General features: G+C 44.6%; 93 protein-coding genes, 1 other RNA gene, 2 pseudogenes and 3 riboswitches. Of the genes and pseudogenes, 45 read left to right on the top strand and 51 right to left on the bottom strand.

Annotation, left to right across the window (positions count from 1 at the left end; translation table 11 throughout):
- The first annotated feature begins 28 nt into the window (after positions 1–28).
- The gene (locus ACVBIK_RS02625) at positions 29–910 is read left to right on the top strand and encodes a hypothetical protein (protein ID WP_447159492.1); all 882 of its coding nucleotides are present in this window, start codon (positions 29–31) and stop codon (positions 908–910) included.
- Between the two features lie 84 nt (positions 911–994).
- On the opposite strand, the gene ACVBIK_RS02620 is transcribed toward ACVBIK_RS02625, so the two are convergent.
- From ACVBIK_RS02620 to ACVBIK_RS02590, 7 genes are all read right to left on the bottom strand, one after another.
- Positions 995–2,038, bottom strand: a complete 1,044-nt coding sequence (locus ACVBIK_RS02620; protein WP_447169034.1) for a hypothetical protein — start codon at positions 2,036–2,038, stop codon at positions 995–997.
- A 5-nt stretch (positions 2,039–2,043) separates the two neighbouring features.
- The gene (locus ACVBIK_RS02615; protein WP_447169033.1) at positions 2,044–4,230 is read right to left on the bottom strand and encodes an alpha/beta fold hydrolase; all 2,187 of its coding nucleotides are present in this window, start codon (positions 4,228–4,230) and stop codon (positions 2,044–2,046) included.
- A gap of 406 nt (positions 4,231–4,636) precedes the next feature.
- The gene (locus ACVBIK_RS02610; protein ID WP_447159496.1) at positions 4,637–4,978 is read right to left on the bottom strand and encodes an NINE protein; all 342 of its coding nucleotides are present in this window, start codon (positions 4,976–4,978) and stop codon (positions 4,637–4,639) included.
- Positions 4,979–5,304: 326 nt separating this feature from the next.
- Positions 5,305–8,712, bottom strand: coding sequence for a M66 family metalloprotease (locus tag ACVBIK_RS02605; RefSeq protein WP_447169032.1), 3,408 nt, complete (start codon positions 8,710–8,712; stop codon positions 5,305–5,307).
- Between the two features lie 104 nt (positions 8,713–8,816).
- Positions 8,817–8,904: riboswitch (cyclic di-GMP riboswitch) on the bottom strand.
- Between the two features lie 358 nt (positions 8,905–9,262).
- The gene (add, locus tag ACVBIK_RS02600) at positions 9,263–10,264 is read right to left on the bottom strand and encodes an adenosine deaminase (RefSeq protein ID WP_447169031.1); all 1,002 of its coding nucleotides are present in this window, start codon (positions 10,262–10,264) and stop codon (positions 9,263–9,265) included.
- Between the two features lie 96 nt (positions 10,265–10,360).
- Positions 10,361–10,460, bottom strand: a riboswitch (purine riboswitch).
- A 264-nt stretch (positions 10,461–10,724) separates the two neighbouring features.
- Positions 10,725–10,970 carry a YdcH family protein gene (locus tag ACVBIK_RS02595; protein WP_447159499.1) on the bottom strand — a complete coding sequence of 82 codons (246 nt, stop codon included), beginning with the start codon at positions 10,968–10,970 and terminating at the stop codon, positions 10,725–10,727.
- A 170-nt stretch (positions 10,971–11,140) separates the two neighbouring features.
- On the bottom strand, positions 11,141–14,425 hold the full coding sequence (locus tag ACVBIK_RS02590) for a mechanosensitive ion channel domain-containing protein (RefSeq protein ID WP_447169030.1): 3,285 nt from the start codon (positions 14,423–14,425) through the stop codon (positions 11,141–11,143).
- 517 nt (positions 14,426–14,942) lie between these two features.
- Here ACVBIK_RS02590 and ACVBIK_RS02585 point away from each other — a divergent pair.
- Positions 14,943–15,683, top strand: a complete 741-nt coding sequence (locus ACVBIK_RS02585; protein WP_447169029.1) for a hypothetical protein — start codon at positions 14,943–14,945, stop codon at positions 15,681–15,683.
- 452 nt (positions 15,684–16,135) lie between these two features.
- Positions 16,136–17,179, top strand: coding sequence for a flavin-containing monooxygenase (locus ACVBIK_RS02580; RefSeq protein ID WP_447159502.1), 1,044 nt, complete (start codon positions 16,136–16,138; stop codon positions 17,177–17,179).
- Positions 17,180–17,356: 177 nt separating this feature from the next.
- On the opposite strand, the gene metH is transcribed toward ACVBIK_RS02580, so the two are convergent.
- Positions 17,357–21,139 (bottom strand): methionine synthase, encoded by a 3,783-nt coding sequence (gene metH / locus ACVBIK_RS02575; RefSeq protein WP_447169028.1) that lies wholly within the window; start codon positions 21,137–21,139, stop codon positions 17,357–17,359.
- Positions 21,140–21,426: 287 nt separating this feature from the next.
- Here metH and ACVBIK_RS02570 point away from each other — a divergent pair, with 287 nt between their 5' ends.
- From ACVBIK_RS02570 to cobO, 8 genes are all read left to right on the top strand, one after another.
- The gene (locus tag ACVBIK_RS02570; protein ID WP_447169027.1) at positions 21,427–22,059 is read left to right on the top strand and encodes a histidine phosphatase family protein; all 633 of its coding nucleotides are present in this window, start codon (positions 21,427–21,429) and stop codon (positions 22,057–22,059) included.
- Between the two features lie 346 nt (positions 22,060–22,405).
- Positions 22,406–22,560, top strand: a riboswitch (cobalamin riboswitch).
- 210 nt (positions 22,561–22,770) lie between these two features.
- On the top strand, positions 22,771–23,688 hold the full coding sequence (locus ACVBIK_RS02565) for an ABC transporter ATP-binding protein (protein WP_447169026.1): 918 nt from the start codon (positions 22,771–22,773) through the stop codon (positions 23,686–23,688).
- A gap of 1 nt (position 23,689) precedes the next feature.
- Entirely contained in the window at positions 23,690–24,745 is a 1,056-nt protein-coding gene (locus ACVBIK_RS02560) for a FecCD family ABC transporter permease (protein ID WP_447169025.1), read from the top strand.
- 60 nt (positions 24,746–24,805) lie between these two features.
- Positions 24,806–25,834 carry a nicotinate-nucleotide--dimethylbenzimidazole phosphoribosyltransferase gene (cobT, locus tag ACVBIK_RS02555; RefSeq protein ID WP_447169024.1) on the top strand — a complete coding sequence of 343 codons (1,029 nt, stop codon included), beginning with the start codon at positions 24,806–24,808 and terminating at the stop codon, positions 25,832–25,834.
- Between the two features lie 106 nt (positions 25,835–25,940).
- On the top strand, positions 25,941–26,720 hold the full coding sequence (locus tag ACVBIK_RS02550; protein WP_447169023.1) for an adenosylcobinamide-GDP ribazoletransferase: 780 nt from the start codon (positions 25,941–25,943) through the stop codon (positions 26,718–26,720).
- On the top strand, positions 26,717–27,262 hold the full coding sequence (cobU, locus tag ACVBIK_RS02545) for a bifunctional adenosylcobinamide kinase/adenosylcobinamide-phosphate guanylyltransferase (RefSeq protein ID WP_447169022.1): 546 nt from the start codon (positions 26,717–26,719) through the stop codon (positions 27,260–27,262). The genes ACVBIK_RS02550 and cobU overlap by 4 nt, the downstream gene beginning before the upstream one ends.
- 72 nt (positions 27,263–27,334) lie before the next feature.
- Positions 27,335–28,864, top strand: a complete 1,530-nt coding sequence (locus ACVBIK_RS02540) for a cobyric acid synthase (protein WP_447169069.1) — start codon at positions 27,335–27,337, stop codon at positions 28,862–28,864.
- Between the two features lie 388 nt (positions 28,865–29,252).
- Complete coding sequence (gene cobO / locus ACVBIK_RS02535) at positions 29,253–29,870, top strand: cob(I)yrinic acid a,c-diamide adenosyltransferase (RefSeq protein WP_447169021.1); 618 nt, start codon at positions 29,253–29,255, stop codon at positions 29,868–29,870.
- A gap of 142 nt (positions 29,871–30,012) precedes the next feature.
- Here the strand turns inward: cobO and ACVBIK_RS02530 are convergent, their stop codons facing one another.
- The 5 genes from ACVBIK_RS02530 to ACVBIK_RS02510 all read right to left on the bottom strand — a co-directional run bounded on the left by ACVBIK_RS02530 (position 30,013) and on the right by ACVBIK_RS02510 (position 35,329).
- Entirely contained in the window at positions 30,013–31,209 is a 1,197-nt protein-coding gene (locus ACVBIK_RS02530; protein ID WP_447169020.1) for an OmpP1/FadL family transporter, read from the bottom strand.
- Between the two features lie 75 nt (positions 31,210–31,284).
- A complete protein-coding gene (locus tag ACVBIK_RS02525; protein WP_447169019.1) occupies positions 31,285–32,274 on the bottom strand; it encodes an efflux RND transporter periplasmic adaptor subunit in 990 nt (329 codons plus the stop codon).
- Positions 32,275–32,278: 4 nt separating this feature from the next.
- The gene (locus tag ACVBIK_RS02520; protein ID WP_447169018.1) at positions 32,279–32,785 is read right to left on the bottom strand and encodes a magnesium transporter; all 507 of its coding nucleotides are present in this window, start codon (positions 32,783–32,785) and stop codon (positions 32,279–32,281) included.
- A 27-nt stretch (positions 32,786–32,812) separates the two neighbouring features.
- Positions 32,813–33,310: a hypothetical protein gene (locus tag ACVBIK_RS02515; RefSeq protein WP_447169017.1), complete on the bottom strand. Its 498-nt coding sequence runs from the start codon at positions 33,308–33,310 to the stop codon at positions 32,813–32,815.
- A gap of 48 nt (positions 33,311–33,358) precedes the next feature.
- Positions 33,359–35,329: an alkyl sulfatase dimerization domain-containing protein gene (locus ACVBIK_RS02510; protein ID WP_447169016.1), complete on the bottom strand. Its 1,971-nt coding sequence runs from the start codon at positions 35,327–35,329 to the stop codon at positions 33,359–33,361.
- Between the two features lie 152 nt (positions 35,330–35,481).
- On the opposite strand from ACVBIK_RS02510, the gene ACVBIK_RS02505 reads away from it, so the two are divergent.
- The 11 genes from ACVBIK_RS02505 (at position 35,482) to ACVBIK_RS02455 (ending at position 47,736) form a co-directional block, all read left to right on the top strand.
- Entirely contained in the window at positions 35,482–36,414 is a 933-nt protein-coding gene (locus tag ACVBIK_RS02505) for a LysR family transcriptional regulator (protein ID WP_447169015.1), read from the top strand.
- A 223-nt stretch (positions 36,415–36,637) separates the two neighbouring features.
- Positions 36,638–37,462 (top strand): cobalamin-binding protein, encoded by an 825-nt coding sequence (locus ACVBIK_RS02500; RefSeq protein WP_447169014.1) that lies wholly within the window; start codon positions 36,638–36,640, stop codon positions 37,460–37,462.
- Between the two features lie 460 nt (positions 37,463–37,922).
- Positions 37,923–38,480, top strand: a complete 558-nt coding sequence (locus ACVBIK_RS02495; protein ID WP_447166580.1) for an HdeD family acid-resistance protein — start codon at positions 37,923–37,925, stop codon at positions 38,478–38,480.
- 329 nt (positions 38,481–38,809) lie between these two features.
- A complete protein-coding gene (locus ACVBIK_RS02490; RefSeq protein ID WP_447159512.1) occupies positions 38,810–39,193 on the top strand; it encodes an MAPEG family protein in 384 nt (127 codons plus the stop codon).
- A gap of 617 nt (positions 39,194–39,810) precedes the next feature.
- Entirely contained in the window at positions 39,811–41,073 is a 1,263-nt protein-coding gene (locus ACVBIK_RS02485) for an efflux RND transporter periplasmic adaptor subunit (protein WP_447159513.1), read from the top strand.
- Positions 41,074–41,092: 19 nt separating this feature from the next.
- The gene (locus ACVBIK_RS02480; protein ID WP_447169013.1) at positions 41,093–41,383 is read left to right on the top strand and encodes a hypothetical protein; all 291 of its coding nucleotides are present in this window, start codon (positions 41,093–41,095) and stop codon (positions 41,381–41,383) included.
- A 52-nt stretch (positions 41,384–41,435) separates the two neighbouring features.
- Positions 41,436–42,167 carry an ABC transporter ATP-binding protein gene (locus ACVBIK_RS02475; protein WP_447169012.1) on the top strand — a complete coding sequence of 244 codons (732 nt, stop codon included), beginning with the start codon at positions 41,436–41,438 and terminating at the stop codon, positions 42,165–42,167.
- 21 nt (positions 42,168–42,188) lie between these two features.
- Positions 42,189–43,490 carry an ABC transporter permease gene (locus tag ACVBIK_RS02470; protein ID WP_447169011.1) on the top strand — a complete coding sequence of 434 codons (1,302 nt, stop codon included), beginning with the start codon at positions 42,189–42,191 and terminating at the stop codon, positions 43,488–43,490.
- Between the two features lie 26 nt (positions 43,491–43,516).
- Positions 43,517–44,728, top strand: coding sequence for an ABC transporter permease (locus ACVBIK_RS02465; RefSeq protein ID WP_447169010.1), 1,212 nt, complete (start codon positions 43,517–43,519; stop codon positions 44,726–44,728).
- Positions 44,729–44,854: 126 nt separating this feature from the next.
- Positions 44,855–46,330: a sigma-54-dependent transcriptional regulator gene (locus ACVBIK_RS02460; RefSeq protein WP_447169009.1), complete on the top strand. Its 1,476-nt coding sequence runs from the start codon at positions 44,855–44,857 to the stop codon at positions 46,328–46,330.
- A gap of 56 nt (positions 46,331–46,386) precedes the next feature.
- Positions 46,387–47,736 (top strand): sensor histidine kinase, encoded by a 1,350-nt coding sequence (locus tag ACVBIK_RS02455; RefSeq protein ID WP_447169008.1) that lies wholly within the window; start codon positions 46,387–46,389, stop codon positions 47,734–47,736.
- 58 nt (positions 47,737–47,794) lie between these two features.
- Here ACVBIK_RS02455 and ACVBIK_RS02450 read toward each other — a convergent pair whose 3' ends face one another.
- Both ACVBIK_RS02450 and ACVBIK_RS02445 read right to left on the bottom strand, forming a co-directional pair.
- Entirely contained in the window at positions 47,795–48,367 is a 573-nt protein-coding gene (locus ACVBIK_RS02450; RefSeq protein ID WP_447162929.1) for a TetR family transcriptional regulator, read from the bottom strand.
- A 97-nt stretch (positions 48,368–48,464) separates the two neighbouring features.
- Positions 48,465–49,892 (bottom strand): coniferyl aldehyde dehydrogenase, encoded by a 1,428-nt coding sequence (locus ACVBIK_RS02445; RefSeq protein WP_447169007.1) that lies wholly within the window; start codon positions 49,890–49,892, stop codon positions 48,465–48,467.
- A 181-nt stretch (positions 49,893–50,073) separates the two neighbouring features.
- On the opposite strand from ACVBIK_RS02445, the gene ACVBIK_RS02440 reads away from it, so the two are divergent.
- The 3 genes from ACVBIK_RS02440 (at position 50,074) to ACVBIK_RS02430 (ending at position 51,644) form a co-directional block, all read left to right on the top strand.
- On the top strand, positions 50,074–50,454 hold the full coding sequence (locus tag ACVBIK_RS02440) for an STAS/SEC14 domain-containing protein (protein WP_447159522.1): 381 nt from the start codon (positions 50,074–50,076) through the stop codon (positions 50,452–50,454).
- 127 nt (positions 50,455–50,581) lie between these two features.
- Positions 50,582–51,013 (top strand): universal stress protein, encoded by a 432-nt coding sequence (locus ACVBIK_RS02435; protein ID WP_447169006.1) that lies wholly within the window; start codon positions 50,582–50,584, stop codon positions 51,011–51,013.
- 187 nt (positions 51,014–51,200) lie between these two features.
- Positions 51,201–51,644 (top strand): universal stress protein, encoded by a 444-nt coding sequence (locus tag ACVBIK_RS02430; protein ID WP_447159524.1) that lies wholly within the window; start codon positions 51,201–51,203, stop codon positions 51,642–51,644.
- A 201-nt stretch (positions 51,645–51,845) separates the two neighbouring features.
- Here ACVBIK_RS02430 and ACVBIK_RS02425 read toward each other — a convergent pair whose 3' ends face one another.
- The 3 genes from ACVBIK_RS02425 to ACVBIK_RS02415 are packed head-to-tail and all read right to left on the bottom strand — an operon-like array spanning position 51,846 to position 54,806.
- The gene (locus ACVBIK_RS02425) at positions 51,846–52,424 is read right to left on the bottom strand and encodes a DUF924 family protein (RefSeq protein ID WP_447159525.1); all 579 of its coding nucleotides are present in this window, start codon (positions 52,422–52,424) and stop codon (positions 51,846–51,848) included.
- A gap of 2 nt (positions 52,425–52,426) precedes the next feature.
- A complete protein-coding gene (locus ACVBIK_RS02420; protein WP_447169005.1) occupies positions 52,427–53,947 on the bottom strand; it encodes a PH domain-containing protein in 1,521 nt (506 codons plus the stop codon).
- Entirely contained in the window at positions 53,937–54,806 is an 870-nt protein-coding gene (locus tag ACVBIK_RS02415) for a PH domain-containing protein (protein WP_447159527.1), read from the bottom strand. Before ACVBIK_RS02415 ends, ACVBIK_RS02420 begins: the two co-directional genes overlap by 11 nt.
- Positions 54,807–54,991: 185 nt before the next feature.
- Here ACVBIK_RS02415 and ACVBIK_RS02410 point away from each other — a divergent pair, with 185 nt between their 5' ends.
- The 4 genes from ACVBIK_RS02410 (at position 54,992) to torR (ending at position 58,145) form a co-directional block, all read left to right on the top strand.
- Complete coding sequence (locus ACVBIK_RS02410) at positions 54,992–55,288, top strand: winged helix-turn-helix domain-containing protein (protein ID WP_447159528.1); 297 nt, start codon at positions 54,992–54,994, stop codon at positions 55,286–55,288.
- A gap of 173 nt (positions 55,289–55,461) precedes the next feature.
- On the top strand, positions 55,462–56,286 hold the full coding sequence (locus ACVBIK_RS02405; RefSeq protein WP_447159529.1) for an ion transporter: 825 nt from the start codon (positions 55,462–55,464) through the stop codon (positions 56,284–56,286).
- 198 nt (positions 56,287–56,484) lie between these two features.
- The gene (locus ACVBIK_RS02400; protein ID WP_447159530.1) at positions 56,485–57,222 is read left to right on the top strand and encodes a TorF family putative porin; all 738 of its coding nucleotides are present in this window, start codon (positions 56,485–56,487) and stop codon (positions 57,220–57,222) included.
- A gap of 212 nt (positions 57,223–57,434) precedes the next feature.
- Positions 57,435–58,145, top strand: coding sequence for a two-component system response regulator TorR (gene torR / locus ACVBIK_RS02395; RefSeq protein ID WP_447159531.1), 711 nt, complete (start codon positions 57,435–57,437; stop codon positions 58,143–58,145).
- A 175-nt stretch (positions 58,146–58,320) separates the two neighbouring features.
- On the opposite strand, the gene ACVBIK_RS02390 is transcribed toward torR, so the two are convergent.
- Together ACVBIK_RS02390 and torT are read right to left on the bottom strand one after the other, a co-directional pair.
- A complete protein-coding gene (locus ACVBIK_RS02390; RefSeq protein WP_447162926.1) occupies positions 58,321–58,854 on the bottom strand; it encodes a dihydrofolate reductase family protein in 534 nt (177 codons plus the stop codon).
- A gap of 165 nt (positions 58,855–59,019) precedes the next feature.
- Entirely contained in the window at positions 59,020–60,084 is a 1,065-nt protein-coding gene (gene torT / locus ACVBIK_RS02385; RefSeq protein ID WP_447162925.1) for a TMAO reductase system periplasmic protein TorT, read from the bottom strand.
- A gap of 138 nt (positions 60,085–60,222) precedes the next feature.
- Between torT and torS the strand changes: the two genes are divergently transcribed.
- The gene (torS, locus tag ACVBIK_RS02380; protein WP_447169004.1) at positions 60,223–63,354 is read left to right on the top strand and encodes a TMAO reductase system sensor histidine kinase/response regulator TorS; all 3,132 of its coding nucleotides are present in this window, start codon (positions 60,223–60,225) and stop codon (positions 63,352–63,354) included.
- Positions 63,355–63,485: 131 nt separating this feature from the next.
- On the opposite strand, the gene torD is transcribed toward torS, so the two are convergent.
- The 7 genes from torD to ACVBIK_RS02345 all read right to left on the bottom strand — a co-directional run bounded on the left by torD (position 63,486) and on the right by ACVBIK_RS02345 (position 71,000).
- Entirely contained in the window at positions 63,486–64,151 is a 666-nt protein-coding gene (gene torD / locus ACVBIK_RS02375) for a molecular chaperone TorD (RefSeq protein WP_447169003.1), read from the bottom strand.
- Complete coding sequence (gene torA, locus ACVBIK_RS02370) at positions 64,148–66,646, bottom strand: trimethylamine-N-oxide reductase TorA (RefSeq protein WP_447159536.1); 2,499 nt, start codon at positions 66,644–66,646, stop codon at positions 64,148–64,150. Before torA ends, torD begins: the two co-directional genes overlap by 4 nt.
- Positions 66,647–66,660: 14 nt before the next feature.
- Positions 66,661–67,839: a pentaheme c-type cytochrome TorC gene (gene torC / locus ACVBIK_RS02365; RefSeq protein WP_447159537.1), complete on the bottom strand. Its 1,179-nt coding sequence runs from the start codon at positions 67,837–67,839 to the stop codon at positions 66,661–66,663.
- A gap of 41 nt (positions 67,840–67,880) precedes the next feature.
- Positions 67,881–68,051, bottom strand: coding sequence for a periplasmic nitrate reductase, NapE protein (locus ACVBIK_RS02360; protein ID WP_447159538.1), 171 nt, complete (start codon positions 68,049–68,051; stop codon positions 67,881–67,883).
- Positions 68,052–68,304: 253 nt separating this feature from the next.
- Positions 68,305–68,679 carry a DUF2956 domain-containing protein gene (locus tag ACVBIK_RS02355; RefSeq protein WP_447159539.1) on the bottom strand — a complete coding sequence of 125 codons (375 nt, stop codon included), beginning with the start codon at positions 68,677–68,679 and terminating at the stop codon, positions 68,305–68,307.
- A 111-nt stretch (positions 68,680–68,790) separates the two neighbouring features.
- Positions 68,791–70,242 (bottom strand): heme anaerobic degradation radical SAM methyltransferase ChuW/HutW, encoded by a 1,452-nt coding sequence (hutW, locus tag ACVBIK_RS02350; protein WP_447169002.1) that lies wholly within the window; start codon positions 70,240–70,242, stop codon positions 68,791–68,793.
- 329 nt (positions 70,243–70,571) lie between these two features.
- Entirely contained in the window at positions 70,572–71,000 is a 429-nt protein-coding gene (locus ACVBIK_RS02345; protein ID WP_447169001.1) for a PACE efflux transporter, read from the bottom strand.
- A gap of 210 nt (positions 71,001–71,210) precedes the next feature.
- Between ACVBIK_RS02345 and ACVBIK_RS02340 the strand changes: the two genes are divergently transcribed.
- Complete coding sequence (locus ACVBIK_RS02340; protein WP_447169000.1) at positions 71,211–72,104, top strand: LysR family transcriptional regulator; 894 nt, start codon at positions 71,211–71,213, stop codon at positions 72,102–72,104.
- A gap of 89 nt (positions 72,105–72,193) precedes the next feature.
- Here ACVBIK_RS02340 and ACVBIK_RS02335 read toward each other — a convergent pair.
- The 8 genes and pseudogenes from ACVBIK_RS02335 to ACVBIK_RS02300 all read right to left on the bottom strand — a co-directional run.
- Positions 72,194–72,454, bottom strand: a pseudogene (locus ACVBIK_RS02335) (ElyC/SanA/YdcF family protein); the annotation flags it as partial.
- Between the two features lie 266 nt (positions 72,455–72,720).
- Positions 72,721–73,253 (bottom strand): annotated as a pseudogene (locus tag ACVBIK_RS02330) (dihydrofolate reductase family protein).
- Between the two features lie 119 nt (positions 73,254–73,372).
- On the bottom strand, positions 73,373–74,170 hold the full coding sequence (locus tag ACVBIK_RS02325; protein WP_447159543.1) for a heme ABC transporter ATP-binding protein: 798 nt from the start codon (positions 74,168–74,170) through the stop codon (positions 73,373–73,375).
- Between the two features lie 11 nt (positions 74,171–74,181).
- Positions 74,182–75,198, bottom strand: coding sequence for a FecCD family ABC transporter permease (locus ACVBIK_RS02320; RefSeq protein ID WP_447168999.1), 1,017 nt, complete (start codon positions 75,196–75,198; stop codon positions 74,182–74,184).
- Positions 75,199–75,243: 45 nt separating this feature from the next.
- Positions 75,244–76,176 carry a heme/hemin ABC transporter substrate-binding protein gene (locus ACVBIK_RS02315; RefSeq protein ID WP_447159545.1) on the bottom strand — a complete coding sequence of 311 codons (933 nt, stop codon included), beginning with the start codon at positions 76,174–76,176 and terminating at the stop codon, positions 75,244–75,246.
- Between the two features lie 96 nt (positions 76,177–76,272).
- Complete coding sequence (locus tag ACVBIK_RS02310; RefSeq protein WP_447159546.1) at positions 76,273–76,686, bottom strand: ExbD/TolR family protein; 414 nt, start codon at positions 76,684–76,686, stop codon at positions 76,273–76,275.
- Positions 76,683–77,462, bottom strand: coding sequence for a MotA/TolQ/ExbB proton channel family protein (locus ACVBIK_RS02305; protein ID WP_447159547.1), 780 nt, complete (start codon positions 77,460–77,462; stop codon positions 76,683–76,685). The genes ACVBIK_RS02310 and ACVBIK_RS02305 overlap by 4 nt, the downstream gene beginning before the upstream one ends.
- A gap of 141 nt (positions 77,463–77,603) precedes the next feature.
- Positions 77,604–78,347, bottom strand: coding sequence for a TonB family protein (locus ACVBIK_RS02300; protein WP_447159548.1), 744 nt, complete (start codon positions 78,345–78,347; stop codon positions 77,604–77,606).
- 334 nt (positions 78,348–78,681) lie between these two features.
- Between ACVBIK_RS02300 and ACVBIK_RS02295 the strand changes: the two genes are divergently transcribed.
- The 5 genes from ACVBIK_RS02295 (at position 78,682) to ACVBIK_RS02275 (ending at position 84,689) form a co-directional block, all read left to right on the top strand.
- On the top strand, positions 78,682–80,745 hold the full coding sequence (locus ACVBIK_RS02295) for a TonB-dependent hemoglobin/transferrin/lactoferrin family receptor (protein WP_447168998.1): 2,064 nt from the start codon (positions 78,682–78,684) through the stop codon (positions 80,743–80,745).
- A 76-nt stretch (positions 80,746–80,821) separates the two neighbouring features.
- Positions 80,822–81,334 (top strand): heme utilization cystosolic carrier protein HutX, encoded by a 513-nt coding sequence (gene hutX, locus ACVBIK_RS02290; protein WP_447168997.1) that lies wholly within the window; start codon positions 80,822–80,824, stop codon positions 81,332–81,334.
- Between the two features lie 83 nt (positions 81,335–81,417).
- Complete coding sequence (gene hutZ / locus ACVBIK_RS02285) at positions 81,418–81,987, top strand: heme utilization protein HutZ (protein ID WP_447159551.1); 570 nt, start codon at positions 81,418–81,420, stop codon at positions 81,985–81,987.
- 129 nt (positions 81,988–82,116) lie between these two features.
- The gene (locus ACVBIK_RS02280; RefSeq protein ID WP_447168996.1) at positions 82,117–83,976 is read left to right on the top strand and encodes an ABC transporter transmembrane domain-containing protein; all 1,860 of its coding nucleotides are present in this window, start codon (positions 82,117–82,119) and stop codon (positions 83,974–83,976) included.
- A gap of 173 nt (positions 83,977–84,149) precedes the next feature.
- Complete coding sequence (locus ACVBIK_RS02275; RefSeq protein WP_447168995.1) at positions 84,150–84,689, top strand: lipocalin family protein; 540 nt, start codon at positions 84,150–84,152, stop codon at positions 84,687–84,689.
- 117 nt (positions 84,690–84,806) lie between these two features.
- Here ACVBIK_RS02275 and ACVBIK_RS02270 read toward each other — a convergent pair whose 3' ends face one another.
- The 4 genes from ACVBIK_RS02270 to ACVBIK_RS02255 form a co-directional block, all read right to left on the bottom strand.
- Positions 84,807–86,405, bottom strand: coding sequence for an AMP-binding protein (locus ACVBIK_RS02270; protein WP_447168994.1), 1,599 nt, complete (start codon positions 86,403–86,405; stop codon positions 84,807–84,809).
- Positions 86,406–86,951: 546 nt separating this feature from the next.
- Positions 86,952–88,421, bottom strand: coding sequence for a cytochrome c oxidase accessory protein CcoG (ccoG, locus tag ACVBIK_RS02265; protein ID WP_447168993.1), 1,470 nt, complete (start codon positions 88,419–88,421; stop codon positions 86,952–86,954).
- 240 nt (positions 88,422–88,661) lie between these two features.
- Complete coding sequence (locus tag ACVBIK_RS02260) at positions 88,662–90,122, bottom strand: sigma-54 interaction domain-containing protein (protein WP_447168992.1); 1,461 nt, start codon at positions 90,120–90,122, stop codon at positions 88,662–88,664.
- Between the two features lie 121 nt (positions 90,123–90,243).
- Positions 90,244–90,786 carry a thioredoxin family protein gene (locus tag ACVBIK_RS02255; protein WP_447168991.1) on the bottom strand — a complete coding sequence of 181 codons (543 nt, stop codon included), beginning with the start codon at positions 90,784–90,786 and terminating at the stop codon, positions 90,244–90,246.
- A gap of 365 nt (positions 90,787–91,151) precedes the next feature.
- Here ACVBIK_RS02255 and ACVBIK_RS02250 point away from each other — a divergent pair, with 365 nt between their 5' ends.
- Complete coding sequence (locus tag ACVBIK_RS02250; RefSeq protein WP_447159558.1) at positions 91,152–91,766, top strand: LysE family translocator; 615 nt, start codon at positions 91,152–91,154, stop codon at positions 91,764–91,766.
- 92 nt (positions 91,767–91,858) lie between these two features.
- Here ACVBIK_RS02250 and ACVBIK_RS02245 read toward each other — a convergent pair whose 3' ends face one another.
- From ACVBIK_RS02245 to ACVBIK_RS02235, 3 genes are all read right to left on the bottom strand, one after another.
- Complete coding sequence (locus ACVBIK_RS02245; protein ID WP_447168990.1) at positions 91,859–92,185, bottom strand: DUF3144 domain-containing protein; 327 nt, start codon at positions 92,183–92,185, stop codon at positions 91,859–91,861.
- Positions 92,186–92,259: 74 nt separating this feature from the next.
- Positions 92,260–92,793, bottom strand: coding sequence for a type II secretion system protein (locus tag ACVBIK_RS02240; RefSeq protein ID WP_447168989.1), 534 nt, complete (start codon positions 92,791–92,793; stop codon positions 92,260–92,262).
- A gap of 54 nt (positions 92,794–92,847) precedes the next feature.
- Positions 92,848–93,399 (bottom strand): type II secretion system protein, encoded by a 552-nt coding sequence (locus ACVBIK_RS02235; RefSeq protein ID WP_447159560.1) that lies wholly within the window; start codon positions 93,397–93,399, stop codon positions 92,848–92,850.
- Positions 93,400–93,665: 266 nt separating this feature from the next.
- Here ACVBIK_RS02235 and ung point away from each other — a divergent pair, with 266 nt between their 5' ends.
- Positions 93,666–94,334 (top strand): uracil-DNA glycosylase, encoded by a 669-nt coding sequence (ung, locus tag ACVBIK_RS02230; protein WP_447159561.1) that lies wholly within the window; start codon positions 93,666–93,668, stop codon positions 94,332–94,334.
- Positions 94,335–94,423: 89 nt separating this feature from the next.
- Here ung and ACVBIK_RS02225 read toward each other — a convergent pair whose 3' ends face one another.
- From ACVBIK_RS02225 to ACVBIK_RS02190, 8 genes are all read right to left on the bottom strand, one after another.
- Positions 94,424–95,161, bottom strand: coding sequence for a DUF2182 domain-containing protein (locus ACVBIK_RS02225; RefSeq protein WP_447168988.1), 738 nt, complete (start codon positions 95,159–95,161; stop codon positions 94,424–94,426).
- A 47-nt stretch (positions 95,162–95,208) separates the two neighbouring features.
- Complete coding sequence (locus tag ACVBIK_RS02220) at positions 95,209–95,652, bottom strand: DUF1326 domain-containing protein (protein WP_447168987.1); 444 nt, start codon at positions 95,650–95,652, stop codon at positions 95,209–95,211.
- Positions 95,653–96,060: 408 nt separating this feature from the next.
- Positions 96,061–96,669, bottom strand: coding sequence for a 5-formyltetrahydrofolate cyclo-ligase (locus ACVBIK_RS02215; protein WP_447162913.1), 609 nt, complete (start codon positions 96,667–96,669; stop codon positions 96,061–96,063).
- A 133-nt stretch (positions 96,670–96,802) separates the two neighbouring features.
- Positions 96,803–98,695 (bottom strand): hypothetical protein, encoded by a 1,893-nt coding sequence (locus ACVBIK_RS02210; protein WP_447159565.1) that lies wholly within the window; start codon positions 98,693–98,695, stop codon positions 96,803–96,805.
- Between the two features lie 25 nt (positions 98,696–98,720).
- The gene (locus tag ACVBIK_RS02205) at positions 98,721–101,189 is read right to left on the bottom strand and encodes a hypothetical protein (RefSeq protein ID WP_447168986.1); all 2,469 of its coding nucleotides are present in this window, start codon (positions 101,187–101,189) and stop codon (positions 98,721–98,723) included.
- Positions 101,182–102,642, bottom strand: coding sequence for a glycerophosphodiester phosphodiesterase (locus tag ACVBIK_RS02200; RefSeq protein ID WP_447168985.1), 1,461 nt, complete (start codon positions 102,640–102,642; stop codon positions 101,182–101,184). Before ACVBIK_RS02200 ends, ACVBIK_RS02205 begins: the two co-directional genes overlap by 8 nt.
- Positions 102,643–103,370: 728 nt before the next feature.
- Positions 103,371–103,552, bottom strand: a non-coding RNA gene (gene ssrS / locus ACVBIK_RS02195) — 6S RNA.
- A gap of 82 nt (positions 103,553–103,634) precedes the next feature.
- Positions 103,635–103,955 carry a cell division protein ZapA gene (locus ACVBIK_RS02190; RefSeq protein WP_012156522.1) on the bottom strand — a complete coding sequence of 107 codons (321 nt, stop codon included), beginning with the start codon at positions 103,953–103,955 and terminating at the stop codon, positions 103,635–103,637.
- Between the two features lie 362 nt (positions 103,956–104,317).
- Here ACVBIK_RS02190 and ACVBIK_RS02185 point away from each other — a divergent pair, with 362 nt between their 5' ends.
- The 7 genes from ACVBIK_RS02185 (at position 104,318) to ACVBIK_RS02155 (ending at position 113,712) form a co-directional block, all read left to right on the top strand.
- The gene (locus ACVBIK_RS02185; RefSeq protein ID WP_447159568.1) at positions 104,318–104,893 is read left to right on the top strand and encodes a UPF0149 family protein; all 576 of its coding nucleotides are present in this window, start codon (positions 104,318–104,320) and stop codon (positions 104,891–104,893) included.
- Positions 104,894–104,992: 99 nt separating this feature from the next.
- Positions 104,993–106,255, top strand: a complete 1,263-nt coding sequence (gene ubiH, locus ACVBIK_RS02180; protein ID WP_447168984.1) for a 2-octaprenyl-6-methoxyphenyl hydroxylase — start codon at positions 104,993–104,995, stop codon at positions 106,253–106,255.
- A 93-nt stretch (positions 106,256–106,348) separates the two neighbouring features.
- The gene (locus tag ACVBIK_RS02175) at positions 106,349–107,569 is read left to right on the top strand and encodes an FAD-dependent monooxygenase (protein WP_447168983.1); all 1,221 of its coding nucleotides are present in this window, start codon (positions 106,349–106,351) and stop codon (positions 107,567–107,569) included.
- 305 nt (positions 107,570–107,874) lie between these two features.
- Entirely contained in the window at positions 107,875–108,969 is a 1,095-nt protein-coding gene (gene gcvT, locus ACVBIK_RS02170; protein WP_447168982.1) for a glycine cleavage system aminomethyltransferase GcvT, read from the top strand.
- Positions 108,970–109,406: 437 nt separating this feature from the next.
- A complete protein-coding gene (gcvH, locus tag ACVBIK_RS02165) occupies positions 109,407–109,796 on the top strand; it encodes a glycine cleavage system protein GcvH (protein ID WP_447159572.1) in 390 nt (129 codons plus the stop codon).
- Between the two features lie 247 nt (positions 109,797–110,043).
- A complete protein-coding gene (gene gcvP / locus ACVBIK_RS02160) occupies positions 110,044–112,944 on the top strand; it encodes an aminomethyl-transferring glycine dehydrogenase (RefSeq protein WP_447162907.1) in 2,901 nt (966 codons plus the stop codon).
- Between the two features lie 279 nt (positions 112,945–113,223).
- On the top strand, positions 113,224–113,712 hold the full coding sequence (locus ACVBIK_RS02155; RefSeq protein WP_447168981.1) for a hypothetical protein: 489 nt from the start codon (positions 113,224–113,226) through the stop codon (positions 113,710–113,712).
- Positions 113,713–113,736: 24 nt separating this feature from the next.
- On the opposite strand, the gene ACVBIK_RS02150 is transcribed toward ACVBIK_RS02155, so the two are convergent.
- The gene (locus ACVBIK_RS02150; protein WP_447168980.1) at positions 113,737–114,789 is read right to left on the bottom strand and encodes a transposase; all 1,053 of its coding nucleotides are present in this window, start codon (positions 114,787–114,789) and stop codon (positions 113,737–113,739) included.
- Positions 114,790–115,343 lie beyond the last annotated feature (554 nt).

The raw sequence follows: 115,343 nt of genomic DNA, 5'->3' as shown, positions 1-115,343 counted from the left end.
ACTGATTTCCCGTTTAAGGTTATTACTTATGAAAAAGCTCTTACTTTCAACATTGTGTTTTATTTCTCCTTTTGTCTATTCAGCTAACGAGTCGGTCTATCTGCATTATGATGAGGCATTGGATGGTGTTACTGACTTCCAGAAACAGATCAAATTAAATATCGATCTATCAGGGAACACTATTATTGGTACGACTGATACGGGGTCGGTTATTTCTGGAGAAGTAGAAAACACTAATAGCCAGTATATAGGTTCTGGTGATAAGCCAAGATTTCAGTTTGAGATCCATCAAGGTGAAACCCGTAATTGGTATTTTGGTAACATCAACGGCAAGTATTGGGAGGGCGTGTGGTTTGGTGCGGATGGTGAAAAAGGTGACTTTTCACTCTATAGTGATTTATTGACTAAAGACGTGCCTCAGTTTGAAAATATTATTGCCTATTATGCTGATGATGTATTTCAGTCAGGTGGTAATAACACTCATAACAGCTTGAACTCAACCTTCTTAGTTGACTCTGATAATCTTGAACCTCATTTTACCAATGATGAGTATTTCGACACCAGCAAGGGCATGTTGCTGCAGGCTGATGTACGTGATGCTAACTTGCCAATCTCTTTTTATATCGATTTTGAAAAGCCTATGCCGATGAAAACGTTCCGCTTAGGTTCGTTTAACAATGGTGAAGGCACAAGACTGCGTACCTTTAACTTTGATATTTGGAAAAATGGTGAGTGGCAAACAGTAGGAAACTTTGAGTTTGCGCCGATTTATGCACCAACTTATCAAAGACAGGAGTTTAATTTACCGCGTACAGTCTATGCCGAGCGCATTCGTATTTCAGCGACAGCAACCGATGATTATACTGATGGTAGCAAGCTGCTAATGTGGGGACTATCTTTTAAACGATAAAAGTGTAAACGTTAGTCGTTTGTAGGTAAGAGAAGCTGCCTATACAAAATAAGCCAGCTGTTAAGCTGGCTTATATATGGGAAACTATTTTTTAGAGTAAACCTCTTCAATTTTTTGCTTAACTTCAGAGCTCGTGAACTGCTGAATATTTAGTTGCTTCTCTATAGCTCTATATGTGGATGGACTTCTCTGACTCGCAGTAGAAAAGAGCTCTTCTACGAAGGCTTTTGAGCTCGCTGGTTGTTGAGCGCTCCACTGTATTAATGCTACAGCAGCTTCATATTGGCCCATGTTTGCAAGAGTATTTAAAGAAGTAATAGAGAGTTCACTTTCAGCCTCTCTGGTATTGATAAGATACTGTAATTGTGGTACGAGACGTTCATTATTAATATGGCTCATACTTGCCAATACTATCGGAGTTTTTTCATTATCGGCATCTACTTGCACAACCAAAAAGTTAAAGCTTTGCTCTGTTGCATTTCCAGCGATTCCGTTGGCAACATCAGCTAAGAATAGGTTGTCACTGAACATGGTATTAAAGCTGTTCTCTAACAAATCGATATGTGCTGCAGATTGAGCAATTTTTTTCAGTGACTTCTTTGCTACGTAGATCGCATTAGAATCAGTGACATTCTCCTCTTCAAGAGTCGCAAGCAGTAAACTAACAGACTCTTTGGTGTTTATGGCGGCAAGCAAACTCAATAAATACTCCTGGTTTCTAGAGTCGAGGTTACTATCGGGCACTTGTAGCAACAGCTTCAATTCTGCATAAACTTGCGGGTTAGCAGTCTTTTTCAAAGAGTCAATTAACAGCTTTTCAAGTTCTATATTGATTTCACCTTTGGTTAGAAGTGTTTTTACTTCCGTCCAGTTAGCATAAGTTTCTGCTGGTGTGAGCTGTTCATCTTTGAGCTGTTGGCGAGTAGAAGTGCCAATAGGCTTTGACTCAACATTAATGCTGTTTACTAGCGTTGATGAACGACCGCCTTGGCTGACAACTTCATTCACTCGTGGCATATTTACGTTAGTTTGGCTGTTGCTTTGGAATTGACTGCCTGTACTCGTTGCAAAGTAAATAGCGATGAGTACTGTGCAGCCAATCAAAGCAATGGTTAGTTGCTTGTTCATTTAAATTATTCACTCCAGCCAATCGCGCTGCGAATCGATTCAAACATTGTATGTAGATCCGTTACTTGTAGTGGCAGTTCGGTATGGATCACGTTGTAGTCGTTATTGGTGAAAGACAGGTCTACATTGCGTCCAAAAGGAATGAGTAAGTTGCTTAGCTGTTGACTATATGATGGCACTATTCCGTCACCGATAAGACTCTCTCGCGTTTGACCTTGCTCGATATAACGAAGAGTACTTGGGTGAGGGTGGTCACCAACAAACCAGCTACCATAATCATAAAGATCGTAGTCTGAGCCCGTAACAGGTAATTGTTTAGCCAAAATACCAAACTTGGTGCCACGATAGCTAAGCTGAGCGGTAATGATATTTTCAAGAGCTAGGATATTGCTGCTTAAGTCATTGATTTCTGTAGATTCAGGTGATAGAAAGTCAATACTAGGGGCTCTTAAATCCATAAGGTTGTCTTCGAAATACCATCTTTCTCCAGCTATCATTTTTACCACCTCCCAGTTATCTTCGCACATGCCTCCATCGTTCTCATAACTACGTTGTGGCAAACAATTGAGCTCCATAAAACGGTAAAAACGCCCAAATGGTGAACCTTGGTGAGGCGTGCCTGTAGTGACGAGTGCTTTTACATGGTCTGCGTATTTTGAATCAGCGTTCTGCAGGTAAGCTCTTGCTGCAAGTCCGCCTCGGCTATGTCCTAATAGAACTATTTCGGTATCGATCCCGAGTTTATTTACGATCTGTCCAATAGCTATTTCAACTTCAGCCCCTAACAGGTCAAAGCGTGAGTAGTCACCACTACAACCCAATGTTGAAATACAGGTTTTACCTTCAAGCCCTTTAGAGCCTAAGTTTGTATCACGATCGTAGCCGCCAAAGTCAAGCCTAAAGCAGGATTCACCTTTGCTGTTAATTTGAGGTAGGGCTTCTATCTCGTCACTGATATTGAGTACAGCGCATGAACCGGAATAAAAACTATCGTCGGCGACTAGGCTATTCCATGTCTCAGAGTCTGATGCAAGCCCATGTAATAACAGGCTCACTTTACTGATAACAATTTCATCTAAAATTGCCTGTAACCGATAGCTAGAGTCTTGTTGTGCTGCAACGGCAATATAGTGAGTTTTACCTTGTTTCAGCCTTTGTAGACAGCGTTCTGCACTTTGATAGCTGTTGTTTGAACGGCAGTCGTAATCAAACTTTGTTGGAATAGCATCTTGTTTTACATACAGGTCTAAATCACCTGAAAGTTGTGACAAGCTAACATCTAGCAGAATGTCTTCAGGTGTTTCTAATTTATAGAAATGCCACTGCTCGGATAGAAGTGTTTCATTTTGAGCTTGAGATAAGAATAACTCACTTGGAGATAGCGCCGTGTGACGGTCATAGTCATAGGGATGGGTATCTTGCTCGTTGGGAATATTATCCCCATCAATATCGCTATCAGCACTATCAGCAATTCCGTCAAAATCAGTATCTAGCTCTATGGTTTGAGATGAGTTTCGAGCGACGCCTTTAAAATCATTCACATCACTTTGAATACTGGCATATTTAGCTATATCAGCATTAATGACGCTTTGATTTAGCGCTACATCAGCCAACTGTTGCGGTGAGATAGGGAAGGCGTTGAGGCGTATTAAGTCGGCTGCAATCAATGTCATTCGATTATTTTTAGCAGCGATAAAATCAGTTAATAGTCCGTTAGTGGGTAACTGTAATTGCGCCGCGACTTCCGTTTTAGCGGCGCTTAATGTCAGACCCGACTTCATTTTTAGATAAACGAGAGTTGAAAATGGCGTAACTATTCGCTCCCCTGCCGGTGCGGCTAGGGTAAAGCTATTAGTTATTAACCTGCCCAAACCTTCATCAAATGTGACAGATTGCTTTGCTTCTACAAAAACGGAGTAATCTTTAGCGGTTATGGTATTGGGAATGCTGAGTATCGCTTTACCTTTGTTGTCCGTAACTGCGGTCGGATTTGAAGCAAGATATTGACCATTGTTCTTTACATCGAGCCATGCAGTGGCGTTTTCCAGGTATCCATCAATTGCTGTAATGGTATAGCTTGAATAAATAATTGCAGGAGCTGTATCCGAAGTGTTTTCTGATGAATCCCCACCTCCACCGCAAGCGGTCAGCACAAAAAAAGAACATAAACCCATCAATCTTAATATTGTCATCCGTTGACTCCAAAAAATATAAACAATTTAGTGCCTGTATAGTTAGGTAAAACCCCTTATTATTTCGGCACTTCCATTTTTTTCGGCGGAGATGGTAGCATGCAATAAATAAATTGTTAAATGATTGTTGTTGAAGTTTTCGGGGGCTAAAGCTGCAGAAGGGGCGCATAACTGCTTGGTTGGCATATTATGAATGTACAAAGTGATATTTGCAGAGATATAAGCGAAAATAAAGCCTACTATTGGAATAATCTAATATTGTGTGCAGCTATAAAAATCTAATATTTTTAATGTTGAGAGGTGAATAAGTTAATCGTGCGAGCTTAACCAATAATAGAAAAAGACAGTCTAAGCTGTCTTTCTTGAGGGGGAGTGGCGGTAGAGTTTTATATTTACAAACTCTTGCTTAAAATCCCTGAGAAACTCTTTTGCAGTAACGCTGCTCAAAATTAAATGGCGTCATCTTTAAGGTGCGTACGGCATCAACCCAGCCTACAACCATAGGCACAAGTGTCCAGCTAAATGCTAAATACAAGCTGCCTTTTAGGTGTTGACCTAAATAGAACTTGTGTAGTCCTAATCCACCAAATAGGAAGCTAAACCAGATCGCCAATTTTTGATTTTTAATATGCATTTCTGGATCGACGCCAGAAAGGGCTTCTAGTCCCTGGGCGGCATGACATTGGGGGCAGGAAACTACATTTACGTCGATCTTATGGCTGCACTGTGGGCAATCTATGTTTTGCATTGCTAACTCCAACGGTCAAATTACTGATACCTCATTATGTGTACAAGTGTTCGCCGAAACATAGGTGCATAGTTCACAGAATGAAAATAAAACGCACATATTGCGCTGAAAGCCACACTGCTAAAAGTTAGAGCGACTGTTTAACCTTGATTAAAAAACATATATGTTCACGCCATCTACCTTTAGAGGCTTTATTAATGTGAGCTTTTAGCAATGTGTAGAACCGGCTATTGACAGCTTAGGCCAAACGTAAAAAGCCAGTTGCGCGGGCAACTGGCTTTGGTTTCTAAGCGCGTTTGTAGCTGTCGCAAGGCTAGGCTAGCAGTTTATTTGTAGCTGTATTGGCCGTAACCATTGGAGAATAACCAATCATTACCGTTTGACCACTTAATTCCAGATGCTTGTGTACATTGGCCGCCAGCATTGATAAAGCCCGCACCGTAGAAGCCTGAGCGAGTCACACTACACAAGTTCTGCTTACTATCAACTTTCGCTTTGATACGCTCACCAGTATGCAGTGGATTCCATAAAGACAACCACTGGAACTGATTAAGCTGTGACTCAAGTCGTTGCTCATTGTCACCTTGGATCACAGTGATGTCATCACCGCCGCTACAGCGGTAGTCGTTAGTCACGATTTGCTCAACAAATCCATGTACAGTTTGTACTGTGCCATTGATAGCTAGCTCAAAGCGGCAAACGGGGAGATTTTGACCATTTACTTTCATAGTGGCCAAGTTATTCAGTTCGCGTGAGCTTAATGAGTTGTAATCCATTTTAGCGCTATGATCGAACCAGCCATTACCTAGTGTGCTATTGAGCGCGTCGTAACCATGCTCTTGACCTAAGATCACGGCTTCAGGCAGTTCATCGATACCGGTTTCTAATGACGGCGTTAATTGTGCAAGGACATGCACACCTTCATTATCTTCACAGCGTAAGGTGATGTCTGCTAGCTGTTGTTGTGGCAAGTTTAAATGGAACTTATTGCTTTCGACGCTGTTGAAACGTTGGCCTGCTAGATCGTAAGACTTTGTCTGTCCTTGTTTATCAAGCACGTCAAGACGACAGACATTGTGGTGACGATATTGACTCTGCTCGATTTCATTACGCCAAATAGTGTAGGACCAATCATTATTATTGCTGTGCTTAACGCCAGGAATTTGCACGCACTTATCGCCTTGTACAAAGCCTGCACCATTGTGACCTGGGTTATTGAGATCGGTTAACATACAGATATTAACTTCACCGATACCCATGGTAGGCGTATACATAATTTTTCCGCGACCGATTGGGTATAGCAGGGCATAATCGCCACTATCCGATACCATGTGTTGGTTTTGTCCATCAATTTTCCAACGCATATCGTCACTGGTACGACAGCTATTTGTGTCATCAACGTGACCGACTAAGTTGACGTTATCACCTGCAGTCGTGACAAACTCAAATTGGCATAAACGCTTAGTTTTGCCATTGTCCGCAATCGTTTTCCAAGTGCTTAATGCCTGTTGAACCGTGGTTAAACTTTGGTAATGGTGCCAGCCGCTGTTGAGTGTTTCACCAGAGTTAACCGGTGTGTATTCAGTCGCTTCTGGTAATTGAAAGGTGTTACCGTAGTTTCCGTAAAGTACTGGGTAAATCTGGCTTGGATTAAGTCGCATAGGGTCGTAGATTCCCACTAAAGTGGTGACATTGATACCTGTATGCTCTGCTGTGCTAGCGTCTATTTCTGAATCAACATAGCGTTGCTGCTCTTGGCTCCACTTAACGTAGTAATCTGCGCTATCTGGCATTTGATTGAAGCCACTGTTAAGCCAAGTCTGAGTTGCTCTTGCTTGAGTGGGATGCTCAAAAGTGTAGTTGCTGACGACGCCAACTTTCTTGTATTCACCGCCAGCTTGGGCATCGCGTAAAAAGCGGAAGGTATCTAAATACGGTGATGAGACTTCGCCGCCTATATCTAGCTCTTCAGCTGAACCACGCCAATCGATATTACCGATAAAACGCTTGAATACCGCGTCCCAGCCCCAGCCACTTTCCATATCGTGTACTGATGCCATGCTTGGCCAGTGGCCTCGGCCGTAGTTATGGCCTAGTTCATGTGACCACTCATTACCGGTTGTGTCTTCAAGGGTTAAAATGCCACCGCCGCCACTGCCGCCATGAACCACGGTTTCGGTTTGCTGAGTTTTTGTATCAATATATACGCCAACGTTGGTATGGGCGGTAATATGGTTAAAGTAACGGTTATAGGTTTGCGAGTTACCTGCGCTGGTAGTAATGCCGACGTTAGCATTATTAATACCAGTCGAAATCATCGCCTTGCCAATGGCTTCACGCATGTCACCAGAGTGCCAGCCACCGTCTGAGTCACTGCGCTCAGTATAAACCTTACCATTTGGCATGGTCACTACTGGAAAGTAAGCTGATGCGTATTGACCTACTACAAGTTTAGACACGGGGATCTTTTGGAAGTAATCAGCAGCATGTTCAGCCGTATTGTTAGCCATAGTATTACGGCCACGCGGCTCTGTTAGCATACCCATATCGATGTTTTGGATAATGAGCTCTGGCGCACCACCAAATTCAATGTTTTGCTGTAATAACTCGGCATAGCGACCATGATTATCAACAAATTGTAGGGATAAACCTGGTTTTACCCATTGCCACTCTAGTGGGAAACTCCACACATTGTGGCCGAAAATAACCGTTGGACGACCTTCTACTGCATACTGATCGGTTTTTGGTTGGTTGGCTGGTGACAGCATCATTTGGCGACTGACTTGCTCGCCATTTTGATAAACCTCAACCCAGATTTGGTTGATATCATCTTGCTGTGGGCTTAGTAATAGCATGGCTTCGCGGCCAATCACGATGTCTGGCGCGTTGAGCTCGGCATTACCGTATGGCGCAGTAAGACTGTGACTTTGCATAAATGATACATGCGCAGCTATCTCACCATCGAGGTGATTTAAGTTGCGAATACCGTCATGAAAACCCACTTTTTTGGCTTCGGTCGTGAATAGCAATGGCGTAACATCAACACAAGCAGTGGTGTTACAAGCTTGGATCTGCGCTTGATATTCGGTGCTTGGGGCTAGTTGGTTGAAGAAAAATTCAGGTGAGTCGGTTGTAAATAGTTGTGGTGCTATCTTGCTGTTGGTTTGGCTTAAACTGATTTTATATTGATTACCTGCAATATGCCCTTTCCAGGTTAGGTTTGCGCCAGTATCGAATACGCCTGATAACTCAACATCACTCAAACTAGGAGCGCTGTTACATTCTGTTTTTTCAAATCGCATAGCTTGTTCAGCTGAAAAGCTTTGGTTTGGATAATACTCAATAAAACAGCCAAGAGTATCACTACTCATGCTGCCGAATTCATCATGAATAAAATAAAAACCGTAGTCATTATTCATCACGATATCCCATTTTTCATCAAGAAAGGAGAACGTGTCGTAATAAGGTTTTAGGGCTTCATCACCGCCGTAAGGAAACGGAAATTTAGGGTAGTTATTGGGGTGTAGCTCGAAGCGATGGTTGTTGTGAACAATATAACGTTTGTTATCTTCTTCAATTACACCGTCACCAGTTATCCCACGCTGCTGCATACTGGTGATAATGCTGAAGGTTTGTTCAGCAGCTTGTTGCATATTAACTTGTGCTTGCGCCGATAATGGCACAATTGCACTAGCAATCAGCAATGTTAAAGGTCGAACTCTATTTTGTAGCATTAAATAATTCCTTATTGAGATAAATCAATCAATAAGGCAAAACGCGTAAACATGACCCGTCACTCATCGATAACTACAATGAGTTATTTGAGTGGCAAGATACCAATGGCATCCCCGCTATCGTAGGTACAAATGACCCTTAGACCGGTGGTTTTGCGTCCCAGCCTTTCAACTGGTTTGCCTTTTTCTTTGTTGCAGCGATTGATTGCTGCAGGCGGAATGTATGTTTAACCGTGAAATAAAACAAGTATTACCGTAAATTGCTGGCTGTTTGCTGTGTTTGTGAGCGGATTGTTGCTATTTTGGGTTTAGTGGGCATCTTCTTGATGCTCTAACTTGGCTAGACTGCCTGAAAAGTCAGCAGAGGTTTTCAATCAAGTTGAAATATTATGTTTGTGAGTTGAATACTGACGGAGCAGTATGACGGAGCAGTATGACGGAGCAGTATGACGGAGCAGTATGACGGAGTTGGCTGGGAGAGATAGAAAAGCCTAGCAGCGATAAAGGCGGATAGGCTTTTGGGAGCTAAATTAGCTAGCTTTGCTACGTCTTAAATAGGCTTAATAAAGCTCAATAAATGCTGTTTAACTTGATCTGATGCAAATGAGTTTTCAGCGCTCATCTTGTAGATTTTGAAATAATCAGCTTCGGTTAAGTTAAATTTTTCAACAGATTTTTGCAGCTCTTTAGTCATGGTCGTATCAGATACGGTACGGTTATCTGTATTAATCGTGACCAGTAAGCCATCTCTATAAAAGTCACCAAATGGATGGCTGTCTAAGCTTTCAACGGCTTTGGTTTGTACATTGCTACTAGGGCAAGCTTCAAGCGCAACCGCTTCGCTTTTGACTAAGTCGTAAGCGTCTTTATGGCTATTGATATGGATACCGTGGCCGATACGTTCTGCACCGAGTAGTGAAATGGCATCGTACACGTTTTGCCCTACGCCTTGTTCACCGGCGTGAATCGTGATGCGGTAGCCGCTTTCAAGCGCATATTTTGCGTAGGGGATGTACTCATGACTAAAACCTGGCTCTTCACTTGCAGCTAAGTCAAACGCGACCACCCCATTATTGAGGAACTTAGCGCCTGCATCGATAACATCATTGATATCATCTTTTGGCAAAACTTTAATGATAGAAAGGATGTAATTACCTTTAATATCATATAGTGCTTCAGCTTTACGCATACCCTTGATGACACTTGCAATAACTTGCTCGAAGTTAAGGCCTTGCTTGCGATGAAGCTGTGGTCCAAAGCGTACCTCTAAGTACTTCACATTCTCTTTAGCCGCATCTTCAAATAGCTCAAATGAAATGCGCTCAAGCGCTGCTTCTGTTTGCATAACCGATAACGGAAGTGCAAAGCGAGTGAGATATTCATCGAGGTTTGGGCAAGATTCTGGCGCCACCATTAACGCTTTAATGTCATCAACATTATAGCTTGGTATTTCAACACCCTGAATTTGGGCAAGGTCGATAACTGTTTGCGGGCGAACGCTACCGTCTAGGTGGCAATGAAGATCGATTTTGGGTAGCTGTAGATAATTCATGAAGCTCTCCTTTATTGAGTGGTTATACCGATCTGGATAAGTAAAGGTTCAAACATTGCATAGCAAGCATAAACAAAAACTTAATTAGATTGGTATTACATAAAGTAAAGTCTTCATAATCAAGAGTTTAGGGCTCTTGGTAGAAACTCTCAAACCATATCATTGAGATTATACGAAGGGTTAATGCTAAATATTAGCATTCAATTACCCAGTTGCGAAAGATCTCAATAACAAATAACTGCAAAGTGATCTTCATTTAATGCTAAAAGTGGGCTACGGCGTAGCCTATTTTGCGAAAGTAAACCCAGCCAAAAGGTAAGAGTATTTCTCCTTTCGACTGGCTCTAATTGCATGCACTAAGCGGCATATCATGATTTGCTACGGATAACTTTGCTACGGATAGCTAGGTTACTATATAGCTGCGGCTATCTTAGTTACTAATAGCGACTCCATGACAGCTTTAGCCGTGGTGTGCTTTGAGTTTTTGAAATAAGCTGTCTTTTAAGTTAGCGCGGGTCAATTTAAGTTGATGCATATGTTCGTCATCGGTAGGACTACCGGCAATTTCAAGCTGACGAATGTCATAGTCTAAGAGGTGATATTGTTTTGATAATTTTTCAAACTCTTGGTCGGTATAGTTCAAGTAAACAATGTCTTGTTTAAACTCTGGAAAGTCGAAAATAAGCGCATGATTTTCATTTAACATAGATGCTCCTTGAAAGACTGAACTGGTTTATTTTAGAACTGCAATCACTATAGCACCATGATACTGAGTAAAGAGGTAGTTTTTCGACATTTTAGCGATCCAGTTAACAAAAATGTTGCTGTTCTGCATAGAGTGAGGCATGGCATAAAATGTCGAATTGAAATAGAAGGTTACGTGTCTTGGGGTTTAGGTGGGAAATCGCGAACATGCACATCCATTTGCGGGAAGGCAATTTCAATCTCGTGCTCTCGGAACAAGCGGTCGATGTTTTTATTGATGATATGAACCGTTGATAGGCGTAATTCAATCGCAGTGATATGCACTCTCAATTCAAAATCAAGACTACTTGCCCCAAATGTTCTGAACACCACGGAAGGTTGTGGTTCGGGTAACACTAATGGGTGCTCATCTGCAATTTGGTACAGCAAGGTCTCCACTTGATCGATATCAGAGCCGTAAGCGACTCCAATAGGAATGACGATTCTGGTGATGGGGCTCGTCAATGACCAGTTAATTAGCTTTTCTGTAATAAAGGTCTTATTTGGCACCACGATTTCTTTGTTATCCCAATCAATAATGGTGGTTGCACGGGTCTGAATTTTACTGACTGTTCCCGATAAATCATTAATAGTGACAATATCGCCAATACGTATTGGCCGTTCAAACAAGAGAATCAAACCGGAAATGAAGTTAGCGAAAATTTCTTGTAATCCAAAGCCTAAGCCAACGCCGAATGCGGCGACCAGCCATTGCAACTTAGACCATTGAAAGCCCAAGATGGAAAATGCGGCCATTAAGCCTCCCATCAAGATCACATAGCGCAGCAGGGTTGTTACGGCATAGCCTGCACCTGGAGCCAAATCAAGACGGCGTAGGACCAAGAGCTCTAAAATTCCCGGTAAGTTTCGTACTCCAACAAAGGTTACGATTAATGTCACCATTGCATAAAGCAATGATTGCAGAGTCACATCCACTAGCTTCACACCGGTTTCCGTGATCTCGTTTACCTGCCATACCACGATGCTATCTAACCAGCTGGTCATCTCCAATGCACTTGACCACAGGGTTAACACCGCAACAATTAAGCCTATCAAGGAAAAACCACGTAATAAGGTTAATGATTGCTCACTTATCTGCTCACTCGCTAAACTGCGTTCTTCCACATCAGGAATCGTTTCTCTTAGCTCGGCAATTTCGGGAATTTCATCTGTTTGCTCTTGTTCTTGTTGCTGGGCAATCAGCTCTTCGCGTCGGGCTAGCAATCGTTGGTAGTTAAGTTGCCTATGCTCTAGCTTTAACCAGCGCTCTCCCATTTGATAGGTGAATAGCACTGCTAACACCACGTAAATAGTGAGTTGCTGATAGATAAGTAAAATCCATGACGCAATATAGAGCCCCATGACCGCCATAACGATAATGGTGATAAACGAGCCGATAATCACAAAACGAAATAGATAGAGAGAAAATCCTCGATTGAGAGGCGCGGGTAACGTGGAGGGCAAATGGTTTTCCTTCAACAGTGAAATAAACACCGTCATCATGACGCCCATCAGTAATAGGAACAGTACTCGTGATATTTCTGCTTCATGGATACCAGATATAAGCTCTGCAGCAAAAATACACAGCAATAAAATGATAAATGGCCAGCGAATGCGTTGCGTTCCTCGGTGCAGGTAGTCACAAATATTTTCAGGCCAATTTAGGTGTAAAGCTAATACGCCCTGCTTATAACTTAGGGCGTTAATGAGTTCGACGACAAACAGGCCTGATGCACTGGCGAAAATGAGTGTACTGAGCTCATTCGAAGTTGGTACAGGCCAAAGCCAATAGACTAACCAAGTCGTTATCACATACCAAATAGGTAAAATAAGCGCACGCAGGATTGCTAATGCAAACAACGAAAAAGTAAAGTAAAAACGGTCTTTTAATGGGTGACCAAAGACCTTATGGAGCTCATCTTTACGTCGTGCTGCGTATCGATTGAGTCGTGCAGTCATATAGATAAGAAGGCTGGTGTATAAAGCAAACACTGTAGCCAATATTATCGACTGCCTTTGTGTCACTTTATCGAACATGTCTTTAAATGATTTATTGGTTCCAAACCAAATCTCTTCTTTAAAATCGGTAAGGTGCTGCCAGATTGGTACGTTGCTGCGCGTCCATAACTGCTGTTCTTTTAAAAAGCTGCGAGCCTTTTCAACAGTTTGCGCATATTGGTCTTTGACTAATTTTAATTGGCTCAATGCAGAAATAAGTTTTTCATAGTCCTTTGTCAATTGAGCTAATAATTGATCTAATAACGCGGCTAACTTATCAGGGGCTTTATCGCTCGCTTTATCTGCGGCAGTAGTACTTTCTAGTGCATTATCTCTTATCTGACCTATTTCGTATTTGCGAATGTGGGCTTTGGCAATACCGTCTGGGATATATCGAGTGTCCACTTTGGAAGGCAGGCGTTGCAACTGTGCTCGAATGGAAGCGCCAAAAGCGGTGCTGTCACGCAACCAGGCTAGGTTCGTTTTTATCAAGCGCTGTTCATCGGTTAAACTGCTCTGTTCCGACTCTATTTTTTGATAAGCGATCCGAGCTTTATCTATTTCTGCTAATACCTGTTCTAATTCCAAAGTATATTTTTTGAGTTGCTCTATCTGTTGTTGATCTTGTGCATCGCCTTGGGCTGACTCCTCACTAACCTGTCTTGCTTTTTCAATCAGTGTTTTAACTGAAGCTTGTTCAACTCGCGTCAATTTATCTTGTAATTTAATCAGTATTGGCGAGGCTGTTTGAATTTTTTGGTCCAACAATTGTTGTTCTAAACGCAGCAATTCAGTGCGTTCGTCTAAACTTTGTAACTGAGCGGAAGTTACTTGTCGTTGAAGTTTGAGCATGGCCAAATGGGTTGACTCAAGCCACTGATCTAACTGACTGCCTGTATCGCTTTTAATAATAGAGGCTTGTTCGATTTCTCGATCTGTTTGCGCAAGAGATTGGGGCAGAGCCGTTCTTGCATTAACCAGCTGTTTACTTTGATCACTATTGGATTGATAGCTTGAGCGCCACTCAGTCACAGCAGCCTCTAGTGTTGCGATAGATTGAGAAAGATCGCTGTACTTATTTTGTTGTCGAAAATTAAAGATCTCTAGCTGCTCTACGTCGGTTATTTTTTTTAGTAACCGCTCTCGCTGCACCGGAAACTGGCTGACAATATTTCGATATTTGTCGCGTTCGGCTTTCTGTTTTTTGTAGCCATTAACCCGGGAGAGTAAGGTCTCATATTGGTTAATTAAGGCTTCACTTTTTGGGGATTCACTATTAAGGCGAGTGATTTCATTTTTTAAAAAAGTGGCGTCAGGTAGGGTTTGGGCGCTTGAAGGCATAGATAACAGCATTACCGACAAAAATAGGTAAAGCCAGCATAGTCGTCCTTTGCGCTTGAACTTGGTTACTCGACTCACGTACTTTCCCCATTTTCACTTTATTATCCATAGATATAAGTGTATACGGCTTGGCAAAAGCTGCAGGAAGTATCCCAAGATTTAAGGCGATTAATTTTGTTGTGTCACTAGGCTAGATTGTCACGTTGCGAATATAAAAATTGCAGGCTTAGGTAAAATAGCTTGCTTACCACAGAGGCTTAGCGGCTCAGTGAATAGGGTATGGCTTCATAAACAGATACACTCTCTCAATATCCACTCCTTCACCTCGAAAAATCCTCAACCTGAATAACTGGATTCGATTGAAACGGTTTTATTTCATAACAGGGAACATGGTGTCAGGGGCACTGCTTGTCTTTATTTACAATGGCTTGATGTTATTTCACAGCGGAGCCCGCAGCTAACCTGCTTTAAGGGGGTTTTACAGGGAAATAATTTGTACCTATAGTTAATTCAAAATGTGGTCTGTATTGATGTCGATACTATTTTATGGGTACGGATAACATACCGGAAATGAGTTTATTGAACGGAGCTGTATATGGCACTTCATAAAAGTAAGGCGGAGCTATTTCCCTTACTTCACCTGCTTGATGATTTTAGCCGTTTTCAACTACACAATGGCTTTATTCAAACATTAGCTGAAAAAGATTTACGCCTTCAGGCTCCACCTTCTGTGGAGCTAGATGAGTCATCTGTTATACCTTGTGTCAGTGTTTATGACGATTCACTTCATGAAAACACCTCTGCTTTGCAGCAATATTTTTGCAGTAAAAGTGCAGACGATAATGCCGCTATCCAGCAGATTTTTCAAACGCTAAGCCCGGTAAGCCACCTATCGGAAAGTCGACATAAAAGACACTATCGGTTGGTCGCTTTCGCTGAAGAGGAAAAGCGCACGCCAGTGGCTTTTGTGACCTTTAATGTTGGCTTACTCGACTCTTGGTATTCAGACGATAATACCTGTCATGACCGGCAAATTGGTGGCTGTTGTTACTTATTATATGCCTATGTGGTACCTGAGTGGCGTCACCTAGGTGTGGGGAGTTGCCTGTTTCATCTGATCTCAAACTTTTTTTGGTCCCAGTTACAGTTTATCGATGCGCAGGCTATGTCCCATGATTTAACTATGGTGCCTTTGGTTTATGAGAGCGAAGCGGCAAAAGGAGCAGAAGGGTTATTGAGTCAAGTGGCCATGAATATTAATCAGTATAAGGCGTTATCATTAACTCATGATAAATCCTCGACAAGGGTAAAGCCTTGTATGAGTAATATTTCCTAGCTCTTTATTTTAGATCTGCACTTGGTTTCCTCTATGCCCATGCCTTTACGCACTGGGTAATATTCTACTTCATTTCGTTGCTATTGCCCCTTCTATATCACGCCGAAATTGCGTGATAATAGTACGCTAAGCGCTAAGCGCTAAACGCTAAACGCTAAACGCTAAACGCTACACTCTAGACTTTAAGATCTAAGCTCCAGCCGCCGGCAATATGGTTTCTTTTGATTACTGTATCCAAGTCACTCTCGGCTTGCCCTACGGGAGCGCAGAATCGAGCATCTTGTGGTCATTTGGGTAAAGGTATCGATGCACTTACTCGTGGTTTCTATCTGGTTATAAGGAAATGTTTACAGTTAGCGCTTTGGGTGTTTTCTGTATGAGTCAGGCTCTAGGCTTATGTTCTGTTAGAATACTGCGCATAATAATACCTATAAGCACGTTTTTTGGAGCTCATGAAAGAATTTATCATTATTGGCGCGGGTCAGTCTGGACTGTCTATGGCCTATAACTTGTCTAAGCATAATCAAGATTACTTGATTTTAGATGCCAACGAACATATTGGTGCGCCTTGGTTAAAGCGCTGGGATTCTCTAAAGTTGTTTACTCCGACTGAATATAACCACCTACCAGGGATGCCATTCCCGTTCCCTAAAGGGTATTACCCCAATAAATATGAAGTGGCAGATTACTTAAAGAGTTATGCCGAGAGGTTTTCGATACCTATTGAATTCAATCAAAGAATTACTTCGGTAAAGAAAGTCGATGGTATTTTTGAGATCACCAGTGACACCGCCAGCTATCAAGCCAAACAACTCATTATCGCCACCGGCCCTTTTCATACTCCCTATACGCCGCCTTGCCATGTCAATATCGCAGAAGATATTACTCAATTACACAGTGAAAACTACAAAAGCCCAGCACAGCTACAAGAGGGTGACTGTTTAGTGGTTGGAGCGGGTGATTCTGGCGTGCAAATTTTATCAGAAATTGCCGATACCGGGCGCAAAGTTCACTTCTCTGGTACAGATAAAATCACCGCTATTCCGCAGTCATTTTTAGGTAAAACGCTATGGTGGTGGTTTACTCATATTGGCTTTTTATCGGTTAACCGTTTTAGCAAAATAGGCAAATGGTTGAGTAAGGGCGGGCAGCCTGTTATCGGTACTGATGTGAAATCTCTTCTGGCAAAAGAAAATGTGATTCATATGGGCAGAACATTGTCAGCTGATGCAAGTAGTATCAAGTTTCAAAAAGGCAGTATCAGCAGTATCAAAAACATTATTTGGGCTACCGGTTTTAAACCCAATTTCTTTTGGATTGAAGATATCTCTTTTGATGAGATGAACTACCCGAGTAATTATCGCGGCGTGAGTAAAGACGTTGATGGATTGTATTTTATTGGTCTGCCTTGGTTGTATACCCGCGGCTCTGCAACACTCGGCGGTGTTTGGAAAGATGCTAAATACCTGATGACTCATATTCAGGAAAGTAAGTAAACGTAATCGCAAAGTCCCACTGATAGGGTTATCAGTAGGACAATACTTGAATTCCATCTTACTCTTTCTTCGCCCCTGCACGCTTGGTACAAGCGTGTTGAGGACTCTTATGGCTGTTAGTTTTAGGCCTATGGCCACCGAACAAACAAGTTTGTTCTCCCGCTCAAGGCTGGCTCTTTACTCTGGATCATAGTCAAGCACAGGGGCTAACCATCTTTCCGTTTCTTCAATGCTCATACCTTTACGTGCTGCGTAATCTTCTACCTGATCGCGGCCAATATTGGTGACGCCAAAGTAGCGGGATTTAGGATGGGCAAAGTACCAACCCGAAACAGCAGCCGTTGGGAACATGGCATAACTTTCAGTGATGTTAAGGCCAATGGTTTCATCTGGCTTTAATAAATCCCAAAGCAGACCTTTTTCTGTGTGGTCAGGGCAAGCAGGGTATCCTGGTGCAGGGCGAATACCTTTGTACTTTTCACGAATAAGCGCTTCATTATCGAGTACTTCATCGCTGGCATAACCCCAAAACTCTTTACGTACACGCTCATGCATACGCTCGGCAAAGGCCTCGGCTAAACGGTCTGCTAAGCATTTAAGCATAATGGCGCTGTAGTCATCATGGTCGGCTTCAAAGCGCGCCACATGCTTGTCGATGCCATGGCCTGCTGTTACCGCAAAGCCCCCCATATAATCGGCAACCCCTGAGTCTTTTGGCGCAACAAAATCAGCTAAGCAGAAGTTGTCGTTACCGACGCGCTCAATCTGCATCCGCAGGTGGTGCAGGGTGATGAGTGGTTGCTCGCGAGATTCATCCGTCCCATCGGCAGAGTAAAGCTCAATATCGTCATGGTTAACGGTATTGGCAGGGAACAAGCCGATAACTGCTTTGGCGGTAAGCCACTTTTCACTGATTATTTTATCCAGCATGGCTTTACCATCAGCGAATAATTTACGCGCTTCAACACCCACCACTTCATCATCTAAAATACGTGGGAAGTGACCGTGTAGCTCCCAACTGCGGAAAAATGGCGTCCAGTCGATACGTTCAACCAAATCCTCTAGCGGATAATCATCAAATACCTGGCGACCCAGCACGTTAGGCACAAATGGAGTGTAGTTTGCCCAGTCGTGCTGGCAGCGGTTTTCACGCGCAGCTTCTATAGATGTGATGATTTTACGTTTGGTTTGCGATAGACGCTTTTCGCGCATCATATCGTATTCTTCATAAGCTGCGTTGATAGTTGCTTGGCGAGTGTCGTTGTTAATCAGCTTTGACACCATAGGTACGGCGCGCGAGGCATCAGCAATGTAGATGGCCCCCGTTGGTGCGTGCGGCGCAATCTTCACAGCGGTATGAATTTTTGAGCAAGTCGCACCGCCAATGATTGACGGAATCGTTAAGCCTGCCTTATGGAAACTCTTAACGTTATGCACCATCTCATCAAGGCTTGGCGTGATAAGCCCTGACATGCCGATAATATCGACATTTTCAGCCTTGGCGACTTCGATAATTTTCTCCACCGGCACCATCACGCCTAAATCAATCACTTCATAGCCGTTACAAGCCAGTACCACACCAACGATGTTCTTACCTATATCGTGCACATCCCCCTTAACGGTAACCATTAAAATTTTACCGTTAGACTGGCCTGGGACTTTTTCAAGCTCAATATAAGGGTTTAAATAGGCAACGGCTTTTTTCATTACGCGCGCAGATTTAACCACTTGTGGCAGGAACATTTTACCGGAACCAAATAGGTCGCCAACAATGTTCATCCCATCCATTAGCGGCCCTTCAATCACATCGAGTGGGCGGGTTGCCTGTTGGCGTGCTTCTTCGGTATCTGCATCGATAAAGTCGGTGATGCCTTTTACCAGAGCATGGGCTAAACGCTCATTTACCGGCTTAGTGCGCCACTCTAAATCTTCTTTCTTAACGGTTTGGCTGCCATCGCCGCGAAATTTTTCCGCAACCTCTAACAAGAGTTCAGTGTTGTTAGTCGGCTCCCCATTTTTATCGACAGCGCTGCAAGGTAAGTTCTGTACGATTGCCTCAACTCGCTCTTTTAATTCGGTGTCGATATCATCATAAATCGCCAGTTGTCCGGCGTTGACGATACCCATGTCCATGCCTGCTTGAATTGCATGATACAAAAATACGGCATGAATCGCTTCACGCACCGGGTTGTTACCACGAAACGAGAACGACACGTTCGACACGCCGCCAGAGATCATCGCATGAGGTAGGGTGCGTTTTATTTCACGGGTAGCTTCGATAAAATCAACGGCATAGTTATCGTGCTCTTCAATACCTGTGGCAATGGCAAAGATGTTGGGGTCAAAGATAATGTCTTCTGGCGGAAAACCGACTTTATCTACCAGCACGTTATAGGCGCGAGTACAAATCTCGATTTTACGCGCTTTGGTGTCGGCTTGGCCTTGTTCATCGAACGCCATGATAATTGCCGCAGCGCCGTAGCGTTTAACTAAGGTTGCTTGCTCGATGAATTTTTCTTCACCCTCTTTCAGCGAGATAGAGTTAACGATGCCTTTACCTTGAATGCATTTAAGGCCCGCTTCAATCACTTCCCACTTAGAGGAGTCGATCATAATCGGTACGCGCGAGATATCAGGCTCAGAGGCGATAAGGTTGAGGAATTTATGCATGGTTTCGGCACCATCAAGCATGCCTTCATCCATGTTGATATCGATTATCTGTGCGCCGCTTTCAACTTGCTCACGGGCAACCGACAGCGCTTCTTCATATTCGCCAGTTTTGATCAGGCGTAAAAACTTAGCCGATCCGGTTACGTTAGTGCGTTCACCTACGTTCAAAAATAGCGAGTTGGCATCAATGGTCAGTGGCTCAAGCCCTGATAGACGACATGCAACTGGGATGTCGGGCAGTACGCGGGCCGGGTGCTTGATAACGGCTTGTCGAATAACGCGGATATGATCAGGCGTGGTACCACAGCAGCCACCAATGATATTTAAAAAGCCCTCTTCGGCCCACTCTTCAATGATTTCCGCCATCTGCTCTGGAGTTTCATCGTAGCCACCAAATTCATTTGGTAGACCAGCATTTGGGTGCGCCGACACAAAGCATTCAGATATTTTTGACAGCTCTTCTACATATGGTCGAAGCTCTTTTGGTCCAAGGGCGCAGTTAAGGCCGATAGACAGAGGCTTAACGTGGCGCAGTGAGTTATAAAAAGCCTCGGTAGTTTGTCCGGTAAGGGTACGCCCTGAGGCGTCGGTAATCGTCCCCGAGATCATAATCGGTAGACGGAATCCTTGTTCATCAAACACCGTTTCAATCGCAAATAATGCGGCTTTGGCATTTAGCGTATCAAAAATGGTTTCGACCATGATGATGTCGCAGCCGCCTGCAATTAGCGCGTTGATTGACTCGATGTAGGCTTCAACCAGCTCATCAAAGCTAACGTTACGAAAGCCGGGATCATTAACATCTGGACTAATGGAGCAAGTGCGGTTCGTTGGGCCAAGTACCCCTGCAACGTAACATTGGCGACCCGTCTCTGCTTCAACTTCATTGGCGGCTTCGCGTGCAATGCGTGCACCCGCTAAGTTGATCGCAGCTGAATGCTCCTGCATGTCGTAATCGGCCATGGCGATGCGGGTGGCATTAAAGGTGTTGGTCTCTATGATGTCAGAGCCGGCTAACAGGTAGTCTTTATGGATCTGCTTGATAGCATCGGCTTGGGTGAGCACCAACATGTCGTTGTTGCCCTTTACATCACAATGCCAGTCTTTGAACTGTTCACCACGGAACTCATCTTCTTCAAATTTGCGATCTTGGATCATGGTGCCCATCGCGCCGTCGAGGATAAGGATCCCATCTTGAAGCTTTTGGGTAAGTACTGCTAAAACCTTGTCGGCAGAGTCTTGAGTATGTGCTACTGCGCTCAAGGCATGTGTTGGGGTACAGGTTGCCATAGATAATTCCTACCAGTTCGCAAATCGTTATTCTTGTAATACCAAGCAAAATAAGTCTCTGAATACTTAACTTACCTAGATCTGGTGTAAATCATGTCCGTTATTTTCAGTTAAGGTCGTTTATTATTAGTGACCTTTTATTTTGTTTGGACATTTATACGTATAGACGTCCATAATACGTGAGAGGCGATAAAAAGTGCAAGTGCTAAAGCATGATACTTTTTCAGCATTAAAAGCCAATGAATTTTAACTAAGTTGCTGATAAATAATGAAGGTCAACAGGTATAATGCAAACCACTAAGGTGATTTTACTTCGGCACGGCGAATGCGATGGTGGCAATATTTTACGCGGCCAAGTTGATGTTGCGTTAACTGAGCTTGGTCAGTTGCAGATGAAAAAGGCATTTTCCGCCTTATGCTTAACCGATTTGTCAGTCGATTTTACCGTTGGTTTTACTGTTAATAGTGTGATTAGTTCACCGCTTCAGCGCTGCGCCAACATCGCAGAGCAATTGGCTCGTGAGCATGATTTAGACTTTTCTATTGAAGCAGGTTTTAAAGAGCTGAACTTCGGCGATTGGGACGGACAAACCTTCGACGCGCTTTATCAAACTTGTGGCTCCGCGCTTGATAACTACTGGAAAAACCCTTGGTTGTTATCGCCGCCTCATGGCGAGTCTATGCAAGATTTTGAGGCGCGTATCGATAAAGCCTGGCAGGCGATGCTTGAGCTGCATCAAGGAAAGACGGTATTAGTGGTGACTCACGGTGGCGTAATACGTCATTTAATGAGTAAAGCTCTGGACGTCAGTCTGTGTGCGGGTTTTTACACCTCGCTTAAATTGCCTTACGCGGCCACGGTAGTGATTGATGTGCTGCACAATGATAATAAGCAGTTCATGACCCTAAATTGGCGGTAGAAGTTTAAAGAAGGACCTAGGACCTAGGACCTAGGACCTAGGACCTAGAGCTTAGAACCTAGAATCTAGAACCTAGAACCTAGAACCTAGAACCTAGAACCTAGAACCTAGAACCTAGAGCTTAGAACCTAGAACCTAGAACCTAGAGCTTAGAACCTAGAACCTAGAACCTAGAGCTTAGAACCTAGAACCTTTTTATCGTAGGTCGGGCTTTAGCCCGTCAATCTTGGTTTTATTTATAAAACAAAGGTGATATCAGCCTTGCTGGTATGATGCTAAACTGCGGCGTTATCTTATGTAGCGCTGCTTGCGTTAAAGGCTGCGTTTGCTCTTAGCATAAAAGATAGCTAAAAAATGAAAGTTAGGTGCTTAACAGCATAAAGGGAACCGGAGGCTGGCAGTTATTCGCCGCTTAGTCCGGACTGTACCCGCAACTGTAGGGAAGGTTAGCCATAGGGCTGCGCTTCCAAGTCAGATACCTGCCTAACTTATGTTGTTCATTACGTATCATTCAGTACGTGTTGATAATTAAAAAGTGTATCCATATACACATAAACTCGTGCGGGCGACTCGAGGGAGAGAATAAAATGAAGTTCCATGCTTGGTTGTTAGACCTAGATCTAGACCTAGATCGAGGCTTGCTAAAGGCCTGTTTATATGATGCTTGCTTATTCGATGCCCGTTTTTTCAAACAATGGGTAAATGGCTGCAATGGCTAATTCGCAATTAAAGCAGCAGATTCACGCTGAAGCTAAAACCCAAACAGTGCTGTCTGTTAACGACTTAGGCTGGCAACTGGATGGTAAAGCCATTTTGTCGGCAATCGACTTTAGCTTAGCTGAAGGTAAGATGCTGGGCATTATAGGGCCTAACGGCGCAGGGAAATCCAGTCTACTGCGCTGCTTATATCGCTTCATTAAGCCAACAACGGGTTGTATTAACTTGTTTGGGCAAGATATTAGCGCGCTATCGGCTAAAGCTTTTGCCCAGCAAATCGCCGTGGTACTGCAAGACACCCCCCATCATTTCGAGATGACCACTGCGCAACTTATCGGCCTAGGTTTAACGCCTCATAAAAGTGCCTTTGATTTTACTAGCCGCAGCGATCGCGTTGTGATCGCACAAGCACTTGAAAAAGTAGGTCTTGAAGATAAAGCCAATCAAGCCTATGAGAGCTTATCGGGCGGTGAAAAGCAGCGTGCCTTGATTGCTCGCGCCATTGTGCAGCGCCCTAAACTACTTATTCTCGATGAGCCGACAAATCACTTAGATATTCGTTATCAGATCCAAACCTTAGAGCTACTGCGCAGTCTCAATATCACCGTTATCACCTCTATTCATGATCTTAACCTTGCCAGTGCACTGTGTGATGAACTCCTCCTGCTTGATAAGGGCCGTGCTATAGCCAATGGTTCACCTAAGATGGTACTCACTGAGCAGCGCATCGCTGAAGTGTTTGATGTGTGCTGTGAAATCAAGCCTCATCCTCAGCATGGTAATCCGCTTATCTGTTATTTCTATGGTTACGAGGGCGTGTCGGCAAGTGGTGAGAAAACCGCCGCGGATATAAAGGCGTCAGTTCAAGCTGAAGCTTTCGTTCAAATAAAAGCGAGAAGTACAGATGTTTAAGGTGAGTAAGGCCTCAATCGCGAGTCTGCCGTTAGCCATTAATTGTCGTCGCCGAACTGAGCATCTCGTTCTGCTTATACTCACTTTGGTGGCGCTAATCACCCCATTTGCTGCCACCAGTTTTGGTGCTGCCAGTATTAGTACCTTAGATGTGCTAAATGTGTTTAGCCACAAGCTGTTTAGTATCGGCGATCCTGTTGGCGTAAAAGAGCGCATTATTTGGGAGCTACGTTTACCGCGAGTCTTATTAGCATTTATTGCTGGGGCTGGACTGTCGATAGCGGGCAGTGTGCTGCAAACTGTGACGCGAAATCCGCTGGCAGATCCTTATCTATTTGGGATCTCATCGGGCGCCTCTTTTGGCGCTGTAGTGGCGTTAACCCTCTTTAGCCAAAGCATGCTTTGGCTCAGTCTGCCGGTTGGCGCATTTATCGGTGCCAGCTTATCGGTATTGCTGGTATTGAGCTTATGTGGCCGTAACCTAAGCACCCAGGTTGAGCGCATGTTGCTTTCTGGCGTGGCAACCTCGTTTATGTTTGGCGCACTCGCCAGTTTGATGTTGTACTTTTCCAGTCCACAAGCTGCTGCATCGGTACTGTTTTGGACCTTAGGCAGCTTTGCTAAAGCCAGCTGGCAAGGCTTGTGGCTGCCAGCTTTAGTCGTGCTGATTTCATTGCTGGTTATCTTGTTGAATAAGCGTCAAATTGTCGCTATGCGGGCGGGTGATGAAACGGCTCATACTTTAGGGATCAATGTGGGTCGCTTACGTTTATCTATGCTGCTTATCTGTTCGCTAATCACTGCTATTTTAGTGGCTAATTGCGGTGGCATTGGCTTTATTGGCCTCATGGTACCGCATACCGTGCGTTTACTGTTTCCGGGGCGATTCCCATTGCTGTTAACAGCGTTAGTCGGTGGATTATTTATGGTTTGGGTGGATGTATTAGCGCGAACCTTATTGAGTTATCAAGAGCTGCCAGTGGGGATCATAACCTCGGTGATGGGCAGTGTCTTTTTTCTATTTATTTTGGGCGGCCGCAGCGCTAAACGCTTTTAGTTTACGTCAGTTTGCGACGCAAGATAATTATCCTTATTAAGTGGTTAAGGGGAACCTGAGATGTTTAATATCGCACCAGTAAATGTTGAGTTTGATGCTGAGATCCAACACAAAATAGACACCAAAACTAAGCCACTCGGTGCGCTTGGTGACTTAGAAGCCTTAGCGCTGCAGATTGCTCGCGTGTTAGGTAAAGATAAGCCGCAGATTAAGCACCCTAAGATGATGGTGTTTGCTGCAGACCATGGTATTGCTGAATCGGGCGTGTCAATTGCGCCCAGTGAAGTCACCACGCAAATGGTGATTAACTTTATGCAAGGCGGCGCGGCAATTAACGTGTTTACTCGCCAGGTGGGTTTTGACTTAGAGGTAATTGATTGCGGGATCTTAAAGCCGATTGAAAACCTAGAGGGTGTGATTAACCAACGTTTAGGCTCAGGTACTGGCCCTATTCATAAGCGCGCGGCGATGACGCTCGGTGCGGTTAAGCAAGGCTTTAAGATGGCGACAGAGCGAGTCGAGTTCCACCATCAAAATGGTTGTAATTTGATAGCGCTTGGTGAGATGGGCATAGGTAATACCTCGTCTGCTGCTGCGATTATGGCGGCACTAACAGGCATGAAGGCTGAAGATTGTGTCGGCCGAGGTACAGGGATCGACGCGGCGACCTTTAAGCGTAAGAAGATGTTAGTCGAGCAAGCACTGCTTGTGCACCACAGTGAGCTTAACGATCCCATGCAATTGCTTGCCTGTATTGGCGGTTTTGAAATTGTGCAGATGACTGGCGCCATGCTAGCTGCTGCAGAGCGTAACATGCTTGTCGTTGTTGATGGCTTTATTGCAAGTGCTGCGGCGCTCGTTGCGGTAAAGATTAATCCCAACGTGCGCGATTATATGATTTTTGCCCATCAGTCAGATGAGAAGGGTCACTTTTTAATGCTGGAGTTTCTGCAAGCTAAGCCTCTATTGAAGCTCGGCATGAAGCTCGGTGAAGGAACGGGCGCGGCATTAGCGTTACCGCTTATTCAAGCGGCGACCAACTTCTATAACGAAATGGCTAGCTTTGAAGATGCCGGCATAGAGATTTAGTTTTTAGAAAAGAAGGGGCTAGGTTCTAGGAAAAGAAAAAGCTAGGTACTAGGGCGTTACAGTTAGCCTCTTTTGTAGAACCTAGAACCTGAAATCGGAGATTTACATGCAATTTTGGCAAAAACAGCTGAATCTATTTTTTATCGCGATGGGCTTTTTTACGCGTATTCCAATGCCGAAATGGATTGAGGTTGACGCAGACAAGCTAAATAAAGCCAGTCGATACTTCGGCTTGGTAGGTCTGCTGGTGGGCGTAATTAGTGCGCTGGTTTATAGCTTAATGCTGCACTGGGTATCGCCATCTGTTGCGATTGTGTTTGCCATGATAACTAGCGTGATAGTGACAGGGGGCTTTCATGAAGATGGCCTTGCAGATACCGCAGACGGATTAGGTGGTGGCTGGACGGTAGAAGCCAAACTTAACATCATGAAAGACTCGCGGCTGGGGAGTTATGGCGCGTTGGCTTTGGTGTTAGCATTATTGCTTAAATGGCAACTGCTGACAGAACTCGCGCTATTTGACCCCCGCAGTGTCAGTTTGGCATTGATAGTCGGGCATTGTCTAAGCCGTATTGTGGCCGCGAGTTTTATCTTTTCTGAGCAATATGTCAGTGACTCTGACACCAGTAAGAGCAAGCCGCTAGCCCAGCAGCAAGGCATTAATGAGTTATCGATATTGTTAGCAACTGGCGTATTGGCACTGTTGTTAGTCGGTGTTTTTCCTGCGCTCATTTTAATCGTGGGGCTTTTTCTGGTGCGATTTGGCTTTGTAAGACTGTTTAGAAAGCAGATCGGCGGCTATACCGGTGATACGCTTGGCGCAGCCCAGCAAGGTAGTGAACTGACTTGTTATCTATTGTTACTCATCTTAGGAGTTAGCTGGTGATCCATCTGGTATTAGGCGGCGCCCGTAGTGGTAAAAGTGGCTTTGCTGAGTCGCAAGTAAAACAATTTTTAGCCGAGCAGAGTAAGAAACAGCAGGCAATAGATTGCTTGTACTTTGCAACGGCGCAGGCGTTAGACACTGAAATGGATGAGCGTATTTCTCATCATCAAACTCAGCGTGAGGCTGATACCATTCCATGGCGCACTATCGAATGTCCCCTCAAGTTAAGTGCTGGCTTAAAGCAACATGCCAGCGCAAATAGCATCATCTTAGTGGACTGTTTAACCCTATGGTTAACTAACCATCTGCTGCAAGAAGAAGCCTGCTGGCAGCTGGTTAAGGCCGAGTTTTTGCAAAGCTTAAGTGAGCTCGCCGGGACGGTAGTGTTGGTGAGTAACGAGGTTGGCTGTGGCATTGTGCCAATGGGCGAGATAAGCCGCCGCTTTGTTGATGAAGCCGGTTGGTTACACCAAAATATTGCGGCGATCGCAGATAGAGTCACCTTAGTAACAGCAGGCTTACCCCTGAATTTAAAAGGTTAGGAGAGTGCCAAAGTGACAGTAAAAGTGGCAGTAATAGATCACAATAAAACCAAATTAGACTGCAAAGTACTTATGGTGCAGGGCACCACTTCCGATGCAGGTAAAAGCACGTTAGTAGCAGGTCTATGCCGACTGTTCGTTAGGCAAGGCGTAAAGGTTGCGCCGTTTAAGCCGCAAAACATGGCGCTTAACAGTGCGGTAACCATTGATGGCGGTGAAATAGGCCGTGCTCAGGCGCTGCAAGCAATCGCTTGTCATTTAGAGCCGAAAATCGATTTTAATCCGATTTTGTTAAAACCTAGCTCAGACACTGGCTCGCAAGTCATCGTGCATGGAAAAGCGTTAATGCAGATGGAAGCTGAGGACTACTTTGGTAAAAATGCCGAGGGTTACCGCGTTAAGGCTATGGCGGCAGTGCTTGAGTCTTATCAGCGCTTAACCGCCGGTTACGAGATGCTGCTGGTAGAGGGCGCGGGCAGCCCTGCCGAGATTAATCTGCGTGAAGGCGATATTGCCAATATGGGCTTTGCCGAAGAGGTGAACTGCCCAGTCATTATCATCGCCGATATCGATAAAGGCGGCGTATTTGCCCACTTGGTTGGCACTTTGGCGCTACTGAGTGAATCAGAGCAAGCGCGGGTTAAGGGCTTTGTGATCAACCGTTTTCGTGGTGATGTAAGCCTATTGCAAGGCGGCCTAGATTGGTTAGAAAACTACACCAACAAGCCTGTGCTTGGCGTATTACCTTACTTGCACGACCTGCACCTCGACGCCGAAGATGCATTGATTGCCGCGCCTGAAAAAAGCCGTGAAACCAAGCTTAAGGTGTTAGTTTTGGTATTGCCGCGCATTAGTAATCACACCGATTTTGATCCGTTAAGGCTTAATCCGCAGATCGACTTTAATTACGTGTCGATGCAGACACAGGCTGAAGCGAGCAGACTGAACAGCTTGCAATCACTCCCTGCTGCGGATTTGATTATTATTCCGGGCAGTAAGAATGTGCGCGGCGATCTCGAGTTTATTCGAGATCAAGGCTGGGACAGTGCGATAGATAAGCACTTGCGCTATGGCGGCAAGTTATTGGGTATTTGCGGTGGTTATCAAATGCTAGGTCAATTGATCGACGATCCAAGTGGCATTGAAGATAGCCCTGGGTCCAGTGAAGGCTTAGGTCTACTGCCAATAGTGACTGAATTAACCAATAACAAAGTATTGCAGCAGGTTGAAGGTTATTTGAGCTTGTTAGGCGAAACTGCACCGCTAGAGGGTTATGAGATCCACTGCGGCCGCTCTAGAACGCTTTTGCCATTAACTCAACCAATAAGTTTAACGGTTAAAGCATCTAGCGAGCAGCAAGCAACAGCAGCGACCGAAGCTGATGGCATGTTATCGAGCGATGGCAATATTTTAGGCAGCTACGTACACGGCCTATTTGATTCTCCGCAGGCATGCCAGCTGATTTTAAAATGGGCGGGGATGCAAGACGCCGAAATGGTCGATGTTAATCAGGTGCGTGAGCAACAACTCGATAGATTGGCTGATATGCTCGAGCAGCATTTAGATCTTGATCGCCTCGTTCAGATCTGGGATCCCAACTGATGTTAGCCCTAATGTTAGGGCTAACATTAGGGCTAACATCAGAACTAACGCTTATATCAGTGCTGGGTATTTTTGCTAAAAAGCGCTAAATGTATTTATAGGCTGTTAAAGCACGAAAATCACTGAGTGCTATAAAAGTCGTCTTTTTGACTGAAACTTAAACGTTAATTGCGTGCAAACTAAACATACAAAATATGATGTGCGGTCACTATAAATTAACTTACTCAAAGCCTCGCCAATGCTGGGTTTGCTTAGGTTTCTTGGTAACTCATGAGTATGGGGTGATTGGTTGCAAAAGCTGACGATTTCACAGTGGTGCTTAATTGAACTATGTAAAATAATCCAGCAAAAATAGATCGGTATTTAAGGGATAAAATAGGAACATAATATGGAAAATAATAAGTCAGCGGATACGATAAAAGCAGAGCGTCATAAAGCGCGTCAGCAGCGAATTAAAGAGGGCGTAGATGCCAAGATCGCTCGCGCCCAAGAAGAGAAAGGCATCTTGTTGGTATTAACCGGTAATGGCAAAGGTAAATCGACTTCTGGTTTTGGCACCGTAGCCCGCTCAGTCGGTCATGGTAAAAAAGCGGCGGTCGTGCAGTTTATTAAAGGTAACTGGGATTGTGGCGAGCGAACTTTACTTGAAGGCGCTGGCGTAGAGTTTCACGTGATGGGCACAGGCTTTACCTGGGAGACCCAAGATCGAGAAAAAGACACCGCAGCCGCTGTTAAAGCTTGGGAAGCCACCGAGAAGTTACTGCAAGATGAAAGCATTGATTTAGTCATGCTAGATGAACTGACCTACATGGTGAGCTATCACTACCTAGAGGTAGAACGAGTTATTGAAGCGCTAAAGAATCGTCCGCCAATGCAGCACGTGATAGTGACGGGTAGAGCCTGTCATCGAGCCATTATCGAGCTTGCTGATACTGTGAGCGAGGTGGTACCGGTCAAGCACGCATTCGAAGCCGGGATTAAAGCCCAGCCCGGCTTCGACTACTAAATTTCGTCCTGTTTGAAATGATGACTGCATTGTCTTCGTTTTCCTACCCCATCACATGAGCCTTCAGCGGTTTTTGGGTGAAAAGTGCGTATGCTCATGTGCTGAGAAAGTTTGACGGATTAGCCATAAGTTAGGTCTGAGCTTAGAAGCGATGGTTTGTCATCACACCAAAGAAATGGATCGCTGCAGAGTAGTCTCCTCTAAGTGTTGAATTCGCTAATTGAAATTCAATACTCGGCGTTCCAACATCAAGATACTCATAGTAAATATTCATACGCCAGCTCTGGTTGATGTCGTATGTTGCACCTATGGCATACTTCCAAAGCTCTCCAGTTGGTACATCTGGATACTGCATTGTGGGATCATCTTGTGGTGATGACTCGTAAGATACGCCACCTTCTAGTCGCCATTTATCATTGAGTCGGTAATAACCGCCTATGCTTGCCGTTACCGTGTCATCCCACTGTCTTTGGATCTCGATAACCCGAGAATCCAGTGCAATATTGGTGGTCTCGACAGTGCTAAATTGTGTCCAACCTAAGCTCCATAGCAAAGCTGCTTTGTCGGTGACATTGTGATAACCACTTAAAGATGCATTGGCTGGCATAATAATGCCAACAGAGGAGTCGATCCCTTGATGGGCTATGGTTAAGTTGCCATCCATAGCGTGTTCTATTTCAGAGCGATATGAAAAACCGAGTCGGTGATTATCGTTAAACTCATAGAAGGCACTGAGCGTATAACCAAAGTCGAGATCACTGCCGGTCGCTTCAGTTTGCAACTTGTCTGTTCCGGCAAAGTTTTGCTCTAGTTTGCCGTATTCAGCGACAAGACCAACACCCAGTGATAATTGCTCATTAACCTTGTAAGCGACACTCGGGTTTAGCTGTGCGGTGATGAGTTTGGCATCTTGTAATAACAGTGCGCCAGAAAAGTCAGCGCCGTAATCAATCACTGAGCCGCCAGTAGACACTAATGCGATACCTGCGCTCCACTGCTCATTAATTGGGGCAACATAATACATGGCTCCAGCTGGCATTGCGGTTCCTGCTTGAGTTGTTGTATCTCCGCCAGAAAATATGCCATCGGATCCCGTGTCGGTGTACTGAATATCTGACGCCATACCTTGTATGTTAAATGCCAAGGTAGGCTCGGTGAGTTTTGTCATTGCCGCAGAGTTTGCAAAAGCGGTTTCGGCGCCTTCTGCTAGTGCCTGAGCGCCCGCGCCCGCAGTACTGACATTAACGCCACCCAGCTCGGGGAACATGTAAGCACCCGCCATTGCATTGTGGGCTACCAGCAGTGAAACAACTAACGGTACGGTGATTTTGGTATTCATGGATAACCTTAATAAATAGTCAGCAAAATTTTAGCTAAAAGTGACTCGCCTCCGGTTAGAGGCGAGCCAGCAAATTTACATTGCGTTTAAGTAAGACTTGTAAGAGTGAAGACGGACCGTTGCAGCGCCAATGACATCAATGAAGCTGAAAAATGGATGTGGTTTATTTGCTGCAATCCAGGCTGAACCCGTTGCACCAATTGGAATGACTTTGCCTTCTGGCTCAAAAATTTCGAGGATCACAGTACGGCCATGACTACTGGTATTCGCGCCAACATGTTGTCTAACACTTTGCGGGCCTTGGATCGGTGAAATCGACGACTCGCCTGTGCCTGCGGTAAAGCTGTGGACGCGAGCGCGAAATATTTCACCTGGATAAGCATCGACATAAAACTCTGCAAATTGGCCCTTTTCTACGTAGCGAAAAGTTTGATCGGGTATGCGCATTTCAAGAAACTTTTTTCCTGTGTCGTAAATATGCATATTACCGACACGGCTACCGTCAGCGACATTCACTACCGCAACTTGGCCATCAAATTGCGCTCGAACAGTTTTGCGGTTCTGCTCAAAGTGGGTAGCCTCTAAGTCGGCATTAAGTGAGTTGAGAGTCGCCTCGGCAATGCGCAGTTGCGAATGGTAATACTCAACATCTCGTTTTTTGAAAATCTCTGGCGATGTTTTTGTGCGCTTTAAATCCCTAATAAACTGAGCAATAGCTTCTTCTTGAGTAACTATTGAGGATTTTATTTTCTCAACCTCAGCGTTAGATTTAGTGTCGACAAGGGAGTAGATGACATCGCCTTGTTTGACGATTTGGTTATGCACAACATGAACATCATCGATTTCTTCTCCGAACAAAGGCGATAGCACTGAATGTGGCGCTTTTATAGTTGAGGAATACGTTAAATCAACGGGTGCCCAAAGGCGGGAAAGTACCCCCAATATAACCAGAATAAATACGCCGCCCGACACAATCCAAAAGCCGTTGCGTAAGCTCCACTTGACGACACCTGTCGAAACGAGGATCCACATGATTAAAATGTAAGGGATCATGACTTCTTTCATAGTGTTACTCCTCTACCTTGTGCAGTTCATTGGCGTTGGCTTTTAACTCATTGCTTTTATTACGGCTATTTCTTATTACGCTGCTTAACGCTTCTCCAATTTGGGACCAGTTAGCAAAAGCGATGATGATGGCTAATACCCACCAAGCTTTATGAATAAATAGGCCACACAATGACAGTGCAAACACCAACTGAACGTGGGAACTGTGCTTTTTTTCTGCACGGTGAACCGCGACTTCATGCAGTGACCAAAGTAGGTATAAGATAAAGACCACAAGGGCTATGGTTACCGAGAATAGATAGCCACTGAAATACTCAGAGTTAAAGATCACCATCATGGTGTCGTTTGGAGTATTAGTAAAAAGGCTCATATCGATATCTTTAGAGTTGATGACTCCCATCGGCGCGAGTAAATAAGCACCGCAGAGCATCAATGCCATAAAAGACAAGAATTTGGTAAGTACCAATAAGATGGTAGCGATTTTGGATAAAATGGTTTTAATAACGTTCATAATATTCCTTAGCAAATGCAATATGCATTAATTAACGCGAGTCGATGAAAATAGCTTTGCTAACCATCGTTCGAGCATTGCTATATCTTGGGCTTGTCCATTGATGCGTACTAAACCGAGTGTCTTTGCATCAGTCCAACTCAGCTGTTTAATGGCTAACGCCTCAAGCACGTCTAGTTCTGCAATCAATAAAAGTTCTGTAGACGAAGGTCGTGTTTCTCGGTCTTGTACTTTGGCTTGTTCAGTAAGCAATACGTCGCTGTAATGGCCTTTTACGGGTTGAAATAGACTAAAAGGTATTTGCTGAGCGCTGTTTGTTAGTGCATTGATGAAATGCTCAGCCTTGACGTTTTCAGGACTGGTTAAGTGACTGAGCGTGCCGTTTTGTCTTTCGTAAACGGTGCGTTCAAATACTGGCAGCGATCCGGGCTCTGTAACTAGGAATAACCCCGTATTTTGATGTACTCCACATGCATTGGCGAAAAACGGCATCAAGCATATAAGCATTAGTAATAGACGAGACATAGTGACCACCTAAAACGGAGGGGCTGAGTCGCCCCTCGGGTTAACGTATTATCGAACGATTAGTTTTAACTCATCGGGCGTCATCGGTTTGTCGAAGTAGCTCATAAACAACCCAAAGGCTTGTATGTCACCGTTAGCAAAGTTGAATTTGCCGGAGGTTAAGTTTTTACCAATAACCTGCTGTGACTTAGGGCCTGCAATCAGGATTTGGTTTAACACTTCGCGAGTGGTTTCAATCTGCACATCTGCACCGGTATAAGGCGTTGTATGTAGTTGGGCTATGCCGTTACGGATCTCGATAGTCATTGACTCATTGGTGTCGGCAAAGTTGTAGGTCATCGCCATTTCAACATCGAGAGTTTTCTCTGCTATCAATGTTGCGGTCATCATGTCGAAAATCTGCTCGCTAGGCAGCGCGGTTAATACATCGACCGAAGCGAAGCTGATTATGTTAGAAAAGTCACGTGTGCCCTCTAACTCTGCCGCGGCATTAAGTGCCCAGTTACGCCAGTTGATGTTTACTTGATTTGCAGCCCATGTTTTATAGGCTTTAGCTTTCAATTCGCGTGCTTCAGTATCTTGCTTATTGATGGTGATGGGATACGACAAGATTTCTGCTGCAAAGGTGTAGTTTTCGGCATCGATTGCAGTTTTTGCGGTTGTGATGATGTTGTCTCTGCCACCCATGATCTCAACAAAAGCCTTGGCGCGTTGCTGGTATGCCATAGGCTCTAGCTGCCACGGGTCTGCTTCAAAGAAACCCACATAGCCAACGTAAATCTGGCGTACTGCGTGAGCAACGGTGCCATAGTGCTCGCCTAACCAAGGGTGCTCAGCTAAATGCTTAGGCAGCTTTACAACTTCAACTAACTCATCAGGTGTCATGCCTTTATTCATGTAACGAATAGATTGGTCATGGGTAAACTGAATGGCGTCACGGTATGCGGTTAATACGTTTTCGACCGCAGCCTTACCTTCTACTGGTCGGCCGTGAGAGTTGATCATCACTTCGGTATCAAACTGACGCATAACATCTATGCCTTTGAACCACATTGCAGGGTCGCGGAACTTAGTACCACGAATAGTGTGTAAGTTTGGAAAGTTCTCACCTTGTAATACTTCAGCAGCGTGAAGAATTTTTTGCTTAGGTAGGTAAACAACCACCTCATCTTTTGTCTCTGAAGGCACATTGACGATTTGTAGTTCCACGCCTGCAATGGTGATGTCTAACCGATCTTTAAGGGTGATGTTTGGCTCGATGAAAGAGATATCTCCTTGCATGAAACGAGGCCCTAAACCATCGTTCACGGTACCATGCTCACCTTCTTTCACATGTTTTGCGCCGGTGTAAGATGTGCGGTGGCCAAATAGCGTACCTAGGTTAGATGACCAGTTAGCCACGGCTGCAGTCAATCCTTCCTGGGCAATGATTTTTACCTCACCAGATGCCACTTCTTCGTCGGTGACCCATGCACGAACGCCAGAAATATGGTCAATGTGATTATGAGAGTAGATAATGGCTTTGACAGGTTTGTCGGTGATTTTTCTAAACTGCGCTTTAACAGATGCTGCCATTTGTACTGACTCACCGGGATCGACGATGATAATACCATCATCACCCTCAATCATAACTGGCGTATCAAGGCCAAAACCGTAACCTAGGTATACGTTATCATCTACTTGGATAATAGCTTGGTCCATCTTACGGCCATGCTTTGTCAGTGCGTCATGAACAAGTGGAGAGTCTTGCACGTAAGCCAGTGTGTCGCCTGTTTTTGAAAGCACTTTGATGCGCTCGCCTTTACCCCAGAATAGGTTTGATTCATGTTCAAACAACACGCCATTGTTATAGCGTTTTTCGAAATCAATGTTCTGATAATGTGCCGCTGAGCTTGTTTGCAGTGATTGGCCTTTAGTTGATGCTGCTTCAATCGTTGGTGTTGCAAATGATGCCGATGCAGGAACTAAAGCTGCACTTATCGCGACAGAAAGTAAAAGTTTTTTCAGTGAAGAAGTCATGTAATACCTCAGTGTTTTGAATTGATGTGAATCTCTTTTACTTAATGTTAATTGGGTAGTAGTCTTCGATATATAGGCTATTACGATTTCGTAATATCGATATTACGATGTATTGGGCAACACCTTATTAAACTCGAGATCTTGGACTGCATATGAAAAACGATATTCCTAACTTCAATTTGCTAGCGGTATTTTCTCAGGTCATGGAAGATGGCAGTTTGAGTAAAGCGGCAGAAAACCTAAACACCAACCAATCGACGGTGAGCACCATGTTAGGCAGGCTGAAGGAAGAGATTGGCCAAGATCTTTTTATCAGGAAAGGGCGTGGAGTGGTGCCGACGAGCTACTCAATCAGCTTATATCAACAAATTCAACAGCCAATAAATCAACTTAGTGGTGTTTTCACTTCTTTTAGAAAATTCGATCCATCCAGTTCTCACCGCCGATTTGTCATCACTGCCCCAGAACATTTACAAGGGGTATTGTTAAAGCAGTTTTCGTTAATTGAAAATAAAGGAATATCGCTAGAAGTCTTTGATCAAATGGATAATGACGAAGGGTTTTACGAAGTGTTGTTACAGCAAAAATTCGACTTGATGATTGATATTTTGCCGTTTGATCACCCCAATATTGAGAGCTTAAAACTGTTTGATAGTGAGTTCGTGGTGATATGCAGTGAGGACCACCCTAGAATTCAAGGGAGTATTACTGTGGAGCAGTACATGCAGGAGTCCCATGCTATTTTGGAAAGAACCCGTAACCACCTCTATAGTTTGAGCCACTATACAAACCTTGATTTGTCTAAGCGCAAGGTCGCTTATCATGGACGGTCACTATTCAGTAATTTATTAGTTGTTAGTCAGTCTGAATACATCAGCGCAGTTCCGCTTTCTTTAGCGCTGCAGTTTAAAGAACAGTTAAAGCTGCAGATATTTCGCCCACCTTTCGAATATAAAAAAGTCACTAACTATCTTATATGGTTGAAAAAACTCAATCAGGATCCTGCCCACACTTGGTTGCGTGAAGAGCTGGTGACGCTATCTAATAAGATTACAAATTATCTCCATGAAAACTTCTCTAGTTAAGTTGTTGATTGTGTTTTTTTTATTTGGCGGAGTGAAGGCTCTTTTAAGTAAATAGGTTCACTTTGCTAATCTAGTTGTGGGAGCATGCTCGGTACTTTGCCATTCCGTCAACAGTTGTGAGTCTATGAGTTATAGATTCCGGCGTTTGATGGATATGACTTAGCTATAAGTTTAAATGCTGTGAAATACGGCTGTAAGCGGTACTTAATCTAAAAAGGATTTTATGAACATCTTATGTAAATTGTTATTGGCGACTAGCCTATTTATCTCGGCCTCAGTGCTTGCGGGCGAACCTGCTAAACGTATTGTCGCACTGTCGCCGCATTCGGTTGAGATGCTGTATGCGATAGGGGCTGGGGAGTCCATTGTGGCGACTACAGACCATGCCGATTTTCCAGAGGCCGCGCTGCAAATCCCGCGCATTGGTGGCTATTATGGTGTTCAAATTGAGCGGCTGTTGGAGCTAGAGCCTGACTTGGTGGTGGTATGGGGCAGTGGCAATAAAGCTGAAGATATAACGCGTATCAAAGAGCTGGGTTTTCGGGTGTTTGATAGTAACCCGAGTACACTCGAAGCGGTGGCCGACGAGCTTGTCTCTCTTGGTGAGCTAACGGGGCATCAAGCAAAAGCTGCAACAGTTGCCAATGACTATCGTCAGCAGTTAACCCAGCTGCGCAGTAATAACTCTGCCAAGCCTGAAGTGAAAGTGTTTTATCAACTCTGGTCGACACCATTAATGACAGTGGCTAAGAATAGCTGGATCCAACAGATCATCGGTGTATGCCACGGTGATAACGTATTTGTTGATGCCGCCAACGACTACCCACAAGTTAGTCTAGAAACCGTAGTGCTAAAACAGCCTGAAGTGATCTTACAAAGCCAAGATGAAGGCAACATTGTCGGTGTCGATTGGAGTCAATGGGCCGAGATCCCCGCGGTTAAAAATCAACATATTTACCAGCTCAATGCAGACTTACTGCACCGCGCCGCACCAAGAGCGCTACTTGGTGTAGAAGCCCTATGCAATGCGTTAGATAAGGCGCGATAAAAGTCAGTGATTCAAAACTCGCAAGCCAGCCGAATCAGGCTTGCGTAGGCTATTAAGTCATCCGCTAACGGCATTCAAGCTTATATTGATATGAAAAATATAAGCTTGGTGAGCATAGCTAACGTCATGTTTTTGGGTTGTTTGTGATATGGGTCACATTTGTTTTTTGTGTCGAACTTTACCATATCAGCTTATCTGGGTGTATATCGCTAATAGTGGATGTATATCCCGAGTTAAAAACCTATAAAATCTCACTAAGTGCTAGATTACACCAATAAATAATCACCTTACCGCTAGTCATATTTTTATTGATGACCGATACTTGAGGTTGTATCGCCAATTCACATTTTTGTAATTGGTTATTGAGTAAGCTATCCCAACAGAAGATAAACTCTTAACTCAACCCTTAATGCTCAATATTCAACTGCAAATTAATTACTTGATTATTAAAGGAAATAATATGGAAAACCCAGTAAATACCATGCTCACTAAAGGCTGGAAATGGTTTATCATGGTTGGCGTCGTTGTTACCCTTGCCGGCTTTTTTGCCATAAGCCTACCAGTAGCTGCAGGAATGACGATTACCACCATTATTGGCGTAATCTTTTTAGTTATTGGTTTAGTGCAGCTATACCACACCTTAAGTATTCCAAAATGGAAAGCCAAGTTTTGGTATGTCGTTAGTGCTCTTTTTTATCTTATTGGTGGCATACTCATCCTGGCTGAACCCTTTGTAGGTCTGTTTACTATTACGGTCATGATGATTGTTATCATGCTGTTTAACGGGGTGACTAGGATGTTTTTTGGCTTCAATAGTCGTGGCAACTTAGAGGGATGGCGTTGGATTGTTTTCAGTGGATTGTTATCCACGGCTATTGCCGTTTACTTTTTTACTCTAATGAATAACCCTGAATTTTCACTATCTCTATTAGGGATCTTTATGGGGGTTTCATTCATCTTTGAAGGGATTAGTTTTATCTTCATCGGTATGCAGATGAAAAATGTGGTCGCTAAATAATCCTCTAAATCAACATAGTGTTGGCACTGCTAGATATCTGCTAGCTGTGCCTGCATTATGCCTATAGTAAAAGAGACACAAGCTAAGCTTGTAGTACTTCTTTCTTTGGCTTGTGCCATCTTAAATGTAACTCACTCTTCGGTAAAAATGACGGCATAAATGCCGACCTACAAAAGCATCTTCGCTGTCCCGTAGCTGTTGCTTTTCCCGCTTTTCTAGAACCTTCTTTTATTATGCGGTAGTGTTATACCAATCGTACTAACGATATGATTAGTATTAACTAATAAAAACATGACAGATAAATAAAACAATAAGAAAGGACTTCAATTATGACGACGCTACTCATCTGCCTATTTATCGCTATGTTGCTACCTTATGCAGCAAAAGGTCCTGTTGCGGTGGCAATGGCTAAACTGGGGGGGTACGACAATAGTCACCCGCGCGAACAACAATCTAAACTCACAGGTTTTGGCGCTAGAGCGGTTGCAGGGCATCAAAATGCCTTTGAATCTCTACTGATTTTTGGATTAGCCGTACTGGCGGTGATCGCCACGGATAAAGTGAATACTATCGCTGAAACCGCGGCTATCGTGCATGTCATCGCACGTATAACTTATCAAGTTTTGTACCTTATGGATAAAGGTACACTGCGATCGTTATCTTGGTTTGTCGCTGTTTTTGCCTCGTTCACCGTGTTTTGGCAGGCGGTTTAAAAGAAGGTTCTAGGCCCTAGGAAAAGCAGGTCGTAGGAAGAGCTAAGACGGTAAGAGCCGAACGGCCTACGGCTTAGTGAACGTGCCTGCGTCACTACAGAACGCTCCGCTTACGAATAGGCAAAGAAAGGTACCAGGTCCTAGGAAGAGCAAGAAAAGCAGTGTTTGTTGTAGGTCGGGCTTGAGCTTTTCCTAGTAGGGCGAAGCCCGTCCTCGTAGCGAAGCGTCCTAGGAGCTAGGTCCTTATTTTTAAGCTGAGACGGTATGGCTGTAGCTTGTTCGTCAGGTCAGAGCTATTACATCTATGACCGCTCGTCTTTGCTCTATTTGGCTGTTAACCGACTCAGCACTTTCCTACTCTTTAGCGTCTTAGCTTGCTTCATCTTTACTTATACCGTCTCAGCTTTACCCATTTCGGACACTTTCCTCGTATCGGACACCTCATTCTGCAAAGCGGACACTTTTAATCTGTGTCCGCGGACACTTGTGCGGCTATTTGCATCTGAAAATAGATTAAGATTATGTTTATTAGTGCTTTATTGTTTATGGCACGCAGATTGTATTAATAGACCTATCGAAAGCGATGAATGCTAGAACGGACACTTTAGGGAAAGCAGATGATTCAGGATACCAGCGGACAAGACACGATTAAGCAGCCAAGCAAGGCCAGTAAATTTAAGCGTCCGTTGATGTTTGGTATTGCGGCATTACTTGTTTCAGGTCTGGTTTGGTCGAGCATGGGTAGCGACTCAGTTGCTACATCGATTAAACGCTCTGAACTGCGTTTTGCTACATTGGAACGTGGCACTCTGGTTCGTGATATTCCCACCACGGGCAAGATTGTTGCTGCTAATGCTCCTGTTCTGTATAGCCCTGAGCAAGGTTCAGTGACGTTAATCGCCAAGCCCGGTGACAAGGTTGTTCAAGGTGAGGTAGTCGCAACTATTGAGAGCCATAGACTCACTAACAGTTTAAAGCAGCAGCAAGCTGTACTTGAGGGAATGCAAAGCTCACTAGAGCGCGCTCGTCTAGAGGCTCGTCGTCAACAACTAAAAGCGCAGCAAACTTTAGATATGGCCAAAGTCGATTTAGCGGCTGCTGATCGCGAAAGCCGCCGTGGCGACCAGCTAATTGAGTCAAAGTTGATCAGTAGAATCGATTTTGAAAAGAGTAAAGATGATCTGCATAAGGCCAAGCTGCTGTTTGCTCATGCGGGTCAAGAAGCTCAATTAATGAAAGACACGTTAACTTTCGAGCTTAAGAACACGTCACTAGAGGTGGACCGTCAAGCTTTGGTGGTTAAGGAGCTTGAACGTCAAGTTGTAGCGCTTGATATCACAGCGCCCGTTGGCGGCATTATTGGTAACTGGCTGACAGAGCAAAAAGCGCGTATTGGTCAGAGCCAACCCATTCTTACTGTCGTTGATTTAAGTGCTTTTGAAGCTGAGCTTGCGGTGCCAGAGTCTTATGCTGACGAACTGGGTATAGGTATGGCAGTCGAGCTGAGCTTTGGCTCTGTGACGGTAATGGGCGAGCTGTCTTCTATCTCTCCTGAAGTGCGTAACCGTGAGGTGACGGCAAGAGTACGATTTGAGCAAAACGATAATTTACAATTGCGTCAAAACCAACGTTTATCAGCAAGAGTGCTACTTGAGCATCGTCCTGATGTATTGATGGTCAAGCGCGGAGCGTTTGTTAATAGCGGTGGCGGGCAGCAAGTGTATGTGATGCATGATGATATAGCCGAGCAAACCCCGATCCAATTGGGTGCACGTAGCATGAGTCATATTGAAGTGATTCAAGGCGGGCAGGTTGGCGATATTTGGGTGACCTCAAGCGTTGAGCCGTTTAATCAAGCCGCGCAAGTATTGGTCCGCTAGTCGAATAAGGAAGCAGGCAATGAATCAGGTAATAAACACAATAGTGAACAGAGTTAAGCAAATGAATCTGCAGCAAGCCATTACCGCAGCGGTATTAATGTTACTGGTCGTCGCGGTACAAGTCTCTACGGATAGAGCGGGTGACTGGATGTTTATTGGTTTGAATTTGATTGAAATGGGCTGTGATAACCCATTGAATTTAAGCGATGTATCAGATGTCACAGTAGATGTAACCGTCGGTGATACGGAGTTTGTGCAGCAGATAGTGACGAGGGTGCTCGAAAGTATCATTACAGGGCTGACTCAGTAGGTTTGAACAGATTTCAGATAGATTTGATAAACAGAATTAAAGGAATATAACCATGTTATCGATGAACAATATTAGCAAAGTATTTAAAACGGATTTAGTTGAAACTCACGCACTACGAGACTTTAACTTAGAGGTTAATGAGGGCGAATTTGTTGCGGTCACGGGACCGTCGGGTTCAGGAAAAACCACTTTTTTGAACATTGCCGGCTTACTCGAAGGCTTTACCCATGGTGACTATTTTCTCGATGGGGTGAATATCTCAAATTTAAGTGATAACAAGAGTGCGGCTATCCGTAATGAGAAAATCGGCTTTATCTTTCAGGGATTTAATCTTATCTCTGATCTAAACCTCGCCGAGAATGTTGAGGTGCCACTGCGTTACCGTGGTTTTAACGCCAAAGAACGTAAAATTCGTGTGGAACGTGCGCTTGAACAAGTCGGGCTAGCAGCGCGAATGAAGCACCTACCAACACAACTTTCAGGTGGTCAGCAGCAGCGAGTGGCAATAGCCAGAGCCTTGGCAGGCGAGCCGCGCTTTCTGTTAGCGGATGAGCCAACGGGTAACTTAGACAGCCTAATGGCCCGCCAAGTGATGGAGCTGCTAGAAGATATTAATAAGGCGGGTACCACTATTATCATGGTGACTCACGATGCTGAGCTTGCGCGTCGAGCGCAACGTAATATTCAGATTGTCGACGGACAAGTGTGCGATTTCACTATGTATCAAGCTGGTTCGTCTGATCAAAAAGTACAGTCTATCGCCGATGCGGCATCGGTTGCTTAATCAACGGCTAAGGAGAGCATGATGTTTTTTTATTACCTTGATTTAGCTTGGCGCAGTATCAAGAAGACGCCATTTTTATCTTTGCTGATGGTCCTCGCCATCTCTATTGGTATTGGTATCACTATCACTACGTTGAATATCTATAAAATGGCCTCAGTTAATCCGGCTGGCGAGCGTTCATCACAGCTGTTTTCGGTGCGCTTGATGAGTCAAAATATTGATACCTGGGAAGAGATCAACGAGCAAATTACCTATCAAGATGGCTTCAACTTAAGAGAGAGTGGAGTACCCGTTCGCCAAGCCGCGATGTTTCGCACCGGTCTTGCTGTGCAGACTGATGATGAGAATTTCTCGCCGATGCTTGAAGGGGTTCGTGTAACCGACGGTGATTTCTTTGAACTGTTTGATGTGCCATTTATTTATGGCGGTGTGTGGGATAAGCAGGTCGATAGTGAAGGTGGCTACAAGGTGGTGATTAACCAAGAGGTTAATCAAAAAGCCTTCGGTGGGGGAAACAGTGTTGGTAAAACTTTACTACTCAATCGTAAGCCATATCAAGTGGTGGGGGTGATTGAAAACTGGAACCCAAATCCAAAGTATTATGACATTAATAATGGCGCCTTTAATGATTCTGAGCAGATCTATGTGCCGTTTTCTTTAGCGCCTATTGAAGAGTTTGAAAGCTGGGGGAATAACAACAGCTGGCGTCATGAAAATATCCAGAGTTATAGCGATAGGCTTAATTCAGAAATGCACTGGCTGCAGTACTGGGTAGAGCTTGATACTCCCGCATTGCAGCAAGAGTATCTGCAGTGGCTGTCTGCCTATGTTGAGCAACAAAAGCAGCTCGGCCGTTTTGAGCGCCCCGATGCCAGAGGTGAGATCTCTGATGTTGAAACTTGGCTGAACGTCAACAAGGTGGTTCCAGAAGATAATAAGATTTTGGTGGGGTTAAGTGCACTGTTTTTGATTGTCTGTTTGGTCAATATGCTTGGGCTGTTACTGGCTAAGTTTTTAAAGCGTGCCCCTGAAGTTGGGGTGAGACGTGCCATTGGTGCCAGTCGTATGCAGATCTTCTCTCAACACATAGTCGAAGTGGGCTTAATTGGTTTTTGTGGTGGCGCCTTAGGGCTACTTTGGGCTTGGACTGCACTGCATTTCTTATCATCTAAGTTTGAGCTTGAGGCATCGCTGGCTCAGCTGGATCAAAGCATGTGGTTTATTGCGCCGATTATTGCTGTGAGCGCAACCATTGTAGCCGGGATTTATCCCGCGTGGCGCATCTGCAGCACCAACCCAAGTGTCTACTTAAAGAGTCAATGATTTACAGAGTGAGAAAGGAGCTTACGATGTTGCAAATTAAACCCATATTAAGCATGTTGATACGTAATAAAAGCGGGCCTTTATTACTGCTTATTCAGATTGTGTTATCGGTTGCGATAGTGGCCAATGCCAGTTTTATTATTAGTGAGCGTATTGGCTTGATGAGCCGTGAGTCAGGGATTGCCGAGTCTGAAGTATTCGATTTCAGTATTTATAATTTCGATTCGAGTATCGAGCCGCTTAAACAAAACCCTCGCGATATCGAGATTATTCGTCAATTAGATGGCGTAAAATCAGCGACGTCTACCAGCATGACGCCACTTAGTGGCGGCGGCTGGTCATCGAGTTTTTCGCTAGGCAGCAGCGAAGAGAACCGTAAAGACACGCCCAGTGCGGCTATCTATTATGGTGATGAGCATATGCTCGAAACCCTTGGCATTAAGCTTATCGAAGGGCGTAACTTTTACCCTGATGAGGTAAGAAGTGGTGGCCCTGAGCTAGGCAATTTGGCGATAGTGTCGGCTGAGTTTGCGAAAAAATCTTGGGGAGATGAGTCAGCACTTGGGCAGGTGATGTACCGCGGGAATGTAGGGGAAAGCCCGATGACGGTGATTGGTGTTGTTGAGCGTCTGCAAGGAGCCTGGGTAAACCACTCAAACTTTAATAACAGTGTGATTGTTAATGTGGAGCTCGCTTCATCGTTTACTAAGTTTCTGGTTAGAGCCGAAGAGGGCACGTTAGTCAGACTCAAAGAAACGATCCCGGCCGCATTACATAAAGAGCATCCTAATCGAGTGGTGCGAGGGTTTACGTTAATTAGTGAGCACCGAGAGAAGGTGTATCGCAACCATGAATTGATGGCCACGGTACTGTCAATGATGGTGGTATTACTGCTGCTTATCACCTCTTTAGGACTCGCTGGCATGGTGATGTTTAATATTGAGCGCCGTACTAAGCAGATTGGTACAAGACGAGCATTAGGGGCTAAAAAGCGAGATATTATCAGCTTCTTCTTAGTAGAGAACTATCTATTGTGTCTCGCGGGGGGACTGATTGGCGGCTTAATTGCGGTGCAGCTCGGTCAGCAGTTAATGAGCCTTTATAGTTTACCTAAGCTAGAGCTTATTTATCCGATAGTGACAGTGGCGGGTCTGCTTGTGTTGACCACCATTGCAGTGATCTTACCGGCTCAAAAAGCCGCAAAGATTTCCCCTGCGATTGCGACGCGAAGCGTGTAATCCACTACTGCTAACACCAAGAAAGGCTAACTAATTGTTAGCCAAATGTGAGCTTTGCTTTAACTCTGTTTGGCTTTCAGTTAGTTTTATAGCTAGCCCTCTAAAAGAATAAATAATAAAGAGTTTATGGATACCATCCTAATTGTCGACGATAACCAAGCCGTGTGTAATGCGCTGTCTTTAATGTTAGAGCTTAACGGTTATCGAACGCTGACCTGCTTATCACCTGAAGTCGCACTTGAATTAGTGCAGTTGCACGATGTCGTGCTAGTTGTGCAAGACATGAACTTCACTCAAGACACGACCTCTGGTGAGGAGGGCAAGAGTCTATTTTATGCTTTTAGGCAACTGCAGCCTGAGCTTCCCATTATATTACTGACCGCTTGGACCCAACTTGAACTCGCTGTCGAGCTAGTCAAAGAAGGCTCGGCTGATTACATGGGTAAACCTTGGGATGATGCGAAGCTATTAACCAGTATTAATAACCTTATTTCATTGCATCGATTGTCTAAAGAAAATGCGCAGCTAAGCCGTGTTGAAAATCAACGTATGGTCGCGATTAAAGATGCCGATTTATGCGGCATTATTTTTAATAGTGGTGCGATGCAGCGTTGTGTTGATTTGGCACTACAGATAGCTAAATCCGATGTATCAGTATTAATCACCGGCCCTAATGGCGCAGGTAAAGACAAGCTTGCCGATATTATTCATGCTAATTCTCCTTTAAAGCATAAGCCGTTTATTAAGGTCAATATTGGTGCGCTGCCAATGGATCTACTTGAAGCCGAACTGTTTGGCGCTGAGGCGGGGGCGTTTACTGGGGCAATAAAAGCAAGGATTGGTCGCTTTGAAGCGGCAGATGGTGGCACCTTATTTTTAGATGAAATAGGTAACTTGCCACTTTCTGGCCAAGTTAAATTACTGCGGGTGCTGCAAACCGGTGAGTTTGAGCGCCTAGGCAGCCATCAGACTCGTAAAGTGAATGTGCGGGTGATAAGTGCGACTAATGCTGATTTGGTTGAGGATATTCAAGCGGGGCGCTTTCGAGAAGATCTGTTCTATCGCCTCAATGTGATTGAGTTAGCGCTGCCTGCACTTAATGACCGAAAAGATGATGTGCTGCCATTGGTTAAACATTTTGTTGGTGCCGATTTCAGCTTGTCGCGACAAACACAGCAAGTGTTGCAGGCTCATCATTGGCCGGGAAATGTACGTGAACTTGAAAATGCCTGTAAGCGAGCCGTAATCTTAGCTAAATGTGCTCAATTGTCTGTAGCAGATTTTGGTGTAGAGAGTGCATTAGGACAGACTAAACCAATTGATTGTGACGCACAATCGCTAAGCCACAGCCACAGCCACAGTAAGGCTAACATGAGCACTAGCAGTCAAAGCGATAGCCAAAGCCAGATCCATCATTACAGCCAGATAACCGAACAAGCTAATACCAGCGCATCTGCAACAACACAAGTTATAGATGAGAAAGCTGGTATCGAGGCTGCACTTGAGCAACACAATGGCGTTATTGCAAGGGTGGCTAAGTCTTTAGGGTTAAGCCGTCAAGCCTTGTACCGACGTATGCAAAAATACCAGATTGATAAATAGCGCCGGCAAATAACCAGCGAACATCATGAACAACAATTAGGAGTTAATTTATCACAGTGTCATTAAGGGGGAAGCTGATAGGCAGTGCCGTATTAGCGTGCGCTGCGGGGCTGTTGTTGGCATTTACTGGCTTACTATGGTTTGCATCAACTGAGGTACAGCAGGCGATTGCGGCAGACTCTTGGCTGTATATGTTGTTATTTACTTTAGCGATATTGTTGACGGTGGCGATAAGTTATATCGGTACTCGTAGTCTGGCAACAAGCTTAATGGCACTTGAAGTTGGCTTACTTAACTTTAAAGATAACGACTTCAGCGTGAGCATTCCGGTGAGTGGTGATCGTCAATTAAAGGCATTATCAAGCCTGTTTAATGAGTCTGCTCAGACATTGCGTAAAGAGCGGCAGTATATCTATCAACGTGAACTGCTACTCGATAAGGTCATACAAAGCTCGCCTAATGTGATGTTACTGCTCGATGACCAACAGCGGATTATTTACGCAAATGATGCGGCAAGGCACTTGTTTCATAATGGTTTACATATCGAAGGGATGAGCTTAGAGAGTTTGTTACAAGGGGCCTCTCAGGAACTCGTTAGCGCGCTAAACAATCCGAAAGATGGGTTGTTTTCACTGAGTAGTGACACTGAAAATAGTGATGTTGAGACATGGCACCTATCTCGTGGACAGTTTTTGCTTAACGGTCAGTTTCATCACTTAATACTATTAAAGCAGATGACCCGAGAGCTTAATCGCCAAGAAGTGGCGGTATGGAAAAAAGTGATCCGTATTATCAGTCATGAGTTGAATAATTCGGTTGCTCCCATTGCTTCTATGGTCAACTCTGGCCGTATGATCACCAAAGATCTCAACGACCCTAAGTTAAAGCAGATCTTCGATACCATTGAAGATAGAACCAGCCACCTGAGCCAGTTTATATTTAACTACGCTCGATTTGCTAAATTATCATTACCGAACAAAACATGCGTCGATTGGCACACTTTAACTGAGCAACTTAAGCAGCATTACCAGTTTGAGTTACACGGTGAATTTCCTAAAAGACCCGTTAATGTTGACCTGATCCAGATGGAGCAGGTACTACTAAACCTGCTTAAAAATGCCCATGAGTCGGGTTCTGATATTGATAAGATTACCCTAGAGATCAAAGAGTCGAGCGCATCCGATCCCAATCAAGAGTTATGCATCGAAGTTAAGGATGCTGGCTCGGGGATGTCGGCTGATGTATTAAGGCAAGCATTGCTGCCTTTTTACTCAACCAAGCAGTCTGGCACGGGGTTAGGGCTGCCATTATGTAGAGAAATTATTGAAGCCCATGATGGACGAATAAGCCTACATAATCGTGACGATAAAGGCTTATGTGTGAGCTTGTGGCTACCTAACGCTTAAGCCTTGCACTAAAACGATTAAATTCGAACAAGAATTAAGCTTGCAAGAATAACAGCCCTTAGGCTTTCATCGCATTCCAAAACATTGCAAAGCTTGCCTGCTTATGTGGCCCGTCTTGCCATGCTTGTGGATTATCTAGAAAGTAGCGCGTGGCAGCAATATATTGGCCATGGCAACTCTCTAACATCAAGGGTAGTGGATAATGTGCTAGCACACCTATTTTTTGCCCCTGCTCAATGAGCTCACCCATAAAGCCCAAAATACTGTGCATGGCCTGCAGTCTAACCTCTGATGAAATCGACGGAGACATAGAGTATTGCTGGAAAAACTCTTGTTTTAATGGGTTGTTCATCGCCCAATTTATGGCAACTTGCCACAGGTGCTGAGTATCGGATTTCAAATCACCCGTTTGACTTATTTGTGACTGAATAGCATCGGCAAACTCCTGCTTGATAGACAGGAACAGGTGATTCATTAGCTCCTCTTTTGAAGCAAAATGATGAAATAGGGTGCCAGTGGCAACGCCGGCTTGCTTGGCTATGGAAGCGGTCGACGTTGCATAAACCCCTTGGCTGACAAACAGCGTCAGCGCTGTGTTCAATATGGCTTGTTTCTTGTCGATACGACTCATTAAATGGGTTACCTACTGCAACAGTGAAGAGCAAAGCTTACAAGGTTAAAGCTTGTAAGCTTTATGCTTAATAAACGTAAGTCTATAAAATAAAAGCTTAACGTAAGAAAAATTTCATCAGGATGCGTTGAATAATGCCACCGTAAGGCGGATGCACCAGTTTACCTGTATTGAGGTATTTTCCGCGGCTAAGTACTGTTTTTGCATGGCTTAGGGTTAAGAAGCCTTCTTTACCGTGATAATGCCCCATACCCGATGGGCCGATACCACCAAAAGGTGCATCATCAGCTGCTACGTGAAAAACGGTTTCGTTAATACAGACGCCACCAGAGTGAGTGTTTGCCAGAACCCGTTGCTGGGTGTCTTTATTAAAGCTCATCAGGTACAAGGCCAGTGGGCGAGGGCGCTGATTGATATAAGCGATAGCCTCTTCTAGGTTGTCGTATGGGATCACGGGTAATAGTGGGCCAAAAATCTCTTCTTGTAGCAACAACATATCATCTGAACTGTTTTGGATAAGTTGAGTTGGCACCTTACGCTTATCAGTATTAATGGCTTCATCGTTCGCGCTAATAATCGTAGCGCCTTTGGCTTTAGCATCTTCGAGTACATGCATAATACGCTCGAATTGGCGTTGATTGATCACACTGCCATAATCTTTATTGTCGCTGACTTTGCCGTACATGCGAGTGAACTTATTCTTATAAGCTTGGATAAAACTATCCACCTTGTTACGTGGTACTAGAACATAATCTGGAGCGACACAAATTTGCCCAGCATTCAAACATTTGCCATAGATCATACGTTCAACGGCGATATCCATGTCGATATCATCAGCAACAATAACCGGAGACTTACCACCCAGTTCAAGGGTCACCGGGGTGAGGTTGTCAGCTGCGGCGCGCATCACATGGCGACCAACAGTGGTTGAGCCGGTAAACAGTATGTGGTCGAAGGGTAGTGCTGAAAATTCTGCCGCGACCTCGGCTTCCCCTTCAACACACACCACGTGAGTGTCATCAAAGATACTGCTGAGCATAGTCTTAATGACTTGGTTGGTTTCAGGGGTAAACTCAGACAATTTAATCATCGCGCGGTTACCCGCTGCCAGCGCAGTTATCAGCGGCCCTACAGAGAGCATGATGGGGAAGTTCCATGGCACGATAATACCAACGACCCCTAATGGCTGGTAATGAACTTTGATTTTAGCTGGCGCTAATAATAAACCCGCGTGACGAGAGCTAGGCTTCATCCACTTCTTAAGATGTTTTAGGCTGTAATTAATGTTGTTAATACAAGGCATGATGTCAGAGATCATGCTGTCATCTATTGAGCGGTTGCCGTAGTCGCGGTTTAGGGCTTCTACGAGTTGGTCTTGATAGTTAAGTATGGCGGCTTTAAGGCTTTTGAGATGTTCAACTCTGGCGTCATAGCTTGGTGCGGGTTGATTTACATAGCAGCTACGCTGTTTGATTAGCATCTGTGAGAGTGGTTGAGCAGTCTTATTATCGATATGCAAATTCATTAGCTGAGCTCCAGAGGTGGCTTTAAAGTAACCGACTGATTAGTCGGTCTAATGATAATGAAGTTTTGTTTAAAGAGCAAATATCAGTTTAAATCGTGACCGAGATCAAATTTAATCATCGTGAGAGTTCTAGAATTGAGGTAAGTAAAAGCAAACATTATTCATAAAAAAGGATCATCAAATGAGTCAAGATAGACATGGTGTATCAGTTGGAATTGAGCGCAGTGGTAACACGTTTTACATGACGTTTGTTGCTGTTGGTAAGCTAACCCATGAAGATTATGAATACATGGTTCCTATGCTTGAATCTGCGATTGCAGGTGTTGAAGCCCCAGAAATCAATCTGCTTGCAGATATCTCTGAACTGGATGGTTGGGAGTTACGCGCCGCATGGGATGATCTAAAGGTCGGCATTGCTCATGGCAAAGCGTTTAAGAAGATAGCGATTGTCGGTGAGGGGCGCGTCCAGCATTGGATGGCAAAAATTGCGGATTGGTTTACTCCTGGCGATGCTAAGTTCTTTGAGCGTAAAAAAGAGGCGCGTGAGTGGCTTAATGACTAACCTTAATGTGAGGAAATAGCGTTACGTTACGTTTTCGTGATTACATAAAATAATAGTATTAAGTCTTTGCCATAACGCAGTATTTATCATGGCGATAGCAAGCGAATAATGTTTGGAGGAAATAATTATGCGTAGTCGTCAAATCTTATGTCCAACGGATTTTTCAGACACTGCTTCTCATGCACTAAAGTATGCGATAGAAATGGCGAATCTATATCATGTGGGTCTACGTATCGTGCATGTCATTGAGCAGCCAATGGGGGTTGATAATTATCAAATTCTTACCGTCACGCCTGAAGAGCTCACACAGAGTATGGAAGACAACGCTGCTGAGAATATGAAACAGTTATTAACCGAGCTCAATAGTGAGCTTTCAGTTGAGTCGGTTATTCGTCACGGCAGCGCCGCTGAGCAGATCCTTAAAGAGGCCGAGGGCTCGGAATCTGGAATGATAGTCATTGCCAGTCATGGCCGCACCGGACTGTCGCATTTTTTACATTCTAACGTTTCAGAAGCTGTGGCTAACCGTGCTCTGTGCCCGGTATTGGTAGTGAAATAGCATGCGATAAGATATCGCGCTAACCGTTAGAAGCATAAGTTGTTAGAAACATAGGTTGTTAGCGCATGCTAGTTGTTTGAAGCTAACAGAAAGTCGCTTTCTGTAAATTGTTTACTGTTGCTCTAATGCAGTGAGCCTTTGATGATTAAAGCAATCAAGCTCGTTAAGGTTTGATTGAGGAGAGGTTATGCGTACCCGACAAATTTTATGTCCGACGGATTTTTCCCTAACGGCATCTCATGCACAACGTTATGCGATTGAGATGGCAAACCTATATGGTGTGAGTTTACGACTGGTACATGTAATGAGTGAGCCTTTTAGTGAACATTATTACGGCATTGCAGTTGAATCAGCAGAGAAGTTAGAAAAGCAGATAGAGGTTGCAGCACGTGAAAATCTTGAGAAGTTACAGCTGCAGATCCAAGCGGAATTAAACCATGGTCTAACCGTGAAAACCGTAATGCGTAAAGGTGATACCTTAGAAGAGCTGCTTGAGGAGGCTGAAGTGGGCGAGGTGGGTATGATCGTTATCGCCAGCCATGGCCGTAAGGGAATTTCGCACTTATTAAGCCCTAATATCGCAGAAGGGTTAGCCAATAAAGCTAAGTGCCCAGTGCTGGTGGTGAAGTAAGCTTAACTTAACAAGCTTCATTTAGCCTCACACTGACTATTTGGGCTCAGATCTGACGATCGAAGCCTATTGGCAAATAAAGCCGCCTCGGGTAATGACCAGAGGCGGCTTTATTGTGCAGCTAAGCTTAAGGCTATGACTAAGCCTATAACTAAGCCTAAGTTTACGCTGGCGTCTAGCGGGCTGCATAAACATGCAGAGCTAAAAGCTTGAACCTGGCTGCTGTAAAAAGGCGATTTCCTCAGCGGTGGATTCACGCTTTAAAATTGCGTTTCTGTGCGGGTAGCGACCAAATTGGTCGATAATTGCTTTATGTTTAATTTCGAAATCTAAATTGCCCTGAGCGGCTTCTCGGCCAAATAACCTTAAGGCAACCTCATGTATGACTGATGATTCGCTGTGCATATAGGGCATAAACAAAAAAGGCACCTGTTTGCCCTTAAGTTCGGAGTCGATTTTAAGTGCTACCGCTTCTTGAGCAAGCACCAGCGCAATAGGATCGGCTGCAAAAGACTGTGGGGTGCCGCGGTAGATGTTGCGAGAGAACTGATCTAAGACGATGATTTCAGCCAATCGTCCCTCAGGTGTGGTGCGCCAATGATATAGCTCTCCTTGCATGGCAGCGGCTAATAAGTCTGCATATCGCTGCTCAATTAAGGCATCAAACTCTAGGTCTTTTATCCACCACTGCTTAGGTTCAATCTCTTCAAACCAGAAATGAATAATCATGTCAGGTGTCATGGAATGAGCTGGTATCTTTGCTGGTACAGGTGTGTTCATGGCTATATCCAATTTCGATGATCGTTATTAATCAGCGCAAGTGATCGCTCTGCAATGTCTCGCGCCACTGTGATTGAAATATAAGGCAGTTTTACTGTACCACTCGCAAGGCCAATTTCAAGGTTTGCTAAACCACTGCGTTTTTGATTTGGCGATTGAGAAATTGCAACATGCTGCACTTTGCTAAGTGCAATGAGTTGCCAACTATGGCCGAGTAAACCTGAGTGAAACCAAAGGTTATTATCTTTAAGTAGATAACCATACTGACGGTACTTAAGATAAATACCAAGGCTGAATAATCCAGCTGCAAGCCATAAAATATCGGTAAAGAGGTTTAAGCCTAAAAAGTAAGTGTTAATAGCGGGGACTAATAATGGTAATAAACCTCGACGCCAAAACCAACCTAAGTGGATCCCTTGATAGCGATTAGGTAGCTGCAGCGAGGTGGCTTCGATGCCGTTAAGCTGTGGTAATAAATTAGCAATATTTTTAACTGACATACTAGGGACAAGCATATTGCTGCTGCCTTGCTTTTCAATTTCATGTCCCTGGACTTGTTTAAAATACACTGTCCATAACTTAAGGAGCCTGCCGACTAGCGGTTGGTAGAATTTAATGACCTGGATGCGCTTAATTGCCAGAGCATCATTTTGTTTAGCAATAATACCGCCAGTACGGTGCAAAGTATTGCCGCTACGGCTGAGTTTGTAAGGAAAGTATTTCAGCACAGCTGAAGTAATCGATAGGATCGAAAATAGCAGGTAAAACAGAACTAAAGCGAGACAAGCAAACAAGATTTGTAGCAAAGTATGGCTGGCAATATTGCTGTCATACCAAGCTAAAAACAGCTGAACTTGCTGTAGGTTTTCCATTGACTCCCAGTCAAGTTGGCCAAAAATAGGGCCTAAAATGACCGCTAACCAAATAGCATTATTTTGATAAAATCCAAATAGCAGTAGCTGTTTTAAGCTTTTACAGCTAAGCGTATTAACCTGGTTAGATTTGTGTTGGCTTTGTGATGGGTCGTTAACCTGAGCGATTTCGCTTTGAGGTCCATGGGCATCATGCTCAGCCATTAACTGTTTTTTAAGGGCGAGGGCATCTTTATAATCAAGGGCTGACAGCTCCGCTTCATTATTTTTAGAGCCTGCGGTTTCAACAATAATGCGGTAGAGCCCTACAGGGCGAAAATATAACGGCTGCTCTAAGCGTACATTTTGGATTTTAGCAAATGGTAGCTCGTCCGCTTTTTTAAAGACAATGCCATGCCTGATGATGAGCTTGTCGACAGTCACTTTAAAGCGAAACTTGAGCCATTGCAGCACACTAAAAATAAAGATGGCACTAATAATCCCTGCAATGGCAATGATAACCCAATGGCTGCTAAAGCCTTTTTGCCACCCGGTATAAACGACAGGGATGATGGCATAACCACTGCTGAGTAATTGCTTTATGGCGAGCAAGGTAAAGCTGATGATTGACCAGGCTGAAAGCGACGACCATTGAGAGAATTTATGTGTCATCGCTATGGCCTTGCTGAGCTGCCATGTTCTTCTCGTATGACTCTTCTTTAGCCGCACTTGTTGTATCAGCGGCCAATAGTGAACTTTTCGTTTGGCTTGCTTGTGCTTGGTCTGGCTCAGGTTGCTGTAATTTAGTCTCTGCTGCGGCCTTTTGGTTCGCTTTAGCGGCCTGGGCTAACAAATGTTGGCGCAGACGTTCAGCGGTTTGCTGCTCTATGCCTGGCAGTTCTATTTCTGCTGAGCCGCTACCAGCACTGAAACATTTAATTGTGGCGAGGTTAAAGTGGCGCTCAAGCGGCCCGTGAGACACGCTAACGTGCTGCAATCTAGAATAGGGTAGCGAGGTGCGTTTAACCCACCAAAAGCCTTGCTGCATAATCAGTTCGTGGTCACAAACAGCATAAGCAAGGGACTTGGCATGTTGATAGCGTAGATAGCTCCCTAGGCTAATGATTAATAATGCTGTGGTGCTAACTCCAAGGATTTTTGTGAGGTAGAAATCACCGGGAATAATAATTATCAATGATGCGGCAACCAGTAATAAGCAGCTAAATATCAGGCTTTCGATATTCACTTGGGTGTAGTGCTTGGCATCGACGGGGTCGAGTGGTACTTGATCGAAGCTTAGCCAGTCACTTTCTGGTATCGGGGTATGGCTATTACGATTGATTGTAATGATAGGCTCTGACGTGGGCGCTTTTGCAGCTATAGGCACTGAGCTAGGATTATCAATATCTTCCAGCGCAATACTCGTCTGCTTCATGTCTGCAAGGTTTGAGGGGTGAGATTGATGTTTTATTGCTGCTTTTTGTTCAGGAGTCACTTCATGCCCTAGTTTACTGTCCGTGTCACTATTCATGTGTCACCGTTAACGTTATCGCTTTTTACCTTTCATCGACTATATCAGCATGGCAGAGGTTGTTGCTACAGCGAGACATATTTAGCAACATATTGTGATTTACTTGCCAGTGCGAGCTGTTTGCGACTTGTTATTTATTGTCAATGACGTACTTTATCGGCAATGCCCTTAATAATAAGAACCTTATGAGTCTCAACTTTACCGCATCTAAGCAGCAAAAGGCTTTGCTACGAAAGCTATATATTGCCTATCTGATCGACAGTGAAAGACATAACTTACTGTCTTTGCATAAGCTCACCGAAATGCCGCGTCGCACATTGCAAGACGCTATTGTTGCTTTGGCTGATCTCGCGATTGAGTGTGAGTTTGTGCAAGAGGGGGAGCGCAATAATGCCGGTTTTTACCAAATTAACCATTGGGGCGCCATTAACCGTGAATGGGTGGTGGAGCATTTATCCGAAATCGAAGCTCAACTTAACTAATCCAGCCAGAGGGAGCTTTCTCGCTCCCTAATCTCGTTTTTCTGCCTTTGATTTAACACAAAATTAAGCCTTGCTCATTACACTGCGCGATCCTTTGGCTAGCGTAGCGTTTGCTTGCGTGGTCTAGAGCAGTTTTATTGCCTTTTTAATCCCATTTTAAATAGGAGCACAGCGTGCTTGCGAATGTTTCTGGCTTACAGTCAAAACTCAAAAAAATTGATAACAGTAAGTTTTTTCAAGGCTTCATTATCTTCGTTATTGTGGTTTCTGCTCTGTCGATTGGCGCACATACCTACCACTTACCGAGTTGGATGGAGAGTAGCCTCGTGGTGCTCGATATCGGTATCACGGTGTTTTTTGCTATAGAGCTTATTATTCGCTTTCTTGCCAGTGACGGGCCGAAGCGATTTTTTAGCAATGGCTGGAACCTCTTCGACACCATTATTGTTATCGGAAGCCTTATTCCAGCTGGTGGTTCGGCGATATTGTTAGCGCGCCTATTACGTATTTTCAGGGTGTTGCGTTTAGTCTCGATGATCCCCGAGCTACGAATGCTGGTGAACGCCTTGCTTAAAGCCATCCCCCGAATGGGCTATATCGCTTTGCTCATGTTTGTGATTTTCTATATATACGGCGCTATAGGCAGCATGTTCTTCGCTCACATTAATGATTTCTTGTGGGGAGATGTGTCCGTTGCCATGTTGACGCTATTTAGGATCTCTACCTTCGAATCATGGACATCGATAATGTATGAGACGATGGCGGTGTATCCATTGAGCTGGGTGTACTATTTAAGTTTTATCTTTTTAACGGCGTTTGTATTTTTAAATATGATGGTGGGTGCTGTACTGGATGTCATGACCCAAGAAACCGCGGCGATGCGCGGTGAGCAAGAGCCTCAAGATCCAATGGATAAGCCAGCGAGTGTTGCCGATGTAGCAGAGCTTAAGGGGCAGATTGAGGAGCTAAAGGGGTTATTGTTGAAGAAGGCCAGCTAAACTGAACAGGGTTTAGATAAATTGCACTATTCATATTTTTTCACAATGTTGGTTTTTTAGTTCATATCTACTCTCAAGGTCATTAATAACTTGAGAGTAAGATTTTTACCTAAGCTCAGATTATAAAATCGTAAATTAAAAGCTGTGATTAATAGCTTTAAATTAAAACTTAGATCGAAAACAGTTGGGATGATGATTATGAAATTTACACATGCGATTATGCTTGGTGGCCTAGCGATGGCGAGTATGGGCTCAGCAGTAGCCGCCGATGACAACGAACTTTTCGGTGGTCAAATTAGCGGTAATGTTAAGTTTGCAACTGACTATGTATTCCGTGGTGAATCCGAAACGATGGATGGCGACGTACCTGTAGTACAGGGGACTTTGGGCTGGGGCAATGATGATGGCTGGTACGCAGGTGCATTTGCGTCAAACATTAAGTTTGCCGATCCAAACCTTGAGATCGTAACTGCGCCATATATCGGTAAAGCGGGTGCCTTCGGAGATAGCGGCTTTACTTATGACGTAATGGTATTTTCATATCTTTATCCTGGTGCTTCCTATTCAAACTATACCGAATTATGGCTGCGTGTTGCTAAGCAATTTGGTCAGGCAAATGTTCAGCTTGAAGTCACACCGACATTAGACGATTGGTTTGGTGTTGATGGTTGGCAGGGTGTTAACTATGCTGTTCACCCAAGCTATGCTTTCAATAATGGCGTTAAGTTATCAGGTTCACTCGGTTACCAAGACCTTGATGGTGAAGGCGCCGAGGGCTGGACTCACTGGAACTTGGGTGTCGAAGCTAACTATGTAGGCTTAACTTTCGACCTTAGATACCATGGTAGTTCAGTTGGTGACTCTCACTTAGTTTATGGTACTCAAACTGAAATCTTCGATGACCGTGTCGTGTTTGGGGTCAGTAAAAGCTTCTAATGACATTGCTATTTTGATGAATTAATCACTACTCGCTAAAAGCCAACTTAAATTAAGTTGGCTTTTTTGTGTCTTATTTGTCGCTATAACTTGTGGCTATCTGTGACTTCCCACCTCAACGGCTCGCTTTACGTGTTAACTTGTGTATATTATGTGCCGCGTTTAAGCAGACACTTTTTATAGATAAAAGCGGTTTAGGGTTGAGGTGATATATGGGTTACCGAGTACTAGTTGTCGATGATGAAGCTGTCATTAGAGCTAGATTAAAAGGTTATTTTGAGAAAGAGGGCTATGAAGTGCTCGAAGCTCAAGATGGAGACCAGATGTGGCGTGAGTTTGAACGCCAACATATCGACTTGGTTATGCTTGATATTAATTTGCCCGGTGTTGATGGATTGAGCCTTGCGCGTGAGTTGCGTAGCAAGAGTCATGTGGGGATCATTCTGGTTACTGGGCGTGATGAAACCATAGACAAAATTGTTGGCCTAGAGATGGGCGCAGATGACTACGTCACCAAACCTTTCGAGCTAAGAGAACTGTTAGTTAGGGTAAAGAACTTACTCTGGCGCATGTCACTGGTGGCAAAGGCGGTTGCAGATAGTGCAGAGCAAGATGACCCCAATGACAATATCATTGCCTTCAATGATTATGTGTTAGAGCTTAATAGCCGGCAATTGACCCATAACGGTGAGCAAATTAAGTTAACTAAAGCCGAGTTTGAACTGTTAACCGCCTTTTCATTGCACCCGCAGCAAGTGTTATCCCGTGAGCGTTTAATGCTACAAACTAGCCACAGAGATCAAGACGTTAACGACAGAACCATAGATGTGATCATTCGTCGACTGCGTAATAAGCTATCAGCTGAGCTCTTTGTCACCATCCACGGTGAAGGCTACTTATTTGCCGCGAAAGTGAAGGATTAATACCTAATTAGGCATTTTGTTATTTGAAGGTTTTGTCCTGGAACCGCCATTAATGGTGAACTTTCGGCTTACACTGGTTTTAGGGCAGAAGCGGAGCTAAAGGTCAACGCTAGACGGTATTTCAGCGCTAATATCGTGACGTTTAGCCCTACCTTTTTATAGAACTACGCGGCAGCTATCTCAGCCTTATATAGCTGTTTTGTACTAGACAGTCGACTAAGCGCTCTGCTTTTACATGCTTAAATTTAAGCGGTGATGCGAGTTTGCCAAAAAGCGGAATACCTTCGCCGAGTAATATCGGGATCGTGGTGATGATGAGCTCATCAATCAAGTCCTCCTGTAAGAAGCTTTGAATGGTCTTGCCGCCGTCGATATACAGGTTGTTATAGCCTTGAGCCTTAACTTGCTTTAGCACCTCGTTAAGAGGGCCATTCACTAAGAATACCTTCCCCTCTAATGCATCGGGTAATGCTGTTAATGTATGACTTAATACAAAAACGGGCTTAGTATAGGGCCAGTCTATGCCAAAGCTGAGCACGATCTCTAATGTATTTCGTCCCATTATCAGTGCATCAACTCCGGTCATAAAGTCGCTGAAACCCAAGTCTGAACCATCGGGATTGGGGATATCATGTAACCAGTCAATTTTGTTATTTCTGTCAGCAATAAAGCCATCAAGACTGGTTGCGATATAAACGATATTAGTCATATAAACTTCTCAATTAAGCATCTCATTTAAAATTCGCCGTAGTCCGTAGTCCGTAGTCCGTAGTCCATAGTCTATAGTCTATAGTCTATAGTCTATAGTCTTGCAGGTATCAACTCCATACGCCCATGATAATCTCAAGCTTATAAAGTCGTTGTTCTATTAGGCTCAATATTCAATGTTTACTCGGTAAATCGGGTAATAGTCCGCTGGAGGTAAACTGGTCTCGAGCACATTTTTGCTAATATGGCCTGGGTAAAGAGTGTGGATTTTGGGGCCGATATCACCGAAGGGTTTAGCCCCTTCAAGTTCTCGTACTGTAATGTCGATAGCCAACTTTCCTTGCAGAACCACCTGATCGTCGTTACTAAACTCCACTTTATCACGATAAATTCCGCGCAATATCGCTGGGGATAAATAGCTGCTGATAAGCTTTACTTTATCGGTTAGCTGATACTGACGCAGCATGCTAACCCCCGCCTCTATGGCTACAGCACTACCTAAAATATAATCTGGAGTTTGCTTACTGAGTAGGGACTCTAATTCATCACGGTACAGGTTGCGATTATTGTCGGCGTGGTGAATAGCGCTAATGCTAACTAAGCTGCCTTTTAACGCTGCAGATAGGCCTTGCTCAACAAGGTCGCTGCCACCTAATTTATCTGGGCCAGTTAACAAGGCAAGGTTGGCAGGCTTGTGGGCCTGTTGTTTAATATAGTGACCAGCAATATAGCCCATCTGATACCAGTTAACACCGATGCGAGTATTGATTTTTTCGTGAGCCAGCCGATTAACCAGCGCGATAACGGGTTTATTAATTGGGGCCTGGTAAAGGTCTAAAATATCGGGGCGAACACCACCGAGCAAAATCGCGTCAAAGTTGTGTTTCATACAGTTATCGAGCTGGCTTAACTGCTTGTCTACGCCGTAATAACCACCGGCTTCGAATAGCGCCAGTTCGAGATTTAATTGCTTTGCTTGTTGCACTAATCCGTAGTTAATTCCGGTCCAGTAGGTGTCTTTTAGGTGAGGTACGAGCGCACAAATTCGCCATATTTTTTTAGATGAGGTGAGCGGTATGAGTTCGATTGCAGTCCTTTGCTGCTGTATGCTCTCAAAGGGCGTTCTTTGCTCTAATAACCAAGGTGAGGCTGTTTCTGCGGCGGTTAAAAGCGGGCTTAACAAACATAAGCCAACAAAGGGTAACAAACGCTGCAGCAGAATTTTTACCATGGTTAACATCCCTATGAATCGACTGAATAAGCGATTAATATTGTACCAGCTTAACAGATAACAGTGAGTGTATTGTTTTTGCCAAAATCACCTTTGCCTAAATTATCCCTATCAACAAAAAGCCTAACAGGTCGCCTTATGCTGGCTTTTGGTTTGCTAGCCTTATTATTGCTGCTGCTGGTTAGCCTAGGGAGTATTAGTCTGCGTTGGGTTCAAGAGGCAGATAAATATTTATATAACCGCGCGTTACCTGCATCAGAAGCGGCCAGTGAGTTGGCTCTTTCGAGTAATGCCTTAGCTGAAAATGCAAAACAATTAGGCCAGACACAAGATGAGTCTCAGCGTCAGTTTGTGGGGCGTAAGTTGTCAATTGAAAGCGCGACCATGGTTGGTGCAATTCAGATCCTCAAGGCGCTAGAGGTGAATTTCGACTTAAGTCTTGAGCAAAGCGCATCGGATATTATTGTCGACATTTCAAAGCTGGGTGAGCAGGTTGGCCAACGTATTGAGGTAGCTTACAATTTAAAAATGCAGGGCAAAGAGTTAGTCAATGCGGCCAATAAAAGTACCGAGTTACTCTTGGCGGAGCTCGCTATTGTTGATTCGGGTATTTTGTCTAAGCTGAGCCTAGCTTACCCCGAGGCGGTAGGCGCTGAAAAAACTGCGCAGTTACTCGATACATTGATTGAGCAAGATTTAGATACTCAAGAACGCCTCAATCGCGCGTTAAAAATAGTGCATAACATTGCGCTTATGGGGCAGATGTTCCAGTCTCCAGAACTGGAGTCCGGTATTTATAGTCTGCTGGGTAACATGAGCAGTCGTACCACTCCTGTGGTGCGCGACCTCTCTTTTCAAAATCGTGTACCTTTGCAGCTCCCGGCTAAACCTCTTGCCAGCAGAGGGAAAGCAGTGGCTGGCACATTTGGTGATGTTGAGAAAAGATACCTTTCTTCTCTGACAAGTCTAACGGCCATTATTCGTGACCCTAATCGCGCCAAAGCCTTATCTAAGCAATTTTCTCTACTGCAAAAGTTACCGCAAAGTATGATATTGCAACAGGAATACACCCAATACAATCGAGCGCAAGAGCTGCAACTACAACAGATAACCGACAAACTGGATGTACTCAATAAGGTGGTGGCGAATGCCATGCAGCAGCAACGTTTAGAAGCTGAGAATGCCAGAAATGCCTATCTCAAGCAGCTAAGTTGGTCAAAATTGGGCCTGTGGGTGACAGGGCTATTGATGTTTTTGGTGATCTTTTTTGTGGTCTACAGAGTTATTTATAAAGGCATTGCACTTAAGCTTGATGCGGCGACTAAGGCGTTGGCCCAGCTGAGCCTTGGCAATACAGCAGTAACCATTGATACCCAAGGTGATGATGAACTCGCCGCGATGGCGAGTGCTATTAAAGCGTTTAAACAGAAAACTGACCATAACCAAAAATTACAGGCTGAATTACGTGATATCGCTGCCGAATTGTTTGAACATAAACAAGCGTTGGAAGCTAAGGTTGAGGCGAGAACACTTGAGCTTGCGGAAGCGAATATTCAGCTAGATAAAGAATCCAAAGGTCATGTGTTAGCCCGTGATATGGCTGAGCAAGCTAATCAGGCTAAGTCGCTGTTTTTGGCGACGATGAGTCATGAGATCCGTACGCCGCTTAATGGTCTACTGGGTACCTTAACCTTGCTTGGGCATTCTAACTTGCCAGCTGCTCAGCAACAGATGTTAGCACTCTCTCAATATAGCGGTACCTTGCTGCAAACCGTGTTGAACGACATTTTAGACTTCTCTCGCTTAGAGCAGAGAAAACTCGCTAATGAACCGCGCGCGGTCGATATTAACGAGTTACTCGAGCAAGTGGTGGCAATTATGCTTGCCGGTGCCGGACTTGCTGGATTAACGCTGCGCTCCAATCATGCAGGCTTACCTCAATGGGTTTATATCGATGGGCCCAAACTCAGGCAGGTATTGCTTAATTTATTAGGCAACGCGATTAAGTTTACTCCTCGAGGCATGGTTGAGCTCACGGTTGAAGCTAAAGACAGTCAACTGCTGTTTACCGTGCAAGATACTGGTGTTGGTATTGATGCTAAAGCGATGAAAAAGCTTTTTAAAGCATACAGTAATGAGTCGAGTAAAGGCCGGGACCGTGGTACAGGTTTAGGCTTAGCTATTTGTAAGCAGCTTGTGGAATTAATGAATACCGGTGCAGAGACTGAAAATCATGGCGTCTGGGTAAAGAGTAAGCTGGGTAAAGGCAGTACCTTTGGTTTTTCACTCCCATTAATGCGTTGTGATAGACCCGATATTGAACTGCAAGCTACGGCTGTGCATGTTGAATCCAAACATATCTTAGTGATTGAAGATAATAAAATTAACGCCATGGTAGCTCAAGGCTTCTTAGCCCATTTGGGGCATACATCAGTATTAGCCCAAAGCTGCGAAGCGGCGCGGAAAATTTACCATCAACAAAGCGCAGAGCAGTTTGACGCCATCATGCTCGACATTCAACTTGGCGACGGTTCTGGGGTCGCATTATTGGCAGAGCTGCAGCAGGTGAATAAGCAGGCTCAGCATCAGATAGAAATTGCCGCATTTACCGCGCAGGTGCAAGCTGATGATATAGATAACTACCATGAAAAAGGCTTTAACCTAGTCTTGATGAAACCCTTAGACATGCAAGCCTTATCAAACTGGTTGGGGGAGGCAGAGCCATCAGCAGGTAAAGAGCCATCAGCAGGTAAAGAGCCTTCAGCAAGTATAGATCCGTCAGCAAGTATAGAGCCATCAGCGGGTAAAAAGCCTTCAGCGAATATAGAGCCATCAGCGGGTAAAAAGCCTTCAGCAAGTATAGAGCCCTCTGGGGGCAAATACCCTTCACCTTTTCAATTGCTCGATGAAGTCCAGTTAACTCAAGACTTAACTTACCTCGGCCTAGAAACTGTAATAGAGCTAGCAACGCTTTATCAAGACACCAGTCAGGTGCATTTTGACAATTTATTCAAGGATGATTCACTCAATAACAGGTTACTCAAAGACGGTGTCGATATTGGTCATATATTACATGCCCTAAAAGGGAGTAGTGCCAATATGGGCTTAGGTGAGTTATCAAAGCAGTGCAAGGCACTTGAAAAGTCCGGCTTAACTCTAAGCGAGTATCAAGCCAGCGAGCTTGAAATGCTCAAAGTATTATGGCAAGCATCAATCGCCCAATTACAGGCTTGGATAGAGCAGCAAAAATCTGAGCGTAACGGTTTGTAAAAGTGCAATCAATTAAGGTTCGCTGCTCGATTAGCAGATGATTAACAGACATAAAAAAGCGTGAGAGAACTTAAGTTCACTCACGCTTTTTATGGACGGTTTTTAATAGACGCTTGGTAATAGCTTTGGGGTTAGCTTAATTCAGATGCTAACCATTCGGCATCAGACTTAACCCAAGAATAGGTGAGTCTTGCCAAAGCTTGATAGAAGTTACCATGATCAACTTCGGTGACTTTAGCCACAAAGTTATTTAGCCAATTAGCTAAGTTGTCTTGAATAAAGCTGAGCTGAGCAGCGTCATCACTATGGGTACAAAGGTGAGCGACATAAGCCAAGATCACCGCAAGGTGATCGGCAGGCTCTGGAAACTCGCTTTGTACTTGTAGCTGACTCTGCTTCAAAAACTCACTCATCTGCTGATGCTGCTCACCAAAGAGCAGTGGCTCATCGCCTTTTCTTGCTGGCTTGTTGTCTAAATACAAGCTTGCGTAGGGCGATGCACTGAATTTAGTGCCAACTAAGAACAAGCCACAATAATCAGCAGCAAGTTCTAGTAGTGCCTTATCGGTGTTAAGCGTAGCAAGCTCTGCAACCAAGGTATTTACATCGGCTTTAAAGGCGCTTTCACTGCTCAGTTGTGCCCAGAAAATCTGCGCTTGCTCACTGGTTAAATTATGCAGTGTTTTATGATCAATTTCTTTCGCAAACAATGACGAAAGTAATTGATAAATAGTGCTTCGAACCTGATTAACTGGGTTAACCTCTATTGACTCTGCGTTTACAGCATCTGTACTCATAGTGCTATCTCAACCGGACCACTGAATGAACTGACTGCAGGTACTTTACCTTGATACTTTTCGTAGTCAACAAGGCAAGTATAAGCAGAACAAGCCTGTGCAAGCTTAGAGGTACCGATATCTAGTGTTAGGGTATTTGGATCGCCATAACTGTCTAGCGCGCCAATTTCTGCACCACCTTCTTTGCTACCATCTTTGCCAACCGGCCCATACCAAGCACCCTCTTGAATACGGATAACGCCTTCAGGGAACTTATCCGATACTACGGCACCGGCAATAAGCTGACCACGGTCGTTAAATACACGTACAATATCGCCAGATTTAATGCCGCGTTTCTTGGCATCTTCTGGGTTTAAGTATACTGGCTCACGCCCTTTAACTGTGTAGGTTTCACGGAACTCGGTTGATTCACACATTTGTGAATGCAAGCGTTTGTCCGGATGACAAGACTGCAACCAAATTGGGTGCTTCTTAGAACCTGGACCGCCATGACTACGTTCAACCTTTTCCATCCAAGTTGGGTGGCCTGGGCAGTCATCATATTTGTAATTAGCTATTTTACGGCTGTAGATCTCAATCAGGCCAGAAGGGGTACCTAATGGATTGATCTCTGGGTCGTCTCTAAATGCCTGATGGCGAACCCAAGGTTTACCTTCACCAAAGTTTACATAGCCAGCTTGCCAGAACTCTTCAAATGATGGCATTTCAAACTTGCCTTTATTCGCCGCTTTACAATCGTTGTATAGCATCTCTAGCCACTGATGCTCAGTCATGCCGCGAGTGTACTCTTGTGCTTTACCTTCGCCTAACAGTGCTGCAAATCGAGTGAATATTTCAAAATCTGACAGACTCTCGTATAGCGGCTCGACCATTTTCTGCATGGCAAGCAAGCCGCGGTTAGCATAAGATCCGTAGACGTCGAGATCGTTACGTTCGAACGTGGTACAGGCTGGCAGCACGATATCAGAGAAACGACAAGCTGCAGTCCAGTTCATATCGATAGACACAATACACTCAAGCTTGAAGAAGGCTTCCTTCATGCGGTTACGGTCTTGGTGGTGGTTCCATGGGTTGTTACCAGAGAACACCATCATCTTAATGTCTGGGTAGGTGACCTTAGAGCCGTTTGCATCGATGGTTTTACCTGGTTCAAGAATTGAGTCAATCCAACGGGCAACAGGAATAACACTACTTGCACCTTTAAAGTCTGTGCTATCAAAAAGTTGCTTTTGGCCATCGTCAAGGTTACGTGGAAACGCACCTGGCGCCGCGGCACCTGAAGATGGAATACCAATACCTGAGTAATGGTGGCCATAGCTAATACCGCCGCCAGGCAAACCAATTTGGCCTATCATGGTCGCAAGTACCGCAGACATCCAGTATGGCTGCTCACCATGCTGTTGACGCTGTACACACCAACCCATCAAAATTTGAGTGCGGGCCTTGGTCATGACTTTTGCAAGATCACGGATAATCTCTGGTGAAACACCACAAATTTTTGATGCCCATTCAGGTGTTTTTTCAACACCATCAGTTTGGCCCTTTAGATAAGGTAAAAACTTGTCAAAGCCTAAGCTATAGCCTTCGATAAACTCATTATCGTGTAGGTTTTTTTCTACCATTTCATGGGCAATAGCCAGCATGAATGGCACGTCGGTTTGTGGGTTTATGTATAAATGCTCACAACCTAGGTATTTCTGTGTTTTGGAAACAACAGGGTCGATACTGATAACACGGATCTCGCCTTTAGCAACCTTCTCTTTTAACTGAGCAAGGTAGGCATATGATTCATGGGTTTCAGCATTCCAGCCAACCTGTAGGTTTTTGTATGGATCATTTGACCATAAAATAATCGTTTTAGAGTGTTCAAGGATCAGTGACCAAGAGGTACCTTGTGCATACACTTCGGTAGAGCCTAAGACGTAAGGCAAAATAGTTTGCCCTGCACCTGTTGAGTAGTCACCGACTTTTTTAACAAAATTACCGTGCATGGCGACTGCGCGCTGCATGTGGCTAGTACATGAGTGCAGCTGACCGGTTGCACGCCAACCTGTTTGTCCAGCGTGCAGTCCTGATGGACCATATTTTGTTTGAATAAGATCGAGTGAGTCTTTAAACAAGCCAAGTGCTTTGTCCCAGGTCACACGAACAAAGCGGAAGTCACCACGTTGTTTAGTGTCGCTTTGGTGACCTTTTAATAAAAAGTCTAAGCGAACCATTGGGTAGCGAATACGTGATTCGTTATAAACTAACCCTTTAATGCCGTTGATCATATCCGTTGGATACATATCGGTATCGAAAGGAATAACCTCAGAGATCACGCCATTTTTACGCTTCATCTTGAACGCACCCATGTGCGAACCTGTTGTAAGCCAGCCGTCACTTGCATCGGCACCTGATGCTGCTAACGCATTGAGAGGTGCAAGTACTGATGATCCGCTAAGTACGACATAAGATGTTCCTACTAAGCCTTTTAGAAAGTCTCTTCTGTTCATTGCATTATGTCCTATTAGTGAGCCGACTTATCGAAAGTTGATGAATGCTCTTGTAAATACTTCTGCACCAAAGCTTGCGTATCTTGATCCATGTTGACGAATGCGATCATGCCTTGGAACATGCCTGGCCAAGTATTTGCGTCAAAGTGGGCAGGTGCTGGTTGAGTGTGACATACACTACAGCTGGTATCGTATGTGCTACGAGCGTAATCCCATAGTGGCTGTAGATCAGATAATAAGTAGTCAGTATCTGTCCAAATGTCAGCTTCTACACGTTGCCAAATTAGGCCCGTCATAGGATCTTCTTTCTCTTCGAATGTCTTAATCACACCTTCTTCTAGCGCAGCATCTTTAGTGAGCTGAGCTGAAAGGATATTTAAGCCAAAGTCGTAATAGATCACGCGGCCAGCACCGATTTTCTTTCTCCAGCCGTCAATACCAATCTTGGCGCGAGTACCCACAACTTCAAGCACTTTGACCTTAGTTGCGATATTTAGCGTACCCGCTTCAACGTCAGTTTTATCGTTGAAGAATAGTGGCTTGGTTAGCGCAGTGAAGTAGCTTTGTCCTACTTGAAGACCGCTAATGCCACGACCGACTTCAGCAATCAATTCAGGTGCACGAGCTGTACCCATGTCAGGTAGCGTATGTGCAATACCCTTATGGCAGTCAACACAACTTTGGTCTGTCTCAGCAGCGCGCTTCATTTGCTTAACTGCAAGCTTAGACATGGTGTCCCACTTCATTGAATCGTAGTTATGACAGTTTTTACAGGCTGCAGACTTGTCACGGTCAAATCGTTTCCATTCGCGGCTCGCCATTTCGAGGCGTTTCGCATTGTACTTTTCAGGCGTATTGACCGTATTGAATAACCAGCCGTATACATCGTGAGAGGCTTCTAACTTACGGGCAATTTTACGGCCATAGTTATGTGGTACGTGGCAGTCTGGGCAGGTCGCACGCACGCCAGAATTGTTAGAAAAGTGCACCGTTTTTTTCAGTTCTTGGTATGGCATGCTTTCCATACTGTGGCAGCTGATACAAAAAGCTTCTGTGTTAGTTGCTTCAAGTGCAGTATTAAAGCCTCCCCAGAAGATAATACCCATTAGGAAAGCTGAAATACTTACAGTGCCTAAAGTCAGATATTTAGCCGGTTTAGTTAGTGTGCGCCAGATGTTAAGTAACCATCTCATAACGGCATCCTCTTAATAGAATTTAAAATAAGTTGTTGAAATTAGTGAGATGGAACGCCTGTAAGTGTCAAGGTTAGCCAGACAATTAAGCCGTATACGCTAACCAAGGTAACGCTTAGCGCAGGGAATAAAATAAAGATGATAAAGCCTAATGCTTTTAGCTCATCTTTTTTGCTACTAACTTGTTCTTTTGGGGGGCATTGCTCAGTCATGACCGTGTGCTCCAGCTAATCCATATATTTTGATAGGCTAAGTATAGATAGATATTGTGAATAGTGATGGAGAGATCAATGAATGAGATAAGACAACTTATGACAAATTATGAACAGATCTCCACCTAACTTTAAAATCAGAATCTAGAAATAAATCAAATGCTAAACAATATGGCGCTAAATGAGAATTGCACTAATGGCTAGTATTAGTGCAATTTCTGAAAGGAAGTGGCAGATAAGGTAAAGATGTGACTTATTGAGTGAGGATTATGTAGATAATAAAGCCAATCCAACTCAATGTGAGCAGTCCCCAAGGCAGGTACGGACTTGCTGCGCGATCTTCAATGTTACTGTGGTCATGATCTTGCTCACTGGCTTCACGCGCTTTACTTCTTAAGTCTTGTTTACGGGCTTTATCGCGCTCTCTTGCCTTACCCTTTTGCAATTTTTTATATTCGGCGATGCCTTTTTCAATCCCCTGGGCGATGAGTTTGGTTTGATCTTTGCTTTGCCCTGGCTTTTGAGTCGCTTTAGCCATTTTCATCGCTTCAGTTTTGCTTTCGGTTGAAATTGACGGTTTTGACATCGGTGCTTTTGAGTTAGTACGCTTTGGGGTTGCTGTTGCCATAGATAAATGAATGCTTAGCTAAGAATATGCGCACTATATCAGCTCTTTAAACAGATTGCAGTGCGCGTAATGGTGACATAAGCCTTGGTTTAGGTTTGGGGAAAATGTAGCCTAGCTGGCAGTTGCATGATTAGGCATTGCAACATGTTTGGGTTTTGGAACGGTACTATTAATCGAATGCCCTGCTGGTTCAAGAGGATTTTCTGCAAGATACTCAAACAAACCCGTTTGCATATTAACATTCCAAAAACGTCCGGCTAATGTAAGTCTTAACTCACTTGAAGTGAGCGTCGCTAACCCATTTTTTTGCCACTCGCTAAACAGTGGCTGTAGGTGAGTGACCATTTCAACAGACAACAAATTAAGTGTTAGTTTACCGCTATCTAAGCCACGCTTAAATATGGCATCTAACTTGGCTGATGGGTTAGGGCTCATCAACATACCCGGCACCTGCACTGGGTTATTTTGTACAGAGGAGGTATCGCTTGATATTGCTGGAGTCATCACTACATCATGAGCTAGATGCCACTGTTTAAGATCTCTGCCGTTCATACAACCGTGGCCGTGAATACTGCCGCCTGCACCTGCGCCAAAAGGTAAGATCTCTATGCCACTTTTTGCCAAGCTATTATAAACGCTGCGCTCACGGCTATCTCGGCGCCAGTGGCAACTAGATAATCGTTGCCAATTTAGTGATTCAAAGTGCGCGGCACCACTGGCATACATATTGGCACGAGTTTGACTGTCTGCTTGAAACTCGCTGAGGGCTGTACCCAGAATTTTGCCTTTTTCACGGGCGTGCTCAATACGAGTGCCACATAGACCAATCAGTTGATACAGATCAACGCCATGCACGCCACTATCAATTACTGCTTGTAGATCTTGCTGCCAAATATCTAAGGTTTGCCCTGGTAAGCCAAAAATCAAATCAATCACAATACTGGCGCTAGGGTGTTGCCTCAATTGCTGTAGGCGGTTAATTAAATAATCTCTATCATCAAAACGACCAGCAGCTTGGCGTACTTGGGTATCGAAGCTTTGCACCCCAAACGAGAACCGGTTGAAACCGTGTGCTATAGCGTTATGCCATTTATCATCATCAAAACCATTAAGCCTACCTTCTAGAGTGACTTCTGCCTTTTCAATTAGCGGAAATCGTCCAATGGCTTCGCCAAGTTGTTTGACTTCGTTGCTACTGATATCAGTTGGTGTTCCGCCGCCAACATAAACCGTATTAAAAGCTTGGCTCTGCACTAAAGGAGTATCAGCAGCGATTTTCAGTTGCTCCGTTAAGTGCTCAATGTAACGGCTTATCCGCTCTGGATTCGTGCCATTTTCGAAGAAATTACAAAAGGTGCAGCGCTTGCGACAAAATGGAATATGTATATAAAGCGCGCGTTCAGATGCTTGGCTGGGTTCTTGCCACCATTGTTGCCATTGAGTAGGCTCAAGAAACACCGGACGGCTGCCACTGCGACCGGCATGAGGTGCACTTTTTACTTTAAAAGCATGTTGCAGTGGGTCTGGGCTGGCAATACCTGTCATGGTTGGTGTTAAAATCATCGCAGTTCTCAATCAATAAAGTTGTTTTGATAATGATAATTATTACTATTTGGTGTTTTGTTGCGATTGATCAAGTTATTGGGCTTTGCAATGTAAAGGTCTCTGCTAAGAGCACCGTCGGCTAACGGCCTTATTTAGTGTGAGTGGAGCATAAAGATAACCGTGTGATGAGTATGGATATGATGCGTATCTGTATATTGCTAATAGGCGGTCTTAAATATTGTAAGTGATATGAGTCATTCGTAACCGGAATAATTAATACTGAGGCGGGTGTAAAATTAACTGCTAACGATAAACTAAGCCGTCAGTCAGCAGTTAATGGGTTGTCGTTATGAGCAAGCAATGGTGCGGTTGCGCATAATAAAGGCGCGGGTGTGATCGTAGATTAGGTTATAGGTAAAAGCATAAATGGTAATAAATACCGTTACACCTAAGTCCATAATCAATGCTTCTACGATGCCGATATTGAGAATGTAAGCCATTACCGGTATGGAAAAAAACAGCAAACCGACCTCAAACAAAGTGACATGAATGACGCGCATTTTTAACGGGCGCTTTTCTTTATCACCAGTCATAATTCGGTCGAAACCCCAGTTGAAGATGAAATTCCAAATCATCGCAATAGTGGCTACAGCTATCATCATTCCTGATAGTGACTTGATGTCGAAATCGGTAAAAATGGTTAAGCCGATAACAGATAATGTCACTGCTAGCACTTCAAACAACACTGAGTGAAATACTCGCTCTAAAATCCCCATGGTGTACTCCAATAAAAATATTAACGCTGAAAAGTGACGCTGATTATTACAAGAAATGCTAATAGAGAAAGTTAGTAGCTATCACAACTGGTGATAGCTTGTGGGAGGTGATATATTTGGCTGCAGATTTAAGATCAGTATTTGTATTGCGGTTTAGGCAGACTATAAGTTAGCACTGCTCGGTAGAAAGGCTGTGAAAGGAAAAGTGGCATGTATAGTTTTGAGCAGTTAAAAATCTTTGTTGCCGTGTGCGAAACTGGCTCGTTTTCTGCTGCGGCACGTAAGTTAAAGCGGGCGCAATCAGGGGTTAGCCAGGCAATTTCAAATTTAGAGATCGCCATTAATCAAGAGCTGTTTAATCGCGATAAAAATACCCCAGTATTAACTGAAAACGCTAAAGCGTTATTGCCAATTGCGTACTCAATCTTGCATCAACAGCAATACTTCGATCAAAAAGTTGAGTCGTTATCTAAAGTTACTGAGCATGAATTGATTATTGCTGTGGACGAAAGCCTAGTAAACGATGAGCTAGTGGCCATTATTGCAGCGTTAGCTGATAAGTTCCCAATTACTCAGTTTGAGATTATTGCCGCATCGACCTTTGATGTTGAAGAGCTGATTCGCCAAGGTAAAGCGCAGGTGGGGATCATTTATGCCGATGGTGAGCTTAAAGTGGATATGGACTTCTTTGTATTAGGGCAGGCGCGTTTTCTGACTATTGCAGCAGCTGAACATGATTTGGCCAAACTGACCTTGGTGCAGGACTCGGATCTAAAAAGCTATCGTCAATGTGTGCACCGCAGTTCAGAGCAAAAGGAATTGTGGTTTAGCTACGTGATAAGCACAATGGCATGGTACGCCAATACTCATCAAAACTTAGTTAGCTTAGTTGGCAAAGGAGTGGGCTGGGCGGTTGTGCCTGAATGGTTAGTGAAACAGAGAATTGAACGTGGCGAACTTGTAGCTTTGCCTGTAGCTCATGAATATCACGGTTGGTTAACCACGGTTGGCTGCTTGATATCGAGAAGTCATGGCTCTGGACCGGTGCTAGAAAGTGTAATTGAAAGTTTAAAGGCCTATTTCTTTAGCTATGATAATCCTTAATCTAGCGGTAATTTGATCTACTATCAAAGCTAACGAGTAGGCGTAAATTCGCAGGAAGTTAGCCTACCTCAACATGTTATCTAAACGCCTCATTCAAAATAGTTAGCCAGATTTCTTCGCTCCCTATTCATAACCGACATTTCATGGGTTTCAAGCTGTTGTAACTTTTCAGTGGACAGCGTTGATCGAGCCGTGCAGTAGTTTAGCTTGATATCTGCAATAGCCCGCGGCATATGAAATGCTGAAGTGACTAAGGTCATTTCATTAAATCTATGTTGCTCAACGATAGATTTAGCCAGCGTGGCATCTTCAAAGGTAAAGCGGCTGAGAGTAATATCGGTAAAGGCGCTGTTATCTACGCCTAACTAGGTTAAATAACGCTGGCAATAAATAGCATGTGGGGTGTCAGTTTGGTTAAAGTGCGCATCAAAGCCCCCAGTGAGTAACAGCATACTATTAGGCGATAGCTAGTATTATCTAAAAGCCGTTTGACAGCGAGCAAACGCGATGGCCAACAGATTACCTGAATCGGCATTGTGGGAGCTTAAAACAATAATTACTTGCTTCATGCTGTAAATAACTATAGCAGTTGGTTTTTTGCCGTTTTTGAGAGTCATTATCGTTGTCTGATAAAGCTATTTTGCACTAGGCAGTCAAGTAAGCGCTCGGCTTGAACATGCTTAAATTTAAGCTGCGTAGCAAGCTCGCCAAATAGGGATATCCCACCACCAAGCAATACCGGAATCGTAGTTATAATCAGCTCATCAATTAAGTCTTGTTGTAAGAAGCCTTGAATAGTTTTACCGCCATCAATATAGAACTCATTATATCCTTTAGCATTGAGCTGCTGGATAAGTTCTGGCAATGACCATTAACCAAAAACACTTTTCCCTCAAGCCCATCAGGCACTTGAGTTAGCGTGTTGCTCAGCACAAATACTGGTTTAGTGTAAGGCCAATCAACCCCAAAGCTGAGCACAATTTCTAAAGTGTTACGCCCCATTATCAGTGCATCAATACGCGCCATAAAGTCACAAAAACCAAGGTCTTAACCATCAGAGTTAGGCACATCATGTAACCAATAAACCTGGTTGTTTTTGTCAGCAATAAAACCGTCAAGGCTGGTGGCGATATATACGATATTTGACATAGTAAGCTCTGAATTTATTTAGAAAAACAGTGTACTTTAAGTGATGCAAAAAGCGAGTCTCCAGTAGGGCAACTATGACTCGTCTTTTAGGTTGAGAATGCTAATCGAAGTCGGTTTTTCTAGAACAGTAAAGGCGTTTGCTTACCGGGTTCCATGACCACCACGGGATCGTAATGCCACACCTGCCTTACTGTTTCTGGCGTTAAGGTTTCACTAGGAATGCCATCGCTGACGATACAACCATTTTCTAACACCACTAATCGGTCAGCATAGCGTGAGGCTTGGTTAAGGTCGTGTAGCACCACTATTACCGCATGATTTTGTTCATGGGCAAGGCTACGTGCCAAGCCTAATACACGATGTTGCTGGGCTAAATCGAGTGCTGAAGTCGGTTCATCGAGCAATAAGATCGGCGATTGCTCAGACTGTGCAAGCTGAGTTAGCACGCGCGCCAATTGTACTCGCTGTTTTTCTCCTCCAGAGAGGGTCGGATAGCTGCGCTCTTTTAAGTGCGAAAGCGCTACTTGTTCAAGCTGCTCAGCAACAAGCCTTTTGCCTTGTTGTTGGTTAAGAGATAGTGGATACAAGCCCATCTCCACTACCTCGCGTACCTTAAATGGAAAGGTGAGTGAGGCATGTTGCGGCAACACTGCCATAGACTTGGCTAGCTGTTGTCTGTCCCATGAACTAAGCGATTTACCATGAATTTTAATGTTGCCCGCCTCTACTTCAACGTCTTGGCAAAGGCTTTTGAGTAGGGTGGACTTGCCTGCACCATTGGGGCCTAGCAGCGCGGTCACCTCGCCGGCTTTAATTTGCAGGTTAATATCAGTAAGTACCGGTTTGTGACCAATGCGCACCGATAATTGGTTTACTTCAAGCACATTTGGCGCCGAGTTTGGGTTGTAAGTCTGCATAATGATTGACCTTAAACTAAGCGATGACGTTGCTTAAGTAGCAACACAATAAAGAATGGTGCGCCCAATAATGCGGTAACTAAACCAACGGGGAGTTCAGACGGCGGCACTAGTGAACGCGCACCGATATCAGCTAAGGCTAAGATTGCTGCCCCTAACATAGCGCTAAGGGGTAAAAGCTGTTTATGATCAGGCCCCACCATCATTCGCACAAGATGTGGCACCACTAAACCAATAAAGCCGATAATTCCGGTAGCAGCAACAGAGATACCAACGCCAATGGCGCATAGTACAATCAACTTTAGTTTGAGTTTGTCGACATTTAAGCCCAAATGGCGCGCCTCAGCTTCACCCAGCAGTAACGCATTAAGAGCTTTAGCGCTGCGGTTAAACTGCCAGCTTATCAATGTCAATGCGACTAAACTTAACATCACGTAATGCCACTGCGCTCCAGCAATAGAACCCATCTGCCATAAGGTCAGATCGCGAAGTGCCATGTCATCAGCCATATAGGTGAGTAGGCCAATACCTGCGCCAGTTAAAGCGGCGACTGCGACACCAGATAGCAGTAATAACACCACCGAAGTGCCACTCGGGCTGCTGGCAAGGCGATACACAATCAAAGTGGTGAGCAGGCCTGCAATAAATGCACTGAGCGCGACCATGTATTCGCCGCCTTGTGGAATAAGCACAATACAGATTGCCGCGCCTAATGCAGCGCCCGAAGACACACCAATAATGCCAGGATCCGCAAGCGGGTTTCTAAATAGTCCCTGCATCACTGCGCCGCACTGAGCCAAAATTGCACCGACAGTTAGCGCCAATAGAGTACGCGGTAAGCGTACATTATTGATCACTAGCTGTTCATGGGGAGCAACGCTACCTAGCTCTAATGGTGTAGCCCAATTCATGACGGCATGAAAACTTACAGTGGGGCTAATTTGCAGTGGACCAATGCTGACAGACATTAGGCTCGTTATCACCAAAGTGGCGAGTAAACTGGGCCAAAGCCAACGACGATTATCCATTATATTTCCTGCTCTTTATCTCTAGAAGCGATAGGGCTATGACAACTAATACCGATTAACACTTATAAAGTCGCTGGCCAATTTGTCGGCGGCTTCAATGGCACTTAACCCTAAACCACCAAGCAGTGCTTGTGGCTTGAGTGATTGAATATGTTGATTCTTACCTGCTGGAGTATGTTCAAGTAGTGGCATCTGTTTTAGCAGTTTGGCGACTGGATTTTGAATCTCTTTATCTGAGCGATTAGAGATCAAAATGACATCGGGTTGCAGTGACAAAATCCCCTCTTGCGACACAGATTTATAGCCACTAAATCCTGCAATATTGGTACCGCCAGCTAACTTGATAATGATATCTGCAGCGGTATCATCGCCGCCCACTCGTGCAGGCCTATCAGGTTGCATCAGTAAAAATAAGACTTTAGGTGCATCGCCTTGCTTTGCTATCTGTTGCTGCTTTTGCTCTATTTGCACAAAAGATTGCTGTACTTGATTTTGCAGTGTTTTAGCTTGTTCTTGGCGATTAAGCAGCTCACCCATTTCATCAATATTGCTTAATAATTGAGACTGAGTATAGGCATCTTGCAGTTGGATCACGTTAACTTTGGCACCGCTCAGCACATCAAGTGTAGCTTTAGGGCCCATAGCGTCGGTGCCCAATAACAAACTTGGCGACAGCGCTAGAATACCTTCGGCGCTTAACATACGGTGATAGCCCAGCTTTTTTACTTCATCATAGCCCTGTGGTAGTTGGCTGGTGGAGTCTACTGCGACTAATTCATCGCCAGCATCTAAAGCCAAGAGCAATTCGGTAACTCCAGCGCCAGCGCTAACTACCCGAGCTTGCAGCCCTGAATGATCGTGGCCTTCATGGGCAAAAGCGGTTTGATTAAATACCAATAGCGACAACAAGGCGCCTGCGAGCACGCATTGCTTGGGCCTATTTTTTAACAGTGGCTGTAACAGTTTTATATGTAACATGGGTAACTCCAAATAAATTAATACAGTTGGATTAGCTCGTTAGCTAATCAAAAAAGGGTGAATAAAAATAATTGACAACAGACTATTTCGTGTCGATTAAGGCTCCATCAAAATTTGGGTGTTACTGATGTTTTGTCGCTGCATAGCAGCCAGTAGCGTCATTAAAGGTTGTATTGGTGCGGTTTTATCGGCAGCAATAATCACTTTGGCTTTCGGTGAGACTTTAAAGGCTTTTGTTAATGCGGCTTCAAAGGCGCTAAAATCTGCGTAGCTTTCGCCATCAAGTGCCCAGTGCGGCTCACTTGCTAGCACATTAATCGCAATATGTTTCTCTTGAGATATTGCTGTCAGCTTTGAGTCTGTTTCGGTCGGTACATCCACAGGTAAGCTTAATAACTGGCTATTAGCTGTAAGCAGCAAAAACACCAATACGATAAAAATAATGTCGATAAGCGGGGTCAGGTCTAGGCCAATACTGCCAGTGCTTTCTTCTATACCTGCACAAATCATGAGTGCTGTCCTACAGTTTGAGCGCTTGTGGTATTGGCTTGAACAGTAGAAGCCGCTGAAACACGATTATTACAGTGAGCCTCTTTACAGGTCGTTGCTTTTGAGCATAACTGCGCCGCGCTGTCACTGCCGATGCTCAGTGCTTGATCAAAGCCTTCTAGCCATAAGTTGAGCAGGTTGAGCGCATGGGCGATTTTATTGCAACGACGATCAGCCCAGATAGTAAATAGGTGTGCCATGGTGATTGCTGGCAGTGCAATAATTAACCCTGCAGCAGTGGTGTTCATTGCTAGGCCTAAACCGGAGGCTAACTGCGATGGAGTAACAGGGCCATCGGATAGGCCTAGCTGGTTAAACATTTCGATTAAACCTAAAACGGTACCAAGCAACCCCAGCATAGGACTAATCACGCCGATGATTTGCAGGATCTTCAAGCCTGATAAAAGATTTGATTTTTGCTTTACTAACCAAAGCGATACTATCTCTTCGCGCATAGCTCTTGATTGATCACCATGACTCAACAGTAGCGCTGTGCCCTTGGCTAACATACTGCGGCCTTGGCTTATTTGCTCCATCAGTTGTTGTCTTTGCTCTGGCGTGGCACTGCGTGCTTGCTGACGCAGTTCTGTTAACCAAGTATCACGTTTAGGTAGCTCATAAAGCATTAGCGCTAGGCGCTCTAAGATGATCATTAAGCTTACAAATGCACAGATAATCAATGGCCAGGTTAGATCACCCAGTTGCTCTGATAGTTGTAGATATAATAGTTGAGACATTCACTTTCCTTGGCGAGACCTAAGCATCGCATTTACGGTAAAAATCAATACAAATAATGTTGCATTATCCCTTAAACACTACATTTTTAGAGCGTTACACCCTTAATGTCCGGCTATCCAAGCAAGACTGACTAATACGGGTTAATTGAGCGCAAACTTCACCGGTACTCTCACCGTATAGGAAAAAGCTGTTTGTGGTTTTGGTGCGGTAAATCGCCACTTTTCAACAGCGCTTAATGCGGCTTTATCGAGTAAGCGATAACCCGAGCTATCCACGAGAGTTAACGACAATTGTTCACCGATCTGGTTGAACATCACTTCAATAGTGGCTGTACCCTGAAAGCCGCGTTTACGGGCTTTTTTTGGGTAATGCGGTTGGCTTGGTGGTGCGGCAAATGTGGGCTGACTTAAGGCGACAGTTTGCTTACTCACACCTTGCTTGGCTTCAACTTTAGCTTGGTTGTGCGATTGAGTTTGCTCAACGTCTGTTGTTGGCTCGTCAGTGACTTTTTGATTAACGTCTTTTACGACTGGATTGCTCGCTGGCTTAGTGACGGATTGCGTTTTTTGCTGGGCAAGCTGAGTTGCTGTAGAGCTTGCTTTTACGGAAGTAGGCTTAACCTTTTGTGGTTCAGCTTTAGCAATAGGTTTAGTCGGCTGCTTTTCAGGTATTTTTTGTTGAGGGTTTATCAGCTTAGGCGCTGCAGGTGTTTCTGCTGCCGCTTGGCTGGCTAGCATAGCAATAGACAAACTTACTGCTTGGCTTGACCCCATCGCTGAACCTGTACTGAGTTGCAATTGGGGCGCAGTATTTTGCGATGCAAGTACGCCACCTTGGATTAATACAGTTAAGCAACCAAAAGCAAAATAACGTTTAGGTGTCATGCTGAAACCTCTTACCTAGCAAATAAAACCAAAAATGAATCAATATCAGCATTTTCTAACTTAACTCCAATGTCATCATCTCCTTTACAATCTTGACAGAAGAATTGATTATTTACATTGTTTACAAATAGTTAGGGTTGGCCTGCTGTTCCTAGAGGCATAAGATATATCAATCCTAACGAGATCGCAAATGATAATGATTTTCATTTGATCTTAATTTTTATCTCAGGTAAAGTGCCGAAAAATAACAAAACAGCGATCTGTTTTTTGGGTATTTGCAATCAGCAGCATCCCAATCGAGACGCTATTGATACTGACCTTGAGGATTGAACCAATGATCAAGAAGCCTGTTGTAATCGCAATTGCGATGGCTCTTAGCTCTAGCGCTTATGCTGCACCAACTCAGCAAACTAATGAGCAACAAGTTACTGAATTTGATGAAGTGCTTGTTACCGCAACCCGCGTTAGTGAAAAAGCATCAGAATCGAGCCGCAGTGTGGCAGTCGTAACTGAAGAACAATTGCAAGAGTCGCAACCAGCATCAGTTGCTCAAGCATTGCAAAACGAAGCAAATGTTAACGTGACCAATGGGCCTCGCTCGTCATCTCAAGGGGTTGAAATTCGTGGTCTAGGTGGTCAGCGCGTATTGCAAACTATCGATGGTGCTCGTCAAAATGCTAACTCTGGTCATCGAGGTACCTACTTTATGGATCCCGAGCTACTAAGCTCGATAGAGGTCGTTCGTGGTCCTGCCAGTAGTTTATGGGGCAGTGGCGCAATTGGTGGTGTAGTGGCTCAAAATACCAAGTCAGCGTCTGACTTTTTAGAAGAGGAAGACACTTTTGGTGGCTACTTAAAGCAAAGTTACGACTCCAATGGCGACCGCGTTAAAACAAGTGGTGCAATATATGGTTTGTCAGACACGAGTGCAGGTAATGTCGATTGGTTGCTAAATGGTAGTTATTACGACAGTAACAACATTAAAATTGGCAATGATAAAACCCTTGAGAACAGCGCATCGGAAGGGACTAGTGGCTTAGCTAAGTTTGGCTGGGATCCGACGGAAGCTCAGCGTTTGCAATTATCTGCGCGCTTTTCAAATATTGATGAATTAGTCCCAAGTAATCCTGCAACTAATGTTGGTAGTTCAGTACCTTTGGTTAAACGTAAAACAGAAGACCAAAATGTGACCTTGGATTACAGCTTTAATCCAAGTGACAATGTGCTGTTAGATCTCAATGCCACTGTGTATTGGAATGGTACCGATTACCATGAGGATCGCATCACTAAGAATCAAGTCGATAATACTGAGTATGACACCTTAGGATTTAGCCTTAATAATAGTTCAACGCTTGGTAATACCGTACTGACCTATGGTGTTGATGGTTATAAAGACTCAATTAAAACAGTGCGTGACGATCGCGGTCAAGCTGGCCAGCGTCCTGATGACATAGATGGTGAAACTACAGTTTGGGGCGCATATACGCGAGCAGATATCAAGCTGGCGGAGAGTTGGTCAGTTGACGCTGCGGTGCGTTATGACGCGTTTAAAAACGACAGCAACAACCTAAATATATCATCGGATGACAATGCGTTTTCACCTTCAGTTGGTCTCATCTGGAAAACGACTGACTGGCTAACCTTAAGTGCACGTTACGATCAAGCATTCCGTGCGCCAAGCATGGAAGAGATGTTCTCGACGGGTACTCACTACTGTATTCCTTCAATCCCGGGATTTTTGCCTAATGGCTTATGTAATACCTTTGAAATCAATCCAGATTTGAAAGCTGAGCAAGCACAAAACAAAGAGATTAAAGCTGACCTACGTTTTGCCAATCTTGCTGGCAATGATGAGCTTGCGATTACTTTAAACGCATTTAGAAACGATGTAGATGACTTTATCGAGCAATCAGTTTCTAACCCATTGATGGGAATTCCTGGTTTTGAGCAAACAACCTCTTGGAGCAATGTTGACGAAGCTAAACTAACCGGCTTTGAGTTTTCAACTCGCTACCGCTATAACCAAACTCGTGTGAGTTTAAACTACGGTCAAACCGAAGGTAAGGATAAGGCTACCGATGAATACCTATCTAATATCCCAGCTAAAAAACTAGGTATCGATCTATCGCAAGCCATTATGGAAGGCGACATGAAGTTTGGTACTCGCTTTACTTATGTTGCCGACCAAGATCAATTACCAACAGACAACGTTAATCAGTACGATTCTTACAAACTATGGGATGTGTATGTGGCGTGGGAACCTGCCATGGGTACATTCGAAGGTCTACGAGTCGACTTTAGCGTTGAAAATATCGGTGATGAGGAATATCGCCAAGCGTGGCAAACTTTGTACGAACAAGGCAGGAATTTCAAATTGTCAGCGCGCTATAGCTTCTAATTAAGTTAATTGAGAGCGAGGTCGATTCATTAAATTGAGTTGACCTCTTTGCCGTTTATTTTACAGGAGGTATTCCATGTCAGTATCAGTTGAGCAAATCCGTCAGCATTTAGACAATAACCCTGCCGCAATGCCAAGTCAGGTGGCAGTAGAGCTTAACATCAGTGAATTTGCTGTTGTGTCGGCTTTGCCAAAAGACCAGCTTACTATCTTGCCGTTAGCGCAGAAAGACGCATTATTAACTGAGCTTCCAGAATGGGGTAATATGACCACAATCGTGTCGACGTCGGCCAGTATTTTTGAGTTTAAAGGTCGTTTTCCTAAGGGAAAATATGCCCATGGTTACTATAACTTAATCACTAAAGGTGATGGGTTACATGGCCATTTGAAGCTTGATGAAATCAGTGCGATTGCGCTTATAAGTAAGCCATTTAGAGGTACCGAAAGCCATTCGATTAATTTCTTCGGTGCACAAGGTGAGGTGGTGTTTAAGGTGTATTTAGGCCGTGATAAAAAACGAGTGTTATTGCCAGATCAAGTAGCACGGTTTATTGAGCTAAAGCATAGCGTTAACTCTGTTACAGCTTAATCAATTGAGTTAATCCATGGCTGATATCGTGACTGCTATCAGCCATTTTAATTTGCCGGATAATAGAAAAAGAGACTAGAGCAATGAGCACTGAAAAAGAGCAACGATTACGAGACAAACTGTTACCAGAAATAGAAGCATTCAAAGCCGAACGTTCAACATTGCAACTGGCAACCCAAGACGCTAATGGTGTGCCAAACGCGAGTTACGCCCCTTTTGCTTTAGCGGATGACGGTTTTTATATTTTAGTCAGTGAGCTTGCCCGTCATGGCACTAACCTCAAAGCTGTAAATCGTTTATCGGTTATGTTACTCGAAGATGAAGCTGAAGCTAAAAGTGTGTTTGCACGTAAACGTTTAACGTTTGATGCCACAGCGGAGCTTGTTGATCGTGAAAGCGAAGTATTTACTAAAGGCGTTGCCGCATTATCAGCGCGCTTTGGTGAGATGATAGATAACCTAGCCAGTCTTGGTGACTTTAATCTGTTTAAGCTCAACCCACATCATGGCCTTTATGTTAAAGGTTTTGGCCAAGCATTTAGCCTTTCTGGCGCTGAATTATTAGAAGTTGATTGGAAGCGTGATGGTCACCATAGTACCCCAAAAGTTGATTTGGATCTGCAACAACCAGAGCTTGTTAATTCAGCCAGTTAATCCTCTTCTCCACAATCAGCTATGATGTTAAAAGTATAAATAAACAAATAACAATGCCCGCCTTTGCGCGGGTTTTGTTATTCTGCTGTTGTTTTTATTGTAACCTTTGCATAGGTTAGGGATATTGCATTGAATCAAAACGCTTCTTCTGTTGCCAAAGACAAGCCATACTCACCGACTGCTAATGGTGCTAAACCACATGTTAGTCAGCGTGCGGTATTACCTTGGATTGGCGCTTTTCTAAAACCTTATCGCGCTAAAGTGATCACCGCGATTATCTTTTTGTTTATCGGCTCGCTCGCTTGGCTATCGCTGGGGCAAGGTGTGCGCCTTATGGTCGATGAAGGCTTTTTAAAAGATAACGGATCGCGCTTAAACGAGATCATTTTGTTGGTCATTGGCATTACAGCGCTCAGTAGTAGTGCCATTTTTTGTCGTTTCTATTTAATGACCTGGCTTGGCGAGCGTGTTAGCGCCGACATTCGTTTAAAAGTATATGACCATCTATTAAAACTCTCTCCGGGTTTTTACGCCAAACTCCGAACCGGTGAGGTGATCTCGCGATTTACTGCTGACTCAACACTATTGCAATCCGTCGTTGGTTCAAGCCTATCAATGGCGTTAAGAGCTAGTGTAACTGTGATTGGCGGTATCGTTATGATGGCAATCACCAGCTTCAAAATGACAGGTTTGGTATTGTTGGCTGTCCCTTTAGTGTTAGGGCCTATCTTCTTTTTTGGCCGAAAAGTGCGTGATTTATCGCGTAAAAGCCAAGACAAAGTGGGTGATTTAGGCGCCTATGTGGATGAAACTTTGCATGAGATCCACACGGTGCAGGCATATTCTCATGAAGATCAAGATAGAGCGCTGTTTACTCATCGTGTAGAAGCGGTGATGGATGCAGCAAAAGGGCGAATAAAATACCGCTCAATACTTATCTCGTTGGTGATGTTCTTAAGTATTCTCGCCATCGCGTTGGTAACTTGGGTCGGTGCCCACGATGTCATGAGTGGTGCAATTAGTGCGGGTGAGTTATCGGCCTTTATGTTTTATGCCGTGATGGTGGCAGGTTCAGTCGCAACCATTAGTGAAGTCATCGGCGAAATTCAACGTGCTGCAGGGGCCACCGAGCGTTTAATCGAGCTGATTGAAACCCCAATCGATATTCCGGTTATCACTGAGCCTCTGGAGCTGCCAACACCTGTTCGTGGCGAGCTTGAGCTCAAGCAGGTACGTTTTGCCTACAATAGTATGAGACAGGGTAGCACTGAGTTAGATGAAGAGGGCTTTGAAAGCGAGGTGATCCGCGGCTTGAATATTCATATCAAGCCTGGTGAACGGGTTGCATTAGTCGGCGCTAGTGGTGCAGGTAAGAGTACCCTGTTCGAACTGCTGCAGCGTTTTTATGTGTTAAATAGCGGCTCAATCGAATTAGATGGTGTCGATATCGCCAAGCTCACACCACAAACATTACGTCAGCAATATGCCTTAGTACCGCAAGAGTCGGTGATCTTTGCCACTAGTGTGCTTGAAAACGTGCGCTATGGCCGATTGGAGGCGAGTGAGGATAAGGTGAGGCAAGCCTGCATTGCCGCAAGAGCCGATGAGTTTATTAGCGATTTTAGCGACGGTTATCAGACTTATCTTGGCGAGCGCGGCGTGCGCTTATCGGGCGGACAAAAGCAACGCATTGCAATTGCGAGGGCGATACTTGCCGACAGACCTATTCTGTTATTGGACGAAGCCACCAGTGCTCTCGATGCTGTCAGCGAGCAAAAGGTGAAGTTAGCACTCGATAGCTTGATGGTGGGCAAGACCACTTTGATCATCGCTCACCGTTTAGCGACGGTAATTAATGCGGATCGTATTTTAGTGTTAGATAAAGGCGTTGTTGTGGCAAGCGGCACGCATCAACAGTTGATGCAAAGCAGTGATCTTTATAGTGAGTTTGCGAGCCTGCAGCTACTGACTGACGATAGCCCTGCATAAGGCTATATCGCGAGGTGAGAAAGCTGGGCTGCCAATATGGAGCGGGCAAAAAAACACATTGGTAAATGAGTGGCTAGATAGAGTTGCTAAATAGAGTAGTGAAAAGAGTGAACTTAATATTGTTGTTAATCGTATGGATTACAAGGTTAATTTAAATTTTTAAGGGGAGTGGTATGCGCTTAGGGCTAATGTTGATATCGATACTGTTTTTATCCGCTTGTACTAGCTTGCCCAGTGGCATTGAGCCGGTTAAGCAATTTGAGTTGCCACGTTATTTGGGCACTTGGTATGAGATTGCACGGCTTGATCACAGCTTTGAGCGCGGCTTAAATCAGGTTACCGCCACCTATGAAATGAAAGATGATGGTGGAGTCAAAGTGATTAACCGTGGTTACTCACAAGCTGAGCAAACATGGGATGAGGCTGAAGGAAAGGCTTACTTTGTCGATAGTCCGAATGTAGGGCATCTCAAGGTATCTTTCTTCGGGCCATTTTATGGCGCTTATGTGGTGTATGAGCTAGATAATGGTGACGATAGTGAGGACTACCAATATGCATTTATCACTAGCTATAATCGGGATTACTTATGGTTTTTATCGCGCAGTCCCGTGGTGAGTGGTGCGCTTAAGCAACAGTTTATTGATCAAGCTAAACAGTTGGGCTTTGCCACAGAGCAGATCATCTGGGTGAAGCAAAATAAAGTTGAGAGTTGAGAGATAAAGTTAAGGTTGTGATTTAAGAGTTAAGAGTAATAAAAGGAGCCGTAGGCTCCTTTTATGATTTCATACCATGTCAGTAGTTTGATATGCCGCTGTGGGATAACCGCAGCATTACCTGCGTAGTTCGCGCCTTAAAATCTTGCCGACGGTGGATTTTGGCAGTGCAGCGACAAATTCTATCATTTTCGGCACCTTGTAAGCGGTGAGCTGTTCACGGCAATAGGCTTCGATAATTGACTTTGCTTGCTGTGTATCACTGTGAGGTTCGCTCAGTACGATAACCGCTTTGACTGCTTCGCCACTTCGCTCATCTTCAATTCCGATAACCGCACATTCAAGAATACTGTCGTGGTTTGATAGTACGTCTTCGACTTCATTTGGGTAAACATTAAAGCCTGAGACGATAATCATATCTTTCTTACGGTCGACAATTTTGTGGAAACCCTCTTCAGTAGCAATCGCGATATCACCGGTTTTAAAGTAGCCATCGGCAGTCATCACTTTGTCTGTTTCGCTCTGTTTGTTCCAGTAACCTAGCATGACCTGAGGTCCATAGACGGCAAGCTCACCGGTTTGACCAATGGGTACTTCATTGTCATCCATATCAAGGATCTTCACTTGAGTCGCAATAACGGGTTTACCTATGGTGCCCAGTTGCTCAAGTCCTGGTGAGTTAAGCGATACAACGGGTGATGTTTCCGATAGTCCGTAACCTTCAGAGATGGTGCAACCTGTGGTTTGCTCCCAGATTGTTGCCGCAGCTTGGGTCAGTGCAGTGCCGCCTGAAATGGTCACTTTTAGGTGGCTAAAATCTAGTGCTTTAAATTCCGGCTGATGGCATAGGCCAACAAACAAAGTATTAAGGCCGGCAAATCCCGTGAACGGATATTTTGATAGGATCGATATTAACCCCGCAATATCACGTGGATTAGGGATCAGCACCGAGCAACCGCCACGCTCATAATAAAGCACTAGGTTTACCATAAAAGCGTAGATATGGTACACAGGCAGCGGCGCCACGAAAATCTCTTCGCCCTCGACGATACGGCTACCTAAGCGCGATTTAATCTGCATCGCATTAGCAATTAAATTACCATGAGTCAGCATGGCACCTTTCGACAATCCTGTAGTGCCACCGGTATATTGCAGTGCGGCAATTTGCCCGGAAACGCTGATCACTGCGGCATAGGTAAGTGTTTGTCCTTTTTCCAAGACATCACAAAAAGATACGGTCGCGAACGGTACTTCAGGTTGTGGCTGCGGCGCAATTAAGTCCATCGCATGGGTGGATATAACGGTTTCAATGCCGGTGTTTTCTACCACTTCAGTTAGCGTAGGTAACAAGTCAGACAGCACGACTAAGGCTTTAGCACCCGAGTCATTAAATTGATGAATAAGCTCTCTTTGGGTGTACAAAGGGTTGGTATTGACCAGCACCATTCCGGCTTTGATGGCGCCATAAGCTGCAATAACAAACTGAGTAATATTGGGCAGCTGGATGGCAATTCTATCGCCTTGCACAAGATTAGTTTCTTGCTGTAGATAAGCGGCAAACTGACGTGAATAGCGATTAATTTCGTTGAAGCTGGTTTCTTTGCCTAGGCACGAATATGCGACTTTATCACCGTAGCGGGCACTGGCAAGTTCGATCAGATCGATAAGAGAGGCGTAACGCGATAGGTCTAGTGTGGTGTCTGAATCGTATGCCATTTAAATACCCTTTAGCTTGTTGGATGACTATTTAGGTCACTATTTTGATCACTATGTTCGATCAAGTTCGTTCTGATTCGTTGTCCGTTCTGATGTTCATTCTGATGTTCGATATTGTGATTATTCAAAATCAAACAGGTGTTTAGATTAGTGCTATCTATACCGAAAGGTCAATGGCATTAGTACAAAAGAGTTGCAAACGAGTTGAAATAAATTGTTTCCTTACTGTCGCCAGTATGTGCTGCTTATCTGACTGTTAAGTTTAGACTTTTTGCTCTAAAACGGAGCAGGGTAAAACGAAGCCGGATAAAGCAGAGCCGGATAAAGCAGAGCCGGATAAAGCAGAGCCGGAAGAGCCGGGAAAGCGTGGGCGGGGGTAACCGTGTCTGCTATCGCATTAGTGTAGGTCGGGATTTATCCCGTCAAAGAGGTTGGAAAGGGTGGTAAAGATTGGGTTTGTGCTTTGCCTTTATGCTTTTTCTAGCAGGACGAAGTCCGTCCTAGAAGCGCTGCGCTCTCGAAGCGTTGCGCTCTAGAACTAGAACTTTAAATCGGTGCGAAGAAGCTCGATTGCTGCGAGATCTGACCATGATTGTGTTGCTCGGCAATGGTAAAGGTGATCTCATTTTGGCGACTTGCTAGCTGTTCTGGCTCAGCAACCACTGTAATCGGGTAGTCTAATTGTTCTCCGGGCTTGATCTTCAGATCCACTTCACCAATTAATCGATAGCCATTATTGCCAGAGACATAGATGCGGTAAAGTCGAGTTTGTTGGGTTTTATTGCGGATCTTAAGCGTGAAGCTGTTCTCAATCTTGTCATCTAGCGTTTCACGGTACAGGTTTTGTCTATCGCGAATAACGTTGAATTCAATATTATTACGGTTATAAATATCCACAGCAATAACTGTCATCATCACAATGGCTGCGATGCCGTAACCAATAAACTTATAGGACTCGTAAAAGGGTTCTGCTTTGCCTACCAGTGCATTTTCGCTGCTGTAGCTGATGAGGTTAGGCTGATAGCCAAATTTATTCATGGTTTGATTACAGGCATCGACACAGGCGCCGCAGTTAATGCATTCATACTGCAGACCATTACGAATATCAATCCCGGTGGGGCAAACCTCGACGCATAAGTTACAGTCGACACAATCCCCTAAATCAGAATCCGTTAAATAGGCGCCATTTAGGCGTAAATTAGCGTTATCCATTTTCGGTTTACGCTTACGTGGTCCACGGCTTTCACCTCGCGCTGCATGGTAAGTCACCGTTTTAGTATTAGCATCAAACATCACAGACTGAAAACGTGAATAAGGGCAACAATGTAAGCACATCTGCTCGCGCATCCAGCCTGCATTTAAGTAAGTGCAGATAGCAAAGAACCACACCCAAGTGGCGACCCAAAAGCTGGCGTTAAAGCTAAAAATATTCAGATAGAGTTCACGGGCTGGCACGAAATAAGCGATAAACCCGCAGCCAGTAAGCAGTGCAATAGCGCCCCAGATAGAGTGTTTTAGCAGGCGTTTTTTGAGTTTGTTAGCATTCCAAGGCGCCTTATCTAGGGCAACCCGCTTATTACGGTTACCTTCGATACGGGTTTCAATCCAGACATACATAAAAGTCCAAGCGGTTTGTGGGCAAAGGTAGCCACACCAGACTCGGCCCCAAAATACAGTGATAAAAAACAGTAAAAATGCCGCCGCAATAAACACCCAGGCTAAAATGGTAAAATCTTGAGGCCATAACGTGGTGCCGAAAAAGATAAATTGCTGCTGATCCAAATCAAATAAAATCGCCTGCCGGCCTTGGTAAGAGATGAAGGGCAACAGGAAGAATAACGCAACCAGTAAGCTATTCATTGTTGTTCTAATTCTCTGGTAATCCCCTTTCTGCTCGCGAATATGGATCTTATTTTGGCTCTGCGTCGGGCTTGGCAGGACGTGTACAGGGATCCGCTGTTCTCTGTGGACGCGATTGGCGTTCTCTATCGTATTATTAGCGTTATTGTTAAGCATTGGACTTCTCTACTATGTGCATTTATTACAATGCAGTCATTGTTCACAGCGGTTGTTTTATTCGCTGCGTCTTAGTAGTGATATAGCAAGCATTAGGCCAAAAAGTAATTTTAGTAAGGTTATGTTTTTATTGGTTAAAGTCTGGAGCCTGAATGCCTTGGTGCACGATATATCGCGTTATGACGATATATCGTGTACTACTGCGCGTACTCATAGGATTGAAGCGGTAACAAGCGCTAATTAAACGGGGCGAGTAATTACTAACTTGTTCATTCGAGAGCGCAATGTGCTTGGTGGAAGACCTAGCATGGCAGCGGCGCCATTGGCACCAGATATACGCCATTGAGTTTGCTTAAGAACGCTGAGAATATGCTGCTTCTCAACTTGTTGCAGCGTTTGGTTACTCACAATGGCATCGATTACATTATCTGGCTGGTGGGGGGCTGGTAATTGTGCAAATTCCAGTATGGGGCCATGAGATAAAATCATCTCTCGCTCAAGAACGTTCTGTAACTCCCGCACATTACCCGGCCAGCGGTGCAGCATTAACTTTTTCATGCCTCTTTGGCTTACCCGATCTACCTTCTTACCTAATTTGCGGTTTAAGTCTTGAATAAGGTGGCTGACTAATGCGGGAATATCACCTAGTCGCTGCCTTAATGGTGGCACGGCAATTGGAAAAACATTGAGGCGATAATAAAGATCCATCCTAAATAGACCTTGTTCTACACGCTTGAGCAGGTCGTGATGCGTCGCAGTTATCAAACGGATATCAACCTTAATCGTTTGGCTACTACCGACACGTTCAAACTCTTGCTCTTGGATCACTCGAAGTAACTTAGATTGGGCTTCTAAGCTGAGTTCTGCCACTTCATCGAGAAACAGAGTGCCTTGGTGGGCCAGCTCAAATCGCCCCTTACGACGGCTTGTGGCACCGGTATAGGCGCCTTTTTCATGGCCAAAAAGTTCGCTTTCTAATAATCCACTTGAAAACGCGGCGCAGTTAACACTGATTAAGGGTTTATTGGCGCGATTACTCAGTCGATGTAAATTACGTGCGACCAGCTCTTTACCTGTACCGTTTTCACCGCTAATAAGTACCGTGCTTTCAGTGTTGGAAACCAGTTTAATTTGTTGGATCAGCTGGATAATCGCCTGGCTGCTCCCTGAAATTTCCACATCACCAGTACGGTCGGCAAGCTCGAGCTGTAGGTATTGATTTTCGAATGAGAGCTTTTCTGACAAGGCTTGAACCTGCTCAAGTGCTTGCCTTAATGAACGCTCAGTTTGTTTTTGAATACTGATATCACGAAATATCGCTACCACGCCGATAAGCACTCTCTCTTTATAGACTGGCGTTGAGGTGTAGTGCACAGGGAAGCTAGAGCCGTCTTTGCGCCAGAACACTTCGTGGCTGATCTCGCGGGCAATACCATCTTTTAGGGTGTTGTAAATGGGGCAGTCATCTTTATGATAATGGCTGCCGTCACTATGGCTATGATGATGGCAATCATGGATATTTGTGCCAAGAAGCTCATCGGCGTTCCAGCCTGTCATTCGCTCTGCTGCTGGGTTAATAAATACCGCATTACCGGCTAAATCAAAACCATAAATCCCTTCGCTAACGGCGTTCAAGATAAGTTGGTTTTCAGGAAGAAAGCCATCGTGAGTGGTTGTATCTTCAAGGTTAATCGCAGACATTTTTGCCCTGTATTCTCAGCAGTTAATCAGTAAAGTATACGCTAAAAGAACAAGGTCACGAAATAACGTGACCTTAGTAGTGATATCTTTAACCAAACGGTTAAAAGGGCTGGCTAGGCTACTAGCCTTTGGCTTTTTGCAAGCCGTGCAGCACCGTCTCCATAGTGAGTTGGCTTGGTAGCACTATGCCACTGGGGGCACCTGGGCCGTAGATTTTATTATAAGGTGTACCGCCTCGGCCCTGTGTCTGCATGTAGTTTTCTACCACAACATTGGGCTCGGTCCAGTCACCCTGCATGAGAATAATCTTATTCTCAGATAAGGCATTAACTATCTTCTCTCTATGGGTGACACCAATTTTGTTGGCGTAGCAGATATTGCACCAGTCAGCGGTGATGTCCACAAACACGGTATAACCGTCGTCGACCAGTGGCTGAATTTGCGCTGGGGTTAAGGTTTGCCAGTTAAGCTTTTTATAGGCGTCATAATCTTCGCCGTAATGAAGAAAAGCAAATACGCCACCCACGCACACTGCCATAAAACCCATTACCACAATCACGCCATTAGGAATGACTCTACCCTTAATTTTAAGGGTAATAAGTGATGCGATAATGATACAAATCAGCGTGAAAAAAATCAGAATTGAAACTGAGATGCTGGTCATGAATACTCCATGTAATTAGGTCAATAACGACTCGACTGACATGAGTCTCATCGGGTTTTAAACGGATAGATTAAGACATATTGCATCAATTTGATGAAAATTACCTGAGTACGACAGATATTTATTGGCATCAGCTTAATTAGCCATAAGCGAGGTTGTCGATGCTGGTTGTGACCAATAGAGGTTGATGATGTATATTGTGGCGATTAAAGGCCTTATTTAATGCTCAAGGCTGCTTTTTAAGATTGAGCGCCCAGGTTGAGTGCCTAGGTAGGGAATCGAGATTATTTCAAGGGTAAAAAAAGAAGAGTAATGAAAAGAGCAATCATAAGAACAATGATAAGAGTATTAACAGAGGGGAAAAAATGAGTATTAGCACTTGGCTAGGCTTATTGGCAATTTGCTGTTTGGGCGCGATGTCTCCAGGGCCAAGCTTGGCGATGGTAGTTAGGCATACCTTAGGCGGTGGCAGGGGCAAAGGGATTATCTGTGCGTGGGCGCATTCTATCGGCATTGGTGTGTATGCCTTGCTGACCTTGCTTGGGTTAGCTGTCCTGCTTAAGCAAGCCCCTATGGTGTTTAACGGCATTGCAATTATAGGTGCGCTGTATCTTGCCTATATGGGGATTCAAGCATTGCGCTCTAAAGGCGGTATGTCAGAAAAACTCGCGGCAGGTAAGTCAACCGGAGCCATCACCGCGGCGCGCGATGGCCTGGCTATTTCGTTGTTTAATCCTAAAATCATGCTATTTTTCTTAGCGTTATTTAGTCAGTTTGTGATGGTGGCAGATAACATGACGGGCAAAGCGCTTATCGTATTAACGCCCCTGGTTGTTGATGGTTTGTGGTACACCCTTATCGCCTTGCTGCTGTCCCACTCTGCAGTGTTACCCAAGCTCAGAGAAAAAGCTGCGCTGATTGATAAGCTGTCTGGTGTGGTACTTATTTTACTGGCTGTGCGAGTACTGGTGACGATATAAACTGATCGGCTATAAATACAAAACGCCATCGAATCGATGGCGTTTTTTGTTTAGCGTTGAATACACTAGTCACTAATTTTAATTAGCGTAGCTTAAGAGTTAAATACCTGTACGGCATCATCTTTAGCTGGTTCTGGTTCTGGCTCACGCGATTGGACAGGGTTCTTGATATGATCTTCAAGGTTGTCCTTTAGCATGGCTTTATATTCATCTGTAAACCATTCAAGAGCATTGTCTTTTTCTGCAGCAAGATCTGATGATTTAAGCGCTGCTTCAAATGCGTTAAAGCGAGAGGCTGCGAAACGCATAGCCGTACCTACTTTACCTACATCTTGCTCTTTACCCGCGAGTTCGTTTGCCAATGCAATGAATTGATCGGCTAGTTCAAAAATTGTGGTTTCTTTTTTAGCTTCTGACATCTTGCTTTTGCTCTTCTTTACCTAGGATAGTGGTTCGATTCTATCTTAAATTAGCCGTTAATAAATCATTGTTATTAACTATTGGGATCTGAATCGGTAATAACGCTGCCATTACGGGAGTCGTAATAGATAGACATAGTTTGATCTGGAAGGTGAAGGTAACGGCATTGATCTGGATTAATATAGGTCGCTAAGTATTCAGCATCTGGTGTGGTTGCAGAGTTTGACACTTGCGGCGCGTCTTGCAAAACTGTGCGCCACACCGACATGCAATCAGCAACGTTGTTTAGCCTTGAGCTTGACTCAAATGGCGGATAGTTCTGCGCTGGAAAGCCCCACTGGTTGATATCGAGCTGGCCATTACTGCCATTACCAAAAACTTGCAGGTTATCTACTGGTCCAGTCGCGCCTTTAGAGGCCCATTTGACGTTAGCTAAGCTAATGCCGCCTTTAAACGCCCCGCCAGTGGCTTTTACACTGGCAATTTCAGCATCTTGCTTTAGGTTGATAAACTTAGATGCCGCGACAACAGCCAAAATCGCCAAAACGATGATAACGACAATCATCTCAATGAGAGTAAAGCCCGAAGATGTTGTGTTTCTAGTCATGAATCAATCCGTAATTTTAGTGTGTTGCTTTATCCAAAGCAGGCACTATTTATACTAGCTGCTGGGGTCCGAGTCCACCACTACGCTGCCGTTATTCGAATTGTAGGTAATTGATAGATTGGTATTATCGCTGTAGTCATAAGTACATACACCTAATGCCACATAACGAGCCTTGTAGTCAGTTTCGTCAGCAGAACCCGACTTTGAAACCGTCGGTTCACTGTTTTGAAATAGCACTTGCCATACTGATATACAGTCTTCTACGTTATCTAACTGAGGCGAGGCTTCATCGGCGGTGTAATAATGCTGCGCAGGCCAGCCGTTAGCATTAAAGTCGACGTGGTTATCATCAGAGTCACCAAATACTGGCAGGTTTTCAGCGGGGCCGTCACCGTTCTTAACCGCCCAAACCGCTCTTGCTAAATCGATCCCTGACTTAAAGGCGCCGCCAGTCGCTTTAACATGTGATACCTGTGCATCTTCCGATAGGCTTAAAAACTTAGGGGCTGCGACAACGGCAAGAATGCCCAGGATAATAATCACCACGACCAGTTCTATCAGAGTAAAACCAGACTGTTGCTTTGATGAGTGGGCTCTAAAGTACATCGTTTAGCGATCCAAGGAAAAATGAACGGCTATCTTAACACTGACAATTTTTAATACCAATGATTAAAGGTTGGCCATTATCGAGAGCCTTGAGTGGTTAAGTGGCAGTCTTGTTGGTTTTTATCGGGTTATTTTATCGGGTGGGGGCTCTATTGTTGGCAGATAGTGCTGTTGGCTTGGTGCTCGCTTCAATGATTTTATCAAGCATGATTGCAAGGCCGCAGCTGACCTTTTAAGCTTAGGGAAATTCACATCAAGGTTCTGTCATGACGTCGCATTCTAGCTGGTCCTCTTTTATCGAAGAGCAACAGCAACAAGGTTATTTTCAATCAGTACAGCAGTTTGTCGAAGCTGAGCGCGCGGCAGGTAAAGTCATCTTTCCGCCTGAACATGAAGTGCTTGCCGCCTTTGATGCTACACCGCTAGACAAGGTGCGAGTCGTGCTTATCGGGCAGGATCCTTACCATGGCCCCAATCAGGCTCATGGTTTGTGTTTCTCAGTGAAAAAAGGCGTAAAAACACCGCCATCACTGGTTAACATGTACAAAGAACTCGTTACCGATATTGACGGATTTACTATCCCAGATCACGGTAATCTAACGCGTTGGGCAGAACAGGGAATACTGATGTTAAATACGGTATTAACTGTAGAACAGGGTAAAGCCCACTCCCATGCTAAATCGGGTTGGGAAACATTTACCGCCAATGTACTTACACTGCTAAACGAGCAGTCTCAGCCTATTATCTTCGTACTGTGGGGCGCCCACGCGATGAAAAAGGGAAAAGGCATTAACGCAATCCAGCATCAAGTGATTTCAGGGCCGCACCCATCGCCATTGTCTGCTTATCGTGGCTTTTTTGGTTGCCAGCATTTTTCAAAAATCAATCAGCTGTTACAAGCAAGGGGCGAAAAACAGATAGATTGGCAGGTCTAAGTGGCATGCCGTAACGCGCAAAAAAGAGCGTATAACGCTCTTTTTTGTTCAGTCGGCGCAGATTGACCACTGCTAGCGTAAACGGATCTTTAACCCACCAAAAAATAAAGCCCAAATCCAAGGCAAGTTAGGCAAATACCTAAGTTGATAGTTTTGGGCCAAGGTAATACTTTTTCGAGCAAGACTAAGATCGATAGCGCTAAAATCCAGCCGATATGCATCACGCCAACGACTAACAATAACGCCATTAACAGCCAGCAGCAGCCAACACAATATTGCCCATGCTTCATCCCCATCTTGACCGCTCCAAGCTTACCTTCTTGCCACTGTGACATTAAAAAGTTGAGTGGTGAGCGGCAGTAATGTAAACATTGCTGCTTGAAGGGGGTAACTTGATACAGGCCAATCATAATCAACAATATCCCGCTGGCGATATCATTGCTGCTTTGCATCATAGCCGTCATTAGTGCGAGGCGATGTAGTTGCCATTGAACAAGGGTGATACCAAGGCTGTATAAGCACCATAACAACAGATAGCCCAGAATAAACAGATTGGTTGAGACAAACTCTGCCGACCTTTGCTGACGAGTGCGGCTGATTTTGGCAAACAGTAAAATCATCGGTGTGGCAGAGGGCATCATCATGCCGACCATCATTACGGCCCACATGGTAAACACCATGGTTAGTTCATAAATATACCAGTGCGGTGACATCACCATTGTCATGTCAAAGAGCATGTAATACCAACTGAGACCCGTAAGCAGGATAATACTGGCCCAAGTGATAGGAGAGTGTAATTGTCTTGTGAGTGACTGGGCGCTTATCATCTGACTTGAGGCCTTATTTGAGTCACGCGCCAGATCATTGGCATAGCTTATCCATTAGGCCACTGCACATTGGCCCTCGCGGCAAACTTACCCGCATGATTAAAACTCAGCGCGTCATGTTTAAGCCACATGCTGTCAGTGGTCCCTATTCGGCCATCACTCCAGATAAAACCGCCATCAGGAAAGGTAATGTGTACGTGTTGTTCATCGCCTGTTACAGGGTTCATCAGTGGCTTTTGCTGGACTTGCATAACCCCTTTTACATCGAAAGAGGCATTTTTTTCACTGGTGTCCATATTAATATCAACAACAATGGGGCCAACTAGCGTGGTAAAGGTCGCGGCTAAGGCTTCTAATGGCATTCCGCCCGCTGCGCCGGTAAATATTGTGGCTAACGCAGTGACTTGCTCTTTACTGGCATTCGAGTCGATAAACAAGATGCAGGTACCATTACCCTCATGGATTGCAGCAGGCCATCTTATCGCTAACACAAGCTTTAAATCGTCGAGTTTAACTTCATCGTAATGGCCTTGATTGGCCTTGATTGGCCTTGATTGACCTTGAAACCGAGTTATGCCTCGCAGGAACCAAAGTCGGGAAAACCGGCAAACTGACAACCGCAACCGTGATTACAATTGCAGGTTTCAATCTGGTGCATGTTTAATGACCAGTTATTTTCAGCGCTCATAATGGCTGTCCAAAATAACGAAAGGTGCTGTTAAGTATAGTCTCGCCGGTTGTGGAATTTGAGGGGCAATAGAGCAAAGTGTGGTGGAATATGTTGAGTGACAAAGTGAGGATTTTAAGCTGTTGTTTTCACAACAGCGACGAGTAAAACATATAGCCAAAAGGGTTAAGCAGCCAGTTATCAGCAATAATTAGTCTAATGACAGAGATGGCTAAAATTGATAATTGTGGCTAGGAGTGAAAATAAACGGTAATGCTACGTCCCAGTGTTCACATGGGAGGGCGTCGACCAACTGGCAATCATGGGCATAGCCTATGGGTAACGGCTTACCCTTGCGCTGCCAATTAGCGAGAGTCCTATCATAGTAGCCGCCGCCCATGCCCATTCTGTTGCCTTGCAGATCGAAAGCGACAAGCGGGGTGATCACCACATCAAGCTGATGCGCCAGCAGCATCTGAGTAATATCAAGTTTTGGTTCCCAAATACCTAAATGACTTTGTTGTAATTCTGAGTCTGGCTCATAGCGAAAAAACAGCAAATTGCCAGCGCTGAAGGGGTGTAACCGTGGTAAATAAACCTTGATGCCTTGTTGCCAAAGCGCCTCGATAAGTGGCTTAGTATCAAGTTCACCATCATTAGTTAAATACAGAGCAACTCGGCGGGCATTAAATTTACGAATGGCAGATAAAGAGAGGTTGGCTGCTGACTCGGCGTATCGTGTTTGTTGCTCAGCAGATAGGGCGCGCCGTGCTTGTCGAATCATGCTGCGGAGCTGCTTGCGGCTCGCTTGGTTTGTATTGGGACTCGTCTCTATAGGCATTGAATAGCACTCCTTTTAATCACCAAAGCAGTCTAACTTTCACACAGGGTAATTGCTATAGATATAAAAACGCCGTTTGGCTTGATAGAACCAAACGGCGTGATTTAAACAAGAGCTTCTAGGCGACCATTAATTAACGTTCCATATTCATCGATTTGAGTAGAACGGGGCTGTTGTAATCCGCTACGGCTGTTTTGGCATTTAACCAGAAACGTCGTCGGGTTAAGAAGTAACTGAACAGCACTGATAACAAAATAATTTCGACAAAATTGTACAGAGTATACATAACTGCTGGCTGCATAATGTCGCTAATTCCTCTCGCGTAGTTCTCTTCTGCAGGCACAATACCCAGTGGACCATTAAGCATGGCAATTACAAACTGAAGGCCAACATATAGTGCTGCTGCGACAATCAAGCCTACTGGCTTTAAATACCATTTCTTCGGTAATTTAACACCGATAACCAATAGATATAAGCCTAGGACGATGGCGCCGCCTGCGAGTGCATTAACAAGTGCTGGTGGCTGAACAAATGCGTTTATAGTGTTGTAATACAAACTTAAGCAAACATGGGGCAGTAGCAAGGTGATGCCTAATGCTAAAGCGTAGGTTTTAGCCTTAGCGATGTTTTTCCAATAGAATTTTTTAACAAATTGATAGCTGACAAAAAATAAGCTTAACGCGAACACGTAGTTGGCAAAAGGGTGAATGCCAAATAGTGCAAATTCGGCACTTAATAGCGCAATAATCCATTGTGGATATTCCATTATTCCCATTCTCATAGTGGCATCTTCGGCAAAGTGTGGGAATAACAGCGCGATCATTACCGCTAAGGTAAAGAACAGGGCGGTATATTTAACCAGCGAACCCAGCATTTTAGGAACTATCCCTTTAATACTCTGCTTTTTAAGCTGGCCAATTAGGCTATCGTAATTAGCACCGATAGCGTCTTTGATATCGGTTGAAACCCAGTTTTCTTCAAGTAACGCAATTTTACTCTTGGTTTCTCTAGCTTCAATAATGTCCTTAATTGCAGGCGTCGCTAGCGCAACCATATCGTCGCTCTTGCTGCCAGCCCCAAGTTGCTGCGCAACTTGCCAAACCGCAGGGTCATAGACTCCGCCTGCATCGTGGGTAAGATTTTGCTTACCAGCAAAGCACATTTTAGTGTCTACTTTATCGATGCTTGCGGTAAATTGTAGCGTAGGTAATACCGCGGTAAAGCCATATATAAAGGTACAACCGTCAAGCTCATCCTTCACATCGATTTCAGTGATATCGTTAACGCAGTGAACAACGTTCAACCCTGTACGTTTAACAAAGTCGTCAGTCCATTCATGGTAATCGCTGCTGGTGTAGAACCATTTGGTACTGCGCTTTGCTTCGCCATCAATGGTGTAGCTATAGTATAAATAACCGCTACCATCACAGGTTCCGCAAGTGGTATCACCGCTACCATTGCAGCTGGTACAAGTGCGGTTACCGCTGCCGTAACAGGTTGAGCAAGTTTCAGTGGTGTAAACCGTACGTTCATTGTAACTGTCGTAGCGACTGACGCTGACTCGGCCGCTGCCACTACAAGATAAACAGTTCAATTTACCGCTGCCACGACAACTTCTACATCTGACACAGCCAGAACCATTACAGGTATTACAAAGATCTTCGCCTACATAGACATCTGGCGCTGAGTTTAGATTAGTATTTTTTATTAAGAAGTTTTTTGAAACATCCGGGCCGAGGATCTTTAAAAAACGTTCGTTGAACAGTGGATTACGGCCACTAACATATTCTTGAGCGGATTTATTGGCCTCTTGGCTTGCTCTTGAAGAGCTACCACTGGCAATCCCTGATGGGCGTCGGCCACCGTGTTTATGGCGGCTTACGCCAATTTCGACTCGCCAGCCAAAGTTGAACTTTAATTGGGCATCTTTAGCCTGTTCATCGCTGAGGACTACGGGGACATTAACCCCTGTGATTTTTTCACCATTGCTTCGAATAAAATCTTGAAACTGTTGCAATTTACTCACGTGAGACTTCCTATAAAATCACTGATTAAAACTTAAGGTTAAACTGGGTTTGGTCGGCTTTGAGGTACACCCATTGGCGGACGTCTTGATAGCCCTGTGCACTGACTTTGATGTCGTAGCCACCAGGTGGAAGCTGCATGCCAGGCTGATACTTGGGTTTAATATTCATCACCGAAATTCTGGCATTATCCACGTTGGTATTAATGGTTAATGGCAGCGACAAACTAGGCTTAGCTGCGGTGTTCTTTTGGCTTGCCACCTCATCATGTTCAGGTAGAACCGCTAAATCGAAACGGTTTAATGGCCCACTAATAGCATGAAAAGCTTGGGTCATTTTTAGTAAGTTATCCAATGATGTACCAATAGGTTGTACCAAAGGTTGGGTCACCAATAACCACTTTAATGCAAAGGAAGCACTGGCCGAATCGTTGCTCTCCATTTGTTCAAAGAAGTAATTCATAGCCGAGTCATCCAGGGTGTATTTATTACTACCAATAGATAAAGGCACAACAAAAATACAGGCTAATAGGGCGATAGTTACAGCAGGTTTGATATAGGGTTTAGTTGCTTTTTTACCTTCATCTTTAGGCTTTGCCTGTTTAGCTTGTACTAACTCCAGCAGCTTCATTGGCAGTTTCAGTACTGTAAGCAAGACTAAGGCCAAACTAATCGACATTGAAATAGGCGGGATAATAGTTGCTCGTAGCGCTGACTTACCCGTTGCAGCAAATTTGCCGCCATCGGCAAACTCAACTTGTTGTGCCTCTAATACATTGATGTATTCGGTGGTTTTGCGCTGAATATTAGGCTCAATGATCTGCTGCTTAAACTGACGGTTGTTCCAGTCAGCTAAGGTTGGTTTGACGTATAACTCGCCCATACGCTTTTCAATGCGCAGCTGAATTTCATGATGACGTTGGAACTGCTGCCAACTGAGGTTTGGCGACATTTCTGTATTTTTAGCGCGCATATTTTTGCGCCATTCAATATCGGCTTGTTGACGCACTTTGCTAGCAACGGCTTTATCGAAGGTTAAACGATCGGTAATAGACCAAGCTGTTGGTAGGCTTAAGCCTTTTTGTTTAAGTTTTTTATTCACTTTAACGCTAGTGAGCTCGTGCACCCTAAAGGTATGTAGTGAGTCAATACCCAGCGGGTATCCGCCTGATTCTTTTATAAAGTCGGGCTCCATTTTTACCATCAACACGTTCTTATAGTGATTGACATCATTGGTGTAGACCATGCGGTGATCTTTCAAGCCCGCATCGCCACCAGTAGCAGCGTCTACCGCCTGCATCGCAGTAAATAGACCAAAGGTCATTACACCTGCAATGATTGAGTTCCCGACATTTTCAGAGGTGGAGATCTCTTCACGAATAAGCCAATCGTCAGGTGGGATATAAGGAATGCTTAACTTTTTAATTTCACGGTCATAGTTTGCTTGTAAACGCTCATAGCAGCTATTACGGCTGCTGCCTTTTCGCTCTTTACACTCGTTACGACGTTCGAAATAGTCATACATTTTAGGTGCGATTTTCTGCGCTCTAGATTCAACCCGTGCCTCATAGGCGGTTACGCCTTTTTGATATTTCTCCCAGCCTTGCTTGACTTGGTTTTGGGTATCTAACCAATATTCATCTGAGCGCTCTGGTGCGCTGGCAACTGCTCGGTTGTACTTAGCTGAGCCATCGGCATACTCTTGGTACTTGCCGCGCAGGGTTTGGCGAAAATCGTCGTAATCTTTATAGTGAGTATTGAAGCTCGCCATCGCTTTATCACGGACAAATTTTTCCATGATCATGCGCTTTTTCTGCGAGAGATCATCAACCAGTTTATCGTCGGCATAGACTAAGCCGCCAAACACAGATAAAAAGGCTTTTTCGGTGCTGCTGTGAGCCGTGTCTGGGTCGTAGTTTATGCCTTCAAACTGAATCGACTTTTCAATTAATGCGCTACGTAATACCTGTGAAAGATAGGCTTGTTGGCGCTCTGCAGGCGTCGATGCATCAATAATAAATTTATCCACTAACCACTTTTGGCCGAAAAATACCGTAGGCCACACAAGTACCGCAATTAGGCTGAAATAGCCTAAAGCGTGGCCAACCCGTGCCACACGTTTGCCACTCAGTAGCATATCTGCCAGTAGCAAGGTAACGCCAATACCACTAATTGTACGGCCAAAAAGCTCGACTGCGCGTAAGTCATCGTGGCTAGCGTTACGACCGCCGGCCACATCAGTTAAAGCTGCGTTGAATATCGCTTCTGGAAACAGGTAAACCACAGAGCAGATGAACATGGTCATCAACCACCAAAATGGCTTTCCGGTAATCGCGATCTGCTGCTCTACTTCTTGCTGCTTTTGTTGCTTAGCTGCGGTTGATTGTTGCTTTTGTTGAACTTTTTGCAGTTCTTTTTTTGCCTCGGCCATTTTAGTTTGCGTTGGCGCCGATTTTAATAAACCGGTGGCAAATGGGCTGTGCTTTTTATCAGTCATTGTTGCTACTTGGTAAGGTTAAAATAATGGTTTTGCTATTAGTGGTTTCAATTTCTTCATCAACAATGGTTGGGAAACCATGTGGATTGCTTGTATGAACCTGCTTGTTTACCTTTTTAGGCTTGGCTTTAGCGCTGGCAATCGCTTTAAGGCCCGAATTTAACGAGATGTAATAGCCTTCTTGTTGATAGCCTAACATTTCGTTAAAGCGGTCAAAGTCAGCATCGCTTGGTAGCGAAGCGATATACTTACCTGAAGCCGATAGCGGCTGATAGCGCTTTTTAGGCTCGGCAGGATTAAACAGCTTTTGGCAGATCTTATAGGGGGTGGTGTCGACAATCACGCCATCAGGTAGCTTGGATTTAGACAAACGCTTTAGTTGCGACTGATGATAATCGGTGCCGTTGATCGTGTAGGTATACACTTTCATGCCATAACGGTGCGCACTGTTTAAGACGCTAGTGTTTTGCATGAAACTGCGAATATCTAAGTGTAGGCCGGCGTTATTCCCCAGCTTGTCATTGAGCTTTTTAATACCTGATAGTGAGGCATAGTTTTTATAGCGAGAGCGATAACGTTTGGTGCCATATTTACCGGCAAACTCGATACTATTTTGGTTATCTAAGTAGTAGTCATCGTTTTGTGCGCCGCGACGCAGATCTGCAGTCACTTTATCGACACTGGTTGGGTGTGCCCCTTGAACAAATCCAAGATAGACGCGAGGGTTTATCCCACGGAGCTTCTCCAACATTTCAAGATCCGATGCCGAATAATAAAAGCCGCCCTGACCAATAGTTTGGCGCAACATATTGTCGAGCTCAACTAACTCATGGCCATTGGCTTCAGACTTAATCTCTACGTTTAGTAGCTGATCATAAGAGCGATATGCTGCAAAGGTGGTAAAGGCCTCATATGCAGTAATTGGGCGCCTATCGAGCAATTCATTCGAGCCTTTTTGGCGTAGTTTTAGGTTGGCATATTGTTTGAAGTTCATACGCTCAAGTTTGTAGCGCTCGCCAGTGTAATAAACCGTAGCTCGCCCAGTTTGGCTATCATGATGGTTAACCCAAGTGCCATCTCCTAACTGCATCACATCGATTTCGACACTGTTGTAGTTATCAAACAGTGCCGATGCAATAGCAAGATCGCTACTTTCTGGTAATCGAAAGTCACCGCGATGCGCTGATATATCAAGTGGGCACTGTGCAATCGACACCATCTTAATGTGACCATTATCGCTTAGATATAAATTACGGTCGCCAAGCGTTAACTGGATATCGACAATATCAGCGCCATCGACTTTAACGTCAAAGGGTAAGTGGCTTAACGCTTGAGGAATAATCTTCGCTGGTGCAGGTGGTGTATCGGGGGTAGATTGACAACCAATAAGGGCGAAAAGTGCAATGAGCAGTACCGCGTAGTAACGGCGAGGGGCTTTTATGTAACTTGCCATAGTCCCGGAATTGTAAGTTATTAATTATGCGAGCTTTATACTCGAAAAGAGTGTTAAAAACAATAATGAACAAAAACCATTTTTAGCTAAGGCATTGATTTAGAATAACTTATAAAGAATTGTAAAACCGAAAATTTTACAGATTGTGATATATGTATAACAAAACTCAGCTATTAGGGTCAATAAGGTATAAATACCAATGGCTTAAAAAGTAAACAATATGTTGGCGAGGTCTTAAAAAGGTCCTAGGTTCTAGGAAATGAAAAGAAAGGTTCTAGATGCTAGGAAGGGCTGAGACGATACAGGCAAAGACGGTATAAGCAAAGACGGTATAAGCCAAGACGGTATAAGCCAAGACGAGCAAATCAAAGAAAGGTCTTAGGTTCTAGGAAAGCCGAAGAAAGGTTCTAGATGCTAGGAAGGGCTGAGATGATACAGGCAAAGACGGTCAAGCAAAGATGGTATAAGCCAAGACGAGTAAATCAAAGAAAGGTCTTAGGTTCTAGGAAAGGCGAAGAAAGGTTCTAGATGCTAGGAAGGGCTGAGACGATACAGGCAAAGACGGTATAAGCGGAAAGAGTAGAGCGTTTTTTTGAATTTTTTGAGCTTTTGCTTTTCCTAGTAGGACGAAGTCCGTCCTCGAAGCGAAGCGCCCTAGGATCTAGGACTTTTATAGAAACAAAAAAGCCACTCAGTCATCGACAAAGTGGCTTAATGTAAGAATTAAATTGCTCCCCAGAATACCGACCGCTGGTGTAGCCCTTGAACCGTAGGTTCAAGGCGGGTAAATGAATACCTCCTAAGGCTTCTCGGTACGAGCCGAGCTTGCACAATGTCAGTAAAACATTCACCCTGGGTTTGTAAGTATCGGCACAGGGACATTACCAGCTAGCGAATATCCCAGGGAGCAAAACTTGTGTTCGTAAACCAGTCGGGTGACTAAAGTGGGCTTACGATAAAACTGTAATCAGCTGCTTATTAAGCAAACTCTATTATAACGACTTTTCGTCAGGTTTTGTAGCGCGTTCAACCAACGCGTCTTCAAGTGTTGACTGCAGCAAACCGATTTTATTATCCATCTGCCTTATATAATCTTGATTCTTTTGCTGTTCTTCTAACAGCTCATAACCGATATTTAATGCTGCCATAATGGCAATTTCTTCACGGCTAATGTTATTGGTACGTGCCTTAAGCGAGGTTAACTGCTTTTCGAGATTATTGGCCACATGCCTAAGCGCAGCTTCTTGTCCTTGTGGACAAGCAATAGAGTAGGTACGACCCATAAGGGTAATTTCAATCGCCTTGCTACTCATTCCGAAAAGGATCCTTTAACCGTGTACTTGAGCGGACTATATCGGTCTCAATAGCAAAGTGCAACACGATCGACGCGCAAACTCGCTCAGTTTAGATTAATTGTTGTTTAGATCGCCATTGGCGTACAAACATAGAGCGACTCGCTAGTTTAGATGTTACTTAATAGCAAGTTTTACATCATCAATAATGGCCAAAATTAACCGCTTTTTTGTCGGTGTATACTTTGCAACTGATTACGATTGTTGCATTTGTGGCTTACTCCACATAGTTTTAGGCACTTTATTGCGGCGACTATTGGTCGAGCTCACCACTTCTGCTAGCATGAACAATAGTAAATTTTGTGATTGGATAACACTTTATTATGGCGAGCCTTCCTACATTGCGCATGGATAAATTACTTGCAGCACTTAATGCTGCCGAAATTGGTCAGCACCCTGTCGAAGTTCACGGTGCTCTTGTTGGGCTTATTTGTGGCGGAGTAGAGCAACACGCCTCAGGCTGGACCCAGCCGTTACTTGAGCTGATGAATGACGGCCAAGCACTGCCAAAAGATCTGCAAGCCTTGATTGAAGAGCTATACCAAGATGCGGTGACGCGTTTGTCAGATACCGATTTTGGCTTTAGCCCAATGCTACCAGAAGAGGAAGAGCCGCTTTCAAAGCGTGTTGAAGCGTTATCTTTATGGGTGCAAAGCTTCTTAACGGGTATCGCGATTATCCAACCTAAACTTAACCAAGCGCCGCTTGATGTGCGTGAAGTTATTCAGGACTTGTCAGAAATCGCACAAGTTGAGTTTGATGTTGGTGAAGACGAAGAGTCTGAAGCGGCACTGATTGAGCTGATGGAGTTTACTCGTATGGCGGCATTAATGTGCTACGCCGAGTTTGGCCCCGCCATCGATGACGACGAACCCATCGACGTGGGTGTTATGCACTAATTATCACGCGTGACCCAATACCGCCATCGCATCTGTTTGCATGGCGGTTTTTGTATCAGCAATATCACACATTATTTTGTTATTGAGTTCATACATTCCATGGCGAATCCTAACGAGCTAGCAAGTAGCAACCAAATCAACGAGGTCGACATCGCGATTGTTGGCGGTGCAATGGCGGGAGCTACCTTAGCTCTGGCGTTGGCCCAGCTGACAAAATCGCTCGCAAAACCACTTAATATCGCCTTAATTGAAGCCCACAAGCCAAGCTGCGATCACCCAGGCTTTGATGCACGATCAATTGCTATCTCCCATGGCTCAATATTTCAGTTAACGCAACTGGATCTATGGCAGCATCTTGAGTCATTAGCAACGCCGATTGAAAATATCCATATTTCAGAGCGCGGCAACTTTGGTATGACAGAGCTTAACAGTGAGTCATTTAATCTGCCGTATCTTGGCCAAGTGGTTGAGCTTGAAGCCGTAGGTAAGCAGCTCTTTAGCTTGCTTGAAAAGAGCGATGTGGCGCTATATTGCCCAGCTAAACTGCAAAGCGTAACAGCCCAAGTTGATGCCCAATTACTTACCCTTGAAGATGGTCAGCAGATCTCGGCTAAGCTATTAATCGCAGCCGATGGAGTTAACTCCAAAGTGCGCCAAGCGTTTAAGCAGCCACTTGAACAGGTCGATTTTAATCAAACCGCCATTATTGCCAATATTCATACCGAGCAGGCGCATCAAGGCTGGGCCTATGAGCGCTTTACTCAAACAGGGCCATTAGCGCTACTGCCAATGGCTGATAGTAAGCATGAATCGCGGTTATCTATGGTGTGGGCCTTACCGCCTAGCGAAGCTGAGCGACTACTAGCTGCCCCCAAAGCCGAGTTTATTGAGCAATTGCAGCAAGCCTTTGGTTACCGGGCTGGACGCTTTATCGATATCGGCAACCGCTATAGCTATCCGCTGTTGCTGTCGTATATGCCAAGGCCGATTTACCATCGCACGGTATTTTTAGGTAACGCGGCGCAAACGCTACATCCTATTGCAGGCCAAGGTTTTAACTTAGGTCTACGTGATGTGGTGTGCTTGATTGATGTGATTGAAAAAGCGCTAACCAAGTTAGCGCTTGCTAACCCCGAAGGGGCTATCGATTTGGGCGGCACAAGCGTCACCCACGCCTACCTTGCAAGGCGTAATGACGATAGAAAAAGCACCATGAATAATATTGAGTTTCTCGTGCGCGGGTTTTCAAATGATCATTGGCCATTAGTGATTGGGCGTAATTTAGGCTTGCGATTACTGTCATGGTTCCCACCGCTAAAAGCTCCCGTGGCGCAAAAAGCAATGGGCTGGCTCCAAAGTTAGCCACTCGCGTGGCAAGATAGCCTGCGCGAGATTAAACAGTACGATTAATCGTGTTTTTAGGTCAAAAGCAGTTTTAATGAGTAAGGGTAAAAGATGTTAAGCACGCAAACTTATGATGTTGCCATCGTTGGCGGAGGCATGGTTGGCCTAGCAACGGCTATTGGCTTAGCAATGGAAGGCATTAAAGTCGTGGTGATTGATGCAGGCCACACCCAAGCGGTATCGGGCCCAGCAAAACTTAGGGTTAGCGCCATTAATAAAGCTAGCCAGCAACTTATTACCAACTTAGGTGCTTGGCCTTACTTGGCTGCAGCAAGAGTGAGTCCTTACCAAAAAATGCAGGTGTGGGACAAAGACAGCCTAGGTAAAATCGATTTTGATGCGCATTCACTGGGCGAAACTCACCTAGGCTCAATTATCGAAAACGACGCCATCGCCTTTGCACTTGCTGAGCGCGCCTCAGAATTTAGTGAGTTGACCTATATCGAAAACCAGCGTTTAGAGCGAATCGCCTTTGGCGAGCGAGAAGCCTGGTTAACCTTAGATAATGGCGACAACTTAAGTGCCGCATTAGTGATTGCTGCAGACGGCGCCAACTCATGGGTGCGCGAGCAATGTAAAATCCCCATGACCTTCTGGGACTACAATCACCACGCCATAGTGGCCACCATTCGCACCGAACTGCCTCACGGCGACACCGCAAGACAAGTATTCGATAAAGAAGGCCCATTAGCGTTTCTACCTTTATATGAAAAAGATCTGTGTTCAATCGTGTGGTCAGTCTCGCCAGAAAAAGCACAGCAGCTTTTAGCATTAGATAAGGTGAGCTTTGAGCGCGCCTTAACCGCCGCATTCGATGGTCGCCTTGGTATGTGCAGCCTCGAAAGTGAACGCCAATCGTTTCCTTTGCGTATGCGTTACGCACGCCACTTTGCACGGCCGCGCTTGATCCTTGCGGGCGACGCCGCTCACACCATTCACCCGCTCGCAGGTCAAGGTGTTAACTTAGGTTTTCTCGACGCTGCCAGCATCGTCGAGGTGGTAAGCGAGCTTAAAAACCAAGGTAAAGACATTGGTGATTATCGTCACCTGCGAGATTTAGAGCGTTGGCGTAAAGCCGAGGCGCTTGAGATGATAGCGGCAATGGAAGGGTTTAAAAAATTATTCCAAGGCACTAACCCGATTAAAAAAGCCATTCGCGATCTGGGCTTAAATATCGTTGATAATTTTGCGCCATTGAAAACACTGTTTATTCAACAGGCGCTAGGCAACAAGAACAACTTGCCGAGCCTGTGTAAGCGCAAACAGAGTTAACAATTTTGACTCATTAGTTGAATCTAAATAAGCCTTTAATTTCATGGGTTTGTTTTAGTGTTGTTGGTGAAAGCTGTTTTTGTGTGAAATTTTCACAAATTCATAATGAGAAAAACTAATGACAAAACTGTTCGGATTAGAAAATTCTTTTGTATACAAAGTAGCGTCTCAAGGTATAATTTCGCCGCATTTTAATACGACGACATTAATCTGAACCCCATAGCTGACTCGAGTACCCTACACAGTACTCTATATAAAGAGCGGGGATCAGCAGCAGACTAGAAGACCCCAAAGAAGGGATAAAAATGGCTAACAAAACTGTACTTTTTAACAAGCATCTAGAATCGAACGGCAAAATGGTAGATTTCCACGGTTGGGATATGCCACTTAACTACGGTTCACAAATTGAAGAGCATCACGCGGTTCGCCAGGACGCCGGTATGTTTGACGTTTCTCACATGACAGTTGTTGATGTGATTGGTGACGACGCTTGTGCCTTTTTACGTAAATTGCTAGCCAATGACGTCGCTAAGCTTAAAGTTCCGGGTAAGGCGTTATATGGCGGTATGCTTGACCATAACGGCGGCGTCATCGACGACCTTATCACTTATTACCTATCAGATACCGAGTACCGTATTGTTGTTAACTCAGCAACACGCGAAAAAGACCTAGCTTGGATCAATGAGCAAGTTAACGGTTTTAGCGTTGAAGTTACCGAGCGTCCAGAGCTGGCGATGATCGCCGTTCAAGGCCCAAATGCTAAGGCAAAAGCTGCCACAGTATTTAACGCCGCGCAAAACGCTGCCATTGAAGGTATGAAGCCATTCTTTGGTGTACAAGCAGACTCACTATTTATCGCAACCACTGGTTATACCGGCGAAACAGGCTACGAAGTTATCGTGCCAGAATCAGAAGCCGAAGCCCTATGGCAAGCATTCTTAGACGCGGGCATTCGCCCATGCGGCTTAGGTGCACGTGACACCCTTCGTCTAGAAGCAGGCATGAACCTTTACGGCCTAGATATGGACGAAAGCGTTAACCCACTAGCCGCTAATATGGGCTGGACGGTAGCGTGGGAGCCTGCGGATCGCGACTTTAACGGTCGCCAAGCGTTAGAAAAGATTAAAGCTGAAGGTACCGACAAACTTGTTGGCCTCATCATGGATGCTAAAGGCGTAATCCGTCACGGCATGTCAGTATTCTTTACCGATAGCGACGGTGTTGAGCAGCAAGGTACCATCACAAGTGGTACTTTCTCACCGACACTCGGTTACTCAATTGCCATGGCTCGCGTACCGCGCAGCATTGGTGACGTAGCTGAAGTTGAAATGCGTAAAAAGCGTGTACCAGTAAAGGTTATCGCACCGTCGTTTGTACGTAACGGTAAACAAGCATTCTAATTTTTCTGGGTTAATGCTGGTTATTTGAATCTACTTTGTTGTCGCCAGTGCTCATTGATACTTATCAACTGCGCGCTGGCTCCTAAAACTAGAATCAAATTCCTGCGCCTTCACCTCAGAAAATGGTTTGTGATGCTGCGAATAGAAAACTTATTCGCTTTATCAAGATAGTGTTATCTATTGGCCCTGTTGATGCTCTTAGTGGATAGATTGGATCAATAGGCTAAAGTTTATGATTTCATCAAACGTTGATATAAAGTGGAAACTGCTAGATTTTCCTGCTTGGACATGAACAATGTGGCAAACGTCAAAAAGTAGATGAAATCGCAGCACTTATGATGTAAAAAAGGTGCAAAAATTGATATAAGCCTTACAGGCAAGTCAGTGTAACGTCTTATTAAATACAGAATTAGAACATCGAATAAGGATTTAGACCAATGAGCAATATCCCAGCTGAACTTAAATATGCTTCTTCTCACGAGTGGATCCGTAAAGAAGAAGACGGAAGCTACACAGTCGGTATCAGTGAGCACGCTCAAGAGCTTTTGGGTGACATGGTGTTCGTTGAGCTTCCAGAAGTGGGCGACGACGTAAGCGCGGGTGAAGACTGCGCAGTAGCTGAATCTGTAAAAGCGGCGTCAGACATCTACGCACCGCTTTCTGGCGAAGTGATTGCCGTTAACGAAGCGCTGGAAGATTCTCCAGAGCTAGTTAACAGCGATGCATTTGGTGATGGTTGGTTCTTCCGCGTTATGCCAACCGACCTTACTGAACTAGACAACTTGCTTGATGCCGAAGGTTATCAAGCAGTTATCGACGAAGAATAAGCGTCGATGATAAACAAAGCCCCAACTCATCGCTGAGTGGGGCTTTGTTCGTTATATGGCTTATGCCGCAAAAGCTAAAGACATGTAATTAATAATATTTCAGTCAAAGTGTGTGAGCCGAGATACGTTTGCCAAGCTATTCAAGCAAACGTACATAAGCCAAACAACAATCGAATTCTAAACTAAAGAGACCGGTAGCACCGCCCCCCTACAGGCAGGATACTGGCAAATAGGAACTAGGTTACCCATGACCAAAGAAACCCTTACGCAGTTAGAGCAGCACGAACTATTTCTACGCCGTCACATTGGCCCTGGTGCTGATCAGCAGCAAGAGATGCTTAATTTTGTTGGTGCTGAATCGTTAGAAGATCTCACCGCTCAAATTGTACCCGGCGCTATCTTGCTAAACCGTGATTTAGCGGTTGGCGATTCGTGTGGTGAAGCGGAAGGCTTAGCTTATATCCGTAAAATTGCAGACAAGAACAAAGTCTTCAAGAGCTACATTGGTATGGGATACCACGGCACTGAAGTACCGAGTGTTATCCAGCGTAACGTATTAGAAAATCCAGGTTGGTACACCGCCTACACGCCTTACCAGCCAGAGATTGCTCAAGGCCGCCTTGAAGCGATTCTAAACTTCCAGCAAGTATCAATGGACTTAACTGGTCTTGATCTCGCTTCATCATCACTGCTTGATGAAGCCACAGCTGCCGCAGAAGCGATGGCGCTATCTAAGCGTGTCTCTAAAGCGAAAAAAGCTAACATCTACTTTGTGGCAGACGATGTGTTCCCACAAACGGTTGACGTGATTAAAACTCGCGCCGAGTGTTTTGGTTTTGAGGTTATTGTCGGCCCTGCACAGGACGCTGTTAACTACGAGCTATTTGGTGCGCTATTTCAGTACACCAACCGCCTAGGTCAAATTAACGATTTCACTGAGCTATTTGCTCAGCTACATGAGAAAAAGGCGCTGGTATCGGTTGCAGCCGACATGATGTCGCTTGTCTTGCTTAAGTCGCCAGGTTCTATGGGCGCTGACGTAGTATTGGGTAACTCACAACGCTTTGGTGTGCCAATGGGCTTTGGTGGGCCACACGCTGCATTTTTTGTGACCCGTGACGAATATAAGCGTTCACTACCGGGTCGTATTATCGGTGTATCACAAGATACTCGTGGTAACCGCGCACTGCGTATGGCAATGCAGACTCGTGAGCAACATATCCGCCGCGAAAAAGCTAACTCAAACATCTGTACCGCGCAGGTGCTACTTGCCAACATGGCATCATTCTATGCGGTATTCCACGGTCCACAAGGCCTTAAGACCATTGCTGAGCGCATTCACCGTCTAACTGACATCGTTGCCGCTGCACTAACGGCAAAAGGCGTTGAGCTCGTGAACAACACTTGGTTCGATACCCTGTCAATTAAAGGCTTAGACGTTGCGGCTGTACAAGCACGCTCTGCTGCTGCTGGCCTAAACCTGCGCATCGACAGTGATGGCATTGTGGGTTTAAGTTTGTCTGAAACCACGACTCGCAGCGATGTTGCTGAGCTAATTGCTGTTATCCTAGGTGATGACGATAGCTCAAACGGTAGCGCTGATATTGCAGCACTTGATGCAGCGATTATTGCTAACGGCAGCACGTCAATCCCAAGCGAACTTATCCGTAAAGATGCCATCTTAACGCACCCAACATTTAACCGTTACCAGAGCGAAACGGAAATGATGCGTTATATCAAGCGTCTTGAAAATAAAGACCTAGCCCTGAACCACTCAATGATTTCATTGGGTTCGTGCACCATGAAACTAAACGCAGCCACCGAAATGGCGCCGATTACATGGCCAGAATTTGGCAACATGCACCCATTCTGCCCACAAGATCAGGCGCAAGGTTACGCGCAGCTACTTGAAGAGCTATCTGCATGGCTAATTGATATCACAGGTTACGACGCGGTATCACTGCAGCCTAACTCAGGCGCGCAGGGCGAATACGCGGGTCTTCTAGCAATTAAGCAATACCATGAGTCACGTGGCGACGCGCACAGAAATATCTGTCTAATCCCACAATCGGCGCACGGTACTAACCCAGCTTCTGCGCAGCTTGCAGGCATGAAAATCGTGGTCACGGCTTGTGATAAAGCCGGTAACATCGACATGGCTGATCTTCGCGCCAAAGCGGCAGAAGTGGCTGACAACCTATCGTGCATCATGGTCACTTACCCATCGACGCACGGCGTGTACGAAGAGACCATCGCTGAAATTTGCGATGTGATCCATGATCACGGCGGTCAAGTTTACCTAGATGGCGCTAATATGAACGCACAGGTAGGCCTAACATCACCAGGCTTTATTGGCGCAGACGTATCGCACCTTAACTTACACAAGACCTTTGCTATCCCACATGGCGGCGGTGGACCAGGTATGGGCCCAATCGGTGTTAAAAAGCACCTTGCGCCATTCCTATCCGGTCACGCGGTGGTTAAGCATGGTCTTGAGTCTGACAACAATGGCGCTGTATCAGCCGCGCCATTTGGTAGCGCAGGCATCTTGCCTATCACTTGGATGTACATCAAGTTGCTAGGTAAAAAAGGTCTACGTCAGTCAACGCAAGTAGCACTGCTTAATGCTAACTACATGATGAAGAAACTGTCGGCGCATTACCCAGTACTTTATACCGGCCGTAACGACCGTGTTGCCCACGAGTGCATCATCGATTTGCGTCCACTTAAAGAAGCATCTGGCGTGACCGAAATGGATATCGCTAAGCGTCTAAATGACTATGGTTTCCACGCGCCAACCATGAGTTTCCCAGTGGCGGGAACCTTGATGATTGAGCCAACAGAATCAGAGTCTAAGGTTGAGCTAGACAGATTCATCGAGGCAATGGTGTCTATCCGCGGCGAAATCGCCAAGGTAGAAGCAGGTGAGTGGCCAGCGGACAACAACCCGCTACACAACGCGCCGCACACCCTAGCTGACATCATGGACCCAGCGTTTGATGAGCGTCCATATACGCGTGAAGAAGCCGTGTTCCCAACGGCAGCGGTGAAGCTGAACAAGTTCTGGCCAACGGTTAACCGTATTGATGATGTGTTTGGTGACCGTAACCTAATGTGTTCATGCGCTCCAATCTCCGACTACGAGTAATCTTTTAATTGCTGCTTGGGCTTGCTACTGCTACGTTGAACCTCGGCTCCAGTCCTCATTGACTGGAGTCAACTCCGGGCTAGAGCCTTCGGTTCGCCTTGCATTAGCATCGCCAGCGACGCAATTACGGAAACTGTGAGTTTGGTGGTTTCCGGTAGTTATAGAATTGAAAAAGCGACCTTTTGGTCGCTTTTTTATTGGCTGGGGTTTAGAACCGTTGATGGTTGCATCGAGTAGAAACAGCTAGCAAAATCTAGCTTATAAATAGAGTCAGACCTAATGACGGCAGACGAAATGACAAAGGCAGCAGCGACTATGCAAGAACAACTTCCGATTACGATTAGCGCCGATAGCGGCTTTTCTAGTTCGCTTAAGCCGTTGCTGGTTGAGCTTGAAATGTGGATTAACTTTCAAGCGCTGAAAGCAGATTGGTATGGCGATGAAGCCTGTATCTTAGCTTTCGATTTTACCTTGGTTAGGAGCTTGGAAGAAAAAGGGCTGGCTGCTAGTGAAAAGGGCGTAGCGGCTGGTAAAACGAGAGTTAGGAGCGCTGCGGCGGGAAAAGAGTGGGTCTTGGGGGATGGTTACGCTTATTGTTATGACGGCAAGACCTTAAAGACCACGGCTTTTATTGCGGTTGCTGACTTGCTTACGCCTATAAAGGGCGGTGTGGGCATTGAGCAGGCGATAAAGGGGCGGTTGGTGAGTGTGGTTAATGCGGTTGCCAGTTCTGCGGGAAGAGGGCATCGGTTGTTGGCTTTGGGGTGAGTCGCTAGCTCATGCCTCTACTAACTAAGGCGACGGATGAAGTGCATTACTACAAGCTTTTCCCTTGCTCCACTTTCCGCTTTGCTGCTGCCTTTTGAACTCACACATAGCGTCCCAACGGCCGCTAACTCCACTGTATTGACGACGAAACTCTTTGGCCGAGGTTATCCAAGCATCAGGTGCAATACCGAGTTCATTTAGTAATTTAGGTTGTTTTGAATCTATGACGCCTGTTTTATCATGTCGAATCGCTCTGCCAGTCCAGTCAATAAGCTCTAAGTAATCACAAAAGTGAAACGGGATCCCCGATTGACTAGCAAGATGGGTTGAACCATCAAATTTAGCGAGTGGTTTAAATGGGTCATCTACAGCAAGTTCTGGTTCTTGATTGGTGGACTTGGTGGGGGTAGTTGGCTTGCTGGCGTTGCTATTAAGCGAATTTAACTCGGTAATACGCTCTTGAATAGAGGTGAACTCAGAAGTTTGAAGTGTGTCTGCTATTCCTGCTCTAATAGGGTTTAAATCCACGTACATCATACATGCAAGTAATGCCTGTTCATCGAGCAGGGCTTGAGACTTAAACCTTCCTTCCCAGAATGCCCCCTTACACTCATCTTCACGATTTGCCCTACGTGCTACTTCCTCATTAAGGCAACGCATAAACCAGGATATACTCGATAAACGCTGGTGCCACTCAGCTAACAATCCATCAAGTAGTAAACGCTCACCCTCAATTAATGTCTCACCATTCATGTATTTGGTTGCTACAGGATGCCCTTTAGTGATTTTACACCATCGACTAATGACCTCTTTGTTACTCAATGATTTAGCTTTGTCAGTTTCGATTTTAAGGACTAAATGATAGTGATTATTCATGACAGCATAGGCACAAATATCGATACAGAAGATAGTTGAAAGCGCTTTGATTTTATCGACAATCCAGCCACGCCTATGTTCAAAGCTTTTACCTGTAAGCTTATCCTCGCCACAGAGAAATGCTCTTCTGACACAACGATTTATGATGTGATAGAAAGGAGTCGATTCAGGATCTATCAAAGTTCGTCGAGCGGAGGTCATAATCGCGATCCTACACTAGGCCAATAGGAGGTACTACAAAGCCTAGTAGAGGATGTGCTAAAGCACAAAAGATATGGCTGTCCTGTCTTTTCTTGTCCTGTCTTTTCTTTGATTTTATCGACAATCCAGCCACGCCTATGTTCAAAGCTTTGACCTGTAAGCTTATCCTCGCCACAGAGAAATGCTCTTCTGACACAACGATTTATGATGTGATAGAAAGGAGTCGATTCAGGATCTATCAAAGTTCGTCGAGCAGAGGTCATAATCGCGATCCTAGACTAGGCCAAGAGGAGGTACTACAAAGCCTAGTAGAGGATGTGCTAAAGCACAAAAGATATGGCTGTCCTGTCTTTTTGTTTTGGTAATCAGTTAGACCGGTTTATTACCAAGCATCATAAGCCGAGTTAACGCGGTTTAACCGTTATTAAATACAGCCTTGTTTGAAATAGAGAACATAAAAAAGGAGAGCCTAGGCTCTAATGCCGTTCACTTAAGGTGAACGGCATTTTTATTTTTGGCATACCGTTGAGGCCTTGGTTTTACTGTTCTGGGGA

The organism is Shewanella sp. 125m-1 (genome assembly GCF_052977065.1).
This window is presented reverse-complemented; position numbering and strand designations above follow the sequence as displayed.

What these genes read in the sequence shown, in the direction of transcription:
- ACVBIK_RS02625 (WP_447159492.1), top strand. Translation starts at nt 29, where the DNA reads ATGAAAAAGCTCTTACTTTCAACATTGTGTTTTATTTCTCCTTTTGTC.
- ACVBIK_RS02620 (WP_447169034.1), bottom strand. Translation starts at nt 2,038, where the DNA reads ATGAACAAGCAACTAACCATTGCTTTGATTGGCTGCACAGTACTCATC.
- ACVBIK_RS02615 (WP_447169033.1), bottom strand. Translation starts at nt 4,230, where the DNA reads ATGACAATATTAAGATTGATGGGTTTATGTTCTTTTTTTGTGCTGACC.
- ACVBIK_RS02610 (WP_447159496.1), bottom strand. Translation starts at nt 4,978, where the DNA reads ATGCAAAACATAGATTGCCCACAGTGCAGCCATAAGATCGACGTAAAT.
- ACVBIK_RS02605 (WP_447169032.1), bottom strand. Translation starts at nt 8,712, where the DNA reads ATGCTACAAAATAGAGTTCGACCTTTAACATTGCTGATTGCTAGTGCA.
- add (WP_447169031.1), bottom strand. Translation starts at nt 10,264, where the DNA reads ATGAATTATCTACAGCTACCCAAAATCGATCTTCATTGCCACCTAGAC.
- ACVBIK_RS02595 (WP_447159499.1), bottom strand. Translation starts at nt 10,970, where the DNA reads ATGTTAAATGAAAATCATGCGCTTATTTTCGACTTTCCAGAGTTTAAA.
- ACVBIK_RS02585 (WP_447169029.1), top strand. Translation starts at nt 14,943, where the DNA reads ATGGCACTTCATAAAAGTAAGGCGGAGCTATTTCCCTTACTTCACCTG.
- ACVBIK_RS02580 (WP_447159502.1), top strand. Translation starts at nt 16,136, where the DNA reads ATGAAAGAATTTATCATTATTGGCGCGGGTCAGTCTGGACTGTCTATG.
- metH (WP_447169028.1), bottom strand. Translation starts at nt 21,139, where the DNA reads ATGGCAACCTGTACCCCAACACATGCCTTGAGCGCAGTAGCACATACT.
- ACVBIK_RS02570 (WP_447169027.1), top strand. Translation starts at nt 21,427, where the DNA reads ATGCAAACCACTAAGGTGATTTTACTTCGGCACGGCGAATGCGATGGT.
- ACVBIK_RS02565 (WP_447169026.1), top strand. Translation starts at nt 22,771, where the DNA reads ATGGCTAATTCGCAATTAAAGCAGCAGATTCACGCTGAAGCTAAAACC.
- cobT (WP_447169024.1), top strand. Translation starts at nt 24,806, where the DNA reads ATGTTTAATATCGCACCAGTAAATGTTGAGTTTGATGCTGAGATCCAA.
- ACVBIK_RS02550 (WP_447169023.1), top strand. Translation starts at nt 25,941, where the DNA reads ATGCAATTTTGGCAAAAACAGCTGAATCTATTTTTTATCGCGATGGGC.
- ACVBIK_RS02540 (WP_447169069.1), top strand. Translation starts at nt 27,335, where the DNA reads ATGGTGCAGGGCACCACTTCCGATGCAGGTAAAAGCACGTTAGTAGCA.
- cobO (WP_447169021.1), top strand. Translation starts at nt 29,253, where the DNA reads ATGGAAAATAATAAGTCAGCGGATACGATAAAAGCAGAGCGTCATAAA.
- ACVBIK_RS02530 (WP_447169020.1), bottom strand. Translation starts at nt 31,209, where the DNA reads ATGAATACCAAAATCACCGTACCGTTAGTTGTTTCACTGCTGGTAGCC.
- ACVBIK_RS02525 (WP_447169019.1), bottom strand. Translation starts at nt 32,274, where the DNA reads ATGAAAGAAGTCATGATCCCTTACATTTTAATCATGTGGATCCTCGTT.
- ACVBIK_RS02520 (WP_447169018.1), bottom strand. Translation starts at nt 32,785, where the DNA reads ATGAACGTTATTAAAACCATTTTATCCAAAATCGCTACCATCTTATTG.
- ACVBIK_RS02515 (WP_447169017.1), bottom strand. Translation starts at nt 33,310, where the DNA reads ATGTCTCGTCTATTACTAATGCTTATATGCTTGATGCCGTTTTTCGCC.
- ACVBIK_RS02510 (WP_447169016.1), bottom strand. Translation starts at nt 35,329, where the DNA reads ATGACTTCTTCACTGAAAAAACTTTTACTTTCTGTCGCGATAAGTGCA.
- ACVBIK_RS02505 (WP_447169015.1), top strand. Translation starts at nt 35,482, where the DNA reads ATGAAAAACGATATTCCTAACTTCAATTTGCTAGCGGTATTTTCTCAG.
- ACVBIK_RS02500 (WP_447169014.1), top strand. Translation starts at nt 36,638, where the DNA reads ATGAACATCTTATGTAAATTGTTATTGGCGACTAGCCTATTTATCTCG.
- ACVBIK_RS02495 (WP_447166580.1), top strand. Translation starts at nt 37,923, where the DNA reads ATGGAAAACCCAGTAAATACCATGCTCACTAAAGGCTGGAAATGGTTT.
- ACVBIK_RS02490 (WP_447159512.1), top strand. Translation starts at nt 38,810, where the DNA reads ATGACGACGCTACTCATCTGCCTATTTATCGCTATGTTGCTACCTTAT.
- ACVBIK_RS02485 (WP_447159513.1), top strand. Translation starts at nt 39,811, where the DNA reads ATGATTCAGGATACCAGCGGACAAGACACGATTAAGCAGCCAAGCAAG.
- ACVBIK_RS02480 (WP_447169013.1), top strand. Translation starts at nt 41,093, where the DNA reads ATGAATCAGGTAATAAACACAATAGTGAACAGAGTTAAGCAAATGAAT.
- ACVBIK_RS02475 (WP_447169012.1), top strand. Translation starts at nt 41,436, where the DNA reads ATGTTATCGATGAACAATATTAGCAAAGTATTTAAAACGGATTTAGTT.
- ACVBIK_RS02470 (WP_447169011.1), top strand. Translation starts at nt 42,189, where the DNA reads ATGTTTTTTTATTACCTTGATTTAGCTTGGCGCAGTATCAAGAAGACG.
- ACVBIK_RS02465 (WP_447169010.1), top strand. Translation starts at nt 43,517, where the DNA reads ATGTTGCAAATTAAACCCATATTAAGCATGTTGATACGTAATAAAAGC.
- ACVBIK_RS02460 (WP_447169009.1), top strand. Translation starts at nt 44,855, where the DNA reads ATGGATACCATCCTAATTGTCGACGATAACCAAGCCGTGTGTAATGCG.
- ACVBIK_RS02450 (WP_447162929.1), bottom strand. Translation starts at nt 48,367, where the DNA reads ATGAGTCGTATCGACAAGAAACAAGCCATATTGAACACAGCGCTGACG.
- ACVBIK_RS02445 (WP_447169007.1), bottom strand. Translation starts at nt 49,892, where the DNA reads ATGAATTTGCATATCGATAATAAGACTGCTCAACCACTCTCACAGATG.
- ACVBIK_RS02440 (WP_447159522.1), top strand. Translation starts at nt 50,074, where the DNA reads ATGAGTCAAGATAGACATGGTGTATCAGTTGGAATTGAGCGCAGTGGT.
- ACVBIK_RS02435 (WP_447169006.1), top strand. Translation starts at nt 50,582, where the DNA reads ATGCGTAGTCGTCAAATCTTATGTCCAACGGATTTTTCAGACACTGCT.
- ACVBIK_RS02430 (WP_447159524.1), top strand. Translation starts at nt 51,201, where the DNA reads ATGCGTACCCGACAAATTTTATGTCCGACGGATTTTTCCCTAACGGCA.
- ACVBIK_RS02425 (WP_447159525.1), bottom strand. Translation starts at nt 52,424, where the DNA reads ATGAACACACCTGTACCAGCAAAGATACCAGCTCATTCCATGACACCT.
- ACVBIK_RS02420 (WP_447169005.1), bottom strand. Translation starts at nt 53,947, where the DNA reads ATGACACATAAATTCTCTCAATGGTCGTCGCTTTCAGCCTGGTCAATC.
- ACVBIK_RS02415 (WP_447159527.1), bottom strand. Translation starts at nt 54,806, where the DNA reads ATGAATAGTGACACGGACAGTAAACTAGGGCATGAAGTGACTCCTGAA.
- ACVBIK_RS02410 (WP_447159528.1), top strand. Translation starts at nt 54,992, where the DNA reads ATGAGTCTCAACTTTACCGCATCTAAGCAGCAAAAGGCTTTGCTACGA.
- ACVBIK_RS02400 (WP_447159530.1), top strand. Translation starts at nt 56,485, where the DNA reads ATGAAATTTACACATGCGATTATGCTTGGTGGCCTAGCGATGGCGAGT.
- torR (WP_447159531.1), top strand. Translation starts at nt 57,435, where the DNA reads ATGGGTTACCGAGTACTAGTTGTCGATGATGAAGCTGTCATTAGAGCT.
- ACVBIK_RS02390 (WP_447162926.1), bottom strand. Translation starts at nt 58,854, where the DNA reads ATGACTAATATCGTTTATATCGCAACCAGTCTTGATGGCTTTATTGCT.
- torT (WP_447162925.1), bottom strand. Translation starts at nt 60,084, where the DNA reads ATGGTAAAAATTCTGCTGCAGCGTTTGTTACCCTTTGTTGGCTTATGT.
- torS (WP_447169004.1), top strand. Translation starts at nt 60,223, where the DNA reads ATGCTGGCTTTTGGTTTGCTAGCCTTATTATTGCTGCTGCTGGTTAGC.
- torD (WP_447169003.1), bottom strand. Translation starts at nt 64,151, where the DNA reads ATGAGTACAGATGCTGTAAACGCAGAGTCAATAGAGGTTAACCCAGTT.
- torA (WP_447159536.1), bottom strand. Translation starts at nt 66,646, where the DNA reads ATGAACAGAAGAGACTTTCTAAAAGGCTTAGTAGGAACATCTTATGTC.
- torC (WP_447159537.1), bottom strand. Translation starts at nt 67,839, where the DNA reads ATGAGATGGTTACTTAACATCTGGCGCACACTAACTAAACCGGCTAAA.
- ACVBIK_RS02360 (WP_447159538.1), bottom strand. Translation starts at nt 68,051, where the DNA reads ATGACTGAGCAATGCCCCCCAAAAGAACAAGTTAGTAGCAAAAAAGAT.
- ACVBIK_RS02355 (WP_447159539.1), bottom strand. Translation starts at nt 68,679, where the DNA reads ATGGCAACAGCAACCCCAAAGCGTACTAACTCAAAAGCACCGATGTCA.
- hutW (WP_447169002.1), bottom strand. Translation starts at nt 70,242, where the DNA reads ATGATTTTAACACCAACCATGACAGGTATTGCCAGCCCAGACCCACTG.
- ACVBIK_RS02345 (WP_447169001.1), bottom strand. Translation starts at nt 71,000, where the DNA reads ATGGGGATTTTAGAGCGAGTATTTCACTCAGTGTTGTTTGAAGTGCTA.
- ACVBIK_RS02340 (WP_447169000.1), top strand. Translation starts at nt 71,211, where the DNA reads ATGTATAGTTTTGAGCAGTTAAAAATCTTTGTTGCCGTGTGCGAAACT.
- ACVBIK_RS02325 (WP_447159543.1), bottom strand. Translation starts at nt 74,170, where the DNA reads ATGCAGACTTACAACCCAAACTCGGCGCCAAATGTGCTTGAAGTAAAC.
- ACVBIK_RS02320 (WP_447168999.1), bottom strand. Translation starts at nt 75,198, where the DNA reads ATGGATAATCGTCGTTGGCTTTGGCCCAGTTTACTCGCCACTTTGGTG.
- ACVBIK_RS02315 (WP_447159545.1), bottom strand. Translation starts at nt 76,176, where the DNA reads ATGTTACATATAAAACTGTTACAGCCACTGTTAAAAAATAGGCCCAAG.
- ACVBIK_RS02310 (WP_447159546.1), bottom strand. Translation starts at nt 76,686, where the DNA reads ATGATTTGTGCAGGTATAGAAGAAAGCACTGGCAGTATTGGCCTAGAC.
- ACVBIK_RS02305 (WP_447159547.1), bottom strand. Translation starts at nt 77,462, where the DNA reads ATGTCTCAACTATTATATCTACAACTATCAGAGCAACTGGGTGATCTA.
- ACVBIK_RS02300 (WP_447159548.1), bottom strand. Translation starts at nt 78,347, where the DNA reads ATGACACCTAAACGTTATTTTGCTTTTGGTTGCTTAACTGTATTAATC.
- ACVBIK_RS02295 (WP_447168998.1), top strand. Translation starts at nt 78,682, where the DNA reads ATGATCAAGAAGCCTGTTGTAATCGCAATTGCGATGGCTCTTAGCTCT.
- hutX (WP_447168997.1), top strand. Translation starts at nt 80,822, where the DNA reads ATGTCAGTATCAGTTGAGCAAATCCGTCAGCATTTAGACAATAACCCT.
- hutZ (WP_447159551.1), top strand. Translation starts at nt 81,418, where the DNA reads ATGAGCACTGAAAAAGAGCAACGATTACGAGACAAACTGTTACCAGAA.
- ACVBIK_RS02275 (WP_447168995.1), top strand. Translation starts at nt 84,150, where the DNA reads ATGCGCTTAGGGCTAATGTTGATATCGATACTGTTTTTATCCGCTTGT.
- ACVBIK_RS02270 (WP_447168994.1), bottom strand. Translation starts at nt 86,405, where the DNA reads ATGGCATACGATTCAGACACCACACTAGACCTATCGCGTTACGCCTCT.
- ccoG (WP_447168993.1), bottom strand. Translation starts at nt 88,421, where the DNA reads ATGCTTAACAATAACGCTAATAATACGATAGAGAACGCCAATCGCGTC.
- ACVBIK_RS02260 (WP_447168992.1), bottom strand. Translation starts at nt 90,122, where the DNA reads ATGTCTGCGATTAACCTTGAAGATACAACCACTCACGATGGCTTTCTT.
- ACVBIK_RS02255 (WP_447168991.1), bottom strand. Translation starts at nt 90,786, where the DNA reads ATGACCAGCATCTCAGTTTCAATTCTGATTTTTTTCACGCTGATTTGT.
- ACVBIK_RS02250 (WP_447159558.1), top strand. Translation starts at nt 91,152, where the DNA reads ATGAGTATTAGCACTTGGCTAGGCTTATTGGCAATTTGCTGTTTGGGC.
- ACVBIK_RS02245 (WP_447168990.1), bottom strand. Translation starts at nt 92,185, where the DNA reads ATGTCAGAAGCTAAAAAAGAAACCACAATTTTTGAACTAGCCGATCAA.
- ACVBIK_RS02240 (WP_447168989.1), bottom strand. Translation starts at nt 92,793, where the DNA reads ATGACTAGAAACACAACATCTTCGGGCTTTACTCTCATTGAGATGATT.
- ACVBIK_RS02235 (WP_447159560.1), bottom strand. Translation starts at nt 93,399, where the DNA reads ATGTACTTTAGAGCCCACTCATCAAAGCAACAGTCTGGTTTTACTCTG.
- ung (WP_447159561.1), top strand. Translation starts at nt 93,666, where the DNA reads ATGACGTCGCATTCTAGCTGGTCCTCTTTTATCGAAGAGCAACAGCAA.
- ACVBIK_RS02225 (WP_447168988.1), bottom strand. Translation starts at nt 95,161, where the DNA reads ATGATAAGCGCCCAGTCACTCACAAGACAATTACACTCTCCTATCACT.
- ACVBIK_RS02215 (WP_447162913.1), bottom strand. Translation starts at nt 96,669, where the DNA reads ATGCCTATAGAGACGAGTCCCAATACAAACCAAGCGAGCCGCAAGCAG.
- ACVBIK_RS02205 (WP_447168986.1), bottom strand. Translation starts at nt 101,189, where the DNA reads ATGACTGATAAAAAGCACAGCCCATTTGCCACCGGTTTATTAAAATCG.
- ACVBIK_RS02200 (WP_447168985.1), bottom strand. Translation starts at nt 102,642, where the DNA reads ATGGCAAGTTACATAAAAGCCCCTCGCCGTTACTACGCGGTACTGCTC.
- ACVBIK_RS02190 (WP_012156522.1), bottom strand. Translation starts at nt 103,955, where the DNA reads ATGAGTAGCAAGGCGATTGAAATTACCCTTATGGGTCGTACCTACTCT.
- ACVBIK_RS02185 (WP_447159568.1), top strand. Translation starts at nt 104,318, where the DNA reads ATGGCGAGCCTTCCTACATTGCGCATGGATAAATTACTTGCAGCACTT.
- ubiH (WP_447168984.1), top strand. Translation starts at nt 104,993, where the DNA reads ATGGCGAATCCTAACGAGCTAGCAAGTAGCAACCAAATCAACGAGGTC.
- ACVBIK_RS02175 (WP_447168983.1), top strand. Translation starts at nt 106,349, where the DNA reads ATGTTAAGCACGCAAACTTATGATGTTGCCATCGTTGGCGGAGGCATG.
- gcvT (WP_447168982.1), top strand. Translation starts at nt 107,875, where the DNA reads ATGGCTAACAAAACTGTACTTTTTAACAAGCATCTAGAATCGAACGGC.
- gcvH (WP_447159572.1), top strand. Translation starts at nt 109,407, where the DNA reads ATGAGCAATATCCCAGCTGAACTTAAATATGCTTCTTCTCACGAGTGG.
- gcvP (WP_447162907.1), top strand. Translation starts at nt 110,044, where the DNA reads ATGACCAAAGAAACCCTTACGCAGTTAGAGCAGCACGAACTATTTCTA.
- ACVBIK_RS02155 (WP_447168981.1), top strand. Translation starts at nt 113,224, where the DNA reads ATGACGGCAGACGAAATGACAAAGGCAGCAGCGACTATGCAAGAACAA.
- ACVBIK_RS02150 (WP_447168980.1), bottom strand. Translation starts at nt 114,789, where the DNA reads ATGACCTCCGCTCGACGAACTTTGATAGATCCTGAATCGACTCCTTTC.